Origin of the sequence: Streptomyces sp. NPDC051211, assembly GCF_040689505.1 — a bacterium.
Taxonomy (GTDB): Bacteria; Actinomycetota; Actinomycetes; order Streptomycetales; family Streptomycetaceae; genus Streptomyces.
Map to the genome: position 1 here is coordinate 1 of NZ_JBFBAV010000019.1, position 115343 is coordinate 115343.

101 protein-coding genes, 5 tRNA genes, 4 pseudogenes and 1 riboswitch (1 of these 111 running past the window's edge) are annotated in these 115343 nt (G+C 71.7%); of the genes and pseudogenes, 84 read left to right on the forward strand and 26 right to left on the reverse strand.

The features are described from left to right. Nucleotides 1-102, reverse strand: a 102-nt coding sequence (locus tag AB0447_RS19885; protein ID WP_360880323.1) for a roadblock/LC7 domain-containing protein, incomplete at its 3' end; no start/stop codon positions are given. Beyond that, a complete protein-coding gene (locus AB0447_RS19890; protein ID WP_366478007.1) occupies nucleotides 103-3876 on the reverse strand; it encodes a nitrate- and nitrite sensing domain-containing protein in 3774 nt (1257 codons plus the stop codon). Between the two features lie 539 nt (nucleotides 3877-4415). Here AB0447_RS19890 and AB0447_RS19895 point away from each other — a divergent pair. The 9 genes from AB0447_RS19895 (at nucleotide 4416) to AB0447_RS19935 (ending at nucleotide 8316) form a co-directional block, all read left to right on the forward strand. Beyond that, nucleotides 4416-4598, forward strand: coding sequence for a hypothetical protein (locus tag AB0447_RS19895; RefSeq protein ID WP_366478008.1), 183 nt, complete (start codon nucleotides 4416-4418; stop codon nucleotides 4596-4598). An 83-nt stretch (nucleotides 4599-4681) separates the two neighbouring features. Next, nucleotides 4682-5458 carry a fumarylacetoacetate hydrolase family protein gene (locus tag AB0447_RS19900; RefSeq protein ID WP_366478009.1) on the forward strand — a complete coding sequence of 259 codons (777 nt, stop codon included), beginning with the start codon at nucleotides 4682-4684 and terminating at the stop codon, nucleotides 5456-5458. Then, nucleotides 5451-6926: a glutamate--tRNA ligase gene (gene gltX, locus AB0447_RS19905; protein ID WP_366478010.1), complete on the forward strand. Its 1476-nt coding sequence runs from the start codon at nucleotides 5451-5453 to the stop codon at nucleotides 6924-6926. Before AB0447_RS19900 ends, gltX begins: the two co-directional genes overlap by 8 nt. Nucleotides 6927-7007: 81 nt before the next feature. Beyond that, nucleotides 7008-7736, forward strand: coding sequence for an HAD family hydrolase (locus AB0447_RS19910; RefSeq protein ID WP_366478011.1), 729 nt, complete (start codon nucleotides 7008-7010; stop codon nucleotides 7734-7736). Between the two features lie 86 nt (nucleotides 7737-7822). Beyond that, nucleotides 7823-7894 (forward strand) — tRNA-Gln (locus tag AB0447_RS19915). A 21-nt stretch (nucleotides 7895-7915) separates the two neighbouring features. Next, nucleotides 7916-7988 (forward strand) — tRNA-Glu (locus tag AB0447_RS19920). Nucleotides 7989-8049: 61 nt separating this feature from the next. Further along, a tRNA-Glu gene (locus AB0447_RS19925) sits at nucleotides 8050-8122 on the forward strand. Nucleotides 8123-8138: 16 nt separating this feature from the next. Beyond that, nucleotides 8139-8210, forward strand: a tRNA-Gln gene (locus AB0447_RS19930). Nucleotides 8211-8243: 33 nt separating this feature from the next. Continuing rightward, a tRNA-Glu gene (locus AB0447_RS19935) sits at nucleotides 8244-8316 on the forward strand. 163 nt (nucleotides 8317-8479) lie between these two features. Here the strand turns inward: AB0447_RS19935 and ndgR are convergent. Beyond that, entirely contained in the window at nucleotides 8480-9196 is a 717-nt protein-coding gene (gene ndgR, locus AB0447_RS19940) for an IclR family transcriptional regulator NdgR (protein ID WP_037837458.1), read from the reverse strand. Nucleotides 9197-9315: 119 nt separating this feature from the next. Between ndgR and leuC the strand changes: the two genes are divergently transcribed. From leuC to AB0447_RS19960, 4 genes are all read left to right on the forward strand, one after another. Beyond that, entirely contained in the window at nucleotides 9316-10743 is a 1428-nt protein-coding gene (gene leuC, locus AB0447_RS19945) for a 3-isopropylmalate dehydratase large subunit (RefSeq protein WP_366478012.1), read from the forward strand. A 3-nt stretch (nucleotides 10744-10746) separates the two neighbouring features. Next, complete coding sequence (leuD, locus tag AB0447_RS19950; RefSeq protein ID WP_366478013.1) at nucleotides 10747-11340, forward strand: 3-isopropylmalate dehydratase small subunit; 594 nt, start codon at nucleotides 10747-10749, stop codon at nucleotides 11338-11340. A gap of 137 nt (nucleotides 11341-11477) precedes the next feature. After that, the gene (locus AB0447_RS19955) at nucleotides 11478-11705 is read left to right on the forward strand and encodes a hypothetical protein (RefSeq protein WP_366478014.1); all 228 of its coding nucleotides are present in this window, start codon (nucleotides 11478-11480) and stop codon (nucleotides 11703-11705) included. A 143-nt stretch (nucleotides 11706-11848) separates the two neighbouring features. After that, nucleotides 11849-12532, forward strand: coding sequence for an HU family DNA-binding protein (locus tag AB0447_RS19960; protein WP_366478015.1), 684 nt, complete (start codon nucleotides 11849-11851; stop codon nucleotides 12530-12532). Nucleotides 12533-12810: 278 nt separating this feature from the next. Here AB0447_RS19960 and cofC read toward each other — a convergent pair. After that, nucleotides 12811-13437, reverse strand: a pseudogene (cofC, locus tag AB0447_RS19965) (2-phospho-L-lactate guanylyltransferase); the annotation flags it as partial. Nucleotides 13438-13621: 184 nt separating this feature from the next. Between cofC and AB0447_RS19970 the strand changes: the two are divergent. From AB0447_RS19970 to AB0447_RS19980, 3 genes are read left to right on the forward strand one after another with little or no spacing between them, the layout of a single operon-like run. Further along, nucleotides 13622-14374: a lysophospholipid acyltransferase family protein gene (locus tag AB0447_RS19970; RefSeq protein ID WP_366478016.1), complete on the forward strand. Its 753-nt coding sequence runs from the start codon at nucleotides 13622-13624 to the stop codon at nucleotides 14372-14374. Beyond that, a complete protein-coding gene (locus tag AB0447_RS19975; RefSeq protein WP_366478017.1) occupies nucleotides 14371-15381 on the forward strand; it encodes an NAD(P)H-dependent glycerol-3-phosphate dehydrogenase in 1011 nt (336 codons plus the stop codon). Before AB0447_RS19970 ends, AB0447_RS19975 begins: the two co-directional genes overlap by 4 nt. A 39-nt stretch (nucleotides 15382-15420) precedes the next feature. Beyond that, nucleotides 15421-16578 carry a D-alanine--D-alanine ligase family protein gene (locus AB0447_RS19980; protein ID WP_366478018.1) on the forward strand — a complete coding sequence of 386 codons (1158 nt, stop codon included), beginning with the start codon at nucleotides 15421-15423 and terminating at the stop codon, nucleotides 16576-16578. 27 nt (nucleotides 16579-16605) lie between these two features. On the opposite strand, the gene AB0447_RS19985 is transcribed toward AB0447_RS19980, so the two are convergent. After that, entirely contained in the window at nucleotides 16606-17094 is a 489-nt protein-coding gene (locus AB0447_RS19985) for a DUF3515 domain-containing protein (protein ID WP_366478097.1), read from the reverse strand. Between the two features lie 23 nt (nucleotides 17095-17117). Beyond that, on the reverse strand, nucleotides 17118-17351 hold the full coding sequence (locus AB0447_RS19990; protein ID WP_366478019.1) for an Lrp/AsnC ligand binding domain-containing protein: 234 nt from the start codon (nucleotides 17349-17351) through the stop codon (nucleotides 17118-17120). Nucleotides 17352-17596: 245 nt separating this feature from the next. Here AB0447_RS19990 and AB0447_RS19995 point away from each other — a divergent pair, with 245 nt between their 5' ends. After that, on the forward strand, nucleotides 17597-18577 hold the full coding sequence (locus AB0447_RS19995; protein WP_366478020.1) for a thiamine-phosphate kinase: 981 nt from the start codon (nucleotides 17597-17599) through the stop codon (nucleotides 18575-18577). Next, the gene (gene thiD / locus AB0447_RS20000) at nucleotides 18574-19380 is read left to right on the forward strand and encodes a bifunctional hydroxymethylpyrimidine kinase/phosphomethylpyrimidine kinase (protein ID WP_366478021.1); all 807 of its coding nucleotides are present in this window, start codon (nucleotides 18574-18576) and stop codon (nucleotides 19378-19380) included. Before AB0447_RS19995 ends, thiD begins: the two co-directional genes overlap by 4 nt. Before the next feature lie 166 nt (nucleotides 19381-19546). Here the strand turns inward: thiD and rpmB are convergent, their stop codons facing one another. Next, nucleotides 19547-19732 (reverse strand): 50S ribosomal protein L28, encoded by a 186-nt coding sequence (gene rpmB, locus AB0447_RS20005; protein WP_064070327.1) that lies wholly within the window; start codon nucleotides 19730-19732, stop codon nucleotides 19547-19549. A gap of 188 nt (nucleotides 19733-19920) precedes the next feature. Between rpmB and AB0447_RS20010 the strand changes: the two genes are divergently transcribed. The 10 genes from AB0447_RS20010 (at nucleotide 19921) to mutM (ending at nucleotide 29622) form a co-directional block, all read left to right on the forward strand. Then, nucleotides 19921-21648 (forward strand): DAK2 domain-containing protein, encoded by a 1728-nt coding sequence (locus tag AB0447_RS20010; protein ID WP_366478022.1) that lies wholly within the window; start codon nucleotides 19921-19923, stop codon nucleotides 21646-21648. Between the two features lie 103 nt (nucleotides 21649-21751). Continuing rightward, nucleotides 21752-22234, forward strand: a complete 483-nt coding sequence (locus tag AB0447_RS20015) for a hypothetical protein (protein WP_366478023.1) — start codon at nucleotides 21752-21754, stop codon at nucleotides 22232-22234. Between the two features lie 39 nt (nucleotides 22235-22273). Further along, entirely contained in the window at nucleotides 22274-24481 is a 2208-nt protein-coding gene (gene recG / locus AB0447_RS20020) for an ATP-dependent DNA helicase RecG (RefSeq protein WP_366478024.1), read from the forward strand. A 59-nt stretch (nucleotides 24482-24540) separates the two neighbouring features. Next, entirely contained in the window at nucleotides 24541-25119 is a 579-nt protein-coding gene (gene rsmD / locus AB0447_RS20025; RefSeq protein ID WP_366478025.1) for a 16S rRNA (guanine(966)-N(2))-methyltransferase RsmD, read from the forward strand. 14 nt (nucleotides 25120-25133) lie between these two features. Beyond that, a complete protein-coding gene (gene coaD / locus AB0447_RS20030) occupies nucleotides 25134-25613 on the forward strand; it encodes a pantetheine-phosphate adenylyltransferase (RefSeq protein ID WP_366478098.1) in 480 nt (159 codons plus the stop codon). Nucleotides 25614-25717: 104 nt separating this feature from the next. Continuing rightward, a complete protein-coding gene (locus AB0447_RS20035; RefSeq protein WP_366478026.1) occupies nucleotides 25718-26785 on the forward strand; it encodes a cell division initiation protein in 1068 nt (355 codons plus the stop codon). A gap of 130 nt (nucleotides 26786-26915) precedes the next feature. Continuing rightward, entirely contained in the window at nucleotides 26916-27572 is a 657-nt protein-coding gene (locus AB0447_RS20040) for a YceD family protein (protein WP_366478099.1), read from the forward strand. A 2-nt stretch (nucleotides 27573-27574) separates the two neighbouring features. Beyond that, nucleotides 27575-27748 carry a 50S ribosomal protein L32 gene (gene rpmF, locus AB0447_RS20045; protein ID WP_026165248.1) on the forward strand — a complete coding sequence of 58 codons (174 nt, stop codon included), beginning with the start codon at nucleotides 27575-27577 and terminating at the stop codon, nucleotides 27746-27748. Nucleotides 27749-27767: 19 nt separating this feature from the next. Continuing rightward, nucleotides 27768-28631: a ribonuclease III gene (gene rnc, locus AB0447_RS20050; protein WP_366478027.1), complete on the forward strand. Its 864-nt coding sequence runs from the start codon at nucleotides 27768-27770 to the stop codon at nucleotides 28629-28631. A 121-nt stretch (nucleotides 28632-28752) separates the two neighbouring features. After that, nucleotides 28753-29622: a bifunctional DNA-formamidopyrimidine glycosylase/DNA-(apurinic or apyrimidinic site) lyase gene (gene mutM, locus AB0447_RS20055; protein WP_366478028.1), complete on the forward strand. Its 870-nt coding sequence runs from the start codon at nucleotides 28753-28755 to the stop codon at nucleotides 29620-29622. On the opposite strand, the gene AB0447_RS20060 is transcribed toward mutM, so the two are convergent. Further along, complete coding sequence (locus AB0447_RS20060; protein WP_366478029.1) at nucleotides 29595-29999, reverse strand: helix-turn-helix domain-containing protein; 405 nt, start codon at nucleotides 29997-29999, stop codon at nucleotides 29595-29597. The genes mutM and AB0447_RS20060 overlap by 28 nt on opposite strands. A gap of 113 nt (nucleotides 30000-30112) precedes the next feature. Here AB0447_RS20060 and AB0447_RS20065 point away from each other — a divergent pair, with 113 nt between their 5' ends. After that, on the forward strand, nucleotides 30113-30709 hold the full coding sequence (locus AB0447_RS20065; protein WP_366478030.1) for a flavodoxin family protein: 597 nt from the start codon (nucleotides 30113-30115) through the stop codon (nucleotides 30707-30709). 15 nt (nucleotides 30710-30724) lie between these two features. On the opposite strand, the gene AB0447_RS20070 is transcribed toward AB0447_RS20065, so the two are convergent. Then, nucleotides 30725-31687 (reverse strand): CAP domain-containing protein, encoded by a 963-nt coding sequence (locus AB0447_RS20070; protein ID WP_366478031.1) that lies wholly within the window; start codon nucleotides 31685-31687, stop codon nucleotides 30725-30727. A gap of 125 nt (nucleotides 31688-31812) precedes the next feature. Between AB0447_RS20070 and AB0447_RS20075 the strand changes: the two genes are divergently transcribed. The 4 genes from AB0447_RS20075 to AB0447_RS20090 all read left to right on the forward strand — a co-directional run bounded on the left by AB0447_RS20075 (nucleotide 31813) and on the right by AB0447_RS20090 (nucleotide 38370). Next, nucleotides 31813-32094, forward strand: coding sequence for an acylphosphatase (locus tag AB0447_RS20075; RefSeq protein ID WP_366478032.1), 282 nt, complete (start codon nucleotides 31813-31815; stop codon nucleotides 32092-32094). 303 nt (nucleotides 32095-32397) lie between these two features. Continuing rightward, entirely contained in the window at nucleotides 32398-32610 is a 213-nt protein-coding gene (locus AB0447_RS20080) for a hypothetical protein (protein WP_150207136.1), read from the forward strand. A 182-nt stretch (nucleotides 32611-32792) separates the two neighbouring features. Beyond that, a complete protein-coding gene (locus AB0447_RS20085; protein WP_366478033.1) occupies nucleotides 32793-36740 on the forward strand; it encodes an AAA family ATPase in 3948 nt (1315 codons plus the stop codon). Nucleotides 36741-36939: 199 nt separating this feature from the next. After that, on the forward strand, nucleotides 36940-38370 hold the full coding sequence (locus AB0447_RS20090; protein WP_366478034.1) for a sugar porter family MFS transporter: 1431 nt from the start codon (nucleotides 36940-36942) through the stop codon (nucleotides 38368-38370). Nucleotides 38371-38416: 46 nt separating this feature from the next. Here the strand turns inward: AB0447_RS20090 and AB0447_RS20095 are convergent, their stop codons facing one another. Together AB0447_RS20095 and AB0447_RS20100 are read right to left on the reverse strand one after the other, a co-directional pair. Then, nucleotides 38417-39403, reverse strand: a complete 987-nt coding sequence (locus AB0447_RS20095) for an LLM class flavin-dependent oxidoreductase (RefSeq protein WP_366478035.1) — start codon at nucleotides 39401-39403, stop codon at nucleotides 38417-38419. A 61-nt stretch (nucleotides 39404-39464) separates the two neighbouring features. After that, a complete protein-coding gene (locus AB0447_RS20100; RefSeq protein WP_366478036.1) occupies nucleotides 39465-40928 on the reverse strand; it encodes a cytosine permease in 1464 nt (487 codons plus the stop codon). 137 nt (nucleotides 40929-41065) lie between these two features. On the opposite strand from AB0447_RS20100, the gene ftsY reads away from it, so the two are divergent. Beyond that, nucleotides 41066-42283, forward strand: a complete 1218-nt coding sequence (gene ftsY / locus AB0447_RS20105; protein WP_366478037.1) for a signal recognition particle-docking protein FtsY — start codon at nucleotides 41066-41068, stop codon at nucleotides 42281-42283. A 145-nt stretch (nucleotides 42284-42428) separates the two neighbouring features. Here ftsY and AB0447_RS20110 read toward each other — a convergent pair whose 3' ends face one another. Beyond that, nucleotides 42429-43097 carry a bifunctional DNA primase/polymerase gene (locus AB0447_RS20110; RefSeq protein WP_366478101.1) on the reverse strand — a complete coding sequence of 223 codons (669 nt, stop codon included), beginning with the start codon at nucleotides 43095-43097 and terminating at the stop codon, nucleotides 42429-42431. A 334-nt stretch (nucleotides 43098-43431) separates the two neighbouring features. Between AB0447_RS20110 and AB0447_RS20115 the strand changes: the two genes are divergently transcribed. The 6 genes from AB0447_RS20115 (at nucleotide 43432) to ftsH (ending at nucleotide 53374) form a co-directional block, all read left to right on the forward strand. Next, the gene (locus AB0447_RS20115) at nucleotides 43432-44925 is read left to right on the forward strand and encodes a hypothetical protein (protein WP_366478038.1); all 1494 of its coding nucleotides are present in this window, start codon (nucleotides 43432-43434) and stop codon (nucleotides 44923-44925) included. 283 nt (nucleotides 44926-45208) lie between these two features. Next, on the forward strand, nucleotides 45209-46558 hold the full coding sequence (locus AB0447_RS20120) for an ammonium transporter (protein WP_366478039.1): 1350 nt from the start codon (nucleotides 45209-45211) through the stop codon (nucleotides 46556-46558). Beyond that, nucleotides 46555-46893, forward strand: a complete 339-nt coding sequence (locus AB0447_RS20125) for a P-II family nitrogen regulator (protein ID WP_366478040.1) — start codon at nucleotides 46555-46557, stop codon at nucleotides 46891-46893. Before AB0447_RS20120 ends, AB0447_RS20125 begins: the two co-directional genes overlap by 4 nt. A gap of 17 nt (nucleotides 46894-46910) precedes the next feature. Continuing rightward, the gene (locus AB0447_RS20130) at nucleotides 46911-49346 is read left to right on the forward strand and encodes a [protein-PII] uridylyltransferase (RefSeq protein WP_366478041.1); all 2436 of its coding nucleotides are present in this window, start codon (nucleotides 46911-46913) and stop codon (nucleotides 49344-49346) included. Between the two features lie 369 nt (nucleotides 49347-49715). Continuing rightward, nucleotides 49716-51278, forward strand: coding sequence for a signal recognition particle protein (gene ffh / locus AB0447_RS20135; protein ID WP_366478042.1), 1563 nt, complete (start codon nucleotides 49716-49718; stop codon nucleotides 51276-51278). 137 nt (nucleotides 51279-51415) lie between these two features. Next, on the forward strand, nucleotides 51416-53374 hold the full coding sequence (gene ftsH / locus AB0447_RS20140; protein WP_366478043.1) for an ATP-dependent zinc metalloprotease FtsH: 1959 nt from the start codon (nucleotides 51416-51418) through the stop codon (nucleotides 53372-53374). On the opposite strand, the gene AB0447_RS20145 is transcribed toward ftsH, so the two are convergent. Further along, nucleotides 53375-54040: a methyltransferase type 11 gene (locus AB0447_RS20145; RefSeq protein WP_366478044.1), complete on the reverse strand. Its 666-nt coding sequence runs from the start codon at nucleotides 54038-54040 to the stop codon at nucleotides 53375-53377. It abuts the gene before it with no gap. Nucleotides 54041-54181: 141 nt separating this feature from the next. Between AB0447_RS20145 and proS the strand changes: the two genes are divergently transcribed. The 18 genes and pseudogenes from proS to AB0447_RS20235 all read left to right on the forward strand — a co-directional run bounded on the left by proS (nucleotide 54182) and on the right by AB0447_RS20235 (nucleotide 68590). Beyond that, on the forward strand, nucleotides 54182-55594 hold the full coding sequence (gene proS / locus AB0447_RS20150; RefSeq protein WP_366478045.1) for a proline--tRNA ligase: 1413 nt from the start codon (nucleotides 54182-54184) through the stop codon (nucleotides 55592-55594). Between the two features lie 177 nt (nucleotides 55595-55771). Then, a complete protein-coding gene (locus tag AB0447_RS20155) occupies nucleotides 55772-56371 on the forward strand; it encodes a hypothetical protein (protein WP_366478046.1) in 600 nt (199 codons plus the stop codon). Between the two features lie 157 nt (nucleotides 56372-56528). Further along, on the forward strand, nucleotides 56529-56966 hold the full coding sequence (gene rpsP, locus AB0447_RS20160; protein WP_150207121.1) for a 30S ribosomal protein S16: 438 nt from the start codon (nucleotides 56529-56531) through the stop codon (nucleotides 56964-56966). Nucleotides 56967-56968: 2 nt separating this feature from the next. Further along, complete coding sequence (locus AB0447_RS20165) at nucleotides 56969-57208, forward strand: RNA-binding protein (RefSeq protein WP_007266827.1); 240 nt, start codon at nucleotides 56969-56971, stop codon at nucleotides 57206-57208. Nucleotides 57209-57373: 165 nt separating this feature from the next. Further along, nucleotides 57374-57919 carry a ribosome maturation factor RimM gene (gene rimM, locus AB0447_RS20170; RefSeq protein WP_366478047.1) on the forward strand — a complete coding sequence of 182 codons (546 nt, stop codon included), beginning with the start codon at nucleotides 57374-57376 and terminating at the stop codon, nucleotides 57917-57919. After that, nucleotides 57919-58740, forward strand: a complete 822-nt coding sequence (gene trmD, locus AB0447_RS20175) for a tRNA (guanosine(37)-N1)-methyltransferase TrmD (RefSeq protein ID WP_366478048.1) — start codon at nucleotides 57919-57921, stop codon at nucleotides 58738-58740. The genes rimM and trmD overlap by 1 nt, the downstream gene beginning before the upstream one ends. A 133-nt stretch (nucleotides 58741-58873) precedes the next feature. Then, complete coding sequence (gene rplS / locus AB0447_RS20180; RefSeq protein WP_366478049.1) at nucleotides 58874-59224, forward strand: 50S ribosomal protein L19; 351 nt, start codon at nucleotides 58874-58876, stop codon at nucleotides 59222-59224. Nucleotides 59225-59267: 43 nt separating this feature from the next. Further along, nucleotides 59268-59978, forward strand: coding sequence for a signal peptidase I (gene lepB, locus AB0447_RS20185; RefSeq protein ID WP_366478050.1), 711 nt, complete (start codon nucleotides 59268-59270; stop codon nucleotides 59976-59978). Further along, nucleotides 59971-61004, forward strand: a pseudogene (gene lepB, locus AB0447_RS20190) (signal peptidase I); the annotation flags it as partial. The gene lepB (AB0447_RS20185) and the pseudogene lepB (AB0447_RS20190), both read left to right, overlap by 8 nt. Continuing rightward, nucleotides 60958-61851 (forward strand): signal peptidase I, encoded by an 894-nt coding sequence (gene lepB / locus AB0447_RS20195; protein WP_366478051.1) that lies wholly within the window; start codon nucleotides 60958-60960, stop codon nucleotides 61849-61851. The pseudogene lepB (AB0447_RS20190) and the gene lepB (AB0447_RS20195), both read left to right, overlap by 47 nt. A gap of 42 nt (nucleotides 61852-61893) precedes the next feature. Then, nucleotides 61894-62655: a signal peptidase I gene (lepB, locus tag AB0447_RS20200; protein WP_366478052.1), complete on the forward strand. Its 762-nt coding sequence runs from the start codon at nucleotides 61894-61896 to the stop codon at nucleotides 62653-62655. Nucleotides 62656-62734: 79 nt separating this feature from the next. Beyond that, nucleotides 62735-63244 (forward strand): NUDIX hydrolase, encoded by a 510-nt coding sequence (locus tag AB0447_RS20205; RefSeq protein ID WP_366478053.1) that lies wholly within the window; start codon nucleotides 62735-62737, stop codon nucleotides 63242-63244. A gap of 55 nt (nucleotides 63245-63299) precedes the next feature. After that, nucleotides 63300-63608: a DUF2469 domain-containing protein gene (locus tag AB0447_RS20210; protein ID WP_005311352.1), complete on the forward strand. Its 309-nt coding sequence runs from the start codon at nucleotides 63300-63302 to the stop codon at nucleotides 63606-63608. Nucleotides 63609-63716: 108 nt separating this feature from the next. Beyond that, nucleotides 63717-64109 (forward strand): YraN family protein, encoded by a 393-nt coding sequence (locus AB0447_RS20215; RefSeq protein ID WP_366478054.1) that lies wholly within the window; start codon nucleotides 63717-63719, stop codon nucleotides 64107-64109. Further along, complete coding sequence (locus tag AB0447_RS20220) at nucleotides 64109-65749, forward strand: ATP-binding protein (protein WP_366478055.1); 1641 nt, start codon at nucleotides 64109-64111, stop codon at nucleotides 65747-65749. Before AB0447_RS20215 ends, AB0447_RS20220 begins: the two co-directional genes overlap by 1 nt. Then, the gene (dprA, locus tag AB0447_RS20225; RefSeq protein ID WP_366478056.1) at nucleotides 65746-66960 is read left to right on the forward strand and encodes a DNA-processing protein DprA; all 1215 of its coding nucleotides are present in this window, start codon (nucleotides 65746-65748) and stop codon (nucleotides 66958-66960) included. Before AB0447_RS20220 ends, dprA begins: the two co-directional genes overlap by 4 nt. 183 nt (nucleotides 66961-67143) lie before the next feature. Next, a complete protein-coding gene (gene whiG / locus AB0447_RS20230) occupies nucleotides 67144-67980 on the forward strand; it encodes an RNA polymerase sigma factor WhiG (RefSeq protein WP_366478057.1) in 837 nt (278 codons plus the stop codon). Nucleotides 67981-68050: 70 nt separating this feature from the next. Then, the gene (locus tag AB0447_RS20235) at nucleotides 68051-68590 is read left to right on the forward strand and encodes a helix-turn-helix domain-containing protein (protein WP_366478102.1); all 540 of its coding nucleotides are present in this window, start codon (nucleotides 68051-68053) and stop codon (nucleotides 68588-68590) included. Nucleotides 68591-68653: 63 nt separating this feature from the next. Here AB0447_RS20235 and AB0447_RS20240 read toward each other — a convergent pair. Beyond that, a pseudogene (locus tag AB0447_RS20240) lies at nucleotides 68654-69112 on the reverse strand (M23 family metallopeptidase); the annotation flags it as partial. Between the two features lie 253 nt (nucleotides 69113-69365). Here AB0447_RS20240 and rpsB point away from each other — a divergent pair. The 9 genes from rpsB (at nucleotide 69366) to AB0447_RS20285 (ending at nucleotide 79007) form a co-directional block, all read left to right on the forward strand. Next, nucleotides 69366-70265, forward strand: a complete 900-nt coding sequence (rpsB, locus tag AB0447_RS20245) for a 30S ribosomal protein S2 (protein ID WP_366478058.1) — start codon at nucleotides 69366-69368, stop codon at nucleotides 70263-70265. A 135-nt stretch (nucleotides 70266-70400) separates the two neighbouring features. Beyond that, the gene (gene tsf / locus AB0447_RS20250) at nucleotides 70401-71234 is read left to right on the forward strand and encodes a translation elongation factor Ts (protein ID WP_366478059.1); all 834 of its coding nucleotides are present in this window, start codon (nucleotides 70401-70403) and stop codon (nucleotides 71232-71234) included. 162 nt (nucleotides 71235-71396) lie between these two features. Then, on the forward strand, nucleotides 71397-72176 hold the full coding sequence (gene pyrH / locus AB0447_RS20255) for a UMP kinase (protein ID WP_150207110.1): 780 nt from the start codon (nucleotides 71397-71399) through the stop codon (nucleotides 72174-72176). Nucleotides 72177-72246: 70 nt separating this feature from the next. Then, nucleotides 72247-72804, forward strand: a complete 558-nt coding sequence (gene frr, locus AB0447_RS20260; protein ID WP_030298420.1) for a ribosome recycling factor — start codon at nucleotides 72247-72249, stop codon at nucleotides 72802-72804. Next, nucleotides 72804-73784, forward strand: coding sequence for a phosphatidate cytidylyltransferase (locus AB0447_RS20265; protein ID WP_366478060.1), 981 nt, complete (start codon nucleotides 72804-72806; stop codon nucleotides 73782-73784). Before frr ends, AB0447_RS20265 begins: the two co-directional genes overlap by 1 nt. Before the next feature lie 102 nt (nucleotides 73785-73886). Further along, the gene (rlmN, locus tag AB0447_RS20270) at nucleotides 73887-74999 is read left to right on the forward strand and encodes a 23S rRNA (adenine(2503)-C(2))-methyltransferase RlmN (protein WP_366478061.1); all 1113 of its coding nucleotides are present in this window, start codon (nucleotides 73887-73889) and stop codon (nucleotides 74997-74999) included. Nucleotides 75000-75019: 20 nt separating this feature from the next. Next, nucleotides 75020-75130, forward strand: a riboswitch (TPP riboswitch). Nucleotides 75131-75220: 90 nt separating this feature from the next. After that, nucleotides 75221-76315 carry a thiamine ABC transporter substrate-binding protein gene (locus tag AB0447_RS20275; RefSeq protein ID WP_366478062.1) on the forward strand — a complete coding sequence of 365 codons (1095 nt, stop codon included), beginning with the start codon at nucleotides 75221-75223 and terminating at the stop codon, nucleotides 76313-76315. 53 nt (nucleotides 76316-76368) lie between these two features. Then, nucleotides 76369-77982 (forward strand): iron ABC transporter permease, encoded by a 1614-nt coding sequence (locus AB0447_RS20280; protein ID WP_366478103.1) that lies wholly within the window; start codon nucleotides 76369-76371, stop codon nucleotides 77980-77982. A gap of 8 nt (nucleotides 77983-77990) precedes the next feature. Continuing rightward, entirely contained in the window at nucleotides 77991-79007 is a 1017-nt protein-coding gene (locus tag AB0447_RS20285) for an ABC transporter ATP-binding protein (RefSeq protein WP_366478104.1), read from the forward strand. A gap of 92 nt (nucleotides 79008-79099) precedes the next feature. Here the strand turns inward: AB0447_RS20285 and AB0447_RS20290 are convergent, their stop codons facing one another. The 6 genes from AB0447_RS20290 to AB0447_RS20315 all read right to left on the reverse strand — a co-directional run bounded on the left by AB0447_RS20290 (nucleotide 79100) and on the right by AB0447_RS20315 (nucleotide 85108). Continuing rightward, a complete protein-coding gene (locus tag AB0447_RS20290; RefSeq protein ID WP_366478063.1) occupies nucleotides 79100-80011 on the reverse strand; it encodes a hypothetical protein in 912 nt (303 codons plus the stop codon). Between the two features lie 82 nt (nucleotides 80012-80093). Then, complete coding sequence (locus AB0447_RS20295) at nucleotides 80094-81209, reverse strand: LOG family protein (RefSeq protein WP_366478064.1); 1116 nt, start codon at nucleotides 81207-81209, stop codon at nucleotides 80094-80096. Between the two features lie 25 nt (nucleotides 81210-81234). Beyond that, nucleotides 81235-82323: a hypothetical protein gene (locus AB0447_RS20300; protein ID WP_366478065.1), complete on the reverse strand. Its 1089-nt coding sequence runs from the start codon at nucleotides 82321-82323 to the stop codon at nucleotides 81235-81237. Then, a complete protein-coding gene (locus tag AB0447_RS20305) occupies nucleotides 82305-83075 on the reverse strand; it encodes an ATP-binding cassette domain-containing protein (RefSeq protein ID WP_366478066.1) in 771 nt (256 codons plus the stop codon). The genes AB0447_RS20300 and AB0447_RS20305 overlap by 19 nt, the downstream gene beginning before the upstream one ends. A gap of 164 nt (nucleotides 83076-83239) precedes the next feature. Further along, nucleotides 83240-84601, reverse strand: a complete 1362-nt coding sequence (locus AB0447_RS20310) for an aspartate aminotransferase family protein (RefSeq protein WP_366478067.1) — start codon at nucleotides 84599-84601, stop codon at nucleotides 83240-83242. Nucleotides 84602-84604: 3 nt separating this feature from the next. Next, nucleotides 84605-85108 carry an Lrp/AsnC family transcriptional regulator gene (locus tag AB0447_RS20315; protein WP_366478068.1) on the reverse strand — a complete coding sequence of 168 codons (504 nt, stop codon included), beginning with the start codon at nucleotides 85106-85108 and terminating at the stop codon, nucleotides 84605-84607. 170 nt (nucleotides 85109-85278) lie between these two features. Here AB0447_RS20315 and AB0447_RS20320 point away from each other — a divergent pair, with 170 nt between their 5' ends. The 3 genes from AB0447_RS20320 (at nucleotide 85279) to AB0447_RS20330 (ending at nucleotide 88545) form a co-directional block, all read left to right on the forward strand. Next, nucleotides 85279-86718: a gamma-aminobutyraldehyde dehydrogenase gene (locus AB0447_RS20320; RefSeq protein ID WP_366478069.1), complete on the forward strand. Its 1440-nt coding sequence runs from the start codon at nucleotides 85279-85281 to the stop codon at nucleotides 86716-86718. A 96-nt stretch (nucleotides 86719-86814) separates the two neighbouring features. Further along, on the forward strand, nucleotides 86815-87993 hold the full coding sequence (locus AB0447_RS20325; protein WP_366478070.1) for a spermidine/putrescine ABC transporter substrate-binding protein: 1179 nt from the start codon (nucleotides 86815-86817) through the stop codon (nucleotides 87991-87993). Nucleotides 87994-88053: 60 nt separating this feature from the next. After that, on the forward strand, nucleotides 88054-88545 hold the full coding sequence (locus AB0447_RS20330) for a hypothetical protein (protein WP_366478071.1): 492 nt from the start codon (nucleotides 88054-88056) through the stop codon (nucleotides 88543-88545). Between the two features lie 25 nt (nucleotides 88546-88570). Here AB0447_RS20330 and AB0447_RS20335 read toward each other — a convergent pair whose 3' ends face one another. After that, the gene (locus AB0447_RS20335; protein ID WP_366478072.1) at nucleotides 88571-89269 is read right to left on the reverse strand and encodes a glycerophosphodiester phosphodiesterase; all 699 of its coding nucleotides are present in this window, start codon (nucleotides 89267-89269) and stop codon (nucleotides 88571-88573) included. A 12-nt stretch (nucleotides 89270-89281) separates the two neighbouring features. Beyond that, nucleotides 89282-90307, reverse strand: a complete 1026-nt coding sequence (locus tag AB0447_RS20340) for an adenosine deaminase (RefSeq protein ID WP_366478073.1) — start codon at nucleotides 90305-90307, stop codon at nucleotides 89282-89284. 116 nt (nucleotides 90308-90423) lie between these two features. Between AB0447_RS20340 and AB0447_RS20345 the strand changes: the two genes are divergently transcribed. After that, entirely contained in the window at nucleotides 90424-91128 is a 705-nt protein-coding gene (locus AB0447_RS20345) for a DUF4190 domain-containing protein (protein WP_366478074.1), read from the forward strand. An 88-nt stretch (nucleotides 91129-91216) separates the two neighbouring features. Here AB0447_RS20345 and AB0447_RS20350 read toward each other — a convergent pair whose 3' ends face one another. Then, nucleotides 91217-92797, reverse strand: coding sequence for a TROVE domain-containing protein (locus AB0447_RS20350; RefSeq protein WP_366478075.1), 1581 nt, complete (start codon nucleotides 92795-92797; stop codon nucleotides 91217-91219). A gap of 514 nt (nucleotides 92798-93311) precedes the next feature. Then, nucleotides 93312-93866 (reverse strand): NADAR family protein, encoded by a 555-nt coding sequence (locus AB0447_RS20355; protein WP_366478076.1) that lies wholly within the window; start codon nucleotides 93864-93866, stop codon nucleotides 93312-93314. 174 nt (nucleotides 93867-94040) lie between these two features. Between AB0447_RS20355 and AB0447_RS20360 the strand changes: the two genes are divergently transcribed. From AB0447_RS20360 to AB0447_RS20395, 8 genes and pseudogenes are all read left to right on the forward strand, one after another. Next, nucleotides 94041-95558 carry a gamma-aminobutyraldehyde dehydrogenase gene (locus tag AB0447_RS20360; RefSeq protein ID WP_366478077.1) on the forward strand — a complete coding sequence of 506 codons (1518 nt, stop codon included), beginning with the start codon at nucleotides 94041-94043 and terminating at the stop codon, nucleotides 95556-95558. A gap of 70 nt (nucleotides 95559-95628) precedes the next feature. Further along, on the forward strand, nucleotides 95629-96879 hold the full coding sequence (locus AB0447_RS20365) for a spermidine/putrescine ABC transporter substrate-binding protein (RefSeq protein ID WP_366478078.1): 1251 nt from the start codon (nucleotides 95629-95631) through the stop codon (nucleotides 96877-96879). A 54-nt stretch (nucleotides 96880-96933) separates the two neighbouring features. Next, the gene (locus AB0447_RS20370; RefSeq protein ID WP_366478079.1) at nucleotides 96934-98100 is read left to right on the forward strand and encodes an ABC transporter ATP-binding protein; all 1167 of its coding nucleotides are present in this window, start codon (nucleotides 96934-96936) and stop codon (nucleotides 98098-98100) included. Continuing rightward, nucleotides 98097-99026, forward strand: coding sequence for an ABC transporter permease (locus AB0447_RS20375; protein WP_366478080.1), 930 nt, complete (start codon nucleotides 98097-98099; stop codon nucleotides 99024-99026). Before AB0447_RS20370 ends, AB0447_RS20375 begins: the two co-directional genes overlap by 4 nt. Beyond that, nucleotides 99026-99820 (forward strand): ABC transporter permease, encoded by a 795-nt coding sequence (locus tag AB0447_RS20380; RefSeq protein ID WP_366478081.1) that lies wholly within the window; start codon nucleotides 99026-99028, stop codon nucleotides 99818-99820. Before AB0447_RS20375 ends, AB0447_RS20380 begins: the two co-directional genes overlap by 1 nt. A 21-nt stretch (nucleotides 99821-99841) precedes the next feature. Continuing rightward, complete coding sequence (locus AB0447_RS20385; protein ID WP_366478082.1) at nucleotides 99842-101257, forward strand: FAD-dependent oxidoreductase; 1416 nt, start codon at nucleotides 99842-99844, stop codon at nucleotides 101255-101257. 265 nt (nucleotides 101258-101522) lie between these two features. Further along, nucleotides 101523-102106, forward strand: a pseudogene (locus AB0447_RS20390) (hypothetical protein). A gap of 73 nt (nucleotides 102107-102179) precedes the next feature. Then, nucleotides 102180-103982, forward strand: coding sequence for a glycoside hydrolase family 18 protein (locus tag AB0447_RS20395; protein WP_366478083.1), 1803 nt, complete (start codon nucleotides 102180-102182; stop codon nucleotides 103980-103982). Here AB0447_RS20395 and AB0447_RS20400 read toward each other — a convergent pair. Then, complete coding sequence (locus tag AB0447_RS20400) at nucleotides 103951-104751, reverse strand: phosphatase PAP2 family protein (protein WP_366478084.1); 801 nt, start codon at nucleotides 104749-104751, stop codon at nucleotides 103951-103953. The genes AB0447_RS20395 and AB0447_RS20400 overlap by 32 nt on opposite strands. A 144-nt stretch (nucleotides 104752-104895) precedes the next feature. Continuing rightward, complete coding sequence (gabT, locus tag AB0447_RS20405; protein ID WP_366478085.1) at nucleotides 104896-106230, reverse strand: 4-aminobutyrate--2-oxoglutarate transaminase; 1335 nt, start codon at nucleotides 106228-106230, stop codon at nucleotides 104896-104898. Between the two features lie 227 nt (nucleotides 106231-106457). Here gabT and AB0447_RS20410 point away from each other — a divergent pair, with 227 nt between their 5' ends. From AB0447_RS20410 to AB0447_RS20430, 5 genes are all read left to right on the forward strand, one after another. Continuing rightward, nucleotides 106458-108689 (forward strand): ATP-binding protein, encoded by a 2232-nt coding sequence (locus AB0447_RS20410; protein WP_366478086.1) that lies wholly within the window; start codon nucleotides 106458-106460, stop codon nucleotides 108687-108689. Between the two features lie 98 nt (nucleotides 108690-108787). Then, nucleotides 108788-110368: a PucR family transcriptional regulator gene (locus tag AB0447_RS20415; protein WP_366478087.1), complete on the forward strand. Its 1581-nt coding sequence runs from the start codon at nucleotides 108788-108790 to the stop codon at nucleotides 110366-110368. A gap of 677 nt (nucleotides 110369-111045) precedes the next feature. After that, complete coding sequence (locus AB0447_RS20420; RefSeq protein ID WP_366478088.1) at nucleotides 111046-112491, forward strand: aldehyde dehydrogenase family protein; 1446 nt, start codon at nucleotides 111046-111048, stop codon at nucleotides 112489-112491. 146 nt (nucleotides 112492-112637) lie between these two features. Next, nucleotides 112638-114608: an acyl-CoA dehydrogenase family protein gene (locus tag AB0447_RS20425; protein WP_366478089.1), complete on the forward strand. Its 1971-nt coding sequence runs from the start codon at nucleotides 112638-112640 to the stop codon at nucleotides 114606-114608. A 95-nt stretch (nucleotides 114609-114703) separates the two neighbouring features. Continuing rightward, on the forward strand, nucleotides 114704-115343 hold the beginning of the coding sequence (locus AB0447_RS20430; protein ID WP_366478090.1) for a hypothetical protein. The gene runs 665 nt beyond the window's last position; 640 of the gene's 1305 nt are visible here — the first part of the coding sequence; the start codon lies at nucleotides 114704-114706; the stop codon falls past the right edge of the window.

The window sequence follows — 115343 nt, forward strand, 5'->3', positions numbered from 1 at the left end:
GTCGGCGGAGACCACCACCGTGTGGGACACCCCGGGGGTGTTGTCCACGAAGTTGGTGATCAACCAGTTCAGGTTCTGCGCCGCCTGGCTCATCGAACTCAACTATCGCTCCTGCTGGTAAGTGGGGTCGACGTGGTAACTGCCGGTCGCCGGGCCGCTGTTGCCGGCCTGTCGACCCTGCTGGATACCCCGACGGAGGTTGGTGAGACGGCCGCGCACATCGTCCGGCGCACGCGAGACCTGCGGTCCCGCCTGGGCGTCGGCCTGCTGCTGGGCGGTACCGGCCACGAGGTTCGCTCGCGGCACCCGGCGGGGCAGACCCGAAGTGGTCACACCGCCGGCCGCGGGCTGGCGCACGCGCTCGGCCTGCCGCATCAGCTCGTCGTTCGGCGAGGACCGCCAGCTCACCGTCGGCGTGGCGCCGGTGGTCTGGGCGGCGGGCTCGGCAGCCCGCTCCTGGCCGCGCTGCGGCAGCGGCTGCTGCCGGTCCTGCGCCGGCCGCGGAGCCGGAGCACCCTGCTGCGGCTGCTGGGGTGCGGACGGTCCCTGCGCCGGGGGCTGCGGCTCGCCGCCGCCCTCCTGCCGGAACCAGTTCGACTCCAGGGTGTCGAAGATGGGGCTGCGGCCGTCACCGTGGCTCGGGGCCGGCGGCAGCGCCTCCGGCTGGTGGGCCTGCGGCAGGCGCGGAGCATCGGCCCGCGGTGCCGGTACGGGCGTGTGGGGCGCCTGCGTACCGGGCTGGGCCGTGTTGCCGTACGAGCCGACACCGGGGCCGCCGGCCCGCGGGGTCGCGACGTCCGGCCGGGCGAACTGGCCGGTGCTGCCGTTGCCCTGACCGAGGTCGGGGCGGGCGAACTGGCCGGTGGCCGCCGGGTCCAGCGGGCCGCGCACGTCCGGGCGCTCGAACTGGCCCGTGGTGCTGTTGCCCTGCGGGAGCGGGGCGTTGAAGTCGGGTCGGGGGAACTCGGCCGTGGAACCGGGGCCGGTCAGCTCGTCGTGACCGCGGGGTACGTCCGGGCCGCCGCGGCGGGCCTGGTCGGCACCCCAGCTGGTGGCCGGCGGCAGCCCTGCGGGGCCGCCTCCGGCGCCCGGAAGCTCCGGACGCGGCGCGCCGCCCCGCGGGGGCAGCTGCGGACGGGGGCCACGGGCCGGGGCCGGAGCCTGCGGCGCCGCGGGGGACTGCTGCTGCGGTGCGGCCTGCCCGGGGGCCGGAGCCTGCGGCCGCTCGAAGCCGTTGCCCTGCGGGAAGCCGGCGGGGCCGCCCGCGGACGGAGCCGGCACCGGACGGGCCTGCGGGCCGCCGGACGGGGCGTTCCCGGCGTTACCGCCGAAGCCGCCGCGACCCTGGTTGCCCGGAAGCTGCTGGCCGCCGGCCGGGCCGCGGCCCTGCACCGGACCGCCGGCCCCGAAGGCGTTCTGGCCCTGGCCGCCGGGAGCACCCGGACCGCCCTGGCTGCCGGGACCGCCCTGCGGCCCGGAGTTCTGCGGGCGCCCGCCCTGCTGGCCGTCCCGGCCGGGCAGCGCGGCGCGCTGGGCCCCGCCCTGAACCTGGCCGCGCTGCGGACCGGCACCCACCGGCTGGCGTCCGGGCCCACCGGGCACCGAAGCCTGCGCACCGGGACCGCCCGGCTGCCCACCGGGGCCGCCGGGACCGCCCTGGCCGCCGGGGCCGGGCTTGCGGCCGCCCTGGGCGACGTCCACGGGAAGCATGACGAGGGCGGTCGTACCGCCGGAGTCGGAGGGACGCAGCTGGATCCGGATGCCGTGTCGCAGGGACAGGCGGCCGACCACGAACAGGCCCATGCGGCGGGAGACCGAGACGTCCACGGTCGGCGGCGCCGCGAGCCGCTCGTTGATCGCGGCCAGGTCCTCGGGGGACAGGCCGATGCCGGTGTCGTGGATCTCGACCAGCACCCGGCCGTCCGGCAGCGCGTGACCGGTGACCTTGACCTTGGTCTGCGGGGAGGAGAACGAGGTCGCGTTCTCCAGCAGCTCGGCGAGCAGGTGCACGAGGTCGTTGACGACCCGGCCGGCCACTTCGGTCGAGGGGACCGACGCCAGCTCGATGCGCTCGTACTGCTCCACCTCGGACGCGGCGGCACGGAGGACGTCGACCAGCGGGACCGGCCGGGTCCACCGGCGGCCCGGCTCCTCGCCCGCGAGGACGAGGAGGTTTTCGCCGTTCCGGCGCATACGGGTCGCGAGGTGGTCGAGCTTGAAGAGGGAGGACAGCTGGTCCGGGTCGGCCTCGCGGGACTCCAGCTCGGAGATCAGCGAGAGCTGGCGCTGGATGAGACCCTGCGAACGGCGCGAGAGGTTGGTGAACATCGCGTTGACGTTGCCCCGGAGGAGGGCCTGCTCGGCGGCGAGGCGGACGGCCTCGCGGTGCACGTCGTCGAAGGCCGCGGCCACCTGGCCGATCTCGTCGCGCGAGTGCACACCGACCGACTCCACGGAGGTGTCCACGTCCTGCGGGTCGGACTCGGACAGCTGCTTGACGAGCTCGGGCAGCCGGTCCTGGGCGACCCGGGTCGCGGTGTCCTGGAGCCGCCGCAGCGAACGGATCATGGACCGGGCCATGATGAAGGCGCCGACCAGCGAGACACCGAGGACGAGCAGGATCAGCGCACCGTTGATGAGGGCGTCCTGCTGGGCCTCGTTCTTGAGCTCGCGGGCCTTCTGTTCCATCTCCTCGAGCAGCGTGAGCTCGATGGTCTTCATGGCCTGGATCTTGTTGTCGTCCGAGTCGTACCAGTCACGCCAGGACCGGTTCTTCTCCTTGCCGATCTGACCCTGGTTCCTCAGCACCCGGCCGGCGTAGCTGTCGGCCGAGGCGATCTCGGCGTTGCCCTCGCCCAGCGGCTGCAGCAGTTCTTCGGCCTTGCCCTGGTAGACCAGGGCGAAGGTGTTCATCGCCTGTTCGTAGTTGCGGTACGCCGAGTAGGCGTAGAGCCGGTCGTTCTCCTGCAGGTTGCCCGGGAGGGAGGGGTCCTGGGGGAGCGCCGCGGCGATCATCGCGCGCTGGATGGAGGCGTACTCCTTGGCGGAGGAGAACGACGCCAGCGCACGGGTGCGCTTGATCATCTCGGGGCTGGAGGTGGCCTGCGCCATGTCCTGGGAGAGTGACAGCAGCGAGACGATCAGGCCGTTGTACTGGGAGACGGTCTGCTGGGAGCCGTTCTTGTACGCGTCCTTGCGGACGTCCTGCAGCCCGTCGATCTGCCGGCTGATCTGCAGGACGTTGCTGCGGATCGACTTGAGGGTCTCGTCCTTGTCCTCTTGCTCGTCGATGCTGTCCGTGGCGGCGGCGAAGGCGGCGGTGGCGGAGTCGGTCTGCTCACGGATCGTCTCGACCTCGCTGGCGACCTTCTTGTTGCTGAGCGGACCGGCCGACAGGTCGCGCTCCTCCTGGAGCGCGGAGGCCAGGTTGGTGGCCTGCCGGGTCATGGTCGTCAGCAGCTGCATGTGCTCCAGCTGCTCGATCTCGTTGAGCGAGTCGTTGATTCGTACGGCGCCCAGCGTGGTGGCGGCGACGACGGGCAGGGTCAGCAGCGACAGCAGTCGCGTGCTGATGCGCCAGTTCTGCAGGGCGAGACGGGAGCCGGGCCCACTGGGGGCCTTCGGTATCGCCTGGTCCTGTACGAGCGACTCGTCGGCAGCGGCTCCGGCCTTGCCGGCCTTGCCCGCCTTCGCGGGCTTGGCTGCCTTGGCCTTCCTGCCCTTGCCCTTCGCCGCGTCGGCGGCAGAGGCAGTGCGGACACCTTCGGCGCCCGGCCCGCGGTTCTGGGCGTGCTGGGGCGAGGAGCCACGGTCGGTCCCGCCGCGCGGCTCCTGCTCCGCCGCAGCGCTGCCATCCCTCTTGAAACGTCCCTGCACTAGCGTCGCAACCTCTGGACCAGGCGTCCCACCGGGCGAGCGGTGGGACGGTGTCGAGTTCTGGGGCACCGGTCGGCCCCTTGGTGGTCGTCGGTGACCGCGCGTCTCTCGTTGATTTCCGTCGATTCCCGCGGCGGTCCCGCGAATTCCAGCACAGTGGGGGATCTCCAACAAGGTGCGTGGGCCCGGCCGGAGAGTCGGTCACGGCTCGTGTCAGCCGAACTACGGGCTGTGGACACGTTTTATGGATGAATCGGACTTTGATTCCGGAATCGCCGAGGCCCGTCGGGTGTCCCAGTAAAGATGATCAGGAGCGGAATGGAGCATTCAGTGGCGCAATGTCCGTTTCCGCGGGGCCATGTGACTAGCCGTTATGTCCATAATGCCCGGTCGCTCGTGAGCAAACTCACATACCCGTGGCCATTACTTACCGGTTCTCGCGGGGATTCAGATGTTTAGCCTTGCCCTTTACAGCGATGGCACATCCGACAACCGGCGCCCGAGGGCACCCCACTCACCGACGAGGGTCAAAGACTCCGATGAAGACGACCATGATGTTCCGCAACATAGCCAACCCCCGCCGCACCACCCTCGCGCACCTCAAGGACGCCGAGGAGCTGCAGGCGGTCGAGGCCCCGGAGCACGCGGTCGAGCTGCCGACCCAGACCGCCAACCCCCGGCGCACCGTCCTGATGACCGCCCCCGTCGCCGCCGCGCAGTAATCGGCGCAGGACGGGCCCCTCGACCGCGTTAGCCTGGACACGCAGACTCCAGCCAGCGGAAACAAGAGGGGCAGGCGCGACCCTTGCGCATCGCCAGATTCTCGATCGACGGAAATGTCGCCTTCGGCGCCGTGGAGGGCACCGCCCCCGACGAACTCGTCCTCGACATCATCAAGGGCATCCCGTTCGCGGACTTCGAGCTCTCCGGCACGAAGGTTCCGCTGAGCAAGGTCCGGCTGCTGCCGCCCGTGCTCCCGAACAAGGTCGTGGCCATCGGCCGCAACTACGCGGAGCACGCGGCGGAGCTCGGCAATGAAGTGCCGGACGCCCCCATCACCTTCTTCAAGCCCTCCACCTCGGTGGTCGGCCCGGGTGACCCCATCACCTACCCGTCCTTCTCCCAGGACCTCCACCACGAGGCCGAGCTCGCCGTGGTCATCGGCCGCATGTGCCGCGAGGTCCCGCGCGAGCGCGTCAAGGACGTCATCCTCGGGTACACCTGCGCCAACGACGTCACCGCGCGCGACGTCCAGCAGCGCGAGAAGCAGTGGGCCCGGGCCAAGGGCTTCGACAGCGCCTGCCCGCTCGGACCCTGGATCGAGACCGAGCTCGACCCGGCCGACCTGGCGATCGAGTGCACGGTCAACGGCGAACAGCGGCAGCTCGGCCGCACCAGCCAGATGGTCCGCTCCATCGAGGACCTGATCGTCCACATCACCGAGGCCATGACGCTGCTCCCGGGCGACGTCGTCCTCACGGGGACCCCGGCCGGAGTCGGCCCCCTCAACGTCGGCGACGAGGTCGCCGTCACCATCGAAGGTATCGGCACTCTCGCCAACAAGGTGATCAAGCGTGGCTAACGCGAACGTCCGCGTACGTTTCTGTCCCTCGCCGACCGGCAACCCCCACGTGGGTCTGGTCCGCACGGCCCTGTTCAACTGGGCCTTCGCCCGCCACCACGGCGGCACGTTCGTCTTCCGCATCGAGGACACCGACGCTGCGCGCGACTCCGAGGAGTCGTACGACCAGCTGCTGGACTCGCTGCGCTGGCTCGGCTTCACCTGGGACGAGGGCCCCGAGGTGGGCGGCCCGCACGCCCCGTACCGCCAGTCCCAGCGGATGGACATCTACGCGGACGTCGCCCAGCGCCTGCTCGACGGCGGCTACGCCTACCGCTGCTACTGCACCGCCGAGGAGCTCGACGAGCGCCGCGAGCTCGCCCGCCGCGAGGGCCGGCCGTCCGGCTACGACGGCATGTGCCGCGTCGTGACCGACGAGCAGCGCGCCGTGTACGAGGCGGAGGGCCGGACCTCCATCGTCCGCTTCCGCATGCCCGACGAGCCGATCACCTTCACCGACCTGGTCCGCGGCGAGCTGACCTTCACCCCGGAGAACGTGCCCGACTACGGCATCCTGCGGGCCAACGGCGCGCCGCTGTACACGCTCGTCAACCCCGTCGACGACGCGCTCATGGAGATCACGCACGTACTGCGCGGCGAGGACCTGCTGTCCTCCACCCCCCGCCAGATCGCCCTCTACAAGGCGCTGATGGAGCTGGGCGTCGCCACCGGCATCCCCTCCTTCGGCCACCTGCCGTACGTGATGGGCGAGGGCAACAAGAAGCTCTCCAAGCGCGACCCGGAGTCCTCGCTCAACCTGTACCGCGAGCGCGGCTTCCTGCCCGAGGGCCTGCTGAACTACCTCTCCCTCCTGGGCTGGTCCTTCTCCGCGGACCAGGACCTGTTCTCCATCGACGAGATGGTCGCGAAGTTCGAGATCTCGGACGTCAACGCCAACCCGGCCCGCTTCGACCTGAAGAAGTGCGAGTCGATCAACGCCGAGCACATCCGCCGGCTCGACCCGAAGGCCTTCGCGGAGGCCTGCACCCCGTGGCTGAAGGCCCCGCACGCCCCCTGGGCGCCGGAGGACTTCGACCAGGCGGCCTGGGAGGCCATCGCCCCGCACGCCCAGACCCGGCTGACCGTCCTGTCGGACATCACGGCCAACGTCGACTTCCTGTTCCTGCCGGAGCCGGTCTTCGACCAGCCGTCCTGGGACAAGGCGATGAAGGGCGACCCGGCGGCGTTGCTGGCCACCGCCCGGGAGAACCTCGCCGCGGCCGACTGGTCGGACCCGGAGTCCCTCAAGCAGGCGGTCCTCACCGCCGGCGAGACCCACGGCCTGAAGCTGGGCAAGGCCCAGGCCCCGGTCCGGGTGGCCGTCACCGGCCGCACGGTCGGCCTCCCGCTGTTCGAGTCCCTGGAGATCCTGGGCAAGGACAAGACCCTCGCCCGCATCGACGCGGCCCTGTCGAAGCTCGCGGCCTGAGCCGTACCGCAGCGTCCCCGCAGGGGGCGGTTCCCGGAATTTTCCGGCGACCGCCCCCTGCGGCGTTGTAGCGTTGATCACATGCCGATCCGCGCCGTGGTCTGGGACATCGACGACACCCTGTTCGACTACACCGGGGCCGACACCGCCGGGCTGGTGCGGTGGCTGGAGGAGCAGGGGCTGGCCGGGTTGTACGACTCGCCCGGGGTGGCGCTGGTGCAGTGGCGGGAGGCCACGGAGCGGCACTGGGCGCGGTTCGCGGTCGGCGAGGTGTCCTTCCAGGCGCAGCGGTGGGACCGGGTGCGGGACTTCCTGGGCCGGCCCGGAATGGCCGACGACGAGGCCGATGCGTGGTTCGGGCGGTACCTGGAGCATTACGAGGCGGCCTGGGCGCTGTTCCCCGACGTGCTGCCCGCCCTGGACGCCCTCGCCGGCACCCACCGGCACGGGGTGCTCTCCAATTCGAGCCTGGCCAACCAGGACCGCAAACTGCGCAGCCTCGGGCTGCGCAGTCGCTTCGAGGTGCTGCTGTGCGCCGCCGAGCTCGGTCTCAGCAAGCCCGAGGCCGGGGCCTTCCTGGCCGTCTGCACGGCGATGGGCCTGGAGCCGGGCGAGGTCGTGTACGTCGGGGACCAGCCGGAGATCGATGCCCGCGGGGCCAGGGACGCCGGGCTGGTGGCGGTCTGGCTGGACCGGGACGGCAACCGCGGCCCCGCACCGGAGGGCGTGCACCGGATCCCGGGTCTCGAACAGCTCCCGGAGCTGCTGGCCGGTGATACCCGTTTTGGAGCACGGTCAGGCATCCGGTAATGTTCTTTCTGCGCCGCCGGAGCGGGCCGAAAGGCCGGGACGGAGGCGCCGCCCGAACAAACCCCCTCCAGGGGGTTGAGTTTTGGTGGGGTATGGTGTAATTGGCAGCACGAGTGATTCTGGTTCACTTAGTCTAGGTTCGAGTCCTGGTACCCCAGCGCAGTGCGTTTGCAGTGCTTGCCCCCGTTGTGTAGCGGCCTAGCACGCCGCCCTCTCAAGGCGGTAGCGCCGGTTCGAATCCGGTCGGGGGTACAGATCCTTCCCGCGAGATCTCCAGGGTCGCACCCGGACGTCTCGATGCAGGATCGCTAGGGCCCCCGTTGTGTAGCGGCCTAGCACGCCGCCCTCTCAAGGCGGTAGCGCCGGTTCGAATCCGGTCGGGGGTACTGGTCTAAACCACCATGGGCTATGGTGTAATTGGCAGCACGAGTGATTCTGGTTCATTTAGTCTAGGTTCGAGTCCTGGTAGCCCAGCGCAGTCGAGATCCTTTCGATCTGCAACAGCAAGCCCCCGTTGTGTAGCGGCCTAGCACGCCGCCCTCTCAAGGCGGTAGCGCCGGTTCGAATCCGGTCGGGGGTACGCACAGGAGAAGCCCTCCGCGACATGGTCGCGGGGGGCTTCTTCGTTTCCCGGGCCGGCCGTGAGGCATGCAAGTACGGGCCCGGAGGCGCGAGTTCGGACGTGTGCGGCGTCGTACGCGCCCCCGGACCCGGAAAGTGGACGGGGGGAAAGGACCGGAAGGTCAGCCGGAGCGGCGCAGGGCCTCGCTCAGGCGGGCGGCCGCGTCGATGACCGCCTGGGCGTGCATCCGGCCCGGGTGGCGGGTCAGCCGCTCGATCGGCCCGGAGACCGAGACGGCCGCCACCACGCGGTTCGAGGGGCCGCGCACCGGCGCCGAGACGGAGGCCACGCCGGGCTCCCGCTCGCCGATCGACTGGGCCCAGCCGCGGCGCCGTACGCCCGACAGGGCCGTCGCCGTGAAGCGCGCGCCCTGCAGACCCCGGTGGAGCCGCTCCGGCTCCTCCCAGGCCATCAGGATCTGCGCGGCCGAGCCGGCCTTCATCGGGAGCGTGGAGCCCACCGGGACGGTGTCCCGGAGGCCGGAGAGCCGCTCGGCGGCCGCCACGCAGATACGCATGTCGCCCTGCCGGCGGTAGAGCTGCGCGCTCTCCCCGGTCACGTCCCGGAGGTGCGTGAGCACCGGTCCCGCCGTGGCCAGCAGGCGGTCCTCGCCGGCCGCGGCGGCGAGCTCCGCCAGCCGCGGACCGAGGATGAACCGGCCCTGCATGTCCCTCGCCACCATCCGGTGGTGTTCCAGTGCCACGGCAAGGCGATGTGCCGTGGGTCGTGCGAGCCCTGTCGCCGCGACCAGCCCGGCGAGGGTGGCCGGACCGGACTCCAGTGCGCTCAATACCAGAGCTGCCTTGTCGAGAACGCCGACGCCGCTAGAGTTGTCCATGAAACGATATTCACGTCTCACACTGTGAAACGCAAGTTCAATTTTTCCAAGAACCAGCGAGTCTGTATGTACGGGTCCACGAACCACGGGGTCCGGGACGGTGAGCCGGAGGGAAAGCGATGGGTAGGACACTCGCGGAGAAGGTCTGGGACGACCATGTCGTCCGGCGCGCCGAGGGCGAGCCCGACCTCCTCTTCATTGATCTGCACCTGCTGCACGAGGTGACCAGCCCGCAGGCCTTCGAGGGCCTGCGCCAGGCCGGCCGCAAGGTCCGACGCCTCGACCTCACCATCGCGACCGAGGACCACAACACCCCCACCATCGACATCGACAAGCCGATCGCGGACCCGGTCTCCCGGGCCCAGCTGGAGACGCTGCGCCGCAACTGCGCGGAGTTCGGTGTCCGGCTGCACTCGCTGGGTGACGTCGAGCAGGGTGTCGTCCACGTGGTGGGACCGCAGCTGGGCCTGACCCAGCCGGGCACCACCGTGGTCTGCGGCGACTCCCACACCTCCACACACGGCGCCTTCGGTGCGCTGGCCTTCGGCATCGGCACCAGCCAGGTCGAGCACGTGCTGGCCACCCAGACGCTGCCGCTGGCCCGCCCCAAGACCATGGCGATCACGGTCACCGGCGAGCTGGCCGAGGGCGTCACCGCCAAGGACCTGATCCTGGCGATCATCGCCAAGATCGGCACCGGTGGCGGCCAGGGCTACATCCTGGAGTACCGCGGCGAGGCCATCGAGAAGCTCTCGATGGAAGCCCGGATGACCATCTGCAACATGTCGATCGAGGCCGGCGCCCGCGCGGGCATGATCGCCCCCGACCAGACCACCTTCGACTACCTGGAAGGGCGCGACCACGCCCCCACGGGCGCGGAGTGGGACGCGGCGGTCTCCTACTGGAAGACCCTGCGCACCGACGAGGACGCGGTCTTCGACGCCGAGGTCGTCATCGACGGCGCCGCACTGTCCCCGTTCGTCACCTGGGGCACCAACCCGGGCCAGGGCGCGCCGCTGTCGGCCAACGTCCCCGACCCGGCTTCGTACGAGGACGCTTCGGAGCGCCTGGCCGCCGAAAAGGCCCTGGAATACATGGGGTTGACGGCCGGACAGCCGCTGCGCGAGATCAAGGTCGACACCGTCTTCGTAGGTTCCTGCACCAACGGCCGCATCGAGGACCTGCGCGCCGTCGCCGGCATCGTCGAGGGCCGCAAGGTCGCCGAGGGCGTCCGCATGCTGGTCGTCCCCGGCTCGGTACGGGTGGCCCTCCAGGCCGTCGAGGAGGGCCTGGACAAGGTCTTCAAGGAGGCCGGCGCCGAATGGCGGCACGCGGGCTGTTCGATGTGCCTGGGCATGAACCCCGACCAACTGGCCCCCGGCGAGCGCTCCGCGTCCACCTCCAACCGCAACTTCGAGGGCCGGCAGGGCAAGGGGGGACGCACCCACCTGGTCTCCCCGCAGGTGGCGGCAGCCACCGCGGTCCTGGGCCACCTGGCCTCGCCCGCCGACCTGACCGAAGCCACCGCGACGACCGCCGGAGTCTGAACCATGGAAGCCTTCACCACCCACACCGGCCGGGCCGTCCCGCTGCGCCGCAGCAATGTCGACACCGACCAGATCATCCCGGCCCACTGGCTGAAGAAGATCACCCGCGACGGGTTCGAGGACGGGCTCTTCGAGGCCTGGCGCAAGGACCCCGAGTTCGTCACGAACCGCCCGGAGCGCCAGGGTGCGACCGTGCTGGTCGCCGGCCCCGACTTCGGCACCGGCTCCTCCCGCGAACACGCCGTCTGGGCGCTCCAGAACTTCGGCTTCAAAACCGTCATCTCCTCGCGCTTCGCCGACATCTTCCGGGGCAACTCGCTGAAGAACGGTCTGCTGACCGTGGTGCTGCCGCAGGAGACCGTCGACCGGCTGTGGGAGCTGACCGAGGCCGACCCGGCCGCCGAGATCACGGTGGACCTGGTCGACCGACAGGTCCGCGCGGCAGGCGTCGAGGCCGAGTTCGAGCTCGACGACAACGCCCGCTGGCGTCTGCTGGAGGGCCTGGACGACATCTCGCTCACCCTTCAGAACGAAGCGGACATCGCCACGTACGAAAGCACCCGGCCGTCCTTCAAGCCCCGCACGATTCAGGCCTGATTCCAGCCTGATCAGGGCTTATTCGCCCCCGGGTGATCACCCGACCGACACTGTGCCCCCCGCCTTCCGGCGGGGGGCACAGCCGTTTGTTGAGGCCCCGTGAGGCGACAACTCGCCCCAGATGGCACAATCTGTGCATGGAACGCGACAGTCAACTCGAGCTCTACGAACTCGTCGCGGACCGGCTGAAAGAAGCACACGCAAAGGTGCGCTCACTGCAAGTCCCGGAGGGCGTAAGGATGACGCTGACCCGGAAGCTGTTGGTCGTCACGGCCGCGGCGAAGCACGATCTCGCCGATGCGGCAAGGCGCCTGGACAGGTTGATGAAGGACCTCGACGAGGGTCGATTCCCTGAAGGCGACTGATGCGAAGGAACTCCGCAACGACCTACAGCGTTGCGGCACTAGGGTGATTAGCCCGTTTCGTGTTTGATTTGCGGTATATATCCGCCTAACGTGCGAAATAGCTTGAACACATTCGTTCTGGCGATGTCTCCGAAGGGGAAGACGTGAACAAGGCGCAGCTCGTAGAAGCGATTGCCGACAAGCTCGGCGGCCGCCAGCAGGCCGCGGACGCCGTCGATGCGGTACTCGACGCGATGGTCCGCGCGGTGGTCGCGGGCGACCGGGTCTCGGTCACGGGCTTCGGCTCGTTCGAGAAGGTCGACCGTCCGGCCCGTTACGCCCGCAACCCGCAGACGGGTGAGCGCGTCCGGGTCAAGAAGACCTCGGTTCCGCGCTTCCGTGCGGGCCAGGGCTTCAAGGACCTGGTCAGCGGCACCAAGAAGCTCCCCAAGGGTGATGAGGTCGCGGTCAAGAAGGCGCCCAAGGGCAGCCTGACCGGCGGCGCTTCCGCCACGGTCAAGAAGGCGGCGGCCAAGAAGGCCACCACCGCCAAGAAGGCCGCGGTCAAGAAGGCCACGACGGCGGCGGCGGCGAAGAAGACCACCGCGGCCAAGAAGGCCACCGTGAAGAAGACCACCGCAGCCGCGAAGAAGACGACGACGGCGGCGGCGGCGAAGAAGACCACGGCGACCGCCAAGAAGACGGCCGCCAAGACCACCGCGGCGGCCAAGAAGACCACCGCCAAGAAGACCGCGCCGGCCAAGAAGGCCACCGCGAAGAAGGCGCCCGCCAAGAAGACGACGGCGCGCAAGACCACCGCGAAGAAGACCACTGCCCGCAAGAAGTAAGGGCTTCCGTCACACACGCCGGGCGGGTCTCCCTCACCCAGGGAGACCCGCCCGCGGTGCGTTCGCGCAGTTCAGAAGGTCTGCAGCGTGATGAGGGTGATGCGCAGGGCGCTGCCCTCGCCGTCCGTCTCGATCCGCACCCGCTGCCCCGGACGCAGCAGTCGCAGGCCGCCCGCCTCGAAGGCCGGCGCCTCGAAGGGCACCGGAGTGCCGTCGTCCAGCAGCACACTGCCGCTGTGGGTCTGTTCGTCGTACGTGTACGCGGTTGCCTGCATACCCGCACTGTATCGGGCCGTGTGACGGCCCAGTCCGAGGGCGGCGGCCGCCATCAGGTCCGCCCCCGTGTCCACGTCCCGGCGCACGCTGTCGACGTCCGCGAGTGCGATTTCCACCGCTCCCGAAGCCGAATGCCGGGCCCGCGACGGCCCGCCGAACGAGGGGGCCAATTCCACGTCCGGAGCAGCCGAAAGCAGCGTCGTTCCGATTCCTGCCGCATCCGCCAGAAATGCCCGGGGAAATTCCTCCGCGCTTTCGAGCACGCGTAGCAATTCCAATGGCCGCAGGGCCGGAAGATCCGCGTTCATCGCCGCCACCGCAGCACCCGGCCGGGCCGCCCGGACCGCCCCCGCCCCATGGGCCAGCGCCGCGTTGAGTCCGGCTCCCGGAGCGTCCGGCACGATCCGCGCGCCCAGCCGCGCCAGTTCCGCCCCCGCCCGCCGGTCATCCGTGACGACCACCACATCCCGGACGGACGCGCAGGCCAGCGCCGCGGCCACGGTGTCCTGCGCAAATGCCAGCGCGAGCCCGGGCCGGTCCGGTCCGGCCGCCGCCGCCAGGCGGCTCTTGGCCACCCCCAGCGGCTTCAGCGGCACCACCAGGCTCCAGACGCCGTTGCCGGCCCCCACACCCCTTCACCCGCCCCTCGCTCGGTATTCCCCCCGGCCATTGTCACCTTCGTCCCGGCAGCCCGGGGGACCGGTGCCGTGAGCGGGGCGTACGGTGTTCTCGACAGAGACCGGACCTGGGGCGACACTTGTCCGGCCGACCAGGTGCCCCACCACCGCACCGGTCCTAGAGGAAGGTGTCCGAGTGTCCCGCCGCAGAATCGGCTTCTGGTACCGCCTGGCGGCGGCCATCGCCAAACCGCCGCTGGTAGTGCTGTTCAAGCGGGACTGGCGGGGAATGGAGCACATTCCGGCCGAGGGCGGATTCATCACCGCCGTCAATCACAACTCGTATCTGGACCCGCTGTCGTACGCGCACTACCAGTACAACACCGGCCGGGTTCCCCGATTGCTGGCCAAGGCCGCGCTCTTCAAGGCGCCCATAGTCGGATCGATCCTGCACGGCACCGGCCAGATCCCCGTCTACCGCGAGACCACCAACGCCCTGGACGCATTCCGGGCCGCCGTGGACGCCATCGAGCGCGGGGAATGCGTGGCCTTTTACCCCGAGGGCACCCTCACCCGGGATCCCGACCAGTGGCCCATGCAGGGCAAGACCGGTGCCGCCCGGGTCGCCCTGATGACCAAGGCGCCCGTCATCCCGGTGGCCCAGTGGGGCGCCAATCTCGCGATGCCGCCGTACGCCAAGGAGAACAAGCTGCGGCTGTTCCCCCGCAAGACCCTCCGGGTCCTCGCCGGAGCGCCCGTCGACCTCTCCGAGTTCTACGACCGCGAACCCACCCCGGAGGTCCTCAAGGAGGCCACCGAGGTCATCATGGCGGCCATCACCGCCCTGCTGGAGGAACTGCGCGGCGAGAAGGCCCCCGCGCAGCCGTACGACCACCGCAAGGCGCGGGCGGAACAGCGGCGCAAGGCCGCAGGGGAGGGCACGAAGTGACACGTCCGGTCAAGGCAGCCGTCTTCGCGGCGGGCTCCTGGGGAACCGCCTTCGGCATGGTGCTGGCCGACGCCGGCTGCGAGGTGACCCTCTGGCACCGGCGCCCGGAGCTGGTCGACGCCATCAACACCGGCCGCACCAACCCGGACTACCTGCCCGGCATCGAACTGCCCGGGAACCTGCGCGCCACCGGCGACGCGGCCGAGGCCGCCCGGGACGCCGACTTCACCGTGCTGTCGATCCCCTCCCAGACCCTGCGCGGCAACCTCGCCGAATGGGCCCCGCTGCTGGCCCCCGACACCGTCCTCGTCTCCCTGATGAAGGGCATCGAACTCGGCACCGCCAAGCGGATGAGCGAGGTCATCGAGGAGGTCGCCAAGGTGCCGGCCGAGCGCGTCGCCGTGGTCACCGGCCCCAACCTGGCCCGCGAGATCGCCGCCCGGCAGCCCGCCGCCTCCGTCGTCGCCTGCGTGGACGAGAGCGTGGCGCGCCGCCTCCAGGCCGCCTGCCACACCCCGTACTTCCGCCCGTACACCAACACCGACGTGGTCGGCTGCGAGCTCGGCGGCGCCGTCAAGAACGTCATCGGCCTCGCCGTCGGCATCGCAGACGGCATGGGACTCGGCGACAACACCAAGGGCTCCCTGATCACCCGCGGCCTCGCCGAAACGACCCGGCTGGGCCTGGCGATGGGCGCGGAACCGCTCACCTTCTCCGGCCTCGCCGGCCTCGGCGACCTGGTGGCCACCTGCTCCTCGCCGCTCTCCCGGAACCACACCTTCGGCACCAACCTGGGCCGCGGGATGACCCTGGAGGAGACCATCGCGGTCACCAAGCAGACCGCCGAGGGGGTCAAGTCCTGCCAGTCGGTGGCCGATCTGGCCCGCCGGCACGGGGTCGACATGCCGATCACCGACACGGTCGTCGACATCGTCCACCACGGCAAGCCGCCGCTGGTCGCGCTCAAGGAGCTGATGGGACGCAGCGCCAAACCGGAACGGAGCTGACACCTTTCCGGACGCGTGAGCGGGTACTCTCGTGGCGATATGAGCAGCGAGAACCTCCCCCAGACACCTGAGCAGCAGGGCCGCAAGCCCCGGGTGGCCGTCGTTTTCGGCGGCCGCAGCTCGGAACACGCCATCTCGGTCGTCACGGCGGGCGCCGTGCTGAGGTCCATCGACCGGTCCAAGTACGAGGTCCTGCCGGTCGGGATCACCCCCGAAGGCCGCTGGGCGCTCACCGCGGACACACCGGACCGGATGGCCATCGCCGACCGCAAGCTCCCCAACGTGGCGGAGCTCGCCGAGTCCGAGGACGGCGCGGTGCTCCTCCCGGTCGACCCGGCCAGCCGCGAGGTGCTCTACACCGAACCGGGAGCCGTTCCCAAGGCCCTGGGCGAAGTCGACGTCGTCTTCCCCGTCCTGCACGGCCCGTACGGCGAGGACGGCACCCTCCAGGGCCTCCTGGAGCTTTCCGGCATCCCGTACGTCGGCTCGGGCGTCCTGTCCTCGGCCGTCGGCCAGGACAAGGAGTACATGAAGCTCGTCTTCTCCGCGTTCGGGCTGCCCGTCGGGCCGTACCTGACCATCCGCCCCCGCGAGTGGGCGCTCGACGAGGACGCCGCCCGCGAGCGCATCCTCGACTTCGCCGGCGAGCACGGCTGGCCGCTGTTCATCAAGCCCGCCCGGGCCGGCTCCTCCATCGGCATCACCAAGGTGGACGACATCTCCGGCCTGGCCGCCGCCGTCAAGGAGGCCCAGCGCCACGACCCGAAGATCATCGTGGAGGCGCTGCTGCGCGGCCGCGAGATCGAGGTCGGCGTGCTGGAGTTCGAGGACGGGCCGCGCGCCAGCGCCCCCGCGGAGATCCCGCCCGTCTCCAGCCACGACTTCTACGACTTCGACGCGAAGTACATCGACTCCGCGTCGGGGATCGTGCCGGCCCCGCTGACCCCGGAGCAGACCGCCGAGGTCCAGCGGCTCGCCATCGAGGCCTTCGACGCGGCCTCCTGCGAGGGCCTGGTGCGTGCCGACTTCTTCCTCACCGAGGACGGCACCTTCGTCATCAACGAGATCAACACTATGCCCGGCTTCACGCCGATCTCGATGTACCCGCGGATGTGGCAGGAGTCCGGCATCGAGTACCCGGAGCTGGTGGACCGCCTGATCCAGGCGGCCCTGCGCCGCTCCACCGGCTTGCGCTGACCGGCCTGCGCCGAGGCGAACCGAGCCTCAATAGGAGGAGATGCCCTCGGGCACCGTCCTTGCGACGGTGTCCGAGAGGCCGACCAGCATGCCCGCGTCCTTGGCGTGCTCCTTGTCCACCACGACCTCGGTGTAGGCCAGCCGCAGCCCGGTGGTGAACCGGAATCCCCCGTCGTCCGTCTTCTCCATCAGCCAGGCCACCCCGTTGACACTGATGCCGTCCTGATTCGGATCCGCCATCTTCTGGGGCTTGGGGATACCGCACCGCAGTACGATCGCCGAGCCGCCCCACGCAGCGGTCAGCTCGGAAGGCGGATCCGTCTCGGTCCGCTCCAGGCCGGCCACCGTGTCCGGAAGCTCCTCGTGCAGCGCAGCACAGAGCTTCGCGACCTCGGCGGGCGGCGTGGGCGGCGGCTCCAGCCGGACATCGGAGACGCCCGGCGTGCAGCCCGCGAGGACCAGCACGCCGACCAGGGCGGGCAGGGCGGGCAGACGGACCGGCCGGTGGTGGGACATCACCGGCCAAGACTAGACGGGGGCTACAGATGGACCACCGGGCAGGTCAGGGTGCGGGTGATCCCCTCCACCTGCTGGACCTTGGCCACCACCATGCGGCCGAGATCGTCCACGGTGTCGGCCTGGGCGCGCACGATCACGTCGTACGGCCCGGTCACGTCCTCGGCCTGAATCACCCCCGAGATCTGGCCGATGGCTTCGGCGACGGAAGACGCCTTGCCCACCTCGGTCTGAATGAGGATGTACGCCTGTACCACGGAACCTCCAGGGCGGCCACGAGGATCATTTCCCCTACCCTTCGGGTGGGCCCTGGGAAAACGGGTGGGCCCGGGGGAGAAGGGACGCCACGGTACCGCGTCGCCGAGCACCACGGGGAGACCCGGGGATCAGGCGGCGCGCGCAGCGGGGCGTACGAAGAGCAGAAGTTGACGTATCTGTTGACGGTACCCAGGGCTGTGACGGCTCGCGACCGCAAGCGGACTGGGCCAGAAGGAGCACAGCGATGAAGGGCACTGTGGGCGAGCTGGGGGAGTTCGGGCTCATCAGGGAGCTCACCTCACGGCTCACCACCACCCCGGCGGTACGGCTCGGGCCCGGCGACGACGCCGCCGTGGTGTCCGCCCCCGACCGACGGGTCGTGGCGAGCACGGACATCCTGCTCGAAGGCCGGCACTTCCGCCGCGACTGGTCCACCGCATACGACGTCGGCCGCAAGGCCGCCGCCCAGAACCTCGCCGACATCGCGGCCATGGGCGCCGTCCCCACCGCCCTGCTCCTCGGCCTCGTGGTGCCCGCCGACCTGCCCGTCACCTGGCCCACCGAGCTGATGGACGGCCTGCGGGACGAATGCCAGGTCGCCGGCGCCGCCGTGGTCGGCGGGGACGTGGTCCGCGGCGACACCATCACCGTCGCCATCACCGCCCTCGGCGACCTCCGCAACCACGAGCCGGTCCTCCGCTCCGGCGCCCAGCCCGGCGACGTGGTCGCCGTCACCGGCTGGCTCGGCTGGTCCGCGGCCGGCTTCGCGGTGCTCTCCCGCGGCTTCCGCTCCCCGCGCGCCTTCGTCGAGGCGCACCGGCGGCCCGAGCCGCCCTACCACGCGGGCCCGGCGGCCGCAGGACTCGGCGCCACCGCGATGACGGACGTCAGCGACGGCCTGGTCGCCGACCTCGGGCACATCGCCGAGGCCAGCAAGGTCCGCATCGACCTGCGCTCCGCCGCCATCGACATCCCCACCCAGATGTTCGACATCGGCCAGGCCGTCGGCGTGGACCCGCTCCAGTGGGTGCTCACCGGCGGAGAGGACCACGCGATCGTGGCGACCTTCCCGCCGGACGTGAAGCTGCCGGCCCGCTGGAAGGTGATCGGCGAAGTGCTCAACCCCTCCGCGCAGCCACAGGTCACTGTGGACGGCGCCCCCTGGACCAGCACCGGAGGCTGGGACCACTTCGGTGGCGAAACCACAGAGGAGCATGTGCGATGACCCAGGCCCCACCGCTCTGCCTCACCGTCGCCGGATCCGATTCGGGCGGCGGCGCGGGCATCCAGGCCGACCTCAAGACCATGCAGGCCCACGGCGTGCACGGGATGAGCGTGCTGACCGCTGTGACCGCCCAGAACTCGCTGGGGGTCCACGGGGTCTGGGAACTGCCCCCGGAGGCCGTCACGGCCCAGTACCGGGCCGTGGTGGACGACATGGGCGCGGATGCGGTGAAGACCGGGATGCTCGGCTCCGCCGCCCTGGTGGAAACCGTGGCGGGGCTCCTGGCCGGCACGGACGCCCCGGCCGTGGTCGACCCGGTGGGCGTCTCCAAGCACGGGGACGAGCTGCTGGCCGCCTCCGCCCTGGACGCCGTACGCAAACTGCTGCTGCCCGAGGCCACCGTCGCCACGCCCAACCTGGACGAGGTCGAGCAGCTCACCGGCCTGGTGGTGGAGGACGAGGACGGCATGCGCCGGGCCGCCGAGGCGATCCTCGGCTACGGGCCGGAGTGGGCCCTGATCAAGGGCGGCCACCTGCCCGCCGGCGCGGAAGCGGTGGACCTGCTCACCGACGGCGTGCAGGAGCTGTGGCTGCGGGCGCCCCGGCAGGCCGCCCGGCACACCCACGGCACCGGCTGCACCCTCGCCGCCGCCATCGCCGCCGGACTGGCCCAGGGCCAGGACGTGCCGCAGGCCGTCATGGAGGCCAAGGAGTACGTCACGGGCGCGATCCGGGCCGGCTTCCCGCTCGGCGCCGGCATCGGCCCGGTGGACCACTCCTGGCAGTCCCGCCGCCGGCGGTAGCGGCGGCAGCACCCGGCGGCCGCCGTCAGGACGGCCGCCGCCGGGAACGCCCCGGACCGGGCTCCGGAGAAGGCTCCGCACCGTGCCCGGACATGGCAAAAGGCCGGTCTACCGAGGTAGACCGGCCTTCTTGGCAACCGGGAAGGGCTGCGCTACGACGGGAGCGTCAGCGCGAGACCTTGCCGGCCTTGATGCACGAGGTGCAGGCGTTGAGGCGCTTCGGCGTCCCACTGACCACGGCACGGACGCGCTGGATGTTCGGGTTCCAGCGACGGGACGTACGGCGGTGCGAGTGCGAGATGTTGTTGCCGAAGCCCGGCCCCTTGCCGCAAACGTCGCAGTTGGCAGCCACAGGTCACTCCAAAGACTTCAGATGCACTTACAGTGAATTCCGGCGCACCGGAATCAGAGATCTGAAGTGGTTTGCCGGGGGATGGCCCGACTCTCGTCGGGCAACCGGAGCAGCATACAACGTCTGCTCCCGTCCGAGAAAACTACCATGGACCCGGCAGCCGCCGCCTCGCCCTTCGTTACTCTGCGGTGAACCCCAGCCCGCAGGAGGAGGAACGCCCGGTGCCGCACGAGCCGCACACCCTCGACGCCGAAGCGGTGCGCACCTGGAGCTCGCTGGCCTTGGCCTCACTGGGCCGGGCCCGCGAGGACATCGACGCGATCAACGTCTACCCGGTCGCCGACGCCGACACCGGCACCAATCTCTACCTGACCGTCGAATCGGCCGCCCGGGAGGTGGAGGAGACCTGCGCCGGTGTGACCGAGGGAACACCCCCCGTCTCCCTCGGCGCAGCGGTACGGGCCTACGCGCACGGGGCGCTGATCGGGGCCCGGGGCAACTCCGGCACGATCCTCGCGCAGCTGCTGCGCGGCATGGCCGACGTACTCGACGACACCGACACCGACACGGACACCGATAGCGACGGCGACGGCGAGGGCGAACCCGCCACCGGGACCGCTGCCGGCACCGACGGCACCGGTCCGGGGGAGCGGCTCGCGCACGCGCTGACCCGGGCCGCCGCCTCCGCCTACCAGGCGGTCGCGCACCCCGTCGAGGGCACCATGCTCACCGTCGCCGATGCCGCTGCCCGGGCCGCCGAGGCCGCTGCCGGCACCCCGGTGGCGACCGTGGCCCGCGCCGCGTACGACGGGGCCCGCGCAGCCCTGGAGAAGACCCCCGGCCAGCTCGCCGTCCTGGCCCGGGCCGGTGTGGTCGACGCGGGCGGCTTCGGCCTGGTCGCCGTACTGGGCGCCCTCTGGCAGGCCCTGTCCGGCCAGGAACTCGGCCCCGAGCCGGTGCCCGGACGGGCCGTGCCGGTGCCGCCGGAGCCCTGCGCGGAGGAGCACGGCGGGCCGGCCTACGAGGTGGTCTACCTCCTGGAGGCCGGAGAAGGGGCCGTCGCCGGGCTGCGCGAGCGGCTCGACGGACTCGGCGACTCCCTGGTCGTGGTCGGCGGGGACGGCCTGTGGAACGTGCACGTCCACGTAGACGACCCCGGCGCGGCCGTGGAGGCCGGACTCGACGCCGGCCGGCCGTACCGGATCCGCATCACCCACTTCGGCGACGAGCGGCGCCGGGCCCGCGGCGAACGGGCCCAGCGCGCGGTGGTGGCCGTCGTCCCCGGCGAAGGACTCGCCGCCCTGTGCGGGGAAACGGGCGCCACCACCGTGCTCGCCCGCCCCGGGCAGCCGCCCGCCGCCGCCGACCTGGCCGACGCGATCCGGCGGGCCCACGCCCGAGAAGTCGTGCTGCTGCCCAACGACACCGAGCTGCGGGCCGCCGCCGCGGCCGCCGCCGAACAGGCCCGCGCCGAAGGGGTGCGCGTCGCCGTGATCCCCACCCGGTCCGCCGTCCAGGGCCTGGCCGCGCTCGCCGTACACGAACCCGACGGCAGCTTCGACGAGGACGTGGTCGCCATGACCGCGGCCGCGGGCGCCACCCGCTACGGCGAACTCGCCGTCGCCGAACGGCAGTCCTTCACCTCCGCCGGCATCTGCCAGGCCGGGGACGTGCTCGGCCTGATCGACGGGGACGTCGCCGTCATCGGAGCGGACCTGCCCGAGACCGCCGAGGCGGTCCTGCAGCGGATGCTCGGCTCCGGCGGCGAACTGGTCACCCTGGTCCTGGGACCGGAGGTGCCCGACACGCTCGCCGAACGCCTCCAGGCGTACGTCCGCAACGGCCACCTCGCCGTGGACACCGTCACCTACCGCGGCGGCCGGCACTCCGCACCGCTCCTGATCGGCGTCGAATAACCGGGCCGGAGGGCGCCCGTGGGCGTGTTTGGCGGGGGTCCGGCGTGGAAAGGCCGGACCGGGGCAACCGGAGATCCCGGCACGCCCCGAGAGGACACGTCCCATGAGAATGCCGAAAACCCCGAGAGCCGCGTCCCGCGCGTTATCCGCGGCGGGCGCCCTCGCGCTGTCGGCCGCCACCCTGCTCGGCGGCGCCGGCGCGGCGACCGCCGCTCCCGCTCCCGGACCCGAACGCGCCACCGCCGCCGGCCTCGGCTGGACCTGCGTCGGACCCGCCTGGAACCGCAAGCTCGCCTTCACCGTCGCCTCCACCGGCGTCCCCGCCGGCAGCACCTGGAAGTTCACCGTCTCCAAGACTTCCTGGGCCGGACTCCAGGTCTCCTCGGACTCCGCCCACGTGCCCAGCGCCTCCGGCACCACACAGGTGGTGAACCTCTCCGCCCCCGGCGGCATCCCGGCCGGCGTCACCGTCCACCTGCAGCCGGCCAACTACTTCGTACCCGCCTCCGGCTCCAACACCCTGACCCTGTCCGGGTACGGCGGCTCGGTCAGCGTGGGCGTCAGCGCGTCGAACCGCCCCTGCTGACACCGTCGGGGCACGGAACTGTCGGCGCCATGGTGTGCAATGGAACACGTGCCCGCGCTCGATGAACCACTGAAGAAGACACTCGGCCCCGCCACCGCCAAGGTGCTGGCCGAGCAGCTCGGCCTGCACACGGTCGGCGACCTGCTGCACCACTACCCGAGACGCTACGCGGAGCGGGGCGAGCTCACCGCGCTCGCCGAGCTCGCGGACCAGCTCGACGAACACGTCACGGTGGTCGCACAGGTCGCCGACGCCCGGGTCCTCACCTTCAACGGCGGGCGCGGCAGACGCCTCGAAGTCACCATCACCGACGGGGCCGGCCGCCTCCAGCTGGTCTTCTTCGGCTCCGGCGTGCACAAACCGCACAAGGAGCTGCTGCCCGGCACCCGCGCGATGTTCGCGGGCAAGGTCGGCATGTTCAACCGCAAGCTCCAGCTCGCCCACCCCGCGTACGAGCTGCTGGGCGGCGACACCTCGGACCGCGACGCCGTGGACGCGTTCGCCAACCAGCTCATCCCCATCTACCCGGCCTGCGCCAAACTGGAGACCTGGAAGATCTCCAAGGCCGTGGACGCGGTCCTGCCCAGCGCCCCGGAAGCCGTCGACCCGCTGCCGCCCGCCCTGCGCGAGGGCCGCGGCATGGTCACCCTCCCCGAGGCCCTGCAGAAGATCCACCGCCCGCGCGACAAGGCCGACGTCGCCCGCGCCCGCGAGCGCCTCAAGTGGGACGAGGCCTTCGTCCTCCAGGTCGCCCTGGCCCGCCGCCGGCACGCCGACGGCCAGCTCCCGGCCGCCCCGCGCCGCCCGGTCCCCGGCGGCCTGCTCGACGCCTTCGACGCCAAGCTCCCCTTCACCCTGACCGAGGGCCAGGAGAACGTCTCCCGCGAGATCTTCGACGACCTAGCCACCGAGCACCCCATGCACCGCCTCCTCCAGGGCGAGGTCGGCAGCGGAAAGACGATGGTGGCGCTGCGCGCCATGCTCGCCGTCGTCGACTCCGGCGGACAGGCCGCCATGCTCGCCCCCACCGAGGTCCTCGCCCAGCAGCACCACCGGTCCGTCACCGAGATGATGGGCGAGCTCGCCGAGGGCGGCATGCTCGGCGGCGCCGAGCAGGGCACCAAGGTGGTGCTGCTCACCGGGTCCATGGGGATGCCCGCCCGGCGACAGGCGCTGCTCGACCTGGTCACCGGCGAGGCCGGCATCGTCATCGGCACCCACGCCCTGATCGAGGACAAGGTGCAGTTCCACGACCTCGGCCTGGTCGTGGTGGACGAACAGCACCGGTTCGGCGTGGAGCAGCGCGACGCGCTCAGGTCGAAGGGGAAACAGCCCCCGCACCTCCTGGTGATGACCGCGACCCCCATCCCGCGCACGGTGGCCATGACCGTCTTCGGCGACCTGGAGACCTCCGTCCTGGACCAGCTGCCGGCCGGCCGTTCGCCCATCGCCACCCATGTGGTGCCCGCCAAGGACAAGCCCCACTTCCTCGCCCGGACCTGGGAACGGGTCCGCGAGGAGGTGGAGAAGGGCCACCAGGCCTACGTGGTCTGCCCGCGGATCGGCGACGCCCTCGACGAGTCGGCCGAGAAGAAGAAGGCCCCGGCCTCCGCCGAGGACGAGGCGGAGAAGCGGCCCCCGCTCGCCGTCGTGGACATCGCCGAGCAGCTCCGCGGCGGCCCGCTGGCCGGACTCGCCGTCGAGGTGCTGCACGGGCGGATGGATCCGGCCGACAAGGACGAGGTCATGCGGCGGTTCGCCGCCGGCGAGGTGCAGGTCCTGGTCGCCACCACCGTCATCGAGGTCGGCGTCAACGTGCCCAACTCCACCGTGATGGTGATCATGGACGCGGACCGGTTCGGCGTCTCCCAGCTGCACCAGCTCCGCGGCCGGGTCGGCCGCGGCTCCGCCCCCGGGCTGTGCCTGCTGGTCAGCGAGATGCCCGAGGCCAGCCCCGCCCGGGCCCGGCTCGCCGCCGTCGCCGCCACCCTCGACGGCTTCGAGCTCTCCCGCATCGACCTGGAGCAGCGCCGCGAAGGCGATGTCCTCGGCCAGGCCCAGTCCGGTGTCCGCTCCTCGCTGCGCATGCTCGCCGTCATCGAGGACGAGGAGGTCATCGCCCAGGCCCGGGAGGAGGCGGCCCGAGTGGTCGCCGCCGACCCGGAACTCGAGCGGCTGCCCTGCCTGCGGACCGCCCTCGAAGCCCTCCTCGACACCGAACGGGAGCAGTATCTGGAGAAGGGCTGACAATGGGGGTGGCCGCTCCGCCAGGGCGGCTGCCACCCCGCAGACGTGAAGGAACCCAGATGACCCGCGTGATCGCCGGCAGCGCCGGCGGGCGACGGCTGGCCGTGCCCCCCGGTACCGGCACCCGGCCCACCTCGGACCGGGCGCGCGAGGGCCTGTTCTCCACCTGGGAGTCCCTGCACGGCGTCGCCGGAGCCCGGGTGCTCGACCTGTACGGCGGCTCCGGCGCCGTCGGCCTGGAAGCCCTCTCCCGCGGCGCCGCCCACACCCTCCTCGTCGAAGCCGACCCGAGGGCCGCGAAGACCATCCGGGACAACATCCGGACGCTGGGCCTGCCGGGAGCTGAGTTCCGGGCCGGCAAGGCCGAGCAGGTCGCCGCCGGCCCCGCCTCCGGCGACCCGTACGACATCGTCTTCCTGGACCCGCCCTACGCCGTCACAAGCCACGATCTTGGCGAGATCCTGCTCACACTCCGGTCCAATGGCTGGCTCACCGGCGACGCGCTCGTCACCGTGGAACGCAGCACTCGAAGCGGCGACTTCCCCTGGCCGGACGGGTTCGAGCCGCTCCGCTCCAGGCGGTACGGCGAAGGCACCCTCTGGTACGGTCGCGCCGCTCTCACCAGCGAAGACTCATGAACGAGGGAGTTCAGTTGCGCCGCGCCGTCTGTCCGGGATCCTTCGACCCGATCACCAACGGACACCTCGACATCATCGGACGCGCCTCGAAGCTGTACGACGTCGTCCACGTCGCCGTGATGATCAACCAGTCCAAGCAGGGCCTGTTCACCGTCGAGGAGCGGATCGAGCTGATCCGCGAGGCCACGGCCGACTACGGGAACATCGAGGTGGAGTCCTTCCACGGCCTGCTGGTCGACTTCTGCAAGCAGCGCGACATCCCCGCCATCGTCAAGGGCCTGCGCGCGGTCAGCGACTTCGACTACGAACTCCAGATGGCCCAGATGAACAACGGGCTCTCCGGGGTCGAAACGCTCTTCGTGCCCACCAACCCGACCTACAGCTTCCTCTCCTCCTCCCTGGTCAAGGAGGTGGCGGCCTGGGGCGGCGACGTCTCCCACCTGCTGCCGCCGCATGTGCACGCGGCCTTGATGGAACGTCTCGGCAACCGCTGAACCGCCCGTCGCCGCACCAGGCGGTGTCCTGCGGCCTCGGGGTGGCCTTACAGTCGTCCCGTCCGTCTCAGGAACCGCCCGAGGCCGAGAGAGTGCGAGCCCGTATGGACGTGCAGAAGAAGCTCGACGACATCGTCGCGGCGGTCGCCGGCGCCCGGTCCATGCCCATGTCCTCCTCCTGCGTGATCCACCGCGCCGAGCTGCTCGCCCTGCTCGAAGAGGTGCGCCAGGCACTGCCCGGCTCCCTCGCGCAGGCGCAGGAGCTGATCGGCGGCCGCGACCAGATGGTCGAGCAAGCCCGCCAGGAGGCCGAGCGCATCATCGAGTCGGCGCACGCCCAGCGCGGCTCGCTGGTCTCCGACACGGAGGTCGCGCGCCGCTCGCAGGGCGAGGCGGACCGGATCCTGGCGGAGGCCCGCCGGGAGGCCGAGGAGATCCGCGCCGAGGCGGACGACTACGTGGACAGCAAGCTCGCGAACTTCGAGGTCGTGCTGACCAAGACCATCGGCTCGGTGGACCGGGGCCGGGAGAAGCTGCTGGGCGGCGGACCGGGCCTCGCCGACGAGGGCTACGCCAACGCGGACGAGTACATCTCGGCCAAGCTCGCCACCTTCGAGGCGGTGCTCGCCAAGACCCTGGAGGCGGTCGGCCGCGGCCGGCAGAAGCTCCAGGGCCGGGTGGCCACGGACGATCTGGGGGCGCACATGGCGGCCCAGGACGCGGCCGGCGTCCCGCAGTCCCGGACGGCCGGGGACGCGGACTTCCTGGCCGCCCTGGCGGAGCCGGACCCGGAGCCGGCGGGGGACCGGCCGCAGATCCCGGCCCAGCCGGAGCCCGTGTACGACACGTACCCCGGTGCAAGCACCGGCTCCACCGGAGCGGCTTACGCCGCGCAGTACTCCGGGCAGCACCAGCAGCCCCAGCAGCAGGACGCGTACCCGTACCAGGACCCGTACGCGGGCTACCAGCAGCAGCAGCACCAGCAGCAGCCGGAGCCCGGCTACGAGGCGTACGCGTACCAGCAGCAGCCCGACCCGTACGCGGCCTACCAGCAGCCCCAGCAGGCGCAGCAGCCCCAGCACCCGCAGCAGCCGGCCCTGGACGAGACCAGCTTCTTCGACACGAGCATGATCAACCTGGACCAGCTGCGCCAGTACGAGCAGGGCCGCTAGCAGCCCGCGGGCAGCGGATTGGGCTCAGAGCGAAGCGCCGGGTATCCTGGCTCTTCGGTCGCGCGTATGCGCCGCCGTCTTGCGTGCCCGAACGCATGCAGAACAGTGATCTTCGAAAGCAGGAACGGCCCTGAACACCCGCCTCGACCACCGCAACCCTCTCGTGTTCGACACGCACGAGCTGGGTCGGCGTCCTGGTGCCTTGCAGCGGCTGTCCCGCGAGATCGCGGCTCCGGCGGACTTCGGTCTCGACGGGGTCATCGGGGTACCGGAAGGCGCCCCGGTGCAGCTCGACCTCCGCCTCGAGTCGGTCATGGAAGGGGTGCTTGTCACAGGCACCGCCCGTGCACTGGCCGTGGGGGAGTGCGTAAGGTGTCTGGAGGCCGTGGAGCGTGAGCTCGACACGGACTTCCAGGAGATGTTCTCGTACCCTGACGCCGACGACCGGAACCGCGCAAAGGCGGAGCCGGGCGACGACGCCGAGGACGACGAGGACAGGCTCTACCTCGAGGACGGCCTGTTCGACCTCGAACCCGTGCTGCGGGACGCGGTGGTGCTCGCACTGCCGCTGCAGCCGGTGTGCCGGGAGAACTGTCTCGGTCTGTGCCCCGACTGCGGGCTCAGCCTGAACGACGACCCGGACCACCACCACGACGCCGTCGACATCCGTTGGGCGGCATTGCAGGGACTCGTCGTGACCGATCAGGACGACGAGAAGGACAACATGAGCGGCACAGCTTCTGACGTAGACGACGTCCGGGGCGCCGCCGAGAAGCAGGAGAAGTAGCCGTGGCTGTTCCGAAGCGGAAGATGTCGCGCAGCAACACGCGCCACCGCCGGTCGCAGTGGAAGGCTGCGGTCCCCACCCTGGTTTCGTGTGAGCGTTGCCAGGAGCCGAAGCAGCAGCACATCGCGTGCCCGAGCTGCGGCACCTACAACAAGCGCCAGGTCCTCGAGGTCTGAGCGGCTGGTGAGAGGCGCAATGTCTGAGCTTGCCGGCGAAAAAAAGCAGGCGGACAGCAACAACGCGGCCTCGTCCCACACGCTTCTGGAAGGGCGGCTCGGGTATCAGCTCGAGACCGCCCTTCTGGTACGTGCGCTGACCCACCGTTCGTACGCGTACGAGAACGGCGGTCTGCCCACCAACGAGCGGCTGGAGTTCCTCGGGGACTCCGTGCTCGGCCTGGTGGTCACGGACACGCTGTACCGGACCCACCCCGACCTGCCCGAAGGCCAGCTGGCCAAGCTTCGGGCCGCGGTGGTCAATTCGCGTGCGCTGGCGGAGGTCGGGCGCGGCCTCGAACTCGGCTCCTTCATCCGGCTCGGCCGGGGCGAAGAGGGCACGGGCGGCCGGGACAAGGCCTCGATCCTCGCCGACACCCTTGAAGCGGTGATCGGCGCGGTCTATCTCGACCAGGGCCTCGACGCGGCCTCGGAGCTGGTCCACCGGCTCTTCGACCCGCTGATCGAGAAGTCCTCCAACCTCGGTGCCGGACTGGACTGGAAGACCAGCCTCCAGGAACTCACCGCGGCGGAAGGCCTTGGCGTGCCGGAATACCTGGTCTCCGAGACCGGCCCGGACCACGAGAAGACCTTCACTGCTGCCGCCCGCGTCGGTGGTGTCTCGTACGGCACCGGCACCGGCCGCAGCAAGAAGGAAGCAGAACAGCAGGCAGCGGAGTCCGCATGGCGCGCGATCCGCGCGGCTGCGGACGAGCGGATCGCGGCGGAAGCCGCGGCCGCCGCGGCTGCGGCCGCGGCGCCCGCTGCGGCCCCGGCTCCGGCCGCGGTCTCGGCCGAGGACGGCGGGGTGCCGACGCCCGCCGATCCGGCCCCCGACGCCTGACCTGACCGGCCTCCTTCGGCTGTCCACTCCGCCCGCCCCGACCTTCCCGGGGCGGGCGGAGCCGTTTCCGCGGCCGCCGGTAGGCTCGCCGTGGATCCCTGCCCCCTCCCGAGGAGACACCGTGCCCGAGCTGCCCGAGGTCGAAGTCGTACGGCGCGGCCTGGAGCGCTGGGTGGCCGGGCGGACCGTCGCCGCGGTCGAGGTGCTGCACCCGCGGGCCGTGCGCCGGCACCCGGCCGGCGCGCCCGACTTCGCCGCCCGGCTGACCGGGCAGACCATCGGCGTGCCGATACGCCGGGGCAAGTACCTGTGGCTGCCGCTCGCGGGGCGGGACGTGTCGGTGCTCGGGCACCTCGGGATGAGCGGCCAGCTGCTGGTGCAGCCGCAGGACGCGCCGGACGAGAAGCACCTGCGCATCCGGGTCCGGTTCGCCGACTCGGCCGGCACCGAGCTGCGCTTCGTCGACCAGCGCACCTTCGGCGGGCTCTCGCTGCACGACACCGTCCCCGGCAGCCCGGACGGGCTGCCGGACGTCATCGCGCACATCGCGCGGGACCCGCTCGATCCGCTCTTCGACGAGACGGCCTACCACTTGGCCCTGCGCGCCAAGCGGACCACCGTCAAACGGGCCCTGCTGGACCAGTCGCTCATCAGCGGGGTCGGCAACATCTACGCCGACGAGGCGCTCTGGCGGGCCCGGCTGCACTACGAGCGGCCCACCGCCGACCTGACCCGGCCGAAGAGCCGGGAACTGCTCGGCCACGTCCGGGACGTGATGAACGCGGCCCTCGCGGTCGGCGGGACCAGCTTCGACAGCCTGTACGTCAACGTGAACGGCGAGTCCGGCTACTTCGAGCGCTCGCTCGACGCGTACGGGCGCGAGGACGAGCCGTGCCGCCGCTGCGGCACGGCCATGCGCCGCAGGCCCTGGATGAACCGGTCCAGCTACTTCTGCCCGCGCTGTCAGAGGCCGCCGCGCGCCTCGTCGTAACGCTCCCGGGACCGGAGCACCTGCGGGGTGCTGCCCTCCAGGAAGCGGATCAGGGCCATCAGCCGTTCCGCGACCTCGCGGCCCATCGGGGTCAGCTCGTAGTCCACCCGCGGAGGGTTGGTCGGCTGTGCCTCGCGGTGCACGATGCCGTCCCGTTCCAGCGCGTGCAGCGTCTGGGACAGCATCTTCTCGCTCACGCCGTCGACCCGGCGGCGCAGTTCGTTGAACCGGCACGCGCCGTCGTGGAGTGCGCTCACGGTCAGGCTGCCCCACCGCCCGGTGACGTGCTCCAGGGTTTCGCGGGACGGGCAGGCGCGCGCGAAGACGTCGTACGGCAGGTCGTTGCCGCAGGCTTCGGTGCGGACAGGGGTCTCCATGCGTTCAGCGTACTCCGAGGCAGCGCTAACCATGAGCTTGCGCTTTCTAAAAGTTAGTGCTTACCTTTCCTCACTGCACCACGCACCCGCACCACTGCTGAGGGAGATCAGCCATGTCCGCGCACACCCCCGTCGTCTCGATCGCCTACCACTCGGGATTCGGCCACACCGCCGTCGTCGCCGAGGCCGTCCGGGCCGGAGCGGCCGACGCCGGCGCCACGGTCCACCTGATCAAGGTGGACGAGATCGACGATGCGCAGTGGGAGCTGCTGGACGCGTCCGACGCGATCGTCTTCGGCTCCCCGACGTACATGGGCACCGCCTCCGGTGCCTTCCACGTCTTCGCCGAGGCCACCTCGAAGCGCTGGTTCGGCGACGCCTGGCAGGACAAGCTGGCGGCCGGCTTCACCAACTCCGCCTCCAAGAGCGGCGACAAGCTGCACACCCTGCAGTACTTCCAGACGCTCGCCGCACAGCACGGCATGAACTGGGTCAACCTCGGCCTCAAGCCGGGCTGGAACTCCTCCACGGCCTCCGAGAACGACCTCAACCGGCTCGGCTTCTTCTCCGGCGCGGCCGCGCAGTCCAACTCCGACCAGGGCGTCGAGGCGGTGCACAAGGCCGACATCGCGACGGCCGAGCACCTGGGCCGCCGGGTCGCCGACACCGCCCGGGTCTTCCTGGCCGGCCGCGCGGCCGTCACCGCCTGACGCGGCCGCCCGCCGTCAGAAGCCGAAGTTCTGGGTCCACCAGGGGCCGCCGGCGGCGTCGTACATGCCGACGCCCAGGGTGCGGAACTCGCAGTTGAGGATGTTCGCCTTGTGGCCCGGGCTGTTCATCCAGGCCTTCATCACGGCGTCGGCGTCACCCTGGCCGCGGGCGATGTTCTCGCCGCCGAGGCCGGAGATGCCGGCCGCGGCGGCCCGGTCCCACGGGGTCTTTCCGTCGGGGTCGGTGTGGCCGAAGAAGTTCCGGACGGCCATGTCCTTGCTGAACGCCCCGGCCAGTCCCGCCAGCGGCGAGTTCGCCCGCACCGGGCCGCAGCCGGCCGCCGCGCGCTCCACGTTCACCCGGTTGAGCACGGCGGTCTCCTCGGCGGAGTGGCCGGTCGACGGGGTCGGCGGGACCACCGGTGCGGGCTTGGCCTTCGTCGGAGCGGGGGTCGGCTTGGGAGCCGGGGCGGGGGCCTTCTTCGTCGGAGCCTTGGAGGGGGAGGGCGTGGGCTTCGCCTTGGGGGCGGCGGAGGCCGGGAGAGCGGGCTTGGCCGACGGGGTGGGTTTGGCCGAGGGAGTGGGCTTGGCCAGGGGAGTGGGCTTGGCCGAGGGGGTGGGCTTGGCCGAGGGGGTGGGCTTGGCCGACGGGGTCGGGGAGGCCGGGGGGTTTGCCGGGGCGGAGTGGGTGCCGCCGCTCGTGCCGGGGCCGGTGGGGGCCCGGCCCGGCAGGTTGGCCAGGCCGCCCTGCTGCTGGAGGTCGGGGGCCGGAGTGGGCTCGGGCTTCGCCTTCGCCTCGCTCTTCCGGTCGCCGCCGCCGTCCGTGCCGACGTACGGGAAGGCGCTGCCGACCGGCACCAGGCCGGTCGTCACGGCGGCCGTTCCCAGGGCCACGGCAACGGATACGCCGAGGAGACCGTTGCGTACGGCGGTGCCGCGCTTGGCGCGAGGCGGCGCGGGCAGGCGGTGACGTCCCATCGGCGTTGCCTTCCAAGATCAACCTTTACTCACCCAAATGGGTGAGTTCATCGGTCGGCGACTGTACGCCAATGAGCTGCCGGGGCGATGCGCGGCGGAAGTGATGGCACCGTTAGCGTTCACGCATGAACGAAGACGTCCGGATGACCGCATGGGTACGCGGCCGTGTACAAGGAGTGGGCTTCCGTTGGTTCACCAGGGCAAATGCGCTGGAGATCGGCGGACTGACCGGCTTCGCGCTCAATCTCGACGACGGCCGAGTGCAGGTTGTGGCAGAAGGGCAACGTGAGAATTGCCACCGGCTGCTCGACTGGCTGCGATCTTCCGACACGCCCGGGCGGGTCGACGGAGTGACGGAGATCTGGGGCACCCCGCGCGGCGGCTACGACGGTTTTGCGATTCGCTGATCATGCACTGATCTGCGTATACGTTGCCGCCCGCGCCGATCCGTGGAAGGCTCGGAGGCGAGGACGATCTCCGTGCCCCGGCCGCGGGCCGTGAGAACGCCGGGCTGCCCGCCGATACGGGGCGTGATCGTGTTGACCGTCAAACTTTTTGGTGAGACGCTGGAAGCCCCGCGCATCTGGGCTGTTTGGCAGTGTTGGCAGTAGTAGCGCAGTGACTGACTGGCGCTGCCGGACACCGCGGGTGCGATTCCCTCACGACCCACACCGCTTCGGTCGGTCACTCAGTGTGGAGGACCATCCATCATGGCAAAGGCGCTTCTCGGTTACGTCGGCGGTTCCGACCCGCGACTCCTCGCCGAGATGCGACGGCTTCAGCAGCGCGTCCAGGACCTCGAGTCCGAGCTTGTACGGATTCAGTCCGAGAACGACGCGCTGACGGCCGCCGCTCAGCACGGAGACTCGCTGCTCGACAGCATCGACATCGACGTACCCCAGGCGGAGCCTGCGCTCACCTGATCCGCGATCTCGTCGCTTGATTCCAGCCCCGTATGATCTGCAAGGGACGCTTCGGCGTCCCTTCTTTCTTTGCGCCGACTCCTCCCCGCGGTGATCCACGCGCGGGGCCGATTTCTTTTAACGTCTGTTGTGCCCTGCACCTTCATGGGTGAAACCGAACGTGAAAGGTAGAGTCCGGCGGCGTGCACCTCAAGGCCCTGACCCTGCGCGGCTTCAAATCGTTCGCCTCCGCCACCACCCTGCGCTTCGAGCCCGGGATCACCTGTGTCGTGGGCCCGAACGGCTCCGGCAAGTCCAATGTGGTGGACGCGCTGTCCTGGGTCATGGGTGAGCAGGGCGCCAAGTCCCTGCGCGGCGGGAAGATGGAGGACGTCATCTTCGCCGGCACCACCGGCCGCCCGCCGCTGGGCCGTGCCGAGGTGTCCCTGACCATCGACAACTCCGACGGCGCACTGCCGATCGAGTACGCCGAGGTCACCATCACGCGGATCATGTTCCGCAACGGCGGCAGCGAGTACCAGATCAACGGCGACACCTGCCGGCTGCTCGACATCCAGGAACTGCTGTCGGACTCCGGCATCGGCCGCGAGATGCACGTCATCGTCGGCCAGGGCCAGCTGGACTCCGTCCTGCACGCCGACCCGATGGGGCGCCGGGCCTTCATCGAGGAGGCGGCCGGCGTCCTGAAACACCGCAAGCGCAAAGAGAAGGCGCTGCGCAAACTCGACGCGATGCAGGCGAACCTGGCGCGGGTTCAGGACCTCACCGAGGAACTCCGGCGGCAGCTGAAGCCCCTGGGGCGGCAGGCGGCGGTGGCCCGGCGGGCCGCCGTGATCCAGGCCGACCTGCGCGACGCCCGGCTGCGCCTGCTCGCCGACGACCTGGTCACCCTGCGGTCCGCGCTGGACGCGGAGATCGCGGACGAGGAGGCGCTGAAGGAACGCAAGGACGCGGCCGAAGCGGAACTGTCCCTCGCGCTGCGGCGCGAGGCCGCGCTGGAATCCTCCGTCCGGGACCTGGCTCCCCGCCTCCGTCAGGCCCAGCAGACCTGGTACGAGCTGTCCCAGCTGGCCGAACGGGTCCGCGGCACCGTCTCGCTGGCGGACGCCCGGGTCAAGAGCGCCACCGCCCCGGCCGAGGAGGAGCGGCGCGGCCGCGATCCCGAGGACCTGGAACGGGAAGCGGCCCGCATCCGCGAGCAGGAAGCGGAGCTCGCCGCCGCGCTGGAGGCCGCGAGCCGGGCCCTGGAGGACACGGTCGCGCACCGCGCCGAACTGGAACGCACCCTCGCCGAGGAGGAGCGCCGGCTGCGGGACGCGGCCCGGGCCATCGCCGACCGGCGCGAGGGCCTGGCCCGGCTCACCGGCCGGCTCGGCGCGGCCCGCTCCCGGGCGGGCGCAGCCCAGGCGGAGATCGACCGGCTGGTGGCGGCGCGGGACGAGGCGGAGACCCGCGCGGTGGCGGCACGCGAGGAGTACGAAGCACTCGCCGCGGAGGTCGGGGACGCCGACCAGGACACGGGCGTGGCGGCGGAACACGAGGCGGCCCGGGCGGAACTCGCCGAGGCGGAAGGGGCGCTGGGCGCGGCGCGGGACGCGGTCGCGGCGGCCGAACGCTCCCGGGCGGCGGTATCCGCGCGGCACGACGCCCTATCCCTGGGCCTGCGCCGGAAGGACGGCACGGGCGCGCTGCTGGCCGCACGGGAACAGCTGACCGGCCTCCTCGGCCCGGCGGCGGAGCGGCTGACGGTGACCCCGGGGTACGAGATCCCCGTCGCGGCGGCGCTGGGGGCGGCGGCGGATGCGCTGGCGGTGACCTCGGCGGCTTCGGCGGCGTCGGCCCTGCGCCACCTCCGCACCACCGAGGCGGGCCGAGCCACGTTCCTGATCACCCCACCGGCGGCCGTGCCGGGCATTCCCGCACCGGGTTCGGCCCCCGATGCGGACTCCGTCCGGGGCGCCGCTGCGGCCGCGGGCGTCGCGGCTGAGGCGTGTGGTGCGGGTGCGCGGGGGCAGGCCGGGGTGGCGGCAGGAGTCGAGATCCCCCACCCCGCCGCTTCCGGCGGTACCGACATGCGGCTCCGCCGCGTGGCGGGCTCCGCCGCCGATACGGCGGTGGAGCCGGGCACGGCCCCGAACCACCTGGGCAGTTCCGCTGCCGGTGCCCAGCCGGGCGCGGCCCCGGCCCTGCACCCGGTCGGCGGCTTCGCCGCCGAAGGGGCGGCCGCGGCCGGCGCGGCTCCGGCGGGCGATGCCCCGGACCCCTTGCCCACCGGGGCCGCGGCTGTGGGTGGGGGGCTCGCCGAGGAGCCGGCGTCAGGGCAGGGGTCCGGCGTCCGGGCGGCCGAGCTCGTGCACGGGGACGAGGCGCTGGGCCGGGCCGTGGGCTGGGTGTTGCGGGACTACGTCGTCGTCCCGGGGCTCGACGACGCCGAGGCCCTGGTCGCCGCGCAGCCCGAGCTCGTCGCCGTGACCCACGACGGGGACGTGCTCGGTGCACACCTCGCGCACGGCGGGTCCGCCGGCGTGCCCAGCCTCATCGAGGTGCAGGCCGCCGTCGACGAGGCCGCCCGCGAGCTGGCCGAGCTCGAGGTGCGGTGCGGCGAGCTCGCCGACGTACGGACGGCCGCCGAGCAGCGGCGGAAGACGGCCGCCGTGCTCGTCGAGGAGCTCGCCGAGCGGCGCCGGGAAGCGGAGCGGGCCCGGGCCGGGGTCGCCCAGCAGCTCGGCCGGCTCGCCGGCCAGGCCAAGGGCGCGGCCGGCGAGGCCGAACGCAGTGCCACCGCCGCGGCGAAGGCCCAGGACGCCCTGGACCAGGCGCTGATGGAGGTCGAGGAGTGCGCCGAGCGGCTCGCCGTCGCCGAGGAGATGCCGGTGGAGGAGGAGCCGGACACCGCCGTCCGGGACCGGCTCGCCGCCGACGGTGCCAACGCCCGGCAGACCGAGATGGAGGCGCGGCTGCAGCTGCGCACGCACGAGGAGCGGGTCAAGGGACTGGCGGGCCGGGCCGACGGCCTCGACCGGGCGGCCCGCGCCGAGCGCGAGGCCCGCGCCAGGGCCGAGCGGCGCAAGGCCCGGCTGCGCCACGAGGCCGAGGTGGCCGCCGCCGTTGCCGAGGGCGCCCGCCAGCTCCTCGCCCACATCGAGGTGTCCCTGGAGCGCGCGGACGGGGAGCGGCGCGACGCCGAGCACGCCAAGGGGCTGCGCGAGCAGGAGCTGGCCCAGGCCCGGACCCGTGGCCGCGACCTCAAGGGCGAACTCGACAAGCTGACGGACTCGGTGCACCGCGGCGAGGTGCTCGGCGCCGAGAAGCGGCTCCGCATCGAGCAGCTGGAGACCCGGGCGCTGGAGGAGCTCGGCGTGGAGCCCGCCGGGCTGATCGCCGAGTACGGACCGGACCAGCCCGTGCCGCCCTCGCTGCCCGCAGAGGGCGAGGACCTCCCGGAGGACCCGGAGCACCCGCGCAACCAGCCCGGTCCGTTCGTCCGCGCCCAGCAGGAGAAGCGGCTGAAGGCCGCCGAGCGCGCCTACCAGCAGCTCGGCAAGGTCAACCCGCTCGCCCTGGAGGAGTTCGCCGCTTTGGAGGAGCGGCACAAGTTCCTGAGCGAGCAGCTCGACGACCTCCGCAAGACCCGGGCGGACCTCCTCCAGGTGGTGAAGGAGGTCGACGAGCGGGTCGAGCAGGTGTTCACCGAGGCGTACCGGGACACCGCCCGGGAGTTCGAGGGTGTGTTCTCCCGCCTGTTCCCCGGCGGTGAGGGCCGGCTGATCCTGACCGATCCGGACAACATGCTCGCCACCGGGGTGGACGTGGAGGCCCGCCCGCCGGGCAAGAAGGTCAAGCGGCTGTCGCTGCTGTCCGGCGGTGAGCGGTCGCTGACCGCCGTGGCCCTACTGGTGTCGATCTTCAAGGCACGGCCCAGCCCCTTCTACGTGATGGACGAGGTCGAGGCCGCACTCGACGACACCAACCTGCAGCGGCTGATCCGGATCATGGAAGAGCTCCAGGAGAGCTCACAGCTGATCGTGATCACGCACCAGAAGCGGACGATGGAGGTCGCCGACGCGCTGTACGGGGTCTCGATGCAGGGCGACGGGGTCTCCAAGGTCATCAGCCAGCGGCTTCGCTGAAGATTCCGCAGGTTGCCTCAAGATTCCTTCAAGAGGTGAAGTCAACTCGGCGCATCACTCGCCAGTGGAACATTGACCCCGCCCCTTGACTTCAGAAACTGAACACATAGGCTCGCTCCGCTGTCTCCCGCCTTCGGGTGGTGCAAGATCGTGAACCATGCGCCACTGGGAGGACGGACAAAACCCCACGGAGCACACCTTGACCAGCACAGCGCCGGCCTCGGCGTCAGGCGGCGGACCCACCTCGCAGCCCGACCATCTCGGCCACGTCATCTTCATCACCGCGGCCGCCGCGATGGGCGGTTTCCTCTTCGGCTACGACAGTTCCGTCATCAACGGAGCCGTCGTCGCCATCCGGGAGCGCTTCGACATCGGCTCCGAGGCGCTCGCCCAGGTGATCGCCGCAGCCCTCATCGGCTGCGCGCTCGGCGCCGCGACGGCCGGCCGGATCGCGGACCGGATCGGGCGCATCCGCTGCATGCAGATCGCCGCCGTGCTCTTCACCGCCAGCGCGATCGGCTCGGCGGTCCCCTTCGCCCTCTGGGACCTCGCCATGTGGCGGGTCATCGGCGGATTCGGCATCGGCATGGCCTCGGTCATCGGCCCGGCCTACATCGCCGAAGTCTCCCCGCCCGCCTACCGAGGCCGGCTGGCCTCCTTCCAGCAGGCCGCGATCGTCATCGGCATCGCGATCTCGCAGCTGGTCAACTGGGGCATCCTCAACCTGGCCGACGGCGACCAGCGCGGCGAGATCGGCGGCCTGGAGGCCTGGCAGTGGATGCTGGGCGTGATGGTGGTCCCCGCCGTCCTCTACGGCCTGCTGTCCTTCGTCATTCCCGAGTCCCCGCGCTTCCTGATCTCCGTCGGCCGCACCGAGCAGGCCAAAAAGGTCCTCAGCGAGGTCGAGGGCACCGGGATCGACCTGGACGCGCGGGTCCACGAGATCGACCTGGCCATGCGCTCCGAGCACAAGTCCACCTTCAAGGACCTGCTCGGCGGCCGCTTCGGCCTGATGCCCATCGTCTGGATCGGCATCGGCCTGTCGGTCTTCCAGCAGCTCGTCGGCATCAACGTGATCTTCTACTACAGCTCCTCGCTGTGGCAGTCCGTCGGCATCGACCCGACCAGCTCGTTCCTGTACTCCTTCACCACCTCGATCATCAACATCATCGGCACGGTGATCGCGATGATCTTCGTCGACCGGCTCGGCCGCAAGCCGCTCGCCCTCATCGGCTCCGTCGGCATGGCGATCTCCCTCGGACTCGCCGCCTGGGCGTTCTCCTACAAGACGGGAACCGGCGACAACATCTCCATGCCCGACACCCAGGGCACCGTCGCGCTCGTCGCCGCGCACTGCTTCGTGCTCTTCTTCGCCCTCTCCTGGGGCGTGGTCGTCTGGGTGCTGCTCGGCGAGATGTTCCCCAACCGCATCCGGGCCGCGGCGCTCGGCGTGGCCGCCGCCGCCCAGTGGGTGGCCAACTGGCTGATCACCGTCACGTTCCCGACGCTGTCGGACTGGAACCTGTCCGGCGCCTACGTCATCTACACGGTCTTCGCCGTGCTCTCGATCCCCTTCATCCTCAAATGGGTGCCGGAGACCAAGGGCAAGGCGCTGGAGGAGATGGGGTAACCATCCCCGCCACCACCCCACTCCTCATGCGGGTCACTGCCCCGGTTCAGTCCTTGAGCCGGGGCAGTACCTGTTCGCAGAGCAGCTGCAGGCTGCGCCAGCCCTCGTCGACCGGCATCCCGCCGCACAGCGGATGCAGCACCAGGTTCCCGGCCTCGCCCGCGCCCCGCGCGTACGCCACGGCCTCCTCCGGCGACAGGATCCGGTAGACCCCCTCCGCCCGCAGCTCCGCCACCGTCCGGGCACCGGAGCGGACCGCCGAGCGGATGTCCTTGGACTGCCACGAGGCGTACATGCCCGCCTCGTGCAGGAAGTGCCCGCCGTACTCGGCCCAGGCCCGGTCCGGGTCCTCGGCGATGTGCAGCAGCGGGGTCTCGGCCGCCGGCATCATGCAGAACCCCTCCGTCCCGTACTCCGCCAGCTTCCCCTGGTAGTACGCCTCCAGCTCCGGCAGGTGGGCACTGGGGAAGAAGGGCAGCCCGAGCCGGGCCGCGCGCCGGGCCGCCGCCTGCGAGCTGCCGCCGACCAGCAGCAGCGGATGCGGACGGGTGAAGGGCACCGGCGTCACCTTCACGGTCCGGCCGCGGAACACGAAGGGCTCTCCGGTCCAGGCCTTGAGCAGAGTCTCCAGCAGCTCGTCCTGGAGCCGGCCGCGCCGGCCCCACTCCACGCCGTGCTGCTCGTACTCCTGCGGCCGGTAGCCGATGCCGGCCACCGTCACCAGCCGCCCGCCGCTGAGCAGGTCCAGCACCGCGATGTCCTCGGCGACCTTCAGCGGGTCGTGGAGCGGGCCGATGATCGCCGAGACGGTGACCGCGATCCGGCGGGTGGCGCCGAAGACCGCGCCAGCGAAGGCGAAGGGGGAGGGCAGCCAGTTGTTGTCCGTGCCGTGGTGCTCCTCGGTCTGGACGGTGTCGATGCCGCGGTCGTCGGCGTACTTCGCCATCTCCAGCGCCGCCCGGTAGCGGGCGGAGAGGGTCTCGGGGGTGCCGTTCGGGTCGACGAGATTGAACCGGGCCACGGTGATGGGCATGGAGAGTCCCCCTCCGCCGATGTGGTGTGGGTGGCGAAGGGGGACGGTAGCTGACGTGGCGTCAGTTGGACAGGGATCCGGCGAGCTCGCGCCCGCCCTCACCGGCGGGCGTGGCCGGCTCCGGCTGCGCCGAGCGCGGCAGTACGGCGTACAGCACGGCCGAGGTCAGAATGCCGGCGGCCCAGCCCAGCCCGTTCTCGCCGATCCAGGTGGCGGCCAGCGGGCCGCTGAACCAGTCCACCTTGGTGAAGAGCAGGCCGACGGCCAGGGCGACCGCCCAGGCGGTCATGGCCTGCCAGGCGAAACCGCCCCGGTACCAGTAGGCGCTGGTGCGGGTGGTGTCCAACAGGGCCTCGGCGTCGTACGTCCGGCGGCGCAGCATGTCCACGCCGAAGACGCCGATCCAGGCCGAGAACGCCACCGCCAGCAGGGTCAGGAAGGAGATGAACGAGCCGAAGAAGCTGGTGGCCACCACCATCAGCAGGAAGCCGAAGACCAGGCTGATGACGGCGTTGACGCTGACCGCCCACGCCCGCGGCACCTTGATGCCGAGGGTCTGCGCGGTGAAACCGGCCGAGTACATCGACATCGAGTTGATCAGCAGCATGCCGACGAGGGCGATCAGCAGGTACGGGACCGCGATCCAGGTGGGCAGCAGCTCGCCGATGAAGGACACCGGATCCTGGGCGCTCGCCAGGTCCGGGGTGCCGACCGCCATCACCGCGCCCATCAGGACCATCGGAATGACCACCACGGCCGCGCCGCCGATGGTCGCGCCGACCATGCCCCGGGAGGAGGCGGTGCGCGGCAGGTAGCGGGTGAAATCGGGACCGGAGGGGACCCAGCTGATGCCGCCCGCCGCGATGGTGCCGATGCCCGCGATCATCATCGCGGTCGAACCGGCCGGCTTGTCGAAGACCGCGGACCATGCCGTGTCGAAGACGAGGTAGCCGAGGACCAGCACGCTGAACGCGCCGAAGAGGTAGGTCGACCACTTCGAGCAGACCCGCAGCGCGTTGATGCCGAGACCGGAGACCAGGAAGGTGCAGCCGACGAACAGCAGCAGGGTGACCACGATCAGCAGGGTGCTGCTCTTGATGCCGAAGAGCAGGTCCAGCACGGTCAGGAGGGCGTAGGCGCCGCTGACCGCGTTGATGGTCTCCCAGCCCCAGCGGGCGATCCAGATCAGCGAGCCCGGGAAGAGGTTACCGCGCTGGCCGAACACGGCCCGGGACAGGGCCATGCCGGGGGCGCCGCCGCGCTTCCCGGCGATGGAGATCAGGCCCACGATGCCGTACGAGACCACGGGCGCGGCGACGGCGACGGTCAGCACCTGCCAGAAGTTCAGCCCGTTGAAGATGACCAGTCCGGCGCCCATGGTCAGCAGCAGCACGCTGATGTTGGCGGCCACCCAGGTCGGGACGAGATCGCGGACGCGGCCGGTGCGCTCGCCGTCGGGGACGGGCTCGAGGCCGCGGGTCTCTATCGCGCTGTCGGTCGCGCCGTCGGTGGCCTCGGCAGGCATGCGTGCTCCGTGGGGGTGTGGGGGGAGTTGTCCATCATCGTAGATTTCGAACGAAAAGTATAAACAGGGGCTTAAGCCCTTGTCGTAACCTCCGGCTACCGGGGTGCGGGGCTGCGGTGGCCGATACTGGTGGGGTTATGGACATCCTCATCCTTGCTGTAGTCATCGCCCTGGTCGCGGTCGGCGCGATCAGCGGGCTCGTGGTCAGCAGCCGCAAGAAGAAGCAGCTGCCGCCCCCGGCGCCGTCGAGCACGCCGACCATCACTGCCCCGCCCGCCGAACCGCAGGTCGGGGAGGACGCCGCCCCGACGACGGAAGAGCCGCGCCGCACCATCGAGGAGGTCGCACTCCCGGACGCGCAGACCGCGACCGAGGCGCCGGTCGCCGTCGAGGAGCCGGTCGTCGAGGCCCCGCCCGCGATCGAGGTGCCCGAGCCCACCGCCGGGCGGCTGGTCCGGCTGCGCGCCCGCCTCGCACGCTCCCAGAACACCCTCGGTAAGGGCCTGCTGACGCTGCTCTCCCGGGAGCACCTCGACGAGGACACCTGGGAGGAGATCGAGGAGATCCTGCTGACCGCGGACGTCGGCGTGATCCCGACCCAGGAGCTCGTCGACCGGCTCCGCGAGCGGGTCAAGGTGCTCGGCACCCGCACCCCGGACGAGCTGCGCGCCCTGCTGCGCGAGGAGCTCATCACCCTCGTCGGCCCGGACATGGACCGCGTGGTCAAGACCGAGAGCGGCCTGGACACCCCGGGCGTGATCATGGTCGTGGGCGTCAACGGCACCGGCAAGACCACCACCACCGGCAAGCTGGCCCGGGTCCTGGTCGCCGACGGCCGCAGCGTGGTGCTGGGCGCGGCGGACACCTTCCGGGCCGCCGCCGCCGACCAGCTGCAGACCTGGGGCGAGCGGGTCGGCGCCCGCACGGTGCGCGGCCCCGAGGGCGGCGACCCGGCGTCGATCGCCTTCGACGCGGTCAAGGAGGGCATCGCCGAGGGCGCGGACGTCGTACTCATCGACACCGCGGGCCGGCTGCACACCAAGACCGGGCTCATGGACGAGCTCGGCAAGGTCAAGCGCGTGGTGGAGAAGCACGGCCCGCTGGACGAGATCCTGCTCGTCCTGGACGCCACCACCGGTCAGAACGGCCTGACCCAGGCCCGCGTCTTCGCCGAGGTCGTGGACATCACCGGCATCGTGCTCACCAAGCTCGACGGCACCGCCAAGGGCGGCATCGTGGTCGCGGTCCAGCGCGAGCTGGGCGTCCCGGTCAAGCTGATCGGCCTCGGTGAGGGTCCGGACGACCTGGCCCCGTTCGAGCCGGCCGCCTTCGTCGACGCCCTGATCGGCGACTGACCGAGTCCCCCGACCCGGCAGCAGCCGCAATCGGCAGCAGCCGTACGTCGCCCCCGGGCCCCCGCGCTTCGCCAGAAGCCCGGGGGCCCTGCCACACCCGGAGCCCCGCTCCGCCCGGCGGTCGCAGCGGTGCCCCGGGCAGCCCCTACCGCCGGAAGCGGTGGCAGATGTACGCCAGGGTGCCCAGCAGCAGCCGGGCCTGCGGCGGGCAGCCCGCCGTGTCCAGGGCCGGGGGACGGAGCCAGGCGACCGGGCCCAGGCCAGCGTGGTCCGAGGGCGGGGCCGTCAGGAAGGAGCCTTCGCCCAGGGCGCGGAGGTCGAGGTCGGCGTCGTCCCAGCCCATCCGGTACAGCAGCTGCGGCAGCTCCGCCGCCGCACCAGCGGCCACGAAGAACTGGGCCCGGCCGTCCGGGGTGGTGGTCACCGGGCCGAGCGGCAGCCCCATCCGCTCCAGCCGGACCAGCGCGCGCCGGCCCGCCTCCTCAGCGACCTCGATGAGGTCGAAGGTCCGGCCGGCCGGCAGCAGCACGGCCGCGCCCGGGTAGTCCGCCCAGGCCTCCGTCGCCTCGTCCAGGGTCGCGCCCGCCGGAACCAGCGGCGCGCCGGACAGCGGGTGGGCTCCCGGCGCCGCGCATTCCCGATCGCCGCAGGAGCAGTCCCGGGCCGGGCCGGCGGCGCGGGCCCCGGGGACCGCGTCCCAGCCCCACAGGCCGGTGTACTCCGCCACCGCCGTGCACTCCGACATCCGGCCGCGACGCCGGGCGCCGGTCCGGAACTCCCTGGTGCCCCGGCTGCCGCCGATCGTGAAGCCCATGCCCATGCCCATGCCCCCTCCAACGGGTCCGGTCGGCGGGTGGTTACGCGCCCCACTCCCAGCCACTGCGTGCCATTGCGGCGGTTCTGTGTCCAGTGAATCGCGCCCGACGGGTGGCGAGTTCATTCGAAGGGGTGGCGAATGGTGGCGTTTCTGGAAACGGGCTCGCCGTGGGGGTGATCGTAGGATTACTTTCGGTACACGAACCTCGACGGCCACCCCATCCGTGGGTATGCCGGAGGCAATCCGTGAAGGGCTTGTGAAGGCCCGTGGAGGGCCACCCGGGCCCCGCCAGGGTTCGTGTGTAGAGGCTTGAGCGGATGGGGGCGTTCCAGTGAGCGGCAACGACGCAAGCGGAACGAACGCGATCGCGGAGTCGGCTGCCCGCAACGAACAGCTGACCTCCTGGTTCGTACGCAGCGGTTGGTCCAAGGGCGAACTCGCCCGCCAGGTGAACCGCCGCGCCCGCCAGATGGGCGCCCACCACATCAGCACGGACACCTCCCGGGTCCGCCGCTGGCTCGACGGCGAACAGCCCCGCGAGCCCGTCCCGCGCATCCTCTCCGAGCTGTTCTCCGAACGCTTCGGCACCGTCGTCGCCATCGAGAACCTCGGCCTGCGCACCGCCCACCAGACCCCGTCCGTCTCCGGCGTCGACCTCCCCTGGGCAGGCCCCCAGACCGTCGAGCTGCTCGGCGAGTTCTCCCGCAGTGACCTGATGCTCGCCCGCCGCGGCTTCCTCGGGACCTCGCTCGCCCTGTCCGCCGGCCCCGCCCTCATCGAGCCCATGCAGCGCTGGCTCGTCCCGGTCCCGGCCGCCGACCCCGGACCGCGCGAGGAGGGGCCGGTGGGCCTCACCGGCCGCCGGCCGCCCCGGCTCTCCGAACCGGAGCTCGACCTCCTCGAAGCCACCACCGTGATGTTCCGGCAGTGGGACGCCCAGTGCGGCGGCGGACTGCGCCGCAAAGCCGTCGTCGGCCAGCTCCACGAGGTCACCGACCTGCTCCAGGAGAACCACCCGGCGCCCGTCGCCAAACGCCTCTTCAAGGTCGCCGCCGAACTCGCCGAACTCGCCGGCTGGATGAGCTACGACGTCGGGCTGCACCCCACCGCCCAGAAGTACTTCGTGCTCGCCCTGCACGCCTCCAAGGAGGCCGGGGACAAACCGCTCGGCTCGTACATCCTCTCCAACATGAGCCGCCAGATGATCCACCTCGGCCGCCCCGAGGACGCCCTGGAACTCATCCACCTCGCCCAGTACGGCAGCCGCGACTGCGCCGGCCCCCGCACCCAGGCCATGCTGTATGCGATGGAGGCCCGCGCCTACGCCAACATGGGCCAGCCCAGCCGCTGCAAGCGGGCCGTCCGAATGGCCGAGGACACCTTCGGCGACGCCGGCCTCGGCGGCGAACCCGAGCCCGACTGGATCCGCTTCTTCTCCGAGGCCGAACTCAACGGCGAGAACGCCCACTCCTACCGCGACCTGGCCTACGTGGCCGGGCGCAGCCCCACCTACGCCTCACTCGCCGAACCCGTCATGGAACGGGCCGTCGAACTCTTCGCCAAGGACGAGGAGCACCAGCGCTCCTACGCCCTCAACCTCATCGGCATGGCCACGGTGCACCTGCTCCAGCGCCAGCCCGAGCAGGCCACCGCCCTCGTCGGCCAAGCCCTCGACGTGGCCGAAAAGGTACGGTCCGAGCGGGTGAACACCCGGCTCCGCAAGACCGTCGACACCGCCGCCCGTGAGTACGGCGACATCGCCGAGGTGGTCCGGCTCACCGACCACCTCGCCGCCCGCCTCCCCGAGTCCGCGGAGGCCGTCTGAGACCCCGGCCGCGGCAGGCACCCCGCGAAGCCCGATCAGGCTCTCCCACGCCAGGTCATCCGGGCCCCGCCGCGGCCGGACACGGCGATCACATGTTCATGGGCACGTAACACGCCCGACCTCTTCGTCACCGTCGCGAAACACCGAGCGGCACCGCCGGAAACCGGCCTGCGCGAATCTCATGGCCAATAACCGGCCAGTCGCCACCCGGCCGAGAACACGCCGCCGCTCAGGTTTCACACGATCGCCCGCACGCGAACGTACCGACGACGAGGAGACGCCGATGGCACCATCAGCCATCACGACCCTTGCCGCAGACGCCCCGACGCTGTCTGCCGCGAACACCGGGTTCATGCTCATCTGCTCCGCACTGGTCATGCTGATGACCCCGGGGCTCGCCTTCTTCTACGGAGGCATGGTCCGCGTCAAGAGCAGCCTGAACATGCTGATGATGAGTTTCATCAGCCTGGGGATCGTCACGATCCTCTGGGTCCTCTTCGGCTTCAGCCTCGCCTTCGGCTCCGACATCGGCTCCGTCATCGGCTGGTCCTCCGAGTACGTCGGCCTCAGCGGCCTCGGCCTCACCCAGCTCTGGGACGGCTACACCATCCCGGTGTACGTCTTCGCCGTCTTCCAGCTGATGTTCGCCATCATCACCCCGGCCCTCATCAGCGGCGCCCTCGCCGACCGCGTCAAGTTCTCCGCCTGGGCCCTCTTCATCACCCTCTGGGTCACGGTCGTCTACTTCCCCGTCGCCCACTGGGTCTGGGGCGCCGGCGGCTGGCTCTTCGAGATGGGCGTCATCGACTTCGCCGGCGGCACCGCCGTCCACATCAACGCCGGCGCCGCCGCCCTCGGCGTGATCCTCGTCATCGGCAAGCGCGTCGGATTCAAGAAGGACCCGATGCGGCCGCACAGCCTGCCGCTGGTCATGCTCGGCGCGGGCCTCCTCTGGTTCGGCTGGTTCGGCTTCAACGCCGGCTCCTGGCTCGGCAACGACGACGGCATCGGCGCCGTCATGTTCCTCAACACCCAGGTCGCCACCGCCGCCGCCATGCTCTCCTGGCTGGCGTACGAGAAGATCCGCCACGGCGCCTGCACCACCCTCGGTGCCGCCTCCGGCGCGGTCGCCGGCCTCGTCGCCATCACCCCCTCCGGCGGCTCCTGCTCCCCGCTCGGCGCCATCGCGATCGGCGCCATCGCCGGCCTGCTCTGCGCCATGGCCGTCGGACTCAAGTACAAGTTCGGCTACGACGACTCCCTCGACGTGGTCGGCGTCCACCTGGTCGGCGGCATCCTCGGCTCCCTCCTCGTCGGCTTCTTCGCCACCGGCGGAGTCCAGTCCGACGCGGCCGGCCTCTTCTACGGCGGCGGCCTCGAACAGCTGGGCAAGCAGGCCATCGGAGTCTTCTCCGTCCTCGCCTACTCTCTGATCGCGTCCGCGCTGCTCGCCTTCCTCCTCGACAAGACGATCGGCATGCGGGTCAGCGAGGACGACGAGGTGTCCGGCATCGACCAGGTCGAACACGCCGAGACCGCCTACGACTTCAGCGGAGCCGGCGGCGGCGCCTCCTCGCGCAGCACCGCCGTACCCGCCCCCGCAGTCCAGCACTCGAAGAAGGTCGACGCATGAAGCTCATCACCGCGATCGTGAAGCCGCACAAACTGGACGAGATCAAGGGCGCACTCCAGGAGTTCGGCGTCCAGGGGCTCACGGTCTCCGAGGCCAGCGGATACGGCCGCCAGCGCGGCCACACCGAGGTCTACCGCGGCGCCGAGTACACCATCGACCTGGTCCCCAAGATCCGCATCGAGATCCTCGTCGAGGACGACGCGGCCGAGGACGTCATGGGTGTCGTGGTATCCGCCGCCCAGACCGGCAAGATCGGTGACGGCAAGGTGTGGAGCGTTCCGGTCGACGCGGTGGTCCGCGTCCGCACCGGCGAACGCGGCGCGGACGCCCTCTAGGTCTTGGGAGCGCTTGGGTGACGAGTGTCGAGAACACGACATCGGATACGACCGATCCGGCCGACTCGGGACCCAGCGGTTACGCCGCGGCCCGGCTGCGACTCCTCAACGAGGAGTCGCGGTCCGGGCCTTCCCGGCGTTCCGCCCTGGCCGGCCTGACCGACGACTGGCTGGCCGCCCTGTTCGCGGCCGCCGTCAAGGAGAGCGGCGTACGGGGTGCGGCCCTGGTCGCCGTCGGAGGCTACGGGCGCGCCGAGCTCTCCCCGCGCAGCGACCTCGACCTGCTGCTGCTCCACGACGGCAAGGCCGACCCCGCGGCCCTGTCCCGGCTCGCCGACCGGCTCTGGTACCCGGTCTGGGACCTGGGACTCGCTCTGGACCACTCGGTCCGCACCCCCTCCGAGGCCCGCAAGACGGCCGGCGAGGACCTCAAGGTCCACCTCGGCCTGCTCGACGCCCGCCCGGTCGCCGGCGACCTCGGCCTGCTCGCCGGGCTGCGCACCTCGGTGCTGGCCGACTGGCGCAACCAGGCCGCCCGGCGGCTGCCCCAGCTGCACTCGATGTGCCGGGACCGGGCCGAGCGGTGCGGCGAGCTCCGCTTCCTCCTCGAACCCGATCTGAAGGAGTCCCGCGGCGGCCTCCGGGACCTCGCAGCGCTGCGGGCCGTCGCCGCCTCCTGGCTGGCCGACGCCCCGCGCGAGGGCCTCGCCGAGGCCCGCCGGCGGCTGCTGGACGCCCGGGACGCCCTGCACCTGGTCACCGGCCGGGCCGGCGACCGGCTCTCCCTGCAGGAACAGGACCAGGTGGCGGCCCGGCTCGGCCTGCTCGACGCGGACGCGCTGCTCCGCGAGGTGTACGAGTCCGCGCGGGTCGTCGCGTACGCCGGGGACGTCACCTGGCGCGAGGTCGGCCGGGTGCTGCGGGCCCGCTCGGCCCGGCCCCGGCTCCGCGGACTCCTCGGCACCCGCAGCAGCGGGCCGGCCGAGCGGGCCCCGCTCGCCGAGGGCGTGGTCGAACAGGACGGCGAGGTGGGCCTGGCCCTGGCCGCCCGCCCGGACCGCGACCCGGTGCTGCCGCTCCGGCTCGGCGCGGCCGCCGCGCAGGCCGGACTGCCGGTCTCCCTGCACGCCGTACGCCGGCTGGCCGGGCAGGCACGTCCGCTGCCCGTGCCCTGGCCGGCCGAGGCCCGGGAGCAGCTGCTGACCCTGCTCGGCGCCGGGGAGCCGACCGTCGCCGTCTGGGAGGCGCTCGAAGCGGAAGGGATCATCTCCGGGCTCCTCCCGGACTGGGAGCGGGTCCGCTGCCGGCCGCAGCGCAACCCGGTGCACACCTGGACGGTGGACCGGCACCTGATCGAGACGGCCGTCCGGGCCTCGGCGATGACCCGCCGGGTGGGCCGCCCCGACCTGCTGCTCATGGCGGCCCTGCTGCACGACATCGGCAAGGGCTGGCCCGGCGACCACTCGGTGGCCGGCGAGACCATCGCCCGCGACGTCGCCGTCCGGGTCGGCTTCGAACCGGCCGACGCGGCGGTGCTGGCCACCCTGGTACGCCACCACCTGCTGCTCATCGACACCGCGACCCGGCGCGACCTGGACGACCCGGCCACCGTCCGCTCGGTGGCCGACGCCGTCGGCTCGGCCGGAACCCTGGAACTCCTGCACGCCCTCACCGAGGCCGATGCCCTGGCCACCGGCCCGGCGGCCTGGTCGGCCTGGCGGGGCTCGCTCGTCGCCGACCTGGTCCGCCGGGTGGCGGCCGTCCTGGACGGGGCGCCGGCCGCCCCCTCGGACCTCTCGCTGCCCGGCGCCGAGCAGGAACGCCTCGCCGTGGAGGCCCTGCGCACCGGCGAACCCGTCCTCACCCTGCACGCCCGGCAGGAGCCCGACGCGGTCGGCGTGGAGCTGGCGGTGGCCGTCCCCGACCAGCCCGGCGTGCTGCCCGCCGTGGCCGGGGTCCTCGCCCTGCACCGGCTGACCGTCCGGGCCGCCGACCTGCGCTCCGTGGAGCTGCCGGAGCAGCTGGGCGAGGTGCTGGTGCTGCGCTGGCGGGTGGCGGCCGAGTACGGCTCCCTCCCGGAGGCGGCCCGGCTGCGCGCGGACCTGGTCCGCGCGCTGGACGGCTCGCTGGACGTCCCGGCCAAACTGGCGGACCGCGAGGCGGCCTACCCGCGGCGGCGGGGCGTGGTGCCCCCGCCGCCCCGCGTGACGGTGGTCCCGGACGTCTCCTCCCTGGCCACGGTGCTGGAGGTCCGTGCCCCGGACGCGGTGGGGCTGCTGCACCGGATCGGGCGGGCGCTGGAGGACGCGGGGGTGCGCGTCCGCAGCGCGCACGTCTCGACCCTGGGGGCCAATGCGGTGGACACGGTGTACGTGGCCGACCCGGACGGCAAACCCCTCCCACCCGCGACCGCAGCAGCCCTGGCCTCAGCAGTCCAGTCCGCCCTGTCCTGACCGGCGTCGCCCCCGCCGCGCCGGGGGCGTCCGCTGCGCGGGGCTTTCCCCTCCCCGCCCCTTCCCGAACTGGGGCTCCGCCCCAGACCCCGCGCCTCAAACGCCGGCGGGGCTGGACATGCCGCTGCGCGGCATTCCAGCCCGCGCGGCGTTTGAGCGCACCGGCCGCGGCGCGCCGGACCGGGGGGCTGGGGGCTTGCCCCCCAGTTTCGGGAAGGGGCGGGGAGGGGAAAGCCCCGCGCAGCGGCTACGGCCGGGGCCGCGGGAACAGGGCAGGGCGGGGAATTGGCCCACAGGGCCGGGCAGGCGGCGCGGCCCGATACCCTGGGAGTCGACCTACCGCCCCCGACCCGAGGAATCGCGACCACCGTGTTCGATACGCTTTCCGACCGCCTCAGCGCGACCTTCAAGTCTCTCAGGGGCAAGGGCCGCCTCTCCGAGCAGGACATCGACGCCGCGGCCCGGGAAATCCGTATCGCCCTCCTCGAGGCCGACGTCGCCCTCCCGGTCGTCCGCTCCTTCATCTCGAACGTCAAGGAGCGCGCCCGCGGCGCCGAGGTCTCCAAGGCGCTCAACCCGGCCCAGCAGGTCCTCAAGATCGTCAACGAGGAGCTGGTCGGCATCCTCGGCGGCGAGACCCGCCGCCTGCGGTTCGCCAAGACCGCGCCCACCGTGATCATGCTCGCGGGTCTGCAGGGTGCCGGTAAGACCACCCTCGCCGGAAAGCTCGGCCACTGGCTCAAGAGCCAGGGCCACGCGCCCCTCCTCGTCGCCTGCGACCTCCAGCGCCCCAACGCCGTCAACCAGCTCAACATCGTCGCCGAGCGCGCCGGTGTCGGCTTCTACGGCCCGCAGCCGGGCAACGGCGTCGGTGACCCGGTCCAGGTCGCCAAGGACTCCGTCGAGTACGCGCGCACCAAGCAGTACGACATCGTCATCGTCGACACCGCCGGCCGCCTCGGCATCGACGCCGAGCTGATGCAGCAGGCCGCCGACATCCGCGACGCGGTCAGCCCCGACGAGATCCTCTTCGTCGTCGACGCCATGATCGGCCAGGACGCGGTCAACACCGCCGAGGCGTTCCGCGACGGCGTCGGCTTCGACGGCGTGGTGCTCTCCAAGCTCGACGGCGACGCCCGCGGCGGTGCCGCGCTCTCCGTCGCGCACGTCACCGGCAAGCAGATCATGTTCGCCTCGAACGGCGAGAAGCTCGACGACTTCGACGCCTTCCACCCGGACCGCATGGCGGGCCGGATCCTCGACATGGGTGACATGCTCACCCTGATCGAGCAGGCCGAGAAGACCTTCAGCCAGGCCGAGGCCGAGAAGATGGCGGCCAAGCTGGCGAAGGGGCCGAAGGAGTTCACGCTCGACGACTTCCTGGCCCAGATGGAGCAGGTCCGGAAGATGGGCTCCATCTCCAAGCTGCTCGGCATGCTCCCCGGCATGGGTCAGATCAAGGACCAGATCAACAACATCGACGAGCGCGACGTCGACCGCACGGCCGCCATCATCAAGTCGATGACCCCGGCCGAGCGCCACGACCCGACGATCATCAACGGCTCCCGCCGTGCCCGTATCGCCAAGGGCTCCGGTGTCGAGGTCAGCGCCGTCAAGAACCTCGTCGAGCGGTTCTTCGAGGCCCGCAAGATGATGTCCCGGATGGCCCAGGGCGGCGGCATGCCGGGGATGCCCGGCATCCCGGGCATGGGCGGCGGCCCCGGCCGGCAGAAGAAGCAGATCAAGCAGGCCAAGGGCAAGCGCAAGAGCGGCAACCCGATGAAGCGCAAGGCCGAGGAGGCCGCCGCGGCGGCCCGCCGCGAGCAGGGCCCGGCGGCCGTCGAGCCCGGTGCCGGCCCGTTCGGCCTGCCGGCCGGCGCCCCCGGCGAGGACTTCGAGCTCCCCGACGAGTTCAAGAAGTTCATGAAGTAGCAGCGCACGACAGAGCCGAACCGAAGGGGGCGGTGCGGGACATCCCGCACCGCCCCCTTCGGCATGCCCCGGATCGGCATCCGGGGAGATCCGGAGATCCCCGCAGGCATTGATCCTATTTGTCGCTTAATGTCGGCATGTCGGACGGAAGGACGGTTGAAGGAGGCCTCTTGCCCAGCCCCACCCCCGTGCCCCCGCGCGACCGGGCGGACACGCCCTGGCGGTCCGAAGGCGCACCGCCCACCCCGCCCCCGAAGAGGAAGATGCCCGGCGGCTGGCGCAGCCTGATCCTCGCCGCGCTGATCGTCTACCTGATCACCAACGTGGTGCTGTCCTTCTTCAACGAGGGCGACGAGCCGACCATCTCGTACACCGAGTTCAGCAAGCAGGTCGCCGCCGGCAACGTCGAGAAGATCTACTCCAAGGGCGACGCCATCCAGGGCCAGCTGAAGAACGGGCAGCCGGTGCCCGACGGCAAGGGCGACTACACCAAGTTCGTCACCCAGCGCCCGGCCTTCGCCGACGACAAGCTCTGGACCGACCTCACCGCCAAGGGCGTCACGGTCACCGCCTCCCCGGTCGTCGAACAGCGCAGCTTCCTCGCGAACCTGCTGCTCTCGCTCGCGCCGATGCTGCTGCTGGTCGCCCTCTGGCTGCTGATCGCCCGCCGGATGAGGGGCGCGATGGGCGGAGCGGGCGGGCTCGGCGGATTCGGCCGCAGAACCCCGCCCAAGCCGGTGGAGCTCGAAGGCGGCCGGCGGACCACCTTCGACGACGTGGCGGGCATCGACGAGGTCGAGAGCGAGCTCAGCGAGGTCGTCGACTTCCTCAAGAACCCGCAGGCCTACCGGAAGATGGGCGCCCGGATGCCCGGCGGAGTGCTGCTGGCGGGCCCACCCGGCACCGGCAAGACCCTGCTCGCCCGCGCCGTGGCCGGCGAGGCCGGCGTGCCGTTCTTCTCCGCCTCCGCCTCCGAGTTCATCGAGATGATCGTCGGCGTCGGCGCCTCACGCGTCCGCGAGCTGTTCTCCGAGGCCCGCAAGGTCGCCCCCGCGATCATCTTCATCGACGAGATCGACACCATCGGCCGGGCCCGCGGCGGCGGCAGCGGCATGGGCGGCCACGACGAGCGCGAGCAGACGCTCAACCAGATCCTCACCGAGATGGACGGCTTCTCCGGCTCCGAAGGCGTGGTCGTCCTGGCCGCCACCAACCGGATGGCCGTCCTCGACCCGGCCCTCACCCGGCCCGGCCGCTTCGACCGAACCGTCACCGTCTCCCCGCCCGACCGCGGCGGCCGCGAGGCCATCCTGCGCATCCACACCCGGGACATCCCCCTGGACCCCGGCGTGGACCTCGCCCAGGTGGCCCGCACCACCCCCGGCATGACCGGCGCCGAACTCGCCAACCTGGCCAACGAGGCGGCCCTGCTGGCCGTCAAGCGCAAGCAGGCCCAGGTCACCCAGACGGACCTGTCCGACGCCCTGGAGAAGGTCCAGCTCGGGGCGGAGCGGCCACTCGTCATGCCCGAAGAGGAACGCCGCCGCACCGCCTACCACGAGAGCGGCCACGCCCTGCTCGGCATGCTCCAGCCCGGCGCCGACCCGGTCCGCAAGATCACCATCGTGCCGCGCGGCCGGGCGCTCGGCGTCACCCTGTCCACCCCCGACGCCGACCGCTACTCGTACACCGAGCCGTACCTGCGCGGCCGGATCATCGGCGCGCTCGGCGGCATGGCCGCCGAACACGTGGTCTACGACGTCATCACCACCGGCGCCGAGAACGACCTCGAACAGGTGACGAACCTGGCCCGCGGCATGGTCGGCCGCTGGGGCATGAGCGAACGCGTCGGCCGCCTCACCGCCATCCCCGCCGACGGCGGGTCCCCGTACGGCCTGACCGCCGCGCCCGCCACCCTGGACGCGGTGGACCACGAGATGCGGCGGATCGTGGACGAGTGCTACGTGGAGGCCTGCCGCCTGCTGCGCGAGCACCGCGACCAGCTCGACGCCCTCGCCGCGGCCCTCCTCGCCAACGAGACGCTGGAGGAGGACGCGGCGTACGCGGCGGCGGGCATCCCGCGCCTCACCAAATAGCTACGGCACCCGGGCGACGACGTACCGGAAGATGTTCGGCAGCCAGACGGTGCCGTCCGCCCGCTCGTACGGGTGCAGTTCCTCGGTCAGCTCCTTCTCCGCCTGCCCGGGGTCCGACAGGTCGTACAGGCCCGTCGACAGCAGCCCCCGCACCGCGCTGCCCACGTCCGCGTAGCCGAACGGGCAGAACACCCGGCCCGAGCCGTCCGGCCGCAGCCCGGCCCGTTCCGCCAGCGCGTCCAGGTCCACCGGAGCCGGCAGGGCCGGCACCGTGCACCGCTCCGGCGGGCCCCAGCCCGCCAGCACCACGGCCCCGCCCCGCCGGACCCCCGGCAGGGCCGCCGCCAGGTCCGTCCGCCCGGGGGAGAAGGCCGTCAGCAGGCCGTACGGCTTCGCGGGCCGTTCCGGAGGCGCGGACAGCACCTCCAGGACCCGCTCCCGGGCCAGCTCCCGCAGGGCGGGCCGCGGCTCCACGCCGGTCACCCGGGCTCCCCGGCCGGCCGCGAGCAGCAGGCTCAGCCCGGCCCCGCAGTCCAGGCCGAGCACCCGGTCCCCGGGCCCGATCTCCAGCCGGTCGTACACCGCTTCGTACAGCGGTACCAGCATCCGTTCCTGGATCTCAGCCCAGTCCCGGGCGACGTTCGTCGCCGTCGGCGTCGGTGTCATCGAAAGAGCGCTCCTGATTCCTCTCGCCCCCTTGCCCCCGTTGCCAGAGAACTCCCACTTCGCCCCCGCGTCCAGAGGAACGCACGTCCCCGTTCCGCCCCGATTCACGCTCGGCACCCCTGGCGCCGTACCATTCGCGCCATGGCAAAGGCTCCCGTTCTCACCCCCCAGGCGGAGGATTTCCCCCGCTGGTACCAGGATCTGATCAACAAGGCCGAGCTGGCCGACAACGGCCCAGTGCGCGGCACGATGGTCATCCGACCGTACGGCTACGGGCTCTGGGAGCGGATGCAGCAGGAGATGGACGCGCGCATCAAGGACGCGGGCGCCCAGAACGCGTACTTCCCGCTGTTCATCCCGCAGTCGTACCTGACGAAGGAAGCCGAGCACGTCGAGGGCTTCGCCCCCGAGCTCGCGGTCGTCACGCACGGCGGCGGCAAGGAGCTGGAAGAGCCGGTCGTGGTCCGGCCCACCTCCGAGACGATCATCAACGACTACTTCTCCAAGTGGGTGCAGAGCTACCGGGACCTGCCCCTGCTGATCAACCAGTGGGCGAACGTCGTCCGCTGGGAAATGCGCCCCCGCGTGTTCCTCCGTACGAGCGAGTTCCTGTGGCAGGAGGGCCACACGGCGCACGCCACCTACGAGGAGGCCCGCGACTACGCCGCCCGGATCCACCGGGACGTGTACGGCGACTTCATGACCAACGTCCTCGGCATCGACGTGGTCCTGGGCCGCAAGACCGCCAAGGAGCGCTTCGCCGGCGCCATCAACACCCTCACCCTCGAGGGCATGATGGGCGACGGCAAGGCGCTGCAGATGGGCACGAGCCACGAGCTCGGCACCAACTTCGCCAAGGCCTTCAACACCCAGTACCTGTCGAAGGAGGGCCGGCAGGAGCTGGTCTGGCAGACCTCCTGGGGCGTCTCCACCCGCATGGTCGGCGGTCTGATCATGTCCCACGGCGACGACAACGGCCTCCGGGTCCCGCCGCGGCTCGCCCACGTCCAGGTCGTCGTCATGGCGATCAAGGGCGACGAGGCCGTGGCCAAGGTCCGCGAGCTCGGCGCCCAGCTGAAGGCCGCCGGCCTCCGCGTGCAGGTCGACGACCGGGTGGACACCCCGTTCGGCCGCCGCGCCGTGGACTGGGAGCTCAAGGGCGTACCGGTGCGCATCGAGATCGGCCCCCGCGACCTGGAGGCCGGCACCGCGATGCTGGCCCGCCGGATCCCCGGCGGCAAGACCCCGGTGCAGATCGACGCGCTCGCCGACCTGCTGCCCAAGGTGCTCGACGAGGACCAGGCGCAGCTGCTGCGCGAGTCCCGCGAGCGCCGCGAGAGCCGTACCTCCGACGTGAGCACCATCGAGGAGGCCGCCGAGGCCGCGGTGGCCGGCGGCTGGGCGCGGATCCCGTGGGACGTGCTGGGCCCGGAGGGCGAGGCCAAGCTGGCCGAGCAGGCCGTGTCCGTGCGCTGCCTGATCGCCGAGGACGGCTCCGTGCCGGAGACGGACGACGCCCCGGGCACCCTGGCCATCGTGGCGCGCTCGTACTGATGTGACGCGTGGGGTCCCCCGGACTACGTCCGGGGGACCCCTGTACGTACCGACTCCTCCGGAGTTCTGCGCACCCGCCCTCCTCGGGACGCATCAGACTGAACTGACTGGTACGTGCAAAAAATTTGGAATGGCCCGGAATCGGAACACCGGGGCACCTCGGCTCGTTGTCACGACGTGAGCACGACACCACCTGTTCTCGCCGCAGAGCTGGCGCAGGCGTGGGCCGATATTCAGCGGTACCACCCCGAGCTGCCCGACCTTGCCGCGCCCGAGTCCCTGATCGGAGAGTCCTCGTCCGCCTGCGGCGCGGAACTCTCCTTCGAGCGACTGCTGCACGAGGCAGTCCACGGCATCGCCGCTGCCCGCGGTGTCCGGGACACCTCGCGCGCCGGCCGCTACCACAACCGCCGGTTCCTGGCGATCGCCGAGGAGATGGGCCTGGACCACTCCGAGGAACCGCACGCGAGCAGCGGATTCTCGCTGGTCACGCTCAACCCCGAGGCAAAGAAGCGCTACCGGCCCACCATGGAGCGGCTGCAGCGGGCCCTCAAGGCACACACGGTGGCCACCGCCGCCGACACCAAGCGCAGCTTCCGCGGCCCGGCCGCCCGGCACGGCTCCTCCGGCGGCGGCGTGCGGGTCAAGGCGGTCTGCGACTGCGGCCGCAACGTCCGCGTGGTGCCCTCGGTGCTCGCCCAGGCCCCGATCGTGTGCGGCGGCTGCGGCAAACCGTTCAGGATTCCCGAGGTGGCGGCCACCGCGGCCGCGTCCTGAGCCCCGGACGGGGTGTGGCACAATGACTAGCTGTACTCGACAGTCGCATAGGACCCCTCTCTCCTCCGGCTGACGCGTCCATCGGGCACCCGAGTACCGCAACCCCACGTGGCATCTCATGTGCCCAACCACGTCAAGACCAGGAGACACCACTCCAGTGGCAGTCAAGATCAAGCTCAAGCGCCTCGGCAAGATTCGCCAGCCGCACTACCGCATCGTCGTCGCCGACGCCCGCACCCGCCGGGACGGTCGCGCGATCGAAGAGATCGGTATCTACCACCCGACGTACAACCCGTCGCGCATCGAGGTCAACGGCGAGCGTGCGCAGTACTGGCTGTCCGTCGGCGCCCAGCCGACCGAGGCCGTGCTCGCCATCCTGAAGCTGACCGGTGACTGGCAGGCGCACAAGGGCCTCCCGGCCCCGGCGCCGCTGCTGCAGCCGGCGACGAAGGAAGACAAGCGTCGTTCCTTCGACGAGTTCGCCAAGGCTCTGGAAGGTGGCGACGCCAAGGGCGAGGCCATCACCCAGAAGGCGAAGAAGGCCGACAAGAAGGCGGACGAGGCTGAGGCCGCCGCCGAGTCGACCGAGGCCTGATCATGCTCGAGGAGGCTCTTGAGCACCTCGTAAAGGGCATTGTCGACAACCCCGACGACGTGCAGGTCGCCTCGCGCAACCTGCGCCGCGGACAGGTGCTGGAGGTCCGGGTCCACCCCGACGACCTCGGCAAGGTGATCGGCCGCAACGGCCGCACCGCGCGCGCCCTGCGGACCGTCGTGGGCGCCATCGGCGGCCGCGGGATCCGCGTCGACCTCGTCGACGTGGACCAGGTCCGCTGAGAAGTTGAACCACCGGCACGGGCCGGGGAGGGCGCTGGCTGCCCGCCCCGGCCCGAGTCGTTTTGCCCGCCGGCAAGAGCAACCATTGATTGAGCAACCACGACGGAGAGGTACCACCTCCGCGAGAGCGGCGGCGGTTTAGCCGCGAAAAAGGGGAGACAGAGAGTGCAGCTGGTAGTCGCGCGGATCGGCCGCGCCCACGGCATCAAGGGCGAGGTCACCGTCGAGGTGCGCACCGACGAGCCGGAACTGCGGCTCGGCCCCGGCGCCGTGCTCCAGACCGAACCGGCATCGGCGGGACCGCTGACCATCGAGACGGGCCGGGTGCACAGCGGGAAGCTGCTGCTCCGCTTCGAGGGCGTCAAGGACCGCACCGCCGCCGAGGCCCTGCGCAACACCCTGCTGATCGCGGACGTGGACCCGGCGGAGCTGCCCGAGGACCCGGACGAGTACTACGACCACCAGCTGATGGACCTCGACGTGGTCCTGACCGACGGCACCCCGGTCGGCCGGATCACCGAGATCTCCCACCTGCCCTCGCAGGACCTGTTCATCGTCGAGCGCGAGGACGGCACCGAGGTGATGATCCCCTTCGTCGAGGAGATCGTCACCGAGATCGACCTCGAGGCGCAGCGGGCCGTCATCGACCCGCCGCCCGGTCTGATCGACGACCGCGCCGTGATCGACTCCACCCGCGAGGAAGAGTCCTGATGCGGCTCGACGTCGCCACGATCTTCCCCGAGTACCTGGAACCGCTGAACGTCTCCCTGGTCGGCAAGGCCAGCGCGCGCGGCGTGCTCGACGTACACGTCCACGACCTGCGGAACTGGACGTACGACCGGCACAACACCGTCGACGACACCCCGTACGGCGGCGGCCCCGGCATGGTCATGAAGACCGAGCCGTGGGGCGACTGCCTGGACGACGCGCTGGCCGCCGGGTACGAAGCCGGCGCCCACGGCCCGGTCCTGGTGGTCCCCACCCCCAGCGGCCGGCCGTTCACCCAGGAACTCGCCGTCGAACTCTCCGAGAAGCCCTGGCTGGTCTTCACCCCGGCCCGGTACGAGGGCATCGACCGCCGCGTCATGGACGAGTACGCCACCCGCATGCCGGTCTACGAGGTCTCCATCGGCGACTACGTGCTGGCCGGCGGCGAGGCCGCCGTCCTGGTGATCACGGAGGCGGTGGCCCGGCTGCTCCCCGGCGTGCTCGGCAACGCCGAATCGCACCGGGACGACTCCTTCGCGCCCGGCGAGATGGCCAACCTGCTGGAGGGCCCGGTGTACACCAAGCCCCCGGTCTGGCGCGGCCGCGGCATCCCGGACGTACTGCTCAGCGGGCACCACGGGAAGATCGCGCGCTGGCGCCGGGACGAGGCCTTCGCCCGCACTGCACAGAACCGGCCCGACCTGATCGAGCGCACCGAGGCCGCCGCCTTCGACAAGAAGGACCGGGAGACGCTCAGCATGCTGGGCTGGTCCCCGGCCCCGGACGGCCGATTTTGGCGCAGGCCGCAGGCCGTGGAAGAATAGGCGGCTGCTGTACGCCCACGTGCGCCCCTGCCACAGGGGGACCGTCGCCCGCCGGGTGGCACGGCAACCGAATTCCTCACCGAAAACCCGCTCGGCGACCTGTGGCGTCGTGCGAAGAAAGCAGACGAAGAACATGTCTTCTCTCCTCGAGGGCGTCAACGCCGCCTCTCTGCGCTCCGACGTCCCGGCCTTCCGCCCGGGTGACACCGTCAACGTGCACGTCCGCGTGATCGAGGGCAACCGCTCCCGTATCCAGCAGTTCAAGGGTGTCGTCATCCGCCGTCAGGGCGCCGGCGTCTCCGAGACCTTCACCGTCCGCAAGGTCTCCTTCAGCGTCGGCGTGGAGCGCACCTTCCCGGTGAACTCCCCGATCTTCGAGAAGATCGAGCTCGTCACCCGCGGTGACGTGCGTCGCGCCAAGCTGTACTACCTCCGTGAGCTCCGCGGCAAGGCCGCGAAGATCAAGGAGAAGCGCGACAACTGATCTCGGCTCCGGGTCCCGGGGGAGGCCGGATAGGCTCCCTCCGATGGACACGGAAGCACGACTCACGCAGCGCGGCCACTCTTCCCCCGACAAGGGGGCGGAGCGGTCGCGCTTCGCGTTTTCCCGCCGCCGGGCCGGGCTGGCCGGCCTCGCGGGTGCGGTCGGGCTGCTGCTGTTCAGCAACTACGTCCTCCAGCCCTTCCTGATCCCGAGCCGGTCGATGGAGCCGACCCTGAAGGTCGGCGACCGGGTGCTGGTCAACAAGCTGGCGTACCGTTTCGGCGGGCAGCCGCAGCGCGGCGACGTCGTGGTCTTCGACGGCACCGGCTCCTTCGTACGGGAACGGCCCGAGGGCAACCCGGTCGGCGACGCCCTGCGCGGGGCGGCCGCGAAGCTCGGCCTCGCCGAGCCGGCCGACACGGACTTCGTGAAGCGGGTGGTGGGCGTGGGCGGCGACGACGTGGTGTGCTGCGACGCCCAGGGCCGGATCCAGGTCAACGGGGAGCCGCTGGCAGAGCCCTACTTGCACCCCGGTGACCAGCCCTCCCGGGTGCCGTTCCGGATCGTCGTCCCGCTGGGCACCCTGTGGGTCATGGGCGACCACCGCTCCCAGTCCCGGGACTCCCGGGACCACCTCGGGGAGCCGGGCGGCGGGATGGTGCCGGTGGAGAAGGTGATCGGGCGGGCCGACTGGATCGGCTGGCCGCTCTCGCGCTGGGGGAGATCCGGCGGTCCGGGCGGTACGCATGGGTAGCCGCGGGCGGCCCCGCGGCGAGCGGGACCAGGAGCTGGCCGCCCTGGGCGGGCGGGCCGAACGGCGCCGGCTGGCGCGCAAGGTCCGGCGACGGCGCCGCACCCGGCGGGCCGGTGAACTGCCCCTGCTGGTGGCGGTGGCGCTGTGCATCGCGCTGCTCCTCAAGACCTTCCTGGTGCAGGCCTTCTTCATTCCGTCCGGTTCGATGGAGCAGACCATCCGGATCGGCGACCGGGTGCTCGTCGACAAGCTGACCCCGTGGTTCGGCGCCAAGGCGGAGCGCGGCGACGTGGTGGTCTTCAAGGATCCCGGCGGCTGGCTGCGGGGCGAGAGCGCCCGCCCGGCCCCGGACCCGATCGGCGTCAAACAGGTCAAGCAGGTCCTCACCTTCATCGGACTGCTGCCCTCCGCCGACGAACAGGACCTGATCAAGCGCGTCATCGGGGTCGGCGGGGACACCGTCAAGTGCTGCGACGCCAAGGGGCGGGTCAGCGTCAACGGCTACTCCCTCGACGAGCCGTACGTGATGCGCGGCAACAACCCCTCCGAGATCCGGTTCGAGGTGGTGGTACCGAAGGGGCGGCTCTTCGTCATGGGCGACCACCGGGCCAACTCCGCGGACTCCCGCTACCACCTGGAAGAGGCCCACCAGGGAACCATCGACGAGAAGGGCGTGGTGGGGCGCGCCTTCGTGATCGCCTGGCCGTCCGACCACTGGCGCAAGCTGGAGAAGCCCGCCGTGTTCGCCTCGGTGCCCGATCCCGCGCGCCGGGGGCGCCGCCCCGCGGGTGAGGGGCGCGGTCCCGCGCGTCCAGGGCACCGTCCCGCGCGCCGGGGGCGCCGTCGCCCTAGATCGTTCGCATAGTGTGTCCTCCGTCTCCCGAGCCTTAGGGAACTCCCGCTCGTTAGGGGAGTGGAGGCCCTGCGTCTGATCCGGCGCGGGCGGGCGTTAACGAGTTGAGGAGTGGATGTGGGGGATGTGGCAGTAGGCGCACGATCCGGACGCGACGAGCCCGAGGAGCGGCCGGAACGGCCCGAGCGGCCGGAGGAAGCCGTCGAGGGTGCCACCGAGGGCACCGAGGACGGCGGTGCGGCCCCGCGCCCGCAGCGCTCCTTCTGGAAGGAGCTGCCCCTCCTCATCGGCATCGCCCTGCTGCTGGCCCTGCTGATCAAGACCTTCCTGGTCCAGGCGTTCTCGATCCCGTCCGACTCGATGCAGAACACCCTGCAGCGCGGCGACCGGGTGCTGGTGGACAAGCTGACCCCGTGGTTCGGGTCGGAGCCGGAGCGCGGCGAGGTCGTGGTGTTCCACGACCCGGCGCAGTGGCTGGCCGGCGAGCCGACCCCGGAGCCCAACGTGTTCCAGAAGGTCCTCAGCTTCATCGGCCTGATGCCGTCCGCGGAGGAGAAGGACCTGATCAAGCGGACCATCGCGGTCGGCGGGGACACCGTGGAGTGCAAGAAGGGCGGCCCCGTCACGGTCAACGGCAAGGTGCTCGACGAGCCGTACATCTTCCCCGGGAACACGGCGTGCGACGACAAGCCGTTCGGTCCGCTGAAGGTGCCGAAGGACCACATCTGGGTGATGGGTGACCACCGGCAGAACTCCTACGACTCCCGCTGGCACCAGGACGACGTGACCAAGGGCTTCGTGCCGAACGACAAGGTCGTCGGCCGGGCCGTGGTCGTGGCCTGGCCGCTGAACCGCCTCGCCACCCTGCCGGTCCCGGACACCTTCGACCAGCCGGGCATCGGCAACCAGGCCGCGGCGGCGGCGATCGGGCTCGCCCCGGCCGCGGCGGGCCTGGCCGGCGCGGTGCCGCTGGTGCTCTGGCGCAGGCGGAGGCTGACCGGCGGGCATACCGCCAGGTAGATTGCCGCCCAGGTCGACGATCTCCGGATGGGGGACGCTGGGATGGGCGGATCAGAACGTGTGACAGGTGGCCGCGGCCGCCTCGGCAACGTGTTGTCGGGGCTGGCCGTGGCCATCGGCTTTGCCCTGTTCCTGGGCGGGTTCGTGTGGGGGGCGCTCGTGTACCAGCCGTACACCATCCCGACCGATTCGATGATGCCCACGGTGCAGCCCGGGGACCGGGTGCTGGCGGAGCGAATATCCGGCGGCGAGGTGCGCCGCGGCGACGTGGTGATTTTTACTGATTCCATGTGGAGCAACGCGCCCATGGTGAAACGGGTCGTCGGCATCGGCGGCGACACCGTCCGCTGCTGCGGCCAGGGCGGCCGGCTGACCGTGAACGGCCGGGAACTGGACGAGCCGTACATCGACGACGTCAAGGCCGACGGCTCCGGCAAGGACTCCAACATGGCCTCGGAGACGCCGTTCGAGGTGAAGGTCCCCGAGGGCAAGCTCTTCCTGCTGGGCGACCGGCGGGCCGCCTCCCTGGACTCCAGGGCCCACCTGCAGGAGGCCGGCCAGGGCACGGTGGACCGCTCCGCGGTGACCGCCCGGGTGGATGCCCGCGCCTGGCCCTCGGCGGAGATGGTGGAACGCCCGCGTGCGTACGCCGGCCTGCCCGGCGGGATCTCCGCGCCGGGGCCGCTGCGGATCCAGGTGGCTGCGGTGCTGGCGGGCGCGGTGCTGGTGGTGGCCGGCGCGGCGTACGGGCCGATCGCGAGGCGGTTCGGCGGGGTACGGCGGGAGCCGGCCCGTGCCGGCTGAGGGGCCGGTGCCGGCTGAGGGGCCGGTGCGGGCCGAGGGTCTGGTGCCGGCTGAGGATCCGGTGCGGAGTGGGGGCCCCGTGCCGGATGAAGGCCCCGTGCCCCCCGGAGCGGCGCGCAAGGTGTCACGGGTGATCCTGCTGGACCCCGAGGACCGGATCCTGCTGCTGCACGGCTACGAGCCGGACGATCCGGCGGACGACTGGTGGTTCACCCCGGGCGGCGGCCTGGAGGGCACCGAGACCCGGGAGCAGGCCGCGCTGCGCGAGCTGGCGGAAGAGACCGGGATCACACAGGTGGATCTGGGGCCGGTGCTGTGGCACCGGTACTGCTCCTTCCCCTTCGACGGGCGCCGCTGGGAGCAGGACGAGTGGTACTTCCTGGCCCGCACCACGCAGACGGCGACCGCCCCGGCCGGCCTCACCGAGCTGGAACGACGCAGCGTCACCGGGGCGAGGTGGTGGACCTCCGAGGAACTTCTCGCGGCCCGTGAGACGGTGTACCCGACCAGACTCGCCGAGCTGTTCCGCACACTGCTCGACGACGGTCCTCCGGGTGCGCCGGTGGTCCTGGCCCCGGAAATCGTTTAGGGGCACCCGGGCCTGGCGCACAATAGGGGGACGCACGGCTGAAGGGGAACATGCCATGAGCGCCGAGGACCTCGAGAAGTACGAGACCGAGATGGAGCTGAAGCTCTATCGGGAGTACCGCGACGTCGTCGGGCTGTTCAAGTACGTGATCGAGACGGAACGCCGTTTCTACCTCACCAACGACTACGAGATGCAGGTGCACTCGGTCCAGGGCGAGGTGTTCTTCGAGGTCTCCATGGCGGACGCCTGGGTCTGGGACATGTACCGGCCGGCCCGGTTCGTGAAGCAGGTACGGGTGCTGACCTTCAAGGACGTGAACATCGAGGAGCTCAACAAGAGCGACCTCGAACTGCCCGGAAGCTGATCCGTCACTCCTGGGGGTGACCGGGTTGTCCACAACGCCCCGGTCATCCACCAAGATCCACTGGGCGGGTGGGGGTGCGGGACCGTCGGTACCGGAGGTGGTACCGACATGGACGCACAGCAGCACACCCGGCCGCAGACGGGGAAGGCCCGGGCCCTGGGCCGGTACGGCGAGGACCTGGCCGCGCGGCGGCTGACCGAGGCCGGGATGACGGTGATCGCGCGGAACTGGCGGTCCGGCCGGTGGGGGGAGATCGACATCCTCGCCCGGGACGGGGACGCCCTGGTGGTCTGCGAGGTCAAGACCCGGCGCGCCGGGCCCTTCGAGCACCCGATGGCGGCGGTCCCGCCCGGCAAGGCCGACCGACTGCGCCGGCTCGCCGAGCACTGGCTCGCGGACCACGGTGGACCACCCCCCGGCGGGGTCCGCATCGACCTGGTCGGAGTGGTCCTCCCGCGGCGCGGGGCGCCCGTGGTGGAACACGCCAGGGGGGTGGCGTGATGGGTTTCGCGCGCACCTGCTCGGTGGCCCTGGCCGGCGTCGAGGGCGTGGTCGTGGAGGTCCAGGCCGACCTGGAACCGGGCCTGGCCGCCTTCACCCTGGTAGGCCTCCCGGACAAGACCCTGGTGGAGAGCCGCGACCGGGTCCGCGCGGCGGTGGTGAACTCCGGCGCCGAATGGCCGCAGAAGAAGCTCACCGTGGGCCTCAGCCCGGCCTCCGTACCCAAATCCGGCTCGGGCTTCGATTTGGCCGTCGCCGTGGCGGTGCTGGCCGCCGCCGAGCGGATCGACCCCGACACGATCGCCGACCTGGTCCTGATCGGCGAGCTCGGACTGGACGGCCGGGTCCGACCGGTCCCCGGCATCCTCCCGGCGGTCCTGGCCGCCGCCGAGGCGGGCCACCACCAGGTGGTCGTCCCGCAGCAGTCCGCCGCGGAGGCCGCCCTGGTCCCCGAGGTCTCGGTGCTCGGAGTGCGCAGCCTGCGCCGCCTCATCGCCGTCCTGGTCGGCGAGGAACTCCCCGAGGAGGATCCGGCGGACCACCGCGACCGCCCGGATCCCGGCCCGACGGGGCTGATGGTCCCCGGAGCCTGGCTGGGGACGGGGCTCGTGCACCGCCCCGGCCGGTACGGGGACGAGGGCGGGCCGGACCTGCCCGACCTGGCCGATGTCGCGGGGCAGCGGGCCGCCCGGCGGGCGCTGGAGGTGGCCGCGGCCGGCGGCCACCACCTCTTCCTCAACGGGCCGCCCGGCGCGGGCAAGACCATGCTGGCCGAGCGGCTGCCCGGCATCCTGCCGCCGCTCACCCGGGAGGAGTCCCTGGAGGCCACCGCCGTCCACTCGGTCGCCGGGATCCTGCCGCCCGGCGAGCCGATGGTCACGGCCCCGCCGTACTGCGCACCGCACCACTCGGCGACCATGCAGTCCCTCGTGGGCGGGGGGAACGGCATGCCCCGGCCCGGTGCGGTCTCCCTCGCCCACCGGGGCGTGCTGTTCCTGGACGAGGCCCCGGAGTTCAGCGGCAAGGCGCTCGACGCGCTGCGCCAGCCCCTGGAGTCCGGACAGGTGGTCGTGGCCCGGGCGGCCGGCGTGGTGCGGCTGCCCGCCCGGTTCCTGCTGGTCCTCGCCGCCAACCCCTGCCCCTGCGGCCGGCACACCCTGCTCGGCGCCGGCTGCGACTGCCCGCCCTCGGTGATCCGCCGCTACCAGGCGCGGCTGTCCGGACCGCTGCTCGACCGGGTGGACCTGCGGGTGGAGGTGGAGCCGGTGACCCGGTCCGACCTGCTCGGCAGGGGCGGGCGGGGCGAGCCCAGCGCGGCCGTCGCGGTTCGGGTGGCCGAAGCCAGGGCCAGAGCGGCCGCCCGACTGGCGGGCACGCCCTGGACCGTCAACAGCGAGGTCCCCGGGCACGAACTGCGCACCCGCTGGCAGCCCGCCCCCGGAGCGCTCGCCCAGGCCGAGCGGGATCTGGAGCGGGGCCTGCTCACCGCGCGCGGGCTGGACCGGGTGCTCCGCGTCGCCTGGACCGTGGCCGACCTGGCGGGGAAGGACCTCCCGGACGCCGCGGACGCGGCCGTCGCCCTGGAACTGCGGACCGGCATCGCCCGCGGAATCCCGGTCGCCCCGGGAGCCCCGTCATGAGCCCGGAGGCGGACGGTGGCGCCGAGCTGCGGGCGCGGGCCGCGCTGACCAGGGTCCTGGAGCCCGGGGACGAGCTCGGCGGCCGGTGGCTGCGGCAGTGGGGGGCCGTGCGGCTGATACGGCTGCTCACCGGGGCCGAGCCGGGCGCCGGGCCCGGAGTCCCGGCCGGAGCCGGGGCCGAGCGGCTGGCCGGGTACCGGAGGCGGGCGGCCGCCGCCGACCCCGAGCGGGACCTGGCGCTGATCGCCGAGGCCGGCGGGCGGTTCGTCGTACCGGGCTCGGCGGAGTGGCCCAGCCAGCTCGACGACCTGGGGGACGCCCGGCCGGTCGGGCTGTGGCTGCGCGGCAGCCCCAGCCTGCGGATATGGGCGCTGCGCTCGATCGCGCTGGTCGGAGCCCGGGCCTGCACCCCGTACGGGGCGCACATGGCGCAGACGCTGGCCGCCGGGCTCGCCGAGCGCGGCTGGGTGGTGGTCTCCGGAGCGGCGTACGGGATCGACGGCGCAGCCCACCGCGGGGCCCTGGCCTCCGGCGGGGCCACCGCCGCCGTACTGGCCTGCGGCACGGACGTCCCCTACCCGCGCGGGCACGCCGGGCTGATCGGCCGCATCGCCCAGCAGGGGCTGCTCATCGGAGAGCTGCCGCCCGGCAGCCATCCCACGCCCAGCCGGTTCGTCCTGCGCAACCGGGTCATCGCCGGCCTGACCCGGGGCACGGTCGTGGTCGAGGCCGCCTACCGCAGCGGCTCGCTGGTCACCGCCCGGCGGGCGCAGGAGCTCGGCCGGTTCGTCATGGGCGTGCCCGGCCCCGCCACCAGCGGACTCTCCGCCGGGGTGCACGAACTGCTGCGCGGCGAGGCCGTGCTGGTCACCGACGCCGCGGAGGTGGTCGAACTGGTCGGCGGCATGGGGGAGCTGGCGCCGGCCCGCCGGGGGCCGGTACTGGCCCGTGACCTGCTGGACCCGGCGGCCGCGCGGGTCCTGGAGGCACTGCCGGCCGGGCGGCCGGCCACCGTGCCGGAGCTCGCCCTCGCCGCGGGCGCCGGCACCGATGAAGTCATCGGCAGACTGTACGAACTTCACTCCCTGGGGTTCGTCGAACGGCAGGGCGAGGGCTGGCAGTTGACCCCACGGAGGGATGGCGCGGGCGGTCAAACCGAAAGTCACCCGGCGAGGCGGTCGTTGACCAGGGGCGTTCCGGTGAAAGAGTGAAGCCGATGAGAGACGCGGTCTTCCGGGCGGCACCCGCCGGGACTGTGCGCGAGGCGCCGGTCCCGGGCCGCCCGCGCGGCGCCGGGCGCCCCTGCGGCCCCGCCCGATCCCGTACTCTTCGCGCACCGCGACACTTCAGTCACGCTACGCTCGCAAGGAATCCGGCCCCGACAAAGGCGAAGCATGCCCCAGCACACCTCAGGGTCTGACCGCGCCGCGGCACCCCCCGCTGCCCGCAGCAGCGTGCGGTCCACCGCGCCCTCGTCCCTGGACGCGCTGTGGCGCTCGTACAAGGACTCGGGGGACGAGCGGCTGCGGGAGCAGCTGATCCTGCACTACTCGCCGCTGGTGAAGTACGTGGCCGGCCGGGTCAGCGTGGGCCTGCCGCCCAACGTCGAGCAGGCGGACTTCGTCTCCTCCGGGGTGTTCGGGCTGATCGACGCCATCGAGAAGTTCGACATCGAACGCTCCATCAAGTTCGAGACCTACGCCATCACCCGGATCCGCGGCGCGATGATCGACGAACTGCGGGCCCTGGACTGGATCCCGCGGTCCGTACGCCAGAAGGCGCGCGCCGTGGAACGGGCCTACGCCACCCTGGAAGCGCAGCTCAGGCGCACCCCGACCGAGGTCGAGGTGGCCGCCGAGATGGGCATCGCGGTGGAGGAACTCCACGCGGTGTTCAGCCAGTTGTCGCTGGCGAACGTGGTCGCCCTGGAGGAGCTGCTGCACGTCGGCGGCGAGGGCGGCGACCGGCTCTCGCTCATGGACACCCTGGAGGACACCGCCGCCGACAACCCGGTGGAGGTGGCGGAGGACCGGGAGCTGCGCCGGCTGCTGGCCCGGGCTATCAACACCCTGCCCGAGCGGGAGAAGACGGTGGTCACCCTCTACTACTACGAGGGGCTCACGCTGGCCGAGATCGGTCACGTGCTGGGCGTCACCGAGAGCCGCGTCAGCCAGATCCACACCAAGTCGGTGCTTCAGCTGCGGGCCAAGCTGGCGGATGTCGGCCGCTGACCTTGCGGCACCTCCGTAGAGTGGTGGCGTGCCCAGGATTCGAGCGGCCTCGGTGGCCGAGCACCGGACGATGCAGCGCGGCGCCCTGCTGGACGCCGCGCGTTCCCTGCTGTCGGAGGGCGGGACGGAAGCGCTGACCTTCCCCGCCCTCGCCGAGCGGACCGGGCTGGCCCGCTCCTCCGTCTACGAGTACTTCCGCTCCCGCGCGGCCGTCGTCGAAGAGCTCTGCGCCGTCGACTTCCCGCTGTGGGCGGCGGAGATCGAGGCGGCCATGGAGGCGGCGGACACCCCCGAGGCGAAGATCGAGGCCTATGTGCGGCAGCAGCTGTCCCTGGTGGGGGACCGGCGGCACCGCGCCGTGGTGGCGATCTCGGCGAGCGAGCTGGACGCCGGTGCGCGGGAGAAGATCCGCGCGGCGCACGGCGGGCTCGTCGCGATGATCGTGGAAGCGCTGGGAGCCATGGGGCACGCCCAGCCCCGGCTCGCGGCGATGCTGCTGCAGGGCGTGGTCGACGCCGCGGTGCGCCGGATCGAACTGGGTGCCGCCGAGGACCCCGCCGAGGTCACCGAGGCCGCCGTGGCCATGGTGCTGCGGGGCGTCCGGGGCTGACGTCCCGGAGAGCGGCAGCAGCCGCGGCGCCCGGCGGGGGACCAGCTCCAGCGGGTTCCGGTAGGCCTCGCCCGCCAGCAGCCCCCAGTGCAGGCAGGACACCGGGCAGTGGCTGCCCGCGGTCAGCACCGCCACCGGCTGCCCGGCCCGGACGGGCTCACCCGCGGCCACCAGCGGCCTGACCGGTTCGAACGTGGTGCGCAGGCCACCCGGGAGGGTGAGGGAGAGCACGCCGCGGCCCGCCACCTGTCCGGCGTAATGCACCCGGCCGGGGCCGACCGCCCGCACCTCGGCCCCCACCGGGGCCGCCAGGTCCACCCCGCGGTGCCCCGCCGCGTACGGCGTGGGCGGCGGATCCCACCAGCGCACCACCCGAAGCGGCGCGGGCAGCGGGCGGGCATGGGCGGGCGGCCCCGGGTCCGGCGCAGGCGCCCCGAACAGGGCGGCCAGCAGCAGGGTCCACGGCAGGGCGAACGGCAGGGCGAGCGGCAGGCTCGGCAGGGTCGTCAACAGTCCGGTCATGGCGGCAGCGTCCCGCGGGGACGGGCTCCCGCGCCCCGGCCTGTGGACGACCGGGCCGATGTGGACAGGGGCGTCACCCGGCACGTCCACGGGTCCCGTACACTTCTTGTGGCGATCCGGGTCACCGGGTCGACTTCGCACGCCCCAGCACCGGCCCGAAACGGCACTGGTGAAAGCGTCCCTCGGTCCCCTTCCCGGGGGCAGGACGCGCGGGGGCGTCAGGATGCAACCGAGATTTCAAGGAGATACGGCCATGGCCGTCGTCACGATGCGGGAGCTGCTGGAAAGCGGCGTCCACTTCGGTCACCAGACCCGTCGCTGGAACCCGAAGATGAAGCGCTTCATCTTCACCGAGCGCAACGGCATCTACATCATCGACCTGCTCCAGTCGCTGTCGTACATCGACCGCGCCTACGAGTTCGTCAAGGAGACCGTCGCCCACGGCGGTTCCATCATGTTCGTCGGCACCAAGAAGCAGGCGCAGGAGGCGATCGCCGAGCAGGCGACCCGCGTCGGCATGCCCTACGTCAACCAGCGCTGGCTGGGCGGCATGCTCACCAACTTCTCCACCGTCTACAAGCGCCTTCAGCGTCTGAAGGAGCTCGAGGCGATCGACTTCGAGGACGTGGCCGCCTCCGGCCTCACCAAGAAGGAGCTCCTGGTCCTCTCCCGCGAGAAGGCCAAGCTGGAGAAGACCCTCGGTGGTATCCGCGAGATGTCGAAGGTGCCCAGCGCCGTCTGGATCGTCGACACCAAGAAGGAGCACATCGCCGTCGGTGAGGCGCGCAAGCTCCACATCCCGGTCGTCGCGATCCTCGACACCAACTGCGACCCCGACGAGGTCGACTACAAGATCCCGGGCAACGACGACGCGATCCGCTCCGTCACCCTGCTCACCCGCGTGATCGCCGACGCCGTCGCCGAGGGCCTCATCGCCCGCTCCGGCGCTGCGACCGGTGACTCGAAGCCGGGCGAGAAGGCCGCCGCCGAGCCGCTCGCCGAGTGGGAGCGCGACCTGCTCGAGGGTGACAAGAAGGCCGACGAGGCCCCCGTCGCCGCCGAGGCTGCCGACGAGGCCCCCGCCGCCGAGGCCGAGGTCGCCGCCGAGGCGCCCGCCGCCGAGGCTCCGGCCGCGGACGCCGAGCAGGCCTGACCCACTGAGAGCGCCCTGAGTTCACTCCCAGGGCACTCGCAGCACGGACGATGACGACGGGGGACGGTGCGAACCAAGCACCGGCCCCCGCCGTTCACCCGTAGATCTACGACTTCGAGAGAGAATCACAGACTCATGGCGAACTACACCGCCGCTGACGTCAAGAAGCTCCGCGAGCTCACCGGCGCCGGCATGATGGACTGCAAGAAGGCTCTGGACGAGTCCGAGGGCAACGTCGACAAGGCCGTCGAGGCGCTGCGCATCAAGGGCCAGAAGGGCGTCGCCAAGCGCGAGGGCCGTTCTGCCGAGAACGGTGCCGTCGTCTCCGTCATCGCCGAGGACAAGACCTCCGGCGTGCTCGTCGAGCTGAAGTGCGAGACGGACTTCGTCGCCAAGGGCGAGAAGTTCCAGGCCGTCGCCAACGCGATCGCCGAGCACGTCGCCGCCACCTCTCCGGCGGACATCGCGGCCCTGCTCGCCTCCGAGATCGAGGCCGGCAAGACCGTGCAGGCGTTCGTGGACGAGGCCAACGCCAACCTCGGCGAGAAGATCGTCCTGGACCGCTTCGTGCAGTACAAGGACGGTTTCGTCCACGCGTACATGCACCGCACCAACCCCGACCTGCCGCCGCAGATCGGTGTGCTGGTCGAGCTCGACAAGGAGAGCGACGTCGTCCGCGGCATCGCGCAGCACATCGCCGCCTTCGCGCCGAAGTACCTCACCCGTGAGGACGTCCCGGCCGAGGTCATCGAGTCCGAGCGTCGCGTCGCCGAGGAGACCACCCGCGCCGAGGGCAAGCCCGAGGCCGCGCTCCCGAAGATCGTCGAGGGCCGCGTCAACGCGTTCTTCAAGGACGCCACCCTGCTGGGCCAGCCGTACGCGCTGGACAACAAGAAGTCCGTCCAGCAGATCCTGGACGAGGCCGGCGTCACCCTGAAGCGGTTCACCCGCATCAAGGTCGGCATCTGAGTCCGTCCGTACACGACGGACACCGGACCCCGGTAGGGTCTGAGGCAGTCGTCCGCGCTCGCGCAGGACGACCGCAGATCTGACGAGGAGGCCATTGCCGTAGAGGGAACCGCAAGGACCCACCGGCAATGGCCTTCTTCGTATGTGCACGAGGAGATCTCCATGAATCAGGGCGTGGACCCCCACACCGCTTCCGACGACAAGAGCGACCACGACAAGAAGGGCCGCCGCTTCATGCTGAAGCTGTCCGGCGAGGCCTTCTCCGGCGGCGGCGGGCTGGGCGTAGACCCCGACGTCGTCCACGCCATCGCGCGCGAGATCGCCGCGGTGGTCCGCGACGGCGCGGAGATCGCCGTGGTCATCGGCGGCGGCAACTTCTTCCGCGGCGCCGAGCTGCAGCAGCGCGGCATGGACCGGGCCCGCTCCGACTACATGGGCATGCTCGGCACCGTCATGAACTGCCTCGCCCTCCAGGACTTCCTGGAGAAGGAGGGCATCGACTCCCGCGTCCAGACCGCCATCACCATGGGCCAGGTCGCGGAGCCGTACATCCCGCTGCGGGCCGTACGGCACCTGGAGAAGGGCCGCGTCGTGATCTTCGGCGCGGGTATGGGCATGCCGTACTTCTCCACCGACACCACCGCCGCCCAGCGCGCGCTGGAGATCGACGCCGAGGCCCTGCTCATGGGCAAGAACGGCGTGGACGGGGTCTACGACTCCGACCCGAAGACCAACCCGGACGCCGTGAAGTTCGATGCGCTCGAGTACGGCGAGGTGCTCTCCCGCGACCTCAAGGTCGCCGACGCCACCGCCATCACGCTGTGCCGCGACAACAAGCTGCCGATCCTCGTCTTCGAGCTGCTGACCGAGGGCAATATCGCCCGCGCGGTCAAGGGTGAGAAGATCGGCACGCTGGTGAGTGACCAGGGCACCCGGGCCTGAGCGCTCTGCCGGCCGGCCGACGGCCCGCCGCCCGCCCGAACCATCCATATCTGACATGCAGGAGCACGTGGTGATCGAAGAAATCCTCCTCGAGGCCGAGGAGAAGATGGAGAAGGCCGTCGTGGTGGCCAAGGAGGACTTCGCCGCGATCCGCACCGGCCGTGCGCACCCGGCGATGTTCAACAAGATCGTGGCGGACTACTACGGCGCCATCACGCCCATCAACCAGCTCGCCTCGTTCTCGGTGCCCGAGCCGCGCATGGCGATCGTCACCCCGTTCGACAAGAGCGCCCTGCGCAACATCGAGCAGGCCATCCGCGACTCCGACCTGGGCGTCAACCCCAGCAACGACGGCAATATCATCCGGGTGACCTTCCCGGAGCTGACGCAGGACCGCCGCAAGGAGTACATCAAGGTCGCGCGCACCAAGGCCGAGGACTCCAAGGTCTCCATCCGCTCCATCCGCCGCAAGGCGAAGGACGCCCTCGACAAGCTCGTCAAGGACAAGGAGTCCGGCGAGGACGAGGTGCGCCGCGCGGAGAAGGAGCTCGACGACACCACCGCGAAGTACGTCGCGCAGGTGGACGAGCTGCTCAAGCACAAGGAAGCCGAGCTCCTCGAGGTCTGATGAACGACTCTCCCTGGGAGGCGGAGCCGGTTCCGGCAGGTCCCGCATATGATCGGGGGGCCGCCCTCGCGGGCGGCCCCCCGTTCCGCGCCGACATGCCGCCGCAGGAGCCCATGCCCACGCCACCCCCGCAGGCCCCGCAGGACGCCTCGCCGCCGCCGAAGAAGCGCGCCGGGCGTGACCTGCGTGCAGCCATAGGGGTCGGTGTCGGCCTCGGCGCCGTCATCTTCGCCTCGCTGCTGATCGTCAAGGCCGTCTTCGTCGGCGTCATCGCCGTCGCCGTGGTCGTCGGCCTGTGGGAGCTGACCTCCCGGCTGCAGGAACGCAAGGGCATCAAGGCACCGCTGGTGCCGCTCGCGGTCGGCGGCGCCGCCATGGTCATCGCCGGGTACGTCCGGGGCGCCGAGGGCGCCTGGGTCGCGATGGCGCTGACCGCGCTGGCGGTGCTGGTGTGGCGGATGACGGAACCGCCCGAGGACTACCTCAAGGACGTCACGGCGGGGGTCTTCGCGGCCTTCTACGTGCCGTTCCTCGCCACCTTCGTCGCGATGCTGCTGGCCGCCGACGACGGCCCGCAGCGGGTGATCACCTTCCTGGTGCTCACGGTGGTCAGCGACACCGGCGCGTATGCGGTGGGCTGGCGCTTCGGCAAGCACAAGCTGGCCCCGCGGATCAGCCCCGGCAAGACCCGCGAGGGCCTGTTCGGTGCGATGGCCTTCGCGATGGCGGCCGGCGCGCTGTGCATGGAGTTCCTGATCGACGACGGCTCCTGGTGGCAGGGCCTGCTCCTGGGTCTGGTGGTCGCCGTCAGCGCCACCCTGGGCGACCTGGGCGAGTCGATGATCAAGCGGGACCTGGGCATCAAGGACATGGGCACCCTGCTCCCCGGCCACGGCGGCATCATGGACCGGCTGGACTCGCTGCTGCCGACGGCCCCGGTGGTCTGGCTGCTGCTGGCGGCCTTCGTGGGCACCGGCTGATCACGCCGTACCGCTGCGAGGGGCCCGTACGGGGCCCAACCGTTACTCTGGAAGGGCGCGCTGCCGGTGCAGCGCGCCTTTCGTCTTAGAGGAGTACCTGCCATGGCCCGCCCCGCTCCCGGTGAGCTCACCTTCGTCGCGCCCCGCGGGGCGAAGAAGCCACCGCGGCACCTGGCCGACCTGACCCCCGCCGAGCGGCGTGAGGCGGTCGCCGCGATCGGGGAGAAGCCCTTCCGGGCCAAGCAGCTCTCCCAGCACTACTTCGCCCGGTACGCGCACGACCCGGCCGAGTGGACCGACATCCCGGCCGCGGCCCGCGAGAAGCTCCGCGACGAGCTGCTGCCCGAGCTGATGACCGTGATCCGGCACATCTCCTGCGACGACGACACCACCCGCAAGACCCTGTGGAAGCTCCACGACGGCACCCTCGTGGAGTCCGTCCTGATGCGCTACCCCGACCGGGTCACCATGTGCATCTCCTCGCAGGCCGGCTGCGGCATGAACTGCCCGTTCTGCGCCACCGGCCAGGCCGGCCTGGACCGCAACCTGTCCACCGCCGAGATCGTCCACCAGATCGTCGACGGCATGCGCGCCCTGCGCGACGGCGAGGTCCCCGGCGGCCCGGCCCGCCTCTCCAACATCGTCTTCATGGGCATGGGCGAGCCGCTCGCCAACTACAAGCGGGTGGTCGGCGCCATCCGCCGGCTGACCGACCCGGAGCCCGACGGCCTGGGCCTGTCCCAGCGCGGCATCACCGTCTCCACCGTCGGCCTGGTCCCGGCCATGCTCCGGTTCGCCGACGAGGGCTTCAAGTGCCGGCTCGCCGTGTCGCTGCACGCCCCGGACGACGAGCTGCGCGACACCCTGGTACCGGTGAACACCCGCTGGAAGGTCCGCGAGGTGCTGGACGCGGCCTGGGAGTACGCCGAGAAGTCCGGCCGCCGCATCTCCATCGAGTACGCGCTGATCCGCGACATCAACGACCAGGCCTGGCGCGGCGACCTGCTGGGCCGGCTACTCAAGGGCAAGCGGGTGCACGTCAACCTGATCCCGCTGAACCCGACCCCGGGTTCCAAGTGGACCGCCTCCCGTCCCGAGGACGAGCGCGCGTTCGTCCAGGCCATCGCCAACCACGGCGTGCCGGTGACCGTCCGTGACACCCGCGGCCAGGAGATCGACGGCGCCTGCGGCCAGCTCGCCGCCAGCGAGCGGTAGGCTGGCCCCCGTACATCTGCATATTCCGACAGGGGAGCGCCACAGCGCTGAGAGTGCGGCACCCGTCAGGCCGCAGACCCTCTGAACCTCGCCCGGGTCATTCCGGGTAGGAAGTTCGGTCAACACCTCAAGCTGTTGCGCCCTGCCCGGGTGCCCCGCTCGATCCAGAGCGCCCGGGCGGGGCCGCGTCTTCTCCTGGTCATCCCAGGAGGAAATGTTCCGTGAGCACCACCAAGAAGATCGCGGGTACCGCGCTCGCAGCGGCGCTGGGCGTCAGCACGCTGGCCGCGTGCGGCGGCGACGCCAAGGACAAGGGCGCCGCGAGCGGTGAGCCCAAGTCGAAGACCGTCACCCTGGTCAGCCACGACTCCTTCAACGCGTCCGACGCGGTCCTGAAGGAGTTCGAGAAGCAGACCGGCTACAAGGTCAAGGTGGTGAAGAGCGGGGACGCCGGCGCCGCGCTCAACCAGGAGATCCTCACCAAGGGCAAGCCCCGCGGCGACGTCTTCTTCGGTGTCGACAACACCCTGCTGTCCCGGTCGCTCGACAACGGCATCTTCACCCCGTACGAGGCCAAGGGCCTGGCCGGGGTCGGCGAGGCCTACCGGCTCGACGCGGAGCACCGGGTCACCCCGATCGACACCGCCGACATCTGCGTCAACTACGACAAGAAGTACTTCGCGGACAAGAAGCTCGCCCCGCCGCAGACGCTGGACGACCTGATCAAGCCCGAGTACAAGAACCTCCTGGTCACGGAGAACGCCGCGACCTCCTCCCCGGGCCTCGGCTTCATGCTCGCCACCGTCGGCAAGTACGGCGAGAAGGGCTGGGAGGACTACTGGAGCAAGCTCAAGGCCAACGGCGTCGAGGTCGTCGACGGCTGGGAGCAGGCCTACAACGAGCGGTTCTCCGGTTCCGCGGGCGGCAAGAAGGCCAAGGGCGACCGGCCGCTGGTCGTCTCCTACGCCTCCAGCCCGCCGGTCGAGGTGCTGTACGCCGAGCCGCAGCCGGCCGAGGCGCCGACCGGTGTCTCCACCGGCACCTGCTTCCGCCAGATCGAGTTCGCCGGGCTGCTGAAGGGCGCCAAGAACGAGGCGGGCGGCAAGGCCCTGCTGGACTTCATGATCGGCCAGGGGTTCCAGGAGGACATGCCGCTGAACATGTTCGTGAACCCGGTGATCAAGGACGCGAAGCTGCCGGAGATCTTCACCAAGCACGGTGTGGTCATCGAGAAGCCCGAGACCGTCGCCCCGGACACCATCGCCGAGAACCGTGAGCAGTGGGTCAAGGCGTGGACCTCGCTCGTCGTGAAGTAGTCCGCGGCAGCAGCGTGAAGCAGCGCAACGGCACGGCCGTCCGGCTGGCCCTGATGGCCGTGCCCCTCGCGTTCTTCGCGCTGTTCTTCGCCTGGCCCGTCGCGTCCATCGTCGGGCGCGGGCTCAAGACCGACACCGGCTGGCAGTTCGGCCGGATCGGCGAGGTGGTCGCCCGGCCCGACATCGCCGACGTGCTCTGGTTCACCACTTGGCAGGCGCTCGCGTCCACCGCGCTCACGCTGCTGATCGCACTCCCCGGCGCATACGCCTTCGCGCGCTTCGAGTTCCCCGGCAAGCAGCTGCTGCGCGCCGTGGTCACCGTGCCGTTCGTGCTGCCGACCGTGGTCGTCGGCACCGCCTTCCTCGCCCTGGTCGGCCGGGGCGGCCTGACCGACGAGCTGTGGGGCGTCCGGCTGGACACCACCGTCTGGGCGATCCTGCTGGCCCACGTGTTCTTCAACTACGCCGTGGTCGTCCGTACCGTCGGCGGGCTGTGGGCCCAGCTGGACCCGCGCCAGGAGGAAGCCGCCCGGGTGCTCGGCGCCGGCCGGTTCGCGGCCTGGCGGCGGGTGACCCTGCCGGCGCTGGCCCCGGCGGTGGCCGCGGCCGGCCTGATGGTGTTCCTGTTCACCTTCAGCTCCTTCGGCGTCGTACTGATCCTCGGCGGACCCTCGTACGCCACCCTGGAGGTGGAGGTCTACCGGCAGACCGCGCAGCTGCTGGACCTGCCGACGGCGGCCGTGCTGACCCTGGTGCAGTTCGCCGCGGTGGGTGCGATCCTCGGCATCCACGCCTGGACCGTGCGCCGCCGGGAGACCGCGCTGCGGCTGGTCGACCCGTCCGGTACGGCGCACCGGCCGCGGGGGTTCGCCCAGCGGGCGCTGCTCGGCGGGGTGCTGGTCACGGTGGCGCTGCTGATCGTGCTGCCGCTCGGCGTCCTGGTGGAACGTTCCTTCGACGCTCCCGGCGGCTACGGCCTCGGCTTCTACCGGGCCCTCCAGGACGCCGGGGCCACCGGCACCTTCCTGGTGCCCCCGCTGGAGGCGGTCTGGAACTCCCTCCGGTACGCGCTGGCCGCCACCGCCATCGCCCTGCTCATCGGCGGACTCGCGGCCGCCGCCCTCACCCGGCGGGCCGGCCGCTTCGTCCGCGGGTTCGACGCGCTGCTGATGCTGCCGCTGGGGGTGTCTGCGGTGACCGTCGGCTTCGGCTTCCTGATCACCCTGGACGAGCCGCCGTTCGATCTGCGGACCTCGTGGATCCTGGTGCCGCTGGCCCAGGCCCTGGTCGGCGTGCCCTTCGTGGTGCGGACCATGCTGCCGGTGCTGCGGGCCGTCGACGACCGGCTGCGGGAGGCCGCGGCGGTGCTCGGCGCCTCGCCCTGGCGGGCCTGGCGGGAGGTGGACCTGCCGCTGGTCCGCCGGGCCCTGCTGATCGCGGCCGGGTTCGCCTTCGCCGTCTCGCTCGGCGAGTTCGGGGCGACCGTCTTCATCGCCCGGCCCGACCAGCCGACCCTGCCGGTGGCCGTGGCCCGGCTCCTCGGACGGGCGGGCGAGCTCAACTACGGCCAGGCGATGGCGCTGAGCACCATCCTGATGCTGGTGTGCGCGGTGTCCCTGCTCGTCCTCGAGCGGCTGCGGCCCGACAAGACCTCCGGAGAATTCTGATGCGCGGAATGCTGGAACTCGAGGACGTATCGGTCCGCTTCGGCGAACGTGCCGTGGTCGACTCCGTGCACCTCGACGTCGCCGAGCACGAGATCGTGTGCGTGCTCGGCCCGAGCGGCAGCGGCAAGTCCACCCTGCTGCGGGTGATCGCCGGACTGCAGGAGGTCTGTGCGGGCCGGGTCCGGCTCGGCGGCGCCGACCAGGCCGGCGTGCCCGTGCACCGGCGCGGGGTGGGCCTGATGTTCCAGGACCACCAGCTGTTCCCGCACCGGGACGTGGGCGGGAACGTCGCGTTCGGCCTGCGCATGCAGGGCTCCCGCCGGGGCTCCCTGGACGCCCGGGTCGCGGAACTGCTCCAGCTGGTCGGCCTGCCGGGCGCGGAGCGGCGCGCGGTGGCCTCGCTGTCCGGCGGCGAACAGCAGCGGGTCGCCCTGGCGCGGGCCCTGGCCCCGTCGCCCCGGCTGCTCATGCTGGACGAGCCGCTCGGCCAGCTGGACCGGGGGCTGCGGGAACGCCTGGTGGTCGAACTGCGTGCGCTGTTCTCCCGGCTGGGCACCACCGTGCTGGCCGTCACCCACGACCAGGGCGAGGCCTTCGCCTTGGCCGACCGGGTGGTGGTGATGCGGGACGGCCGGGTCGCCCAGGCGGGTTCCCCGCTGGAGGTCTGGCAGCGGCCGGCCTCGGAGTTCGTGGCCCGCTTCCTGGGCTTCGAGAACGTGGTACCGGCCACTGTGTCCGCCGGCGCCGCGGACACCCCGTGGGGCCGGATACCGGTCCCGGCCGGCACCCCGGACGGGAAGGGCCGGCTGCTGGTCCGCCCGGCGGGCGTCCGGCTGGGCGGCGAGGGCCTGCCCTGCACGGTGGAGGCCCGCACCTTCCGCGGCACCCATGTGGCGGTCACCCTGCGCCCGGAGTCGGGCCCGCCGCTTGAGGCCGAGTGCGAGCTGGCGGAAGCGCCGGAGGTGGGTGCCGCCGTGTCGGTCACCTTCACGGCGGCGGACGTGGTGCTCCTCCCGGCGGAGTAGCGGACCCGCCCCGCGTACGGCCGACGGCCGACGGCCGTCGCACCGGCCGGTCCGCGCCTCTGCGGCCCGGGTCCGGCCGGCCCGGGGACGCGCTACCGCACCCCGACCGGCTCGGGGGCCGGCTCCGCGGCGGCCGCCGCCTCCGGCTCGTGCTTGCCGAACCAGGCCACCGCCACCGCGCCGCCCACCGCGAGCAGGAAGCCCAGCACCGCCAGCCAGCCGAGGCCGGCGCGCGAGGCGTCGCCCAGCCACAGGACGCCGATCGCGCCGGGCAGGACCGTCTCGCCGACCACCAGGGCCGCCGTCGCCCCGTTGACCGAGCCGATCTGCAGGGCCACCGTGTGCAGGTACATGCCGCCGGATCCGGCGATCAGGATGGCGTACAGGGCGGGGTCGGACAGCAGGGCACCCAGGTCGAACGGGTCGACGCCGTCGAGGATGCGCACCCCGACGCCCAGGGCGCCGAACCCCAGACCGGACAGCAGACCGGCGAGGATCGCGGCCCGCCCGCCGAGGAACCGGACGGCCACCGTCCCGCCCACGATGATCAGTACGGTCACGGCCAGCAGCCACCAGTGGGTGGACACCGGGGTGTGGCCGCTGCCCTCGTGGCCCGCCGCCGTGGCGAGCAGCACCAGCGCGGCACAGACCACCCCGATGGAGGTCCACTCCTTGCGGGTCAGCCGGATCCCCAGCAGCTTCACGCTCAGCACCGCCGTGATCACCAGGTTCGCGCTGATCACCGTCTGCGAGAGGAACAGCGGGAGCAGCCGGGCCGCCAGCGCGCCCAGCCCGAAGCCGACGAAGTCCAGGATGGTGCCGACGATGAACTCCCAGGTCATCGCGGCCTTCGCGGTGGACGCGAGGTTGGGCCCGCCGTGCTGGGTCACCCCGGCCGCGCCGGGGGTGGTGCGGGCGGCCCGGCGGGAGCCCACGGCTTGCAGCACGGACCCCGTGCCGTAGCAGATGGACGCCGCGATGGCGGTGAGCAGGCCTATGAGCACTGAGCGCTCCGATCACGTCTGGCAGGTTTTGCGGGTACCACTGCCAGACGTCCGAACGGGCCCGGAAGTTGCCTGAGGTGTCTCAGTTCATGTCGGCGCTCATGTCGGCGCTCATGTCGGCGAGGGCCTGCGGCACCTCGTCCACCGAGTCCACCAGCGCGATCCGCGGTTCCATCGCACGCCCCTGGGCCAGCGACCGCAGCAGCGGCCAGACCGGCAGCCGCTCGGTCCAGTGGGCCCGGTCGACCAGGACCATCGGGGTCGGTTCGCCGCGCGACCCGTAGTAGTTGGGGGTCGCGTTGTCGAAGACCTCCTGCACGGTGCCGGCCGCGCCCGGCAGGAACACCACTCCCGCGTTCGACCGGGCCAGCAGGCCGTCCTCCCGGGTGGCGTTCGCGAAGTACTTGGCGATGTGGCCGGCGAACGCGTTGGGCGGCTCGTGCCCGTAGAACCAGGTCGGGATGCCCACCGAATCGCCGCCGGCCGGCCAGCGCTCCCGCACCGCGAAGGCGGCCTGCGCCCATTCCGACACGGACGGCGTGAACGAGGGTGCCTTGGCGAGGAGTTCCATGGCCTCGGGCAGTGCCTCGTCGGGCATCGTGGACAGGTACGCGCCCAGGTTCGCGGCCTCCATGGCGCCGGGACCGCCGCCGGTGGCCACCGTCAGCCCGGACCGGGACAGCGCCCGGCCGAGCTCGGCCGCGCCCTGGTAGGCCGCGCCGCCGCGGGCCATCGCGTGGCCGCCCATCACGCCCACCACCCGGGCGCCCGCCAGGTGTTCGTCCAGGGCGTCGGAGATGGCGTCGTCGTGGATGGACCGCAGCATCGACGAGAGGACGTCCCCGTCCGCCTTGGTCTCCTGGAACCAGACGTACGCGCGGGCGTCCGGGGTGGACTCGTAGCCGGAGGCCAGCGAAGAGAACAGCTCCTCCGGCGTGTAGAGCAGCCCCCGGTACGGGTTGAACGGCAGGTCCGGCACCGGCGGGAACACCAGCGCCCCGTCCGCCCGGACCTTCGCCGCGGCGTCCGGCTCCATCGGGCAGCCGAGGAACACGGCCGCCGTGGTGTCCGAGGACAGCAGTGCGAAGGTACGTTCCAGCAGGTTGACGGACTGGATCCGGTACCCGCTCAGGGAGCCGCGAGCGACCACCTGGTCGAATTCGGCGAGCGTCTCGATCTCGATGTCTGCGTGGACCATCCGGCCACCCTACGGCGGACCCCGTTCAGCGCGTCAGGGCGGCCGCCGTCAGCTGGGCCACGCCCCAGCTCAGCGGGGCGCAGACCGCCAGCAGGGCGGTGGCCCGCAGGGTGGCCGCGGTCCGCAGCACCCGGCCCGGGGTGCCCAGGCCCAGCAGGGTCTCCCGGTTTTCGGTACGGGCCTGCCGGGCCTCGACGGCGGCGGTGACGAGGGTGGCGGCGGCGCAGCCGGCGACCAGCGCGGCCGCCGGTCCGGTCAGCGGGCCCAGCGGCAGCGGCAGTCCGCCCCGGTCGCGCAGGGCCAGCGCGGTGAATCCGGCGGCGGCCACCGCGCACAGCAGGCCGAGCGGGCCGCCCACCCGGCCGGCCTCCTCCTGGAGGCCCCGTCCGGCGAGCAGCCGCAGGGCGCCGGGCCGGACGGCCTGCACCAGTGCCCCGCAGCCGTACGCGAGCGCGGGCCCGGCCAGGGTCATCCCGGCCGCGGTCAGCGACCAGCCGGCCAGCATCCCGGCCGTGCCCCGGCCGGCGTACGCCTCGACGGCGAGGCCGCAGGCGGTGAGGGCCACCCCCCAGGGCAGGCCGGACTGCGGGGTGCGCGCCGCCCGGGGGCGCAGGGCCAGCGCGGCGGCGGTGGATCCGGCCAGCGGCACCAGGGCCAGCAGGGTGAGCGCCGCCGCCACCGGCAGCGGCCGGTCGGCGTGCAGCAGTGCGGCCCCGGCGCCGTCGAAGGGCAGTCCGGTGACGTCGCCGCGCAGGTGCAGGAAGACGGCGAGGGCGAGGGCGCTGCCCAGGGTGCAGGCCACGGCGGTGGAGACGGCCGCGATCAGGGTGAGCCGTACGGGTCCCAGCCCGGCCGCGGACAGCGCGTCCCGGGGCCGGGTCGCCGGATCGGTACGGGCCACCGCGACGGCCAGGTGGACGGTGGCGGCGATCGGCACCAGGGCCCAGAGGAGCCGGGGGAACGATCCGCCGGATCCGGCCGATCCGGCGGTCGCAGCGGCGTCCGCGAGGACGTACAGCAGCAGGAAGCCGGTCCCGGCGGAGGCCGCGGCGACCAGCAGCCGGCGCAGCTGCACCACCGGGCGGGAGCCGCGGGCTAGGCGGAGAGCGAGCACTCGGCGCGGCCCTCCGGGGTGTCGGGGACCGTCGGGGAGGCGGCGGGCGCGGCTGCGGCGGGGCGGCCGTCGAGGAGGGCGAGGCGGCGGTCGGCGGCGGCCGCGGTCTCGGGGTCGTGGGTGGCGATCAGCACGGTGATGACGTGGGACCGGGCGGCGGTGGTCAGGGTGCGGAGCAGCTGGGCGCGTTCGGCGCGGTGCAGGGGGGCGGTCGGCTCGTCGGCGAAGATCACCGAGGGTTCGTTGACCAGGGCCCGGGCCAGGGCCACCCGCTGGGACTCGGCCCGGTTCAGGGCGCGCGGCCGCTTGCGGGCGAAGGTGCCGATGTCGAGCCGGTCCAGCCATTCGAGGGCGGTGTGCTTGGCGGCGCGGTGGGAGGCCCCGGAGATCAGGAGCGGCAGGGCGGCGTTCTCCCACACGGTCAGTTCGGGCAGCAGCTGCGGCTCGGGGCCGATCCAGCCGAACCGGTCCCGGCGGAGCCGTTCCCGGGCCAGGGCGCCCATGGTGTGCACGGGCATGCTGTTGAACCACACCTCGCCCTGGTCGGGCAGCAGTTGCCCGGACATGCAGCGGAGCAGGGTGGTCTTCCCGCAGCCGCGGGGTCCGGTCACGGCGAGGATCTCGCCCACGCGGACGCCGACCGAGACGCCGATGAGGCCGGGTGAACCGCTGTGGGAGTAGTGCAGGGACCGTGCCCAGAGGACGTCGTTATCCGGTGGGGCGTTGTCCGGTGGAGCCACCATGGCGTACACCTCCGTCCGGGGGAACGAAGCGGAGCCGGATCGGTCACTGGCGCCGTAAAGAGATGTAAAGAGATGAGCGTCTCGGCTGCGGACAGCACACGGCCCGGACCCCCGCGTTCTCACTCGAACGGAGGATCCGGGCCGTGGGCGGCGCCGGGACGGCGGCGTGCTGCTTAGAGCTTGGTCCACGCCTCGGTGAGCACCGAGCGCAGGATGCCTTCGATCTCGTCGAAGGTGCCCTGGTCGGCGATCAGCGGCGGGGCCAGCTGGATGACCGGGTCACCGCGGTCGTCGGCGCGGCAGTACAGGCCGTTGTCGAAGAGCGCCTTGGAGAGGAAGCCGTAGAGCACGCGCTCGGTCTCCTCGTCCGTGAAGGACTCCTTGGTGGCCTTGTCCTTGACGAGCTCGATGCCGTAGAAGAAGCCGTTGCCGCGGACGTCGCCGACGATCGGCAGGTCGTGCAGCTTCTTCAGGGTGTTGAAGAAGTTGCCCTCCTGGTCCAGCACGTGCTGGTTCAGGCCTTCCTTGTCGAAGATGTCGAGGTTGGCGATCGCGACCGCCGAGGACACCGGGTGGCCACCGAAGGTGTAGCCGTGCAGGAAGGTGTTGTCGCCCTTGTAGAACGGCTCGGCGATGCGGTCCGAGACGATGCAGGCGCCGATCGGGGAGTAGCCCGAGGTCATGCCCTTGGCGCAGGTGATCATGTCGGGCACGTAGCCGAACTTGTCACAGGCGAACATCGTGCCGAGGCGGCCGAAGGCGCAGATCGTCTCGTCGGAGACGAGCAGCACGTCGTACTGGTCGCAGATCTCGCGGACCCGCTGGAAGTACCCGGGCGGCGGCGGGAAGCAGCCGCCGGCGTTCTGCACCGGCTCCAGGAAGACGGCCGCGACGGTGTCGGGGCCCTCGAAGAGGATCTGCTGCTCGATCTGGTCGGCGGCCCAGCGGCCGAAGGCCTCCGGGTCGTCGCCGTGGATCGGGGCGCGGTAGATGTTGGTGTTCGGCACCTTGTGGGCACCGGGGACCAGCGGCTCGAAGGGGGCCTTCAGGGCCGGCAGGCCGGTGATGGACAGGGCGCCCTGCGGGGTGCCGTGGTAGGCGACCGCGCGCGAGATGACCTTGTACTTGGTGTGCTTGCCCTGCAGCTTGAAGTACTGCTTGGCGAGCTTCCACGCGGTCTCGACGGCCTCGCCGCCACCGGTGGTGAAGAAGACCTTGTTCAGGTCGCCGGGAGCGTAGTCCGCGAGGCGCTCGGCGAGCTCGACGGCCTTGGGGTGCGCGTACGACCACACGGGGAAGAACGCGAGTTCCTGGGCCTGCTTGTAGGCGACCTCGGCCAGTTCCTTGCGGCCGTGACCGGCGTTGACCACGAACAGTCCGGCGAGACCGTCGAGGTAGCGCTTGCCCTTGTCGTCGAAGATGTAGGTGCCCTCACCACGCACGATGGTGGGAACGGGCGCGTTCTCGTAGGACGACATGCGGGTGAAGTGCATCCACAGGTGGTCATACGCGGTTTTGGAGAGGTCCTGGCTCACGGGCTATCGAGTTCCCCACATGTAGGTCTGCTTCTTCAGCTTCAGGTAAACGAAGCTTTCGGTTGATCGCACGCCGGGGAGCGTGCGGATCTTCTTGTTGATCGTTTCGAGCAGGTGGTCGTCGTCCTCGCAGACGATCTCCACCATCAGGTCGAACGAGCCCGCGGTCATCACCACGTACTCGCACTCGGCCATCTGGGTCAGTGCGTCGGCCACCGGGTCGAGGTCTCCCTCGACGTTGATGCCGACCATGGCCTGGCGCCGCAGGCCCACGGTGAGCGGGTCGGTGACGGCGACGATCTGCATGACGCCCTGGTCGAGCAGCTTCTGCACGCGCTGGCGCACGGCTGCCTCGGAGAGGCCCACGGCCTTGCCGATCGCTGCGTAGGGACGGCGACCGTCCTCCTGCAGTTGCTCGATGATCGCCAGGGACACAGCATCGACCGAAGGGGACGGTTGTCTGTTCCTGGAATCTGCGCTTCGACTGACCACGACCTCACTGTGCACGAGGAGTCGTCTGTTCCGCAACCCGGATTCGATGAAATCCGTTGTTTCGAAGACTGAATCTCACTGATTTCGCAGTTGGCCGTGTCTGGCTCTGTCGAAAGCGTCACCTGACGGGCTAGGCTGGGGTGGTTGTCTCAATCATTGGACATGTGATCAGGAGTGTGGGTGTAGTGACCACCGAACTGCGTCGTCTGCGCAACTACATCGGCGGAGAGTTCAAGGACGCCGCCGACGGGCGGACCACCGAGGTGGTCAACCCCGCCACCGGCGAGGTCTACGCGACCGCCCCGCTGTCCGGGCAGGCCGATGTCGACGCGGCCATGGCCGCCGCTGCCGCCGCCTTCCCGGGCTGGCGCGACACCACGCCCGCCGAGCGGCAGAAGGCCCTGCTGAAGATCGCGGACGCCTTCGAGGCGCGCGCGGACGAGCTCGTCGCCGCCGAATCGGAGAACACCGGCAAGCCGCTGGGCCTCACGGCCAGCGAAGAGCTCCCGCCCATGGTCGACCAGATCCGCTTCTTCGCGGGCGCGGCGCGCATGCTGGAGGGCCGCTCGGCCGGCGAGTACATGGACGGGATGACCTCGATCATCCGCCGCGAGCCGGTCGGCGTCTGCGCCCAGGTGGCGCCGTGGAACTACCCGATGATGATGGCCGTGTGGAAGTTCGCGCCGGCCATCGCCGCGGGCAACACCGTGGTGCTCAAGCCCTCGGACACCACCCCGGCCTCCACCGTGCTGATGGCCGAGATCATCGACTCGATCCTGCCCAAGGGCGTCTTCAACGTCATCTGCGGTGACCGCGAGACCGGCAAGGCGATGGTCGAGCACCCCGTACCGGCGATGGCCTCCATCACCGGCTCCGTCCGGGCCGGCATGCAGGTCGCCGAGAGCGCCTCCAAGGACGTCAAGCGCGTCCACCTGGAGCTCGGCGGCAAGGCCCCGGTCGTGGTCTTCGAGGACGCCGACCTCGCCAAGGCCGTCGAGGACATCGCGGTGGCGGGCTACTTCAACGCCGGACAGGACTGCACGGCCGCGACCCGCGTGCTGGTCCACGAGTCCATCCACGACGAGTTCGTGGCGGCGCTGGCCAAGGCCGCTGCCGACACCAAGACCGGCCGGCCGGACGACGAGGACGTGCTGTACGGCCCGCTGAACAACCCGAACCAGCTCAAGCAGGTCGCGGGCTTCATCGAGCGCCTCCCCGCCCACGCCAAGGTCGAGGCGGGCGGCCACCAGGTCGGCGAGAAGGGCTACTTCTACGCCCCGACCGTGGTCTCCGGCCTCAAGCAGGACGACGAGATCATCCAGAACGAGGTCTTCGGCCCGGTCATCACCGTGCAGTCCTTCACGGACGAGGCCCAGGCCCTGGAGTACGCGAACGGCGTCGAGTTCGCCCTCGCCTCCTCCGTGTGGACCAAGGACCACGGCCGCGCGATGCGCATGTCCAAGAACCTCGACTTCGGCTGCGTGTGGATCAACACCCACATCCCGCTGGTCGCCGAGATGCCGCACGGCGGCTACAAGAAGTCCGGCTACGGCAAGGACCTCTCCGCCTACGGCTTCGAGGACTACACGCGCATCAAGCACGTGATGACCTCGCTCGGCGGCTGATCGATCATCGCCTCGGGCATCGCCCGGTACTGAAGGGGCGGGCAGTAGACAGAATGTCTATTGCCCGCCCCTTCGGCGTTCGCCGAGTCTTGCCCCATGCCTGAACTCGCCTTCTCCCGCCGCGCCGTGCTGCGCGGCCTCGGTGCCGCGGCCCTGCCGGCCGCCCTCGCCGGCTGCGGGGTTCCCGCCGCGTACGTCCCGGAGGACCGGCGCGGCGGCCGGGACCGCTCCGGCCCGGACAAGAGCGTGGCCTTCGCCAACTGGCCGCTCTACATCGACACCGACGAAGAGGACGAGACGAAGCGGCCGACGCTGGAGGCCTTCTCGGGGCGGACCGGGATCTCCGTCCGCTACACCGAGGAGATCAACGACAACGACGAGTTCTTCGGCAAGGTCAGCCCGGCCCTGATGAACCGCCAGGAGACCGGCCATGACCTGGTGGTGGTCAGCGACTGGATGGCAGCCCGGTTCGTCCGCCTGGGCTGGGCGCAGAAGATGGACCGGTCCGCCCAGTCCAACGTGGCCGAGCACCTGGACCCCCAACTGCGCTCGCCCGCCTTCGACGAGGGCCGTCTGCACACCGTCCCCTGGCAGTCCGGGATCACCGGGATCGCCTACAACCGCAAGGCGCTGGGCCGCGAGATCAAGTCCGTCCGGGACCTGTGGCACCCGGACCTGGCCGGCAAGGTCACCCTGTTCTCCGGGCTGGACGAGTCCTTCGCCCTGCTGATGCAGGGCAACGGCGTGGACGTCACCCGGTGGACCGAATCCGACTTCCACCGGGTGTGCGACCAGGTGGAGGCGCTGGTGAAGAAGAAGCACGTCCGGCGCTTCACCGGCAATGACTACACCTCCGACCTGAGCAAGGGCGACGTGCTCGCCTGCCAGGCCTACTCGGGCGATGCCATCCAACTCCAGGCGGACAACCCCGACATCGAGTTCGTGGTCCCCGAAGAGGGCGCCGAGCTCTGGGCGGAGAGTCTGCTGATCCCCAACCTGGCCCGGCACAAGGCCAATGCGGAAGCCCTGGTCGACCACTACTACGACCCGGAGGTCGCCGCCGAACTCGCCGCCTCGGTCAACTACGTCTGCCCGGTCCCGGCCGCCCGCGAGGTGCTGGCCGGCTCCGAGGACGAGGAGACCGCCGAACTGGCCGAGAACCCGCTGATCTTCCCCGACGAGGACATGCGCAAGCGGCTCGCGGTGGCCCGGGACATCTCGGCGTCGGAACGCCGGTCCTTCGCCAAGCGCTGGAACGGGATCGTCGGCCTCTGATGTTGAACGCGTTCGAGAATCGTCTTGAACGTGTTCAGAAGATCGGCGTAGGGTGCTGCCATGAGCGAGAGAAGCACCCTTCTCCGGCGTGTCCGCGCCTGGCTGGTCCTGTTCCTGGTCTGCCTGGTCCTCAGCGGAGTCACCGCCTTCCCCCTGGTCACCGAACTCCACTGGCTCGACTCCCTGGTGGACAACGACTGGGTCCACCGGGTCCGCGAAGGACTCGACCGCGCCGACGCCGACTACCCCTTCCTCCTCTACGGCACCGACTGGCTGGCCTTCGCCCACCTCGTCATCGCGGTCTTCTTCTACGGGGTGTACCGGGACCCGGTCCGCAACATCTGGATCGTCGAAGCCGGCATGATCGCCTGCGCCGGCATCATCCCGCTGGCGCTGATCTGCGGGCCGATCCGCGGGATCCCCGTCTGGTGGAGCGTCATCGACATGTCCTTCGGGGTGTTCGGGGTGATCCCGCTGCTCGTCCTCCACCGCATGATCAAGCGGCTGGAGGCGCTGCCCCGGCGCGCGGACGGGGCCCCGGCCCTCGCGTAGTCCGTCCCGCTCGTCCCCGTCCCCGTCACCGGCCGTACTCGGCCCGGACCGCGGTCAGCACGTCCACCCGGTTGGTGGTGATCGAGTCCACCCCGGCCTCGATCAGCTTCCGCATGGTCCGCTTGGTGTCCGCGGTCCAGGCCGACACCAGCAGCCCGTCCGCGTGCAGCGCGTCCACCAGCTCGCGGCTCACCAGGCCGAAGCGGTAGTTGAGCCAGCGGGGCGTCACCGCGTCGAGCAGGATCCGGCGCGGCGGGCTCAGCGTGGTCCAGGTCAGCGCGATCTCCGCGCCCGGGTCGGCCAGCCGTACCGCGAGCATCGTGGTCGGGCCCGCGCAGTAGTACGTACGGTCGCGGGCCCCGCATTCGCGCACCTGCCCGACGACCGTCCGCACCGCCTCCGCCGTCGCCCCCGGCAGATCGATCATGACCCGGCCGGCCCCGGCCGCGAGCAGGGCCTCGCGCAGGGTCGGCACCCCGCCGCCGGTGAGCTCGCGCAGCTGCGCGGCGGTCATCGTGCCCAGCAGGACGTCCGCCCGCCACAGCCGCTTCAGCGTCTCGTCGTGCAGCAGGACCGGCACCCCGTCACGGGTCAGCCGTACGTCGATCTCGACCGCGTCCGCTCCGCGCTCGAACGCGGAGCGGAGCGAGTCGAGGGTGTTCTCCCGGAGCCGGTAGGGATCGCCGCGGTGGCCGACAGCAGTCAGGGTGCGCATGATCCCCATTCTCCCGGCCGGTCAGCGGGCGAGCCAGGCGGCGGTGTACGTGTCGATCTCCGCCGCCAGCTTCGCCTTGCCGGCCGGGTCGAGGAAGGAGGCTTCCACGGCGTTCTTCGCGAGCTCGGCGAGTCCGCGCTCGTCCAGGTCCAGCAGCCGGGCGGCGACCGCGTACTCGTTGTTCAGGTCGGAGCCGAACATCGGCGGGTCGTCGCTGTTGATGGTCACCAGCACGCCGGCCGCCACCATCTCCTTGATCGGGTGCCGGTCGAGGTCGGCGACGGCGCGGGTGGCGATGTTGGAGGTGGGGCAGACCTCCAGCGCGATCCGGTTCTCGGCCAGGTACTTCAGCAGGGCCGGGTCCTGGGTGGCGCTGGTGCCGTGGCCGATGCGCTCGGCGCCCAGCTCGTTGATGGCGTCCCAGATGGTCTGCGGGCCGGTGGTCTCGCCCGCGTGCGGCACGCTGTGCAGGCCGGCCGCCCGCGCCTGGTCGAAGTAGGGCTTGAACTGCGGGCGCGGCACACCGATCTCGGGGCCGCCGAGGCCGAAGGAGACCAGTCCCTCGGGGCGCAGGTCGACGGCGAGCCGGGCGGTCTCGGCGGCGGACTCCAGGCCGGCCTCGCCGGGGATGTCGAAGCACCAGCGCAGGATGACGCCGAGTTCGGCCTCGGCGGCCTTGCGGGCGTCCTCGATGGCCTCCATGAAGGCCTTCTCGTCGATGCCGCGGCGGGTGGAGGAGAACGGGGTGATGGTCAGCTCGGCGTAGCGGATGTTCTGCCGGGCCATGTCGCGGGCGACCTCGAAGGTCAGCAGCCGTACGTCCTCCGGGGTGCGGACCAGGTCCACCACCGACAGGTACACCTCGATGAAGTGCGCGAAGTCGGTGAAGGTGAAGTAGTCGGCGAGCGCCTCGGGATCGGTGGGCACCTTGGAGTCCGGGTGCCGGGCGGCCAGTTCGGCCACGATGCGGGGCGAGGCGGAGCCGACGTGGTGGACGTGGAGCTCGGCCTTGGGAAGCCCCGCGATGAAGGGGTGCAGATCGGTCATGAGGGGCAGGCCTTTCGGGAGCCGGGTGCGACGGGCGGGCAAGGGTTCATCGTAGGCAGGCCCGGGGCGCTGTCGGCGGCAGCCCTTAGCATGGCCGTACGAGAGGGGGGCGCCAGATGACCGACCAGAGCCCCGAGCCTGCCGACCCGTGGGCGCCGCCGGACCGGGCGGCGATGGACCGCGGCGGGCAGTACAGCGCTTCGGGCGCGCCGGGTGCGGCGGGCGGCCCGGCCTCCGTGCACGACCAGCCGACCATCACCGGGATGCCGGGCGGCGGCGGGATCCAGCCGCCGCAGCCGCCGCAGCCTCAGCCGCAGCCCTACCCCGGGCAGCCGTCCGCTGAGGCCACACCCGCGTACGGGTACCCCGCGCAGCCGGACACGGGCGGACCGGGATACGGATACGGGTACGGGTACGGCTACCCGGGCGGTGCGCACACCGGCCAGGCCCGCTACACGGGATACCCGGCCGGCTCCGGCTACCCGGCGTACGCCGTCCCGATGCGCAACGGATTCGGCGTCACGGCCCTGGTGCTCGGCATCATCTCGGTGGCGCTGTTCTGCACCAGCTTCTTCGCCGTGGCCCTCGGCGTCACCGCCGTGATCTTCGGCGTCCTCGGTCGCGGCCGGGCGGCCCGCGGCGAGGCCGACAACGGCGGGGTGGCGCTGGCCGGGATCATCCTGGGTGCGGTGGGCATCGTGGTGGGCACGCTGCTGCTGGCGCTGCTGTTCGCCGACATGGCCGACGACGACGGGGACCGCGACGGCGGCTCCGAGTACGACCCGCCCACCTCTACCTCCCAGGTGCTGCACCGAGGCTGACGCGGACCCCGGCTCCGGCTCGGTTCCGGGCCGGAGCCGTGAGCCGGGCCCGGGCGGGACCCGGGCCCGGACCCGTGAGCCGGATCCGTCAGCCGGCCCACGGCCAGTCGGCGGACCGGCCGCTCTCGATCAGCGACACCATCCGGAACGCGGCGTCGGTGAGACCGCCGAACGTGTGCCGGTTCGCGGAGCCGGAAGGGCCGTGGCCCACCCGGTACCCGGCCAGGTTCCAGGTGTACACCGGCACCGAGCTCGGCACCTCCGCCGTCGGGTCGCCGCCGTATCCGTACGAGCCGGCCTGCTCGTCGGTGACGATCAGCACCCGGTCGTGGTCCCGGTAGTGCTCCTTCACGGCGCGGGCCGTATCGGTGCCACCGAGGTTCCCGAACCGCTCCAGCACCTTCAGCACGGACTCGCCCCGGGTGTACGGGACCACCTGGCTGGTCGTCCCGAACTGCACGAGGTCGGCGTTCTCGGCCCGCAGCGCCAGCGCCGACCCGAAGACGGCCGCCGCGTCCGCCCGGTTGAGCTCGGAGCGTTCCGACAGCCGGCACCACATGGACCCGGACCGGTCGACGAGGACCAGCGTCCGGCCGGGCAGCGCCGGTACGTTGGCCAGCGAGTGCCCGAGCGCCTGCTCCAGCGGGTACGCCCAGCGCAGCGAGGGTGCGTGCTGGTAGGCGGCCAGGTAGCGGAAGGGGAACTGCCGGGACCGGGCGACGACTTCGGGGTCGGAGATCTTCGCCGCGACCGTCGCGGCCACCTCGTCCGAGACCCCGGCCTGGTCGAAGTTGCGCAGGTTCCGCAGCAGCGCCATCGCGCCCATGGACGGGATGACCGCCTCCCAGGCGGCCGCGTCCATCGGCCCCTGAAGCCATCCGGCCAGCGCCTCCCAGGTCATGCCCGCCTCCGCGAGCCGCTCCGCCCCGTCCGGGGCGAGGACCACGCCGCGCCGCTCCGGTACCGGCAGCCCCATCAGCGCCCGGTGGGCGGCGAGGGTCCGGTTGCCGGCCGGGACCTCGGCGTTCTCCGGGTTGTGCCGGCGGTCCAGGGCGTAGCGGAACAGCTCGCCCTGCCAGGGCTTGGCCGGGTCGGGGGAGGCGTGCACGAGGTTGAGGACGTCACCGAAGCGGTAGCCCTTGGAGGCGGTGTCGTACTTCAGCAGTGAGGTGCCGGAGTAGAGCCGGCGTACCGCGTCGGCGATGCCGCGCTTGACGGGCTTGGGCACGTTCCGCCCGTACGCCGCCGTCCAGTAGGCCAGCAGCTCGCCGGGCTCGTCCGGGCGCTGGAGCACGGACTCCACGACCTGGCGGTTCGAAGGGCCGCCGGTGGCGCCCGCGTCGAGCCGCGCCTTGACGTACTCGGCGGCGCCGACGAGCGAGGCGGTCCGCATGTTCGCGTCCCCGCGGAGCCAGCGCAGCAGGCCGGCGGTCCACACGGGGTCCTCGACCGCGAGCCGCCGTACGAGCGCGGCGAAGCGGTCGTCGCGGTCGGTCCCGCTCTCGTAGAAGGTCTGCTGCGTCACGAAGTTGGCGACGGCGAGCAGGAACAGCTCGGAGCGCGCATCGCGTTCGTGCCCGGGGCCGCCCTGGTGGGTGCGGGCGCGGCCGGTCGAGCGTACGGGCGAGGTGGGCGCTGCTTTGAATGCGCGCAGGTTGAAACGAGCCATGGTGAATCCCCCCGAATTCAAAGGAAAGCGGGGGAGGCGTGACGTGGAGGACGCCCGAGATCAGGATCGGCGGCGGACTTGTGCCCGGCGAGCTTCCGCGCTGCTCCACCGGCCCGTTCCCTTGCGGGTGACGGGCCGGGTGGGATTCGAACCCACGACCTCCGGGTCCGGAGAAGTAACCGTCGCCTGCGCACCGGGCATCCCCCACGCGTGCCTCCCGAGATCAAGGTGGCGGCGGCCTGGGATTCTTTGCAAAAGAAGGAGCCGCAGCCTGCGCACCGGGAGGTGCGTGACGTAGGTGTCCAGAGATCGAAGTCGGCGAAACCACGTGGTGCTCTACCAACTGAGCTACACCGGCCCGAAGCCGGTGACGGGACTCGAACCCGCGGCCGCCCCATTAACAGTGGAAGTAGGTCTCGCCTTCGCACCTGGACAAGGATCACGTTAGGCGGCGGGGCGCCGGTGCCGCCACGCAATTACTGCCTGCCCGATCAGGCAGGCATCCCGAGGTGCGTCACGCCGCGTCGGTCCGCAGGCGCTCGCGGGCCTCCATGAGGGCGAAGCCCAGCAGGTTCAGGCCCTGCCAGCGGGCCGGGTCCAGGGCGCGCTCGTCGTCGGCCGGCAGGCCGATGCCCCAGATCCGGTCCAGCGGGCTCGCCTCCACCAGCACCCGGTTCCCGGTGCCCAGCAGGTACCCGTGCAGCTCGGGTGTGGAGGCGAACTTGTGCAGGCTGCCCTCCACCACGATGCCGAACCGCTCCCGCTCCCACATCGCGTTGTCGAAGCCGCGCACCAGGCGGCCCGCCTTCTTCGCCTCCGCCGGGGTCGCGGCCGCCAGCGCCGCGCGCTCCGCCTCCGGGTCGCCGAACAGCCGGGCCTTCTCGGCCATCATCCAGTGCTCCGCCGTGGCGTACTCGACGTCACCGACCGTGAACGGGGAGGGCCACCACTGGCTCAGGCAGCTCGGTCCGAGCGAGCCGTCGGGCCGCGGACGGTGTCCCCAGAAGGGCAGGTACTTGACCCGTTCACCCCTGCTGACCTGCTCGATCAGCTTGTCGATCTTCTCCATGCACGCCAGTCTGGCAGCCGCCACGGACACTTCGTACGGGATTTGCGGCCTGTCTCGACACATGGTCGACCGATTCCGTCGCGTAATCAAAAGGCAACAACGGAATCACTTGGCTGGGGCGAAGGCCTCTGTCAGGATCGGCACTCAATTCGGGCTGGAGCTACGGAGAGCGTGATGGGCAACCGCTTCCAGATCAAAGACCGCTTCGCAGAGGGCGCGCAGTACATCGACGGGCGGCTGCGATCGGGTACCTCGGGGCAGTCACACACCGTCGTCGACCCGGCCACCGGCGAGGAGGTCCTCACCTACGAACTCGCGGGCACGGCGGACGTCGACGAGGCGGTGGCCGCCGCCAAGCGGGCCTTCCCGGGCTGGGCGGCCGCCACCCCCGGGGAGCGGTCGGACGCCCTGCACCGGCTGGCCGCGGTACTGGCCGAGCAGGCCGAGGACTTCGCGTACGCCGAATCCCTCCAGTGCGGCAAGCCGATCAAGCTGTCCACGGAGTTCGACGTGCCGGGGACGATCGACAACACGGCCTTCTTCGCGGGGGCCGCACGCCACCTCCAGGGGCAGGCCGCCGCCGAGTACTCCGGCGACCACACCTCCTACGTACGCCGCGAGGCCATCGGTGTCGTCGGCTCCATCGCGCCCTGGAACTATCCCCTCCAGATGGCCGCCTGGAAGATCCTCCCGGCCGTCGCCGCGGGCAACACCATCGTCCTCAAGCCCGCCGAGCTCACCCCGCTGACCTCCCTGATGTTCGCCCAGGCCGCCAAGGAGGCGGGCCTCCCCGACGGCGTGATCAACATCGTCACCGGGGCCGGCCGGGACGCCGGGGAGCACCTCGTCGGGCACCCGGACGTGGTCATGACCTCCTTCACCGGCTCCACCGCGGTCGGCAAGCGGGTCGCCGAGATCGCCACCGCCACCGTCAAGCGCCTCCACCTGGAGCTCGGCGGCAAGGCACCCTTCCTCGTCTTCGACGACGCCGACCCGGAGGCCGCCGCGCACGGCGCGGTCGCCGCCTCCCTCATCAACACCGGCCAGGACTGCACCGCCGCCACCCGTGCCTACGTCCAGCAACCGCTGTACGACGCCTTCGTCGCCCGCGTCGCCGAGCTGATGGAGACCGTCCGCCTGGGCGACCCCTTCGCCCCCACCACCGACCTCGGCCCGCTGGTCTCCCACGCCCAGCGCGACCGGGTCGCCGGGTTCGTCGAGCGGGCCCGCGCGTACGCCACCGTCGTCACCGGCGGCGAGATCCCGGGAGGGGAGCTCGCCGGAGGCGCCTACTACCGGCCCACCCTCATCGCGGGCGCCGCCCAGGACAGTGAGATCGTGCAGTCCGAGATCTTCGGACCGGTGCTGGTCGTGCTGCCCTTCGACACCGACGACGAGGGCATCGCGCTGGCCAACGACACCCCGTACGGACTCGCCGCCTCCGCCTGGAGCCGCGACGTCTACCGGGCGAACCGCGCCACCCGCGAGATCAAGGCGGGCTGCGTGTGGGTCAACGACCACATCCCGATCATCAGCGAGATGCCCCACGGCGGCTACAAGGCCAGCGGCTTCGGAAAGGACATGTCGGCCTACTCCTTCGAGGAGTACACGCAGGTCAAGCACGTGATGTACGACAACACCGGGGTGCCGGCCAAGGACTGGCACCGGACGATCTTCGGGGACCGACCGTAACGATATGCGGCTTCCGCCGCGTGGAACCCACCGCCCGACCAGCGGTACACCTCCCGAAAGGGCACAGCGCATGGAGCAGTTCGAGCCCGACCGCCTCTCGGCGGCGCAGATCGCCGCGATGCGGCGCAGCCTCACCAGCGGGCGCGGCGCCCTCACCCGCCGCTCGCTGCTGCGCGCCTCCGGAGTCGGGGCGCTCACCCTCGGCGGTCTGGCCGGCCTGACCGCCTGCGGCATCCCGCCCGCCAAGCGCGAGGGCGGGACCGCGGTCGCCTCCGACGACCACTCGGCTCAGGAGAAGGAGATCAACTTCTCCAACTGGACCGAGTACATGGACATCAGCGAGGACGAGAAGAGCCGCCCGACCCTCGCCGAGTTCACCAAACGCACCGGCATCAAGGTCAAGTACACCGAGGACATCAACGACAACGTCGAGTTCTTCGGCAAGATCAAGCCGCAGCTCGCGGCCGGCCAGGACACCGGGCGCGACCTGATCGTGGTCACCGACTGGCTCGCCGCCCGCATGATCCGGCTCGGCTGGGCGCAGAAGCTCGACGCCACGCACCTGCCGCACGCCTTCGCGAACCTGTCCCCGCAGTTCCGCAGCCCCGACTGGGACCCGGGCCGGGCCTACAGCTACCCGTGGACCGGCATCTCCACCGTCATCGCCTACAACACCAAGGCGACCGGCGGCCGGAAGGTCGACTCCGTCACCCAGCTCCTCGACGACCCCTCCCTCAAGGGCCGGGTCGGCTTCCTCACCGAGATGCGCGACTCCGTCGGCATGACCCTGCTGGACCAGGGCAAGGACCCGGCGAGCTTCACCACCGCGGACTTCGACGCGGCCATCGGCCGCCTCCAGAAGGGCGTGGACAAGAAGCAGATCCGCCGCTTCACCGGCAACGACTACACCGCCGACCTCGACAAGGGCGACCTGGCCGCCTGCCTGGCCTGGGCCGGCGACGTCATCCAGCTGCAGGCCGGCAACCCGGACATCCAGTACGCCATCCCGGCCCCCGGATACATCACCTCCAGCGACAACCTGCTGGTCCCCGCCAAGGCCCGCCACAAGGCCAACGCCGAGAAGCTCATCGACTACTACTACGAGCTCCCGGTCGCCGCCCAGCTGGCCGCCTACATCAGCTACGTCTGCCCGGTCGAGGGCGTCAAGGACGAGCTCGCCAAGATCGACCCCGAGCTCGCGGACAACACGCTGATCGTCCCGGACAAGGCGATGACCGCCAAGTCCCACGCCTTCCGCTCGCTCAGCTCGGAGGAAGAGACGGCGTACGAGGAGAAGTTCGCCAAGCTCATCGGCGCCTAGCCCGGCCGCCGGCCCCGACCCCCCTTGACCGCACCCACCTCCGGGACCTCATCGATGACTGACAAGACCACCGGCGGCGACGTACGCCTCGCCGGGATCAGCAAGCACTACGGCACCTTCACCGCCGTCCACCCGCTCGACCTCACCATCCCGCAGGGCTCCTTCTTCGCCCTGCTCGGCGCCTCCGGCTGCGGCAAGACCACCACCCTGCGCATGATCGCCGGCCTGGAGGAGCCCTCCACCGGCACGGTCAGCCTCGGCGACCGCGAGGTCACGCACCTGCCCCCGTACAAGCGCCCGGTCAACACCGTCTTCCAGAGCTACGCGCTGTTCCCGCACCTGAACATCTACGAGAACGTCGCCTTCGGCCTGCGCCGCCGCGGCATCAAGTCCGTGAAGAAGCAGGTCGACGACATGCTGGACCTGGTCCAGCTCGGCCAGTTCGCGCAGCGCAAGCCGCACCAGCTGTCCGGCGGCCAGCAGCAGCGCGTCGCGGTGGCCCGCGCCCTCATCAACCACCCCCAGGTGCTCCTCCTCGACGAACCGCTCGGCGCACTCGACCTCAAGCTGCGCCGCCAGATGCAGCTTGAGCTCAAGCGCATCCAGACCGAGGTCGGCATCACCTTCGTGCACGTCACCCACGACCAGGAGGAGGCCATGACCATGGCCGACACGGTCGCGGTGATGAACGGCGGCCGGGTCGAGCAGCTGGGCGCGCCCGCCGAGCTCTACGAGAACCCGCGCACCACCTTCGTCGCCAACTTCCTCGGCACCTCCAACCTCATCGCGGCCTCGGTCGAGGCGACCGGCGACGAGATCACGGTCTCCGCCGCCGGGACGAAGCTCCGGCTGCCCGGCGAGCGGTGTTCCACCACGCCCAAGGCCGGCGGGCAGCTGCTGGTGGGCGTGCGCCCGGAGAAGATCTCCCTGGTCCCGGCGGACGAGGAGCACACCGTCGCCGCGGGCCGCAACAAGGTCGCGGGCCGCATCGTCGACTCCTCCTTCATCGGTGTCTCCACCCAGTTCGTCATCGACAGCCCGGTCTGCTCCGAGCTGGAGGTGTACGTCCAGAACATCGAGCGGGACGCCCGCCTGGTGCCCGGCGCCGAGGTGATCCTGCACTGGAACCCGGCCCACACCTTCGGCTTGGACGCCGCCCAGTCCATGCTTGCAGGGACGATGGGCGACGCGGGCATCGAGACGGTCGAGGAGTCCGCGTGACCGTCACCGAAGCGCCGCCCCAGGCGCCCGCGCCCGCCGAACCCCCGGTGCACAAGCCCTCCGCACGCAAGCGCCTGGTCCCGTACTGGCTGCTGCTGCCCGGCATCCTGTGGCTGCTGGTCTTCTTCGTCCTCCCGATGCTCTACCAGGCCTCGACGTCCGTGCAGACGGGCTCGCTGGAGGAGGGCTTCCAGGTCACCTGGCACTTCCGGACCTACTGGGACGCCTTCACCGAGTACTACCCGCAGTTCCTGCGCTCGCTGCTCTACGCCGGCACCGCGACCGCGCTGTGCCTGCTGCTCGGATACCCGCTGGCCTACCTGATCGCCTTCAAGGCCGGCCGCTGGCGCAACCTGCTGCTGATCCTGGTGATCGCACCGTTCTTCACCAGCTTCCTGATCCGCACCCTGGCCTGGAAGACGATCCTGGCCGACGGCGGTCCGGTGGTCGGGGCGCTGAACTCCCTGCACGTCCTGGACGTCACCAGCTGGATCGGCATGACCGAGGGCGACCGGGTGCTGGCCACCCCGCTCGCCGTGGTCTGCGGTCTGACGTACAACTTCCTGCCCTTCATGATCCTTCCGCTGTACACCTCGCTAGAGCGCATCGACACCCGGCTCCACGAGGCGGCCGGGGACCTGTACGCCAGGCCCTTCACCACCTTCCGGAAGGTGACCTTCCCGCTGTCCATGCCGGGTGTGGTCTCCGGAACCCTGCTCACCTTCATCCCGGCGAGCGGCGACTACGTCAACGCGGAACTGCTCGGCTCCACCGACACCCGCATGATCGGCAACGTCATCCAGTCGCAGTACCTGCGGATCCTCGATTACCCGACGGCGGCCGCGCTGTCCTTCATCCTCATGGCCATCGTGCTGATCATGGTCACCATCTACATCCGCCGAGCGGGGACGGAGGACCTGGTCTGATGCAGTGGCTGCGCCGCAACCTCGTGGTCATCGCGGGTCTGGGCACGCTCGCGTACCTGATCCTGCCGAACATCGTCGTGACGGTGTTCTCCTTCAACAACCCGGCCGGGCGGTTCAACTACGCCTGGCAGGAGTTCTCGCTCGACGCCTGGAAGGACCCCTGCGGGGTCGCCGACCTGTGCGGCTCCCTCGGGCTCTCCCTGCAGATCGCACTGTGGGCGACCATCGGCGCGACCGCCCTGGGCACCGCCATAGCCTTCGCCCTGGTCCGGTACCGCTTCCGGGCCCGCGGGGCGGTCAACTCGCTGATCTTCCTGCCGATGGCGATGCCGGAGATCGTGATGGCGGCCTCGCTGCTCGCGCTCTTCCTCAACATGGGCATCGAGCTGGGCTTCTGGACGATCCTGATCGCCCACGTCATGTTCTGCCTCAGCTTCGTCGTCGCCGCCGTCAAGGCGCGCGTCCTGTCGATGGACCCGCGGCTGGAGGAGGCCGCCCGCGACCTCTACGCGGGACCCGTGCAGACCTTCCTGCGGGTCACCCTGCCGATCGCGGCCCCCGGCATCGCCGCCGGCGCGCTGCTCTCCTTCGCGCTCTCCTTCGACGACTTCATCATCACCAACTTCAACTCGGGCAACACCGTCACCTTCCCCATGTTCGTGTGGGGCTCGGCCCAGCGCGGTACGCCCGTGCAGATCAACGTCATCGGCACGGCGATGTTCGTCATCGCGGTGCTGGTGGTCCTCGCCGGCCAGATGGTCGGCAATCGCCGCAAGAAAGCACAGCCCAAGTAACTCTGTAGGGAGTTGGAAGCCATGGCCCCAGCCGCCATGCGAAGTGTCACACGTTCCCTTTCCGAAGCACTGCCGGTCTCGTACTGGCTGGACGACCCCGGCAAGCCCGCCGCGCAGCCCGCCCTCACCAGCGACGAGCACTGCGACCTGCTGGTCATCGGCGGCGGCTACAGCGGCCTGTGGACCGCGCTGCTCGCCAAGGAGCGCGACCCCGCCCGGGACGTCGTCCTGATCGAGAGCAAGGAGGCGGGCTGGGCCGCCTCCGGCCGCAACGGCGGCTTCTGCGCCGCCTCCCTCACCCACGGCTTCGCCAACGGCCTCGCCCGCTGGCCCGGTGAACTCGCCAAGCTGGAGGAGCTGGGCGCCCGCAACCTCGACGCCATCGAGGCGGCGGTCGCCCGCTACGGCATCGACTGCGACTTCGAGCGCACCGGCGAGATCGACGTGGCCACCGAACCCCACCAGGTCGACGAACTCCGCGAGATGCACGAGGAGACCGAGCGCCTCGGCTTCGGCGGCGCCGAGTTCCTCGACCGGGACGCCGTACGCGCCGAAGTCGACTCGCCCACCTTCCTCGCCGGCCTGTGGGACAAGGACGGCGTGGCCATGCTCAACCCGGCCCGGCTCGCCTGGGGCCTGAAGCAGGCCTGCCTGGGCCTGGGGGTGCGGATCTACGAGAACACCCGCGGGCTGAAGCTGTCCTCCTCCGGCGCCGGAATGGCCGTACGCACCCCGTACGGCCGGGTCTTCGCGCGCCGCGTCGCGCTCGGCACCAACATTTTCCCGTCGCTGGTCAAGCGGGTCCGCCCGTACACCGTCCCGGTGTACGACTACGCGCTGATGACCGAGCCGCTGACGGCCGACCAGCTGAAGGCCATCGGCTGGCAGAACCGGCAGGGCCTGGGCGACAGCGCCAACCAGTTCCACTACTTCCGCATCACCCCGGACCACCGCATCCTGTGGGGCGGCTACGACGCCGTCTACCCCTACCGCGGCAGGCTCGACTCCGAGTACGACCACCGCCCCGAGACCTACCTCAAGCTGGCCCAGCACTTCTTCACCTGTTTCCCGCAGCTGGACGGCCTGCGCTTCAGCCACGCCTGGGGCGGCGCCATCGACACCTGCTCCCGGTTCTCCGCCTTCTTCGGCACGGCGCACACCGGGAAGGTCGCCTACGCGGCCGGCTACACCGGGCTCGGCGTCGGCGCCACCCGCTTCGGCGCGGACGTCATGCTGGACCTGCTGGACGGCGCGCGCACCGAGCGCACCGAGCTGGAGATGGTCCGCTCGAAGCCGATGCCGTTCCCGCCGGAGCCGATCGCCTGGACCGGGATCACGCTCACCAAGTGGTCGCTGGCCCGCGCGGACCGCCGCGGCGGCCGCCGGAACCTGTGGCTGAAGACGATGGACCGGCTCGGCCTCGGCTTCGACAGCTAGGGGGTGCCGGGCGGGCCGGGCCGCCGCCCGGGGATTCCGGGCGGCCGGGCCTGCTCCGCCCCGGGGATTCCGGGCGGCGGCCCGGTCGGGCCTGATCCGCCGGACGCCCCTTGGCCGCCTGCCCCGTTTCCGCCCCGGCGCACGCCCGTCGATCTCCCGGTGACCGATTCACCACCACGGGGTGGCCGAACCCGCGTCATGCCGCCGCCCGGCCCCGCTCTCTCCAGGTGGACACACCTCACCACGGGGAAACGGAGGCCGGGCGATGCAGGGCTCGGAGATCAAAGCGGCAGTGGAGTGGCTGGTTTCGGCGGCGCCGGATCCCGACCACTGCCGGTGGGACTGGGAGCGCAACCCGCTCGGGGTGACGCTGCTGCCCGCAGGCCGGCGGTGGGACGTACTGATCCTCCCCGGGGAGCTGGGCCGGGAGACCTTCGCGGTCCTGGCCCGGCTGCTCGTCCGGCCCGGCCCGGTGCTCGCCGCTGTCGGCGCCACGCGGCGGAGCCGCACGTCCGTGCTGCGGCTGGGCTTCTTCGTGCCCCCGGGAACGGCCTCGCGCTGGCTGGGCACGGGGGTGCGGGGGGCCGGACGCGGCACCTGGATCGCGGTCCCGTACCCCGGCCGGGCCACCCGCCGGGTCCGCTGGCTGGTGGTCCCGGACGGGCGGGGGACGCTGACCGACCCGTCCGGGCCACCCGCCGGGTCCGCTGGCTGGTGGTCCCGGACGGGCGGGGGACGCTGACCGACCCGACGGTGCTCGAACTGGCGATGCACGAGGCGGCGGCGACCGACGCGACGCAGGGGAATGCGGCGCAGGGGAACGCGACGCAGGGGAACGAGAGGCCTTGACAAGGGCATTGGTCTGGACCATGTTGTGCTGCGCCGTCAGACGCCTCCATCCCCCCATGCCCCGGAGGAACTCGTGCGCAGAACCCTGTCCCTCCTCACGGCCGCCGCGCTCGCGGCAGCCGGCCTGCTCGCGGCCGTCCCCACGGCGACCGCGGCCGACGCCGACCTCGTCCGAAACGGCGGATTCGAAGCCGGACTCACCGGCTGGAGCTGCGCGGGCGCCGGCGGAACCACCGTCACCGCCCCCGTCCACAGCGGGAGTTCCGCCCTCGAGGCCACCCCGGCGGGCCAGGACAACGCCCGCTGCGCCCAGACCGTCACCGTGAAACCCGACGCCACGTACACCCTCACCGCCTGGGTGCAGGGCGCCTACGTCTACCTCGGCGCCGTCGGCACCGGCACCACCGACGTGTCCACCTGGACCCAGTCCCCGGGCGCCTGGAAGCAGCTCACCACCGGCTTCCGCACCGGCCCCGCCACCACCTCGGTGACCGTCTACACCCACGGCTGGTACGGCCAGCCCGCCCACCACACCGACGACCTCAGCCTGGTCGGCCCCGACCCGGGCGGCCCCGGCGGGCCCCGGACCCCGCCCGTCCCCACCGGCCTGACGGCCTCCGGCGCGACCTCGAACTCGGTGAACCTCTCCTGGTCCGCCGCCGCCGGCGCGACCGGCTACACGGTCTACCGCGACGGCACCGAAGCCCTCACCACCAGCGGAACCTCGGCGACGGTCGGCGGCCTCGCGCCCTCGACCACGTACTCCTTCCAGGTCGCCGCGGTGAACGCGGCGGGCACATCGGCGCGCAGCGCGTCCGTCCCGGCCACCACCACCGGCGGCGGCCCCGGGCCGGGCACCGGCCTGCCGGCCCACGCCCTGGTCGGCTACCTGCACGCAAGCTTCGCCAACGGCTCCGGCTACCTCAGGATGGCCGACGTACCGGCCTCCTGGGACGTCATCAACCTCGCCTTCGGCGAACCGACCTCGGTGACCTCGGGCGACATCCGCTTCTCCCTCTGCCCGGCCGCCGAATGCCCGGGCGTCGAGTCGCCCGCCGAGTTCAAGGCCGCCATCAAGGCCAAGCAGGCCGCCGGCAAGAAGGTCCTGATCTCCATCGGCGGCCAGAACGGCCAGGTCCAGCTCGGCACCACCACCGCCCGGGACGCCTTCGTCTCCTCCGTCTCTAAGATCATCGACGAGTACGGGCTGGACGGCCTGGACATCGACTTCGAGGGCCACTCCCTCTCCCTCGCCACCGGCGACACCGACTTCCGCAACCCCACCACGCCCGTGATCGTCAACCTGATCTCGGCGCTGAAGACCCTCAAGGCCAGGTACGGCCAGGACTTCGTCCTGACGATGGCCCCGGAGACCTTCTTCGTCCAGCTCGGCTACCAGTTCTACGGCTCGGGCCCGTGGGGCGGCCAGGACCCGCGGGCCGGCGCCTACCTGCCGGTCATCCACGCCCTGCGCGACGACCTCACCCTGCTCCACGTCCAGGACTACAACTCCGGCCCGATCATGGGCCTCGACAACCGGTACCACTCCATGGGCGGCGCAGACTTCCACATCGCCATGACCGACATGCTGCTCACCGGCTTCCCGGTCGCCGGGAACACCGCCCGCGTCTTCCCGGCACTCCGCCCCGAACAGGTGGCCATCGGGCTCCCGGCCACGACCAACGCGGGCAACGGCCACACCTCGCCCGCCGAGGTCGCCAAGGCGCTGAACTGCCTCACCAGGAAGACCGACTGCGGCAGCTACGCCACCCACGGCACCTGGCCCGCCCTGCGCGGCCTGATGACCTGGTCGATCAACTGGGACCGGTACGGCGGCTGGGAGTTCAGCCGGAGCTTCGACGCCTACTTCCCCTGACGGCTACCGGCTGCTTCCCCTGACGGCTGGTTCCCCTGACGGCCAGCAGCAGGGGCACGCAGAGCAGGACGCTGGCCAGGACGTCCAACGGCCAGTGGAAGCCGCGCAGGACCAGGCCGGCGGCGGTGGCGGTGGTCAGGAGGGCCGCCGCGGCCGCCGGCCAGGCGCGGCGGGCGTACGGCGCGAGCAGCAGGGCCGCGCAGCCGTAGGCGACCAGCGCGGTGGCCGTGTGGCCCGACGGGAAGTAGCCGGCCGCCCACGGCTCCAGCGGGCCCGGGCGGGCCGTCCACTCCTTCAGCGGGACGATCAGGGCCGGGACCAGGGCCATGGCCACGCCGGCGGCCAGGGCACCCCGGCGGTTGCCGCGCCGGGCGGCGTACGCCATCGCGAGGACCAGCACCGGGACGGCGACCGGGATGTTGCCGAGATCGGCGAGGCGCTCGGTGACGGCGTCCGGGACGGCGCGGACCAGAGCCCGGCTGAGGGCCTCGTCCGGGGCCAGCAGCGGTCCCGAGACCAGAACCTGCCAGGTGATCAGCGCGAAGAGGCCGGCGCACAGGAGGGAGAAGATGGCCGGCCGTCCCGGAACAGGGGGGATGGTTCCGGGACGGCCGCCCGGATCGGTTCGGCGCGCGCCCCGGGGGGTTTGGGGCGGGCGGTCGTCCGATCGGTGAGGAGTGATGTGCGCGAACGCAGGCCCAGTACGGCGCTGGGGAAGCCCGGTACCGGGATCGCCCGTGGTTTCCCGCGGGCGGGGTGTCTCACTCATCTGCAGAAACCGTACGGCAGCGGAAGGGGGACCGACAGCAGGAAAGCGCTCCCGCCATCGGCCCCCCACACCTTCTTCACAGTGCCCGACCGTTACCGGAGGTATGGATCGAGCAGGCTGCGTTCGGACGTTCTAGACGTTCGCTCAGATGCGCGCGAACGCGGCCTCGAGGATGTCCAGGCCCTCGTTCAGCAGGTCCTCGCCGATGACGATCGGCGGGAGGAAGCGGAGCACGTTGCCGTAGGTGCCACAGGTGAGGACGAGCAGGCCCTCGGCGTGGCAGGCCTTGGCGAGCGCACCGGCCGCCTCCGGGAACGGGGTCTTCGACGCCGGGTCCTTGACCAGCTCGATCGCGATCATCGCGCCGCGGCCGCGGATGTCGCCGATGATCTCGTACTTCTCCTGCATGGCCGTCAGGCGGGCCTTCATGACGGACTCGATCTTCTTCGCCGCGGCGTTGAGGTCGAGCTCCTTCATGGTCTCGATGGAGCCGAGCGCACCGGCGCAGGCCACCGGGTTGCCGCCGTAGGTGCCGCCCAGGCCGCCCGCGTGCGCGGCGTCCATGATCTCGGCGCGGCCGGTCACGGCGGCGAGCGGCAGACCGCCCGCGATGCCCTTGGCGGTGGTGATCAGGTCCGGGACGATGCCCTCGTCCTCGCACGCGAACCACTGGCCGGTGCGGCAGAAGCCGGACTGGATCTCGTCGGCGACGAAGACGATGCCGTTGTCGTTGGCGAACTTCACGATCGCCGGGAGGAAGCCCTTGGCCGGCTCGATGAAGCCGCCCTCGCCGAGGACCGGCTCGATGATGATCGCGGCGACGTTGTCGGCGCCGATCTGCTTGGTGATCTGGTCGATCGCCTGGGCGGCGGCCTCGGGGCCGCAGTTCTCGGCACCGGTGGGCCAGCGGTAGCCGTAGGCGACCGGGACGCGGTAGACCTCGGGGGCGAACGGGCCGAAGCCGTTCTTGTACGGCATGTTCTTCGAGGTCAGCGCCATCGTCAGGTTGGTACGGCCGTGGTAGCCGTGGTCGAAGACGACGACGGCCTGGCGCTTGGTGTACGAACGGGCGATCTTGACGGCGTTCTCGACGGCCTCGGCGCCCGAGTTGAACAGCGCCGACTTCTTGGCGTGGTCACCGGGGGTGAGCTCGGCGAGGGCCTCGCAGACCTCGACGTAGCCCTCGTACGGCGTGACCATGAAACAGGTGTGGGTGAAGTCGGCGAGCTGCGCGGAGGCGCGGCGCACGACGGCCTCGGCGGAGGCGCCGACCGAGGTCACGGCGATGCCGGAACCGAAGTCGATCAGACGGTTGCCGTCGACGTCCTCGATGATGCCGCCACCCGCACGGGCGGTGAAGACCGGCAGCACGGAACCCACGCCGCCGGCCACCGTCTCCAGGCGGCGGGCCTGCAGCTCCTGCGACTTCGGGCCGGGGATCGCGGTGACGAGCTTGCGCTCCTGCGGGACAGCGGTCATAGGGGACTCCTGGGGGGTGTTTTCGGACGCACTTGTGTCTTTGTCCGCAGGCTAGGCCCGGGGGAGGGGCTGCGGCATGCTCCGTTCGGTAGTGGTGTCCGCGTGTCCTTGTCCGTGACGGCCATACGGAGTTGGACCGGGCCCGGCGGCGGTAGCGCCTCGGGAGCAGGGCACTACATTGAGCGATGCGCGCGGCGCCAGGGTGAACGGGCAGGGGGCAGGGGTTCATGGAGAACGAGGGCACGCAGAGCAGCGGCACCGGCGGCGGGGGCGCCCACGGCGCCGCCCCGCGGGCACAGCACGTCCCACGGCCGGCGGGCCCGCCGCTCACGCCGCCGCCGATGCCCGCCGCACCGCCGCCGAGCCGGGCCGCCTCTTCGGGCCCGTACCCGCACCAGTCCCGGCCCGTGTCTCCTCCGGCTACGGCGGGAGCCGCGCACCCGCCCGCGCCGGCCCACGCACCGGCCGCCGCAGGACCCGGCCTGGCCGACTGGCTGCGGGCCCCGCGCCGCTCCGACGGCCCCGGCGTGTGGGCGTACGGCCACACGCCGCGCCCGGCCGAGGAGCCCGAGCTCACGCCCACCCGCCAGCTGGTCAGCGGGGCGCTGATCTCCCTGCTCGCCGCCGTGCTGCTCTGGTCCCTGCTGTGGAACGGCTACCTGGGCGGCTTCTGGCTCTGGCCCCTGTACGCCTTCACCCCCGACGCCTGGAACCACGACACCTTCTCCGTGGTCGCCTCCTACGTCTGGTACGCCATCGTCCTCGCCGTCCTCGCCGTCACCTTCGGCAGGCTGGGCCGCTGGCCGGAGCTCGGCCGCCGGATCCTCGCCGGACCGGCCACCCGGCCGGTCCGCGCCGAGGAGCCGGACGGCCCCGTTCCCGGCAGCCCCGAGGACCCGGCCGGCTGGCCGCAGCTGCGGCATGCCGGACTGGCCGACTCCGCCGAACGGCTCCGGGCCGAACTCGGCGCCGGGCGCATGAACGACGTGGACGCCGCGCGGATCCGGCGGGCCTGGGAGTCCGTCCTCGTCGACCCCGCCCGGCGCGGCGCCTTCGCCGACTCCGTCCGGGACAAGGGCGCCGGCGCCTGCGTGCACCCCTCCGGCGCCCGGGACCTGCCCGTCCGCGCCGCCCGGCACGACCTCCTCAGTCGGCAGGTCCGGCTCGGCACGGTGGACGACGGGCAGCGCAACCCCTACCCGCGGCGCGGCACCGGGCTCGCCCTCGACCCCGCCGTCCTCGGCACCTCCCTGCTCGCCGTCGGCCCCTCCGGCGGCGGCAAGACCAGCCGCCTGGTCCGACCCGTCGTGGAGTCCCTCGCCCTCCAGGCACTCGCCGGACAGGCCGCCGTCATCGCCGTCGGCGCGGCCGGCACCCCGCTCGGCCCGGACGAGGCGTACGACGTCGTCATCCGCATCGGAGACCCCGCCACCGTCTACGACCTCGACCTCTACGGCGGCACCACCGACCCCGACGAGGCCGCGGGCCTGCTCGCCGAGGCCTTCGCCGGGGACGTCCCCGGCACCGACGTACGCCGGGCCGCCACCGCCCTCGCCCAGCTGCTCGGCCCGTTCCGCACCGCCCACGGCCGCTTCCCCCGCGTCCCCGAACTCCGCGAGCTCCTCGACCGGGTGCCGGCCGCCCTCGGCGCCCTGCGCCAGGAGCTGGAGGCGGCCGACGAGCACGCCATGCTCCGCGAGCTGGACGCCCGCGAACGCCAGTACGGCTCCCACGGCGACCCCGGCCCCGTCCTCGCCGACCGCATCGCGCTCCTCGACCGGCCCGCCTTCGCCGGCTTCTTCGACACCACCGGGCAGCAGGGCCGCCCTTTCTCCCTCCGCTCCCTCGAACACCCCCTCCGGGTCCGCATCGACCTGCCCGAACGCGGCCACGCCGAGGCCTCCCGGATGCTGGCCCGGCTGCTCCTGGCCCAGTTCACCGCCGGAGCCGTCACCCGCACCGACCGCTCCCTGTTCGCCTTCCTCGCCCTCGACGACGCCTCCCACACCCTCACCCAGGAGACCGTCCGCGGCATCCAGCGGCTCCGCTCCGCCAACGCCGGGGTACTGCTGACCCTGCGCACCCTGGACGACGTACCGGAAGGGCTGCGCACCCCGCTGCTCGGCGCGGTCGGCTGCCGGATGGCCTTCTCCGGGGTCACCACCTGGGACGGGCAGCGGTTCGCCGAAGCCTGGGGCACCGAGTGGGTGGAGGCGCGGGACGTCACCAGCCGCACCGTCTTCGCCGACCAGCCCCTCACCCGCGCCATCCACGCCTTCCGCAAGCTGGTCACCGGCAAGGCCGTGACCACGGACGCGGTGACCGTGCGGCAGGTGGAAAGGGAGCGCTGGTCCGCCTCCGACCTCGCGCACGCCGTACCGCCCGGCCACGCCGTGCTCTCCCTGACCTCGGTCCGCGGGGAACGGGCGGCCCCGCTCCTCGTCCGGCTGGACGGCTGAGCCGGGGCGACCACGCACCCGTACGAGGTGGCAGAATCGAGCTGAGCCGTTCATACACCACGGCGGAAATCCTTTACGTCCTCACGTGAAAGCCGCTGATGCCGCTCACCCTCGCTTCGCTCGTCCAGCACTCGGCGCTCAAACTCAGCGTCCGCGCGGGGGAGGGCCGTCTCGACACCCCCGTCCGCTGGGCGCACGTCAGCGAGCTCGCCGACCCCGTGCCCTACATGGAGGGCGGCGAGCTCCTGCTGATCACCGCGATGAAACTGGACGCGGAGGATCCGGAGGAAATGCGCCGGTACGTCCGCCGGCTCGCCGCCGCCGGGGTCGTCGGCATCGGCTTCGCCGTCGGAGTCAACTACGAGGCGATCCCCGACGCCCTCGTCGAGGCCGCCCGCGCCGAGGACCTGCCGCTGCTGGAAGTGCCCCGGCGCACCCCCTTCCTCGCGATCAGCAAGGCCGTCTCCGCGGCCCTCGCGGCCGACCAGTACCGGGCCGTCACCGCCGGGTTCGAGGCCCAGCGCGAACTCACCCGGGCCGCGCTCTCCGCCGACGGGCCCGCCGAACTCCTCACCCGGCTCGCCGCGCACGTCCACGGCTGGGCCGCGCTCTACGACTCCTCCGGCGCGGTCGTCGCCGCCGCCCCCGACTGGGCCGCCCGCCGGGCCGCCCGGCTCACCGCCGACGTCGAACGGCTGCGGGAGCGGCCGGCGCCCGCCAGCGCCGTGGTCGGCGGCTCCGAGGACCGGGTCGAACTCCAGTCCCTCGGCACCGGCCGGCGGGCCCGCGGCGCGCTGGCCGTCGGCACCGGAGCCCCGCTGGGCACCGCCGAGCGGTACGCCGTGCACTCCGCCGTCGCCCTGCTCACCCTGACCACCGAACGCTCCCGCTCCCTGCACGACGCGGAGACCCGGCTGGGCTCGGCGATCCTGCGGATGCTGCTCGCCGGGCAGCCGGAACACGCGCAGTCGGTGGCCGGCGACCTGTACGGGGCCCTCCTGGAAGCCCCCTTCCGGATGGTCATCGCCGAACCCGCCCTGCCCGGCACCGCCCAGCCCGAGGGACTGGCGCTGCTCACCGACGCGGTGGAGGCGGCCGCGGCCCGCACCGGGGAGGCGCTGCTGCTGGTGCCGGAGCCCGGCCGGCTGATGATCCTCGCGGCGGACGGGGGCGCGGCGGTCCAGGCGGTCGCCGACCACGCGGAGGCCCTCGAATCGCGGCGCGCCCGGGAGGCCGCCGGGCCGGAACCCGACGAACTCGTCGTCGGCCTGTCCGCACCGGCGGCGCCGGCGGGGGCCGCCGCCGCCTTCAAACAGGCCGACCAGGCCCTCGCCGTGGCCCGCCGCCGGGGCCGCCCACTGGTCGAACACGAGGACCTGGCGGCCGGCTCGGTCCTCCCGCTCCTGGCGGACGAGGCGGTACGGGCCTTCGCGGACGGGACCCTCCGCGCGCTGCGAGAGCACGACGCGACCGGGCGGGGCGACCTGGTGGCCTCGCTGCAGGCGTGGCTGTCGCGGCACGGCCAGTGGGACGCGGCCGCGGCCGAACTCGGCGTCCACCGGCACACGCTGCGCTACCGGATGCGGCGGGTCGAGGAGATCCTGGGGCGGTCCTTGGACGACCCGGACGTCCGCATGGAACTCTGGCTGGCCCTCAAGGCCACCGCTTCGTCCGCCTGACCCGGCACCCCGGGCCCGGCATCCCCCTGCCCTCCCGACCGGCTCCCCGCCGAACCCCTGCCGGGTCGCCTCCACTCCGCTGAGCCCTTGCGGCTGGGTTGCCGCAGGCAACTCCAGCCCCGCCGGCGTTTGAGGCGCGGGGGTCCGGGGGCTGGCCCCCGGCAACGGCGCCGCACCGGACCAGGCGCCCCCAGCCCCGCCGGGCTCCCGCGGCTGGGTTGCCTCGCAGCGGCATTTTCAGCCCCGTCGGCGATTGAGGCGCGGGGTCCGGGGCCGGCCCCGGCAACGGAGCCGCACCCGACAGACGGCCGCTGCGCGGAGCCTTTCCCCTACCCGCCCCTTCCCGAACTGGGGCTCCGCCCCAGACCCCGCGCCTCAAACGCCGGCGAGGCTGGATACCGCGGCGGGGCTGGGAATGCCAAGGCCCGGCTGGGCTGGCCCGGCGGGGCTGGGAATGCCGAGCGCCGGCGGGGCTGGAGATGGCAGAGCCCGGCGCGGCTGGGGCGGGCGCTGCCCGGTGGGGGCCGCATGGTGGGGGTGGACAGTGACAAAGCGGCGAAGCCGGCGGGTGGGGTGCTCCATCGCGGACAAGCGCCAGAATCGACCCCGCCCCCTACCTTGAAGAGGACAGGCAGAGCAGTACACCGCACCGCACAACCCGAAGGGCCGGGATTCGCATGACTTCCACCCACGCCTTCTGGCTCGCCGGCCGCCAGGCCACCGGCGAGGACAGCTTCGACGTCACGTCCCCCTGGGACGGCCGCCTCGTCGGCACCGTCAGCGTCCCCACCGACGCGCAGGTCGAAGAGGCCGTGGCCGCGGCCTACGCCGTGACGGCCGAGTTCTCCGCGACCCCCGCCCACGTCCGGGCCGCCGCCCTGGACCACGTGTCCAAGCGGCTCACCGAGCGCACCGAGGAGATCGCCCAGCTGATCTCCGCCGAGAACGGCAAGCCCATCAAGTGGGCCCGCGGTGAGGTCGGCCGTGCCGTGTCCGTGTTCCGCTTCGCCGCCGAAGAGGCCCGCCGGTTCAACGGCGGAGACGCCCAGCGCCTCGACACCGACGCCGGCGGCGTCGGCCGTCTCGCCCTGACCCGCCGCTTCGTCAAGGGCCCGGTCCTCGGCATCGCGCCGTTCAACTTCCCGCTGAACCTGTGTGCCCACAAGGTCGCTCCGGCCATCGCCGTCGGCGCCCCCATCATCCTCAAGCCCGCCCCGGCCACCCCGCTGTCCGGTCTGATCCTCGGCGAGCTGCTCGCCGAGACCGACCTGCCGGCCGGTTCCTGGTCCGTGCTCCCCGTCGCCAACGACAAGATGCCGGCCCTGGTCAAGGACGAGCGCCTGCCCGTCATCTCCTTCACCGGTTCCGACAAGGTCGGCTACGCGATCCAGCAGTCGGTGCCCCACAAGCACTGCACCCTGGAGCTCGGCGGCAACGCCGCCGCCGTGGTCCTCGACGACTGGTCCTCCGAGGCCGACCTCGACTGGGCCGCCACCCGGATCGCGACCTTCGCGAACTACCAGGCCGGCCAGTCCTGCATCTCGGTGCAGCGCGTGATCGCCGACGCCTCCGTCTACGACCGCCTGGTCGAGAAGGTCGTCGCCAAGGTCCAGGCCCAGGTCACCGGCGACCCGAACGACTCCGCCACCGACGTCGGCCCCCTCGTCTCCGAGGACGCCGCCAAGCGGGTCGAGTCCTGGGTGGACGAGGCCGTGTCCGCCGGCGCCAAGCTGCTCACCGGCGGCAAGCGCGAGGGCGCCTCGTACGAGCCGACCGTGCTCGCCGAGGTCCCCGGCGACGTCACCCTCGCCTGCGAGGAGGTCTTCGGACCGGTCCTGACCCTGCACCGGGTCGAGGGCACCGACGAGGCCTTCGCGAAGGTCAACGACTCGAAGTTCGGCCTGCAGACCGGCGTGTTCACGCACAACGTGCAGACCGCGTTCCGCGCCCACCGCGAGCTCGAGGTCGGCGGCGTGATCATCGGTGACGCGCCGTCCTACCGCGCCGACCAGATGCCGTACGGCGGCGTCAAGCAGTCCGGTGTGGGCCGCGAGGGCGTCCGCTACGCGATGGACGACTACACGTACGAGCGAGTCCTGGTCCTGACCGGCCTCGACATCTGATCTCGTACGGCCAAAAAGCCGACGGCCGGAGCCTACTGTGCGGGGGCTCCGGCCGTCTCCCTTTTCCCGAGGGGTCGGAGCGGGTACGACTGACAGGTAGCACCCATCGGTAGCACCCCCGACCCGGCGGCGAGGTGAGCCCCCTCATGTCCGCAACACAGCCCGCACAGCCTGCCCAGCCCGCACAGCCGACCCAGCCCAAGGTGACCGAGCGCGAGGCGCGGCAGGTCGCGGAAGCGGCCCGCGAGGCGGACTGGCGCAAGCCCAGCTTCGCCAAGGAGCTCTTCCTCGGCAGGTTCCGGCTCGACCTCATCCATCCCCATCCGCTGCCCGCCGACGAGGACGTCCGGCGCGGCGAGGCCTTCCTGGCCCGGCTGCGGGAGTTCTGCGAGAGCGAGATCGACGGCCGGCGCATCGAGCGCGAGGCGAGGATCCCCGACGAGACCGTCCGGGCCCTCAAGGAGCTCGGCGCGCTCGGCATGAAGATCGACCCCAAGTACGGGGGACTCGGACTCACCCAGGTCTACTACAACAAGGCGCTCGCCCTCGTCGGCTCGGTCAGCCCGGCCATCGGCGCCCTGCTCTCCGCCCACCAGTCCATCGGCGTCCCGCAGCCCCTGAAGATCTTCGGCACCCAGGAGCAGAAGGACACCTACCTGCCGCGCTGCGCCCGTACGGACATCAGCGCCTTCCTGCTCACCGAGCCGGACGTGGGCTCCGACCCGGCCCGGCTGGCGACCACCGCCGTACCGGACGGCGAGGACGCGTACGTCCTCGACGGCGTGAAGCTGTGGACGACCAACGGGGTGGTCGCCGACCTGCTCGTGGTCATGGCCCGGGTGCCGAAGAGCGAAGGGCACAAGGGCGGCATCACCGCCTTCGTCGTGGAGGCGGACTCGCCGGGCGTCACCGTCGAGCACCGCAATGCCTTCATGGGCCTGCGCGGCCTCGAGAACGGCGTCACCCGCTTCCACCGGGTCCGGGTGCCCGCCGCCAACCGGATCGGCCCGGAGGGCGCCGGCCTCAAGATCGCCCTGACCACCCTCAACACCGGCCGGCTCTCCCTCCCCGCCATGTGCGTCGGCGCCGGCAAATGGTGCCTGAAGATCGCCCGTGAATGGTCCGGGGTGCGCGAGCAGTGGGGCCGGCCGGTGGCCCGGCACGAGGCCGTGGGCGCCAAGATCTCCTTCATCGCCGCCACCACCTTCGCCCTGGAGGCGGTCGTCGACCTGTCCTCCCAGATGGCCGACGAGGACCGCAACGACATCCGCATCGAGGCCGCCCTCGCCAAGCTGTACGGCTCCGAGATGGCCTGCCTGATGGCCGACGAACTGGTCCAGATCCGCGGCGGCCGCGGCTTCGAGACCGCCGAATCGCTGGCCGCGCGCGGCGAGCGGGCCGTACCCGCCGAACAGCTGCTCCGCGACCTCCGCATCAACCGGATCTTCGAGGGCTCCACCGAGATCATGCACCTGCTGATCGCCCGGGAGGCCGTCGACGCCCACCTGTCGGTGGCCGGCGACCTCATCGACCCGGAGAAGGCCCTCGGCGACAAGGCGAAGGCAGGGGCCCGGGCAGCCGGGTTCTACGCCCGCTGGCTGCCCAAACTCGCCGCCGGCCCCGGCCACGTACCCGGCACCTACCGGGAGTTCCACCCGCGCGGCCACACCGACCTCGCCGTCCACCTCCGCTACGTCGAGCGCACCGCCCGCAAACTCGCCCGGTCCACCTTCTACGCGATGTCCCGGTGGCAGGGCCGGATGGAGACCAAACAGGGCTTCCTCGGCCGGGTGGTCGACATCGGCGCCGAACTGTTCGCGATGAGCGCCGCCTGCGTCCGGGCCGAGCACATGCGGGCCTCCGGCGACCACGGCCGCGAGGCCTACCAGCTCGCCGACGCCTTCTGCCGGCAGTCCCGGCTGCGCGTCGAGGAGCTGTTCGGCCGGCTCTGGTCCAACACCGACGACCTCGACCACAAGGTCGTCGCGGGCGTCCTGTCCGGCACCTACACCTGGCTGGAGGAGGGCGTGCTCGACCCCTCCGGGGACGGCCCCTGGATCGCGGACGCCGCCCCCGGCCCGTCCACACAGAAAAACGTGCACCGCCCCATCCGCTGACCTGCGATCATCTCCGGACGTCGGACAGACGTACGAGGATGAGTGCGAGTACCCGTACGCGTACGGGCACGAGCACGCGCAAGGCGGAGAGAGCGATGCCGACGGCCGAGGAAGACCGCGCCAGCCGACGGCTGGCCTGGTGCGTGGCGCACCTGCTGCGCCACGCACCGGACCACGTCGTCGCCGACCTGATCGGCCGGCTCGACGCACCGACCCGCAAATACCTGTGCCGAGACAGGTGGCTGTCACCCTCGACCGTCACCCTGATCCTGCGCCACGGCAGCGAGCAGGACCGGCAGTACGTCGCCCGCAACCCGCACGTCCTCGGCCGGCCCCTGCCCGGGCTCCCCGGCCCCGCCCGGTACGCGGCCCGCCCCGGAGCGTCACCCGAACTGCTGCGGCAGGTCGGCCCCGGGCCCTTCACCACCGGCGAGCTGATCACCCTGCTGCGCCGGCACGGCCGCCGGCCCCGGATCCCCCTGACCCTGCTGCGGATGCCGCACGCCCCCCTCGACCCCGAGACGCTGCTGCACGAGCACACCCGGGACCCGCTGCCGCCCACCGCGGTCGAGGCCCTGCTGCTGGTAGGCGGACTGCCCCGCGAGGTCTGCCAGGCACTGCTCGACACCGGCACCCAGGACACCTCCGGCTACCGGTGGTACCGGCCCGCCGTACGGGCCGTCCGGATGGGGCTCCTCACCTGCGACGAGCTCGTCGCCCACATCGCCCCCGCGC

Coding starts and splice junctions, on each gene's coding strand:
- AB0447_RS20340 (WP_366478073.1), bottom strand. CDS start 90,307: ATGACCGATCTGCACCCCTTCATCGCGGGGCTTCCCAAGGCCGAGCTC.
- AB0447_RS20370 (WP_366478079.1), top strand. CDS start 96,934: ATGACTGACAAGACCACCGGCGGCGACGTACGCCTCGCCGGGATCAGC.
- AB0447_RS20335 (WP_366478072.1), bottom strand. CDS start 89,269: ATGGGGATCATGCGCACCCTGACTGCTGTCGGCCACCGCGGCGATCCC.
- ndgR (WP_037837458.1), bottom strand. CDS start 9,196: ATGGACAACTCTAGCGGCGTCGGCGTTCTCGACAAGGCAGCTCTGGTA.
- rpsB (WP_366478058.1), top strand. CDS start 69,366: ATGGCCGTCGTCACGATGCGGGAGCTGCTGGAAAGCGGCGTCCACTTC.
- pyrH (WP_150207110.1), top strand. CDS start 71,397: ATGAATCAGGGCGTGGACCCCCACACCGCTTCCGACGACAAGAGCGAC.
- trmD (WP_366478048.1), top strand. CDS start 57,919: ATGCGGCTCGACGTCGCCACGATCTTCCCCGAGTACCTGGAACCGCTG.
- AB0447_RS20345 (WP_366478074.1), top strand. CDS start 90,424: ATGACCGACCAGAGCCCCGAGCCTGCCGACCCGTGGGCGCCGCCGGAC.
- AB0447_RS20350 (WP_366478075.1), bottom strand. CDS start 92,797: ATGGCTCGTTTCAACCTGCGCGCATTCAAAGCAGCGCCCACCTCGCCC.
- rsmD (WP_366478025.1), top strand. CDS start 24,541: ATGACCCGCGTGATCGCCGGCAGCGCCGGCGGGCGACGGCTGGCCGTG.
- lepB (WP_366478050.1), top strand. CDS start 59,268: ATGGACACGGAAGCACGACTCACGCAGCGCGGCCACTCTTCCCCCGAC.
- AB0447_RS20065 (WP_366478030.1), top strand. CDS start 30,113: ATGTCCGCGCACACCCCCGTCGTCTCGATCGCCTACCACTCGGGATTC.
- leuC (WP_366478012.1), top strand. CDS start 9,316: ATGGGTAGGACACTCGCGGAGAAGGTCTGGGACGACCATGTCGTCCGG.
- proS (WP_366478045.1), top strand. CDS start 54,182: ATGGCAAAGGCTCCCGTTCTCACCCCCCAGGCGGAGGATTTCCCCCGC.
- AB0447_RS20070 (WP_366478031.1), bottom strand. CDS start 31,687: ATGGGACGTCACCGCCTGCCCGCGCCGCCTCGCGCCAAGCGCGGCACC.
- AB0447_RS20120 (WP_366478039.1), top strand. CDS start 45,209: ATGGCACCATCAGCCATCACGACCCTTGCCGCAGACGCCCCGACGCTG.
- AB0447_RS20210 (WP_005311352.1), top strand. CDS start 63,300: ATGAGCGCCGAGGACCTCGAGAAGTACGAGACCGAGATGGAGCTGAAG.
- AB0447_RS20325 (WP_366478070.1), top strand. CDS start 86,815: ATGCCTGAACTCGCCTTCTCCCGCCGCGCCGTGCTGCGCGGCCTCGGT.
- AB0447_RS19995 (WP_366478020.1), top strand. CDS start 17,597: ATGAAGGGCACTGTGGGCGAGCTGGGGGAGTTCGGGCTCATCAGGGAG.
- ftsY (WP_366478037.1), top strand. CDS start 41,066: ATGGACATCCTCATCCTTGCTGTAGTCATCGCCCTGGTCGCGGTCGGC.
- tsf (WP_366478059.1), top strand. CDS start 70,401: ATGGCGAACTACACCGCCGCTGACGTCAAGAAGCTCCGCGAGCTCACC.
- AB0447_RS20110 (WP_366478101.1), bottom strand. CDS start 43,097: ATGGGCTTCACGATCGGCGGCAGCCGGGGCACCAGGGAGTTCCGGACC.
- ftsH (WP_366478043.1), top strand. CDS start 51,416: ATGTCGGACGGAAGGACGGTTGAAGGAGGCCTCTTGCCCAGCCCCACC.
- AB0447_RS20125 (WP_366478040.1), top strand. CDS start 46,555: ATGAAGCTCATCACCGCGATCGTGAAGCCGCACAAACTGGACGAGATC.
- AB0447_RS20145 (WP_366478044.1), bottom strand. CDS start 54,040: ATGACACCGACGCCGACGGCGACGAACGTCGCCCGGGACTGGGCTGAG.
- AB0447_RS20095 (WP_366478035.1), bottom strand. CDS start 39,403: ATGCCCATCACCGTGGCCCGGTTCAATCTCGTCGACCCGAACGGCACC.
- gabT (WP_366478085.1), bottom strand. CDS start 106,230: ATGACCGCTGTCCCGCAGGAGCGCAAGCTCGTCACCGCGATCCCCGGC.
- AB0447_RS20400 (WP_366478084.1), bottom strand. CDS start 104,751: ATGAGTGAGACACCCCGCCCGCGGGAAACCACGGGCGATCCCGGTACC.
- AB0447_RS20380 (WP_366478081.1), top strand. CDS start 99,026: ATGCAGTGGCTGCGCCGCAACCTCGTGGTCATCGCGGGTCTGGGCACG.
- AB0447_RS20385 (WP_366478082.1), top strand. CDS start 99,842: ATGGCCCCAGCCGCCATGCGAAGTGTCACACGTTCCCTTTCCGAAGCA.
- AB0447_RS20410 (WP_366478086.1), top strand. CDS start 106,458: ATGGAGAACGAGGGCACGCAGAGCAGCGGCACCGGCGGCGGGGGCGCC.
- AB0447_RS19910 (WP_366478011.1), top strand. CDS start 7,008: ATGCCGATCCGCGCCGTGGTCTGGGACATCGACGACACCCTGTTCGAC.
- AB0447_RS20425 (WP_366478089.1), top strand. CDS start 112,638: ATGTCCGCAACACAGCCCGCACAGCCTGCCCAGCCCGCACAGCCGACC.
- AB0447_RS20265 (WP_366478060.1), top strand. CDS start 72,804: ATGAACGACTCTCCCTGGGAGGCGGAGCCGGTTCCGGCAGGTCCCGCA.
- AB0447_RS19955 (WP_366478014.1), top strand. CDS start 11,478: ATGGAACGCGACAGTCAACTCGAGCTCTACGAACTCGTCGCGGACCGG.
- AB0447_RS20285 (WP_366478104.1), top strand. CDS start 77,991: ATGCTGGAACTCGAGGACGTATCGGTCCGCTTCGGCGAACGTGCCGTG.
- AB0447_RS20355 (WP_366478076.1), bottom strand. CDS start 93,866: ATGGAGAAGATCGACAAGCTGATCGAGCAGGTCAGCAGGGGTGAACGG.
- AB0447_RS20365 (WP_366478078.1), top strand. CDS start 95,629: ATGGAGCAGTTCGAGCCCGACCGCCTCTCGGCGGCGCAGATCGCCGCG.
- AB0447_RS19985 (WP_366478097.1), bottom strand. CDS start 17,094: ATGTCCCACCACCGGCCGGTCCGTCTGCCCGCCCTGCCCGCCCTGGTC.
- dprA (WP_366478056.1), top strand. CDS start 65,746: ATGAGCCCGGAGGCGGACGGTGGCGCCGAGCTGCGGGCGCGGGCCGCG.
- AB0447_RS20080 (WP_150207136.1), top strand. CDS start 32,398: ATGGCAAAGGCGCTTCTCGGTTACGTCGGCGGTTCCGACCCGCGACTC.
- AB0447_RS20360 (WP_366478077.1), top strand. CDS start 94,041: ATGGGCAACCGCTTCCAGATCAAAGACCGCTTCGCAGAGGGCGCGCAG.
- AB0447_RS20415 (WP_366478087.1), top strand. CDS start 108,788: ATGCCGCTCACCCTCGCTTCGCTCGTCCAGCACTCGGCGCTCAAACTC.
- AB0447_RS20235 (WP_366478102.1), top strand. CDS start 68,051: ATGCAGCGCGGCGCCCTGCTGGACGCCGCGCGTTCCCTGCTGTCGGAG.
- AB0447_RS20330 (WP_366478071.1), top strand. CDS start 88,054: ATGAGCGAGAGAAGCACCCTTCTCCGGCGTGTCCGCGCCTGGCTGGTC.
- AB0447_RS20035 (WP_366478026.1), top strand. CDS start 25,718: ATGGACGTGCAGAAGAAGCTCGACGACATCGTCGCGGCGGTCGCCGGC.
- thiD (WP_366478021.1), top strand. CDS start 18,574: ATGACCCAGGCCCCACCGCTCTGCCTCACCGTCGCCGGATCCGATTCG.
- AB0447_RS20060 (WP_366478029.1), bottom strand. CDS start 29,999: ATGGAGACCCCTGTCCGCACCGAAGCCTGCGGCAACGACCTGCCGTAC.
- whiG (WP_366478057.1), top strand. CDS start 67,144: ATGCCCCAGCACACCTCAGGGTCTGACCGCGCCGCGGCACCCCCCGCT.
- AB0447_RS20295 (WP_366478064.1), bottom strand. CDS start 81,209: ATGGTCCACGCAGACATCGAGATCGAGACGCTCGCCGAATTCGACCAG.
- leuD (WP_366478013.1), top strand. CDS start 10,747: ATGGAAGCCTTCACCACCCACACCGGCCGGGCCGTCCCGCTGCGCCGC.
- AB0447_RS20215 (WP_366478054.1), top strand. CDS start 63,717: ATGGACGCACAGCAGCACACCCGGCCGCAGACGGGGAAGGCCCGGGCC.
- AB0447_RS20420 (WP_366478088.1), top strand. CDS start 111,046: ATGACTTCCACCCACGCCTTCTGGCTCGCCGGCCGCCAGGCCACCGGC.
- AB0447_RS20280 (WP_366478103.1), top strand. CDS start 76,369: ATGGCCGTGCCCCTCGCGTTCTTCGCGCTGTTCTTCGCCTGGCCCGTC.
- AB0447_RS19980 (WP_366478018.1), top strand. CDS start 15,421: ATGAGCAGCGAGAACCTCCCCCAGACACCTGAGCAGCAGGGCCGCAAG.
- AB0447_RS20165 (WP_007266827.1), top strand. CDS start 56,969: ATGCTCGAGGAGGCTCTTGAGCACCTCGTAAAGGGCATTGTCGACAAC.
- AB0447_RS20220 (WP_366478055.1), top strand. CDS start 64,109: ATGGGTTTCGCGCGCACCTGCTCGGTGGCCCTGGCCGGCGTCGAGGGC.
- rnc (WP_366478027.1), top strand. CDS start 27,768: ATGTCTGAGCTTGCCGGCGAAAAAAAGCAGGCGGACAGCAACAACGCG.
- recG (WP_366478024.1), top strand. CDS start 22,274: ATGGAACACGTGCCCGCGCTCGATGAACCACTGAAGAAGACACTCGGC.
- rplS (WP_366478049.1), top strand. CDS start 58,874: ATGTCTTCTCTCCTCGAGGGCGTCAACGCCGCCTCTCTGCGCTCCGAC.
- lepB (WP_366478052.1), top strand. CDS start 61,894: ATGGGCGGATCAGAACGTGTGACAGGTGGCCGCGGCCGCCTCGGCAAC.
- AB0447_RS20075 (WP_366478032.1), top strand. CDS start 31,813: ATGAACGAAGACGTCCGGATGACCGCATGGGTACGCGGCCGTGTACAA.
- AB0447_RS19895 (WP_366478008.1), top strand. CDS start 4,416: ATGAAGACGACCATGATGTTCCGCAACATAGCCAACCCCCGCCGCACC.
- rlmN (WP_366478061.1), top strand. CDS start 73,887: ATGGCCCGCCCCGCTCCCGGTGAGCTCACCTTCGTCGCGCCCCGCGGG.
- AB0447_RS20100 (WP_366478036.1), bottom strand. CDS start 40,928: ATGCCTGCCGAGGCCACCGACGGCGCGACCGACAGCGCGATAGAGACC.
- AB0447_RS20015 (WP_366478023.1), top strand. CDS start 21,752: ATGAGAATGCCGAAAACCCCGAGAGCCGCGTCCCGCGCGTTATCCGCG.